Annotated in this window: 99 protein-coding genes; 36 read left to right on the top strand and 63 right to left on the bottom strand. The window is 67.4% G+C overall.

The window, feature by feature from the left end; all coding sequences use genetic code 11:
- The first annotated feature begins 74 nt into the window (after window positions 1-74).
- A complete protein-coding gene (locus BM198_RS06575) occupies window positions 75-1100 on the top strand; it encodes a patatin-like phospholipase family protein (RefSeq protein WP_074968724.1) in 1026 nt (341 codons plus the stop codon).
- Between the two features lie 24 nt (window positions 1101-1124).
- Here BM198_RS06575 and BM198_RS06570 read toward each other — a convergent pair whose 3' ends face one another.
- The 8 genes from BM198_RS06570 to BM198_RS29515 all read right to left on the bottom strand — a co-directional run bounded on the left by BM198_RS06570 (window position 1125) and on the right by BM198_RS29515 (window position 10994).
- Window positions 1125-1793, bottom strand: coding sequence for a phytanoyl-CoA dioxygenase family protein (locus tag BM198_RS06570; protein WP_074968722.1), 669 nt, complete (start codon window positions 1791-1793; stop codon window positions 1125-1127).
- Window positions 1794-1887: 94 nt separating this feature from the next.
- On the bottom strand, window positions 1888-2796 hold the full coding sequence (gene glsB / locus BM198_RS06565; protein ID WP_044409287.1) for a glutaminase B: 909 nt from the start codon (window positions 2794-2796) through the stop codon (window positions 1888-1890).
- A 261-nt stretch (window positions 2797-3057) separates the two neighbouring features.
- Window positions 3058-3747, bottom strand: coding sequence for a response regulator (locus tag BM198_RS06560; protein ID WP_074968720.1), 690 nt, complete (start codon window positions 3745-3747; stop codon window positions 3058-3060).
- A gap of 103 nt (window positions 3748-3850) precedes the next feature.
- The gene (locus tag BM198_RS06555) at window positions 3851-6496 is read right to left on the bottom strand and encodes a sensor histidine kinase (protein WP_074968718.1); all 2646 of its coding nucleotides are present in this window, start codon (window positions 6494-6496) and stop codon (window positions 3851-3853) included.
- Entirely contained in the window at window positions 6493-7044 is a 552-nt protein-coding gene (gene kdpC / locus BM198_RS06550) for a potassium-transporting ATPase subunit KdpC (RefSeq protein ID WP_074968716.1), read from the bottom strand. The genes BM198_RS06555 and kdpC overlap by 4 nt, the downstream gene beginning before the upstream one ends.
- A gap of 84 nt (window positions 7045-7128) precedes the next feature.
- Window positions 7129-9183, bottom strand: a complete 2055-nt coding sequence (gene kdpB / locus BM198_RS06545; protein WP_074968713.1) for a potassium-transporting ATPase subunit KdpB — start codon at window positions 9181-9183, stop codon at window positions 7129-7131.
- 12 nt (window positions 9184-9195) lie between these two features.
- Window positions 9196-10896, bottom strand: coding sequence for a potassium-transporting ATPase subunit KdpA (gene kdpA, locus BM198_RS06540; RefSeq protein ID WP_074968711.1), 1701 nt, complete (start codon window positions 10894-10896; stop codon window positions 9196-9198).
- An 8-nt stretch (window positions 10897-10904) separates the two neighbouring features.
- Window positions 10905-10994, bottom strand: a complete 90-nt coding sequence (locus BM198_RS29515) for a K(+)-transporting ATPase subunit F (RefSeq protein WP_069566518.1) — start codon at window positions 10992-10994, stop codon at window positions 10905-10907.
- A 536-nt stretch (window positions 10995-11530) separates the two neighbouring features.
- On the opposite strand from BM198_RS29515, the gene BM198_RS06530 reads away from it, so the two are divergent.
- A complete protein-coding gene (locus BM198_RS06530; protein WP_074968707.1) occupies window positions 11531-14731 on the top strand; it encodes a PKD domain-containing protein in 3201 nt (1066 codons plus the stop codon).
- 64 nt (window positions 14732-14795) lie between these two features.
- Here BM198_RS06530 and cysK read toward each other — a convergent pair whose 3' ends face one another.
- A complete protein-coding gene (cysK, locus tag BM198_RS06525) occupies window positions 14796-15770 on the bottom strand; it encodes a cysteine synthase A (protein WP_074968705.1) in 975 nt (324 codons plus the stop codon).
- Window positions 15771-15902: 132 nt separating this feature from the next.
- Here cysK and BM198_RS06520 point away from each other — a divergent pair, with 132 nt between their 5' ends.
- From BM198_RS06520 to BM198_RS06505, 4 genes are all read left to right on the top strand, one after another.
- Complete coding sequence (locus BM198_RS06520) at window positions 15903-17030, top strand: DUF748 domain-containing protein (RefSeq protein ID WP_074968703.1); 1128 nt, start codon at window positions 15903-15905, stop codon at window positions 17028-17030.
- 142 nt (window positions 17031-17172) lie between these two features.
- On the top strand, window positions 17173-18018 hold the full coding sequence (locus tag BM198_RS06515; protein ID WP_044409321.1) for an AAA family ATPase: 846 nt from the start codon (window positions 17173-17175) through the stop codon (window positions 18016-18018).
- A 61-nt stretch (window positions 18019-18079) separates the two neighbouring features.
- On the top strand, window positions 18080-18475 hold the full coding sequence (locus BM198_RS06510) for a GFA family protein (RefSeq protein ID WP_074968701.1): 396 nt from the start codon (window positions 18080-18082) through the stop codon (window positions 18473-18475).
- 29 nt (window positions 18476-18504) lie between these two features.
- Entirely contained in the window at window positions 18505-19683 is a 1179-nt protein-coding gene (locus BM198_RS06505; RefSeq protein ID WP_044409328.1) for a vWA domain-containing protein, read from the top strand.
- Between the two features lie 47 nt (window positions 19684-19730).
- Here BM198_RS06505 and BM198_RS29510 read toward each other — a convergent pair whose 3' ends face one another.
- Together BM198_RS29510 and BM198_RS06500 are read right to left on the bottom strand one after the other, a co-directional pair.
- Window positions 19731-20432, bottom strand: coding sequence for a hypothetical protein (locus tag BM198_RS29510; RefSeq protein WP_139233575.1), 702 nt, complete (start codon window positions 20430-20432; stop codon window positions 19731-19733).
- A 38-nt stretch (window positions 20433-20470) separates the two neighbouring features.
- Window positions 20471-21637 (bottom strand): type I restriction endonuclease, encoded by a 1167-nt coding sequence (locus BM198_RS06500; protein ID WP_074968891.1) that lies wholly within the window; start codon window positions 21635-21637, stop codon window positions 20471-20473.
- A gap of 764 nt (window positions 21638-22401) precedes the next feature.
- Between BM198_RS06500 and BM198_RS06495 the strand changes: the two genes are divergently transcribed.
- Complete coding sequence (locus tag BM198_RS06495; protein ID WP_074968698.1) at window positions 22402-22911, top strand: BRO-N domain-containing protein; 510 nt, start codon at window positions 22402-22404, stop codon at window positions 22909-22911.
- Window positions 22912-23028: 117 nt separating this feature from the next.
- Window positions 23029-23634, top strand: a complete 606-nt coding sequence (locus tag BM198_RS06490; RefSeq protein ID WP_074968696.1) for an SMI1/KNR4 family protein — start codon at window positions 23029-23031, stop codon at window positions 23632-23634.
- A gap of 136 nt (window positions 23635-23770) precedes the next feature.
- Here BM198_RS06490 and BM198_RS06485 read toward each other — a convergent pair whose 3' ends face one another.
- Window positions 23771-24295 (bottom strand): hypothetical protein, encoded by a 525-nt coding sequence (locus BM198_RS06485; protein ID WP_074968694.1) that lies wholly within the window; start codon window positions 24293-24295, stop codon window positions 23771-23773.
- A gap of 247 nt (window positions 24296-24542) precedes the next feature.
- Window positions 24543-25157, bottom strand: coding sequence for a LysE family translocator (locus tag BM198_RS06480; protein ID WP_074968692.1), 615 nt, complete (start codon window positions 25155-25157; stop codon window positions 24543-24545).
- Window positions 25158-25223: 66 nt separating this feature from the next.
- On the opposite strand from BM198_RS06480, the gene BM198_RS06475 reads away from it, so the two are divergent.
- The 3 genes from BM198_RS06475 (at window position 25224) to BM198_RS06465 (ending at window position 27238) form a co-directional block, all read left to right on the top strand.
- Complete coding sequence (locus BM198_RS06475) at window positions 25224-26135, top strand: LysR family transcriptional regulator (RefSeq protein WP_074968690.1); 912 nt, start codon at window positions 25224-25226, stop codon at window positions 26133-26135.
- Between the two features lie 73 nt (window positions 26136-26208).
- Window positions 26209-26376: a DUF2897 family protein gene (locus tag BM198_RS06470; RefSeq protein WP_069561667.1), complete on the top strand. Its 168-nt coding sequence runs from the start codon at window positions 26209-26211 to the stop codon at window positions 26374-26376.
- Window positions 26377-26479: 103 nt separating this feature from the next.
- The gene (locus BM198_RS06465) at window positions 26480-27238 is read left to right on the top strand and encodes a CPBP family intramembrane glutamic endopeptidase (RefSeq protein ID WP_074968688.1); all 759 of its coding nucleotides are present in this window, start codon (window positions 26480-26482) and stop codon (window positions 27236-27238) included.
- On the opposite strand, the gene BM198_RS06460 is transcribed toward BM198_RS06465, so the two are convergent.
- Genes BM198_RS06460 through BM198_RS06450 form a run of 3 tightly spaced genes read right to left on the bottom strand, consistent with a single transcriptional unit; the run spans window position 27189 to window position 29540 of the window.
- Window positions 27189-28040 carry a substrate-binding periplasmic protein gene (locus BM198_RS06460; protein WP_082078198.1) on the bottom strand — a complete coding sequence of 284 codons (852 nt, stop codon included), beginning with the start codon at window positions 28038-28040 and terminating at the stop codon, window positions 27189-27191. The genes BM198_RS06465 and BM198_RS06460 overlap by 50 nt on opposite strands.
- 22 nt (window positions 28041-28062) lie before the next feature.
- Window positions 28063-28860 carry a substrate-binding periplasmic protein gene (locus BM198_RS06455; RefSeq protein WP_074968686.1) on the bottom strand — a complete coding sequence of 266 codons (798 nt, stop codon included), beginning with the start codon at window positions 28858-28860 and terminating at the stop codon, window positions 28063-28065.
- 56 nt (window positions 28861-28916) lie between these two features.
- Window positions 28917-29540, bottom strand: a complete 624-nt coding sequence (locus BM198_RS06450) for a TetR/AcrR family transcriptional regulator (protein ID WP_044405217.1) — start codon at window positions 29538-29540, stop codon at window positions 28917-28919.
- 207 nt (window positions 29541-29747) lie between these two features.
- Between BM198_RS06450 and BM198_RS06445 the strand changes: the two genes are divergently transcribed.
- From BM198_RS06445 to BM198_RS06400, 10 genes are all read left to right on the top strand, one after another.
- The gene (locus tag BM198_RS06445; RefSeq protein ID WP_074968684.1) at window positions 29748-31535 is read left to right on the top strand and encodes an acyclic terpene utilization AtuA family protein; all 1788 of its coding nucleotides are present in this window, start codon (window positions 29748-29750) and stop codon (window positions 31533-31535) included.
- A gap of 22 nt (window positions 31536-31557) precedes the next feature.
- Window positions 31558-32427: an SDR family oxidoreductase gene (locus BM198_RS06440; RefSeq protein ID WP_074968682.1), complete on the top strand. Its 870-nt coding sequence runs from the start codon at window positions 31558-31560 to the stop codon at window positions 32425-32427.
- A 3-nt stretch (window positions 32428-32430) separates the two neighbouring features.
- The gene (gene atuC, locus BM198_RS06435) at window positions 32431-34047 is read left to right on the top strand and encodes a geranyl-CoA carboxylase subunit beta (RefSeq protein WP_074968680.1); all 1617 of its coding nucleotides are present in this window, start codon (window positions 32431-32433) and stop codon (window positions 34045-34047) included.
- Window positions 34048-34105: 58 nt separating this feature from the next.
- The gene (atuD, locus tag BM198_RS06430; RefSeq protein ID WP_074968678.1) at window positions 34106-35266 is read left to right on the top strand and encodes a citronellyl-CoA dehydrogenase; all 1161 of its coding nucleotides are present in this window, start codon (window positions 34106-34108) and stop codon (window positions 35264-35266) included.
- 13 nt (window positions 35267-35279) lie between these two features.
- On the top strand, window positions 35280-36074 hold the full coding sequence (atuE, locus tag BM198_RS06425; protein ID WP_074968675.1) for an isohexenylglutaconyl-CoA hydratase: 795 nt from the start codon (window positions 35280-35282) through the stop codon (window positions 36072-36074).
- Between the two features lie 299 nt (window positions 36075-36373).
- Window positions 36374-38359 (top strand): acetyl/propionyl/methylcrotonyl-CoA carboxylase subunit alpha, encoded by a 1986-nt coding sequence (locus BM198_RS06420; protein ID WP_074968673.1) that lies wholly within the window; start codon window positions 36374-36376, stop codon window positions 38357-38359.
- Window positions 38360-38432: 73 nt separating this feature from the next.
- Window positions 38433-39257 carry an SDR family oxidoreductase gene (locus BM198_RS06415; protein ID WP_074968671.1) on the top strand — a complete coding sequence of 275 codons (825 nt, stop codon included), beginning with the start codon at window positions 38433-38435 and terminating at the stop codon, window positions 39255-39257.
- Between the two features lie 114 nt (window positions 39258-39371).
- On the top strand, window positions 39372-41039 hold the full coding sequence (locus BM198_RS06410) for an autotransporter family protein (protein WP_074968669.1): 1668 nt from the start codon (window positions 39372-39374) through the stop codon (window positions 41037-41039).
- A gap of 998 nt (window positions 41040-42037) precedes the next feature.
- A complete protein-coding gene (locus tag BM198_RS30100; protein ID WP_244165678.1) occupies window positions 42038-43021 on the top strand; it encodes an autotransporter outer membrane beta-barrel domain-containing protein in 984 nt (327 codons plus the stop codon).
- Between the two features lie 184 nt (window positions 43022-43205).
- Window positions 43206-45035 carry a long-chain-acyl-CoA synthetase gene (locus tag BM198_RS06400; RefSeq protein ID WP_074968665.1) on the top strand — a complete coding sequence of 610 codons (1830 nt, stop codon included), beginning with the start codon at window positions 43206-43208 and terminating at the stop codon, window positions 45033-45035.
- 62 nt (window positions 45036-45097) lie between these two features.
- Here the strand turns inward: BM198_RS06400 and BM198_RS06395 are convergent, their stop codons facing one another.
- The 6 genes from BM198_RS06395 to BM198_RS06370 form a co-directional block, all read right to left on the bottom strand.
- Window positions 45098-45667 carry a hypothetical protein gene (locus tag BM198_RS06395; RefSeq protein ID WP_197939512.1) on the bottom strand — a complete coding sequence of 190 codons (570 nt, stop codon included), beginning with the start codon at window positions 45665-45667 and terminating at the stop codon, window positions 45098-45100.
- A 67-nt stretch (window positions 45668-45734) separates the two neighbouring features.
- On the bottom strand, window positions 45735-46085 hold the full coding sequence (locus tag BM198_RS06390; RefSeq protein WP_044404913.1) for a hypothetical protein: 351 nt from the start codon (window positions 46083-46085) through the stop codon (window positions 45735-45737).
- On the bottom strand, window positions 46082-48526 hold the full coding sequence (locus tag BM198_RS06385) for a hypothetical protein (protein WP_074968663.1): 2445 nt from the start codon (window positions 48524-48526) through the stop codon (window positions 46082-46084). The genes BM198_RS06390 and BM198_RS06385 overlap by 4 nt, the downstream gene beginning before the upstream one ends.
- A gap of 78 nt (window positions 48527-48604) precedes the next feature.
- Window positions 48605-49345 carry a hypothetical protein gene (locus BM198_RS06380; protein ID WP_074968661.1) on the bottom strand — a complete coding sequence of 247 codons (741 nt, stop codon included), beginning with the start codon at window positions 49343-49345 and terminating at the stop codon, window positions 48605-48607.
- The gene (locus BM198_RS06375) at window positions 49342-49932 is read right to left on the bottom strand and encodes an RNA polymerase sigma factor (protein ID WP_074968659.1); all 591 of its coding nucleotides are present in this window, start codon (window positions 49930-49932) and stop codon (window positions 49342-49344) included. The genes BM198_RS06380 and BM198_RS06375 overlap by 4 nt, the downstream gene beginning before the upstream one ends.
- Window position 49933: 1 nt before the next feature.
- Window positions 49934-51634 (bottom strand): vWA domain-containing protein, encoded by a 1701-nt coding sequence (locus BM198_RS06370; RefSeq protein ID WP_074968657.1) that lies wholly within the window; start codon window positions 51632-51634, stop codon window positions 49934-49936.
- A gap of 302 nt (window positions 51635-51936) precedes the next feature.
- Between BM198_RS06370 and BM198_RS06365 the strand changes: the two genes are divergently transcribed.
- Window positions 51937-52998, top strand: coding sequence for an SMP-30/gluconolactonase/LRE family protein (locus BM198_RS06365; protein ID WP_074968655.1), 1062 nt, complete (start codon window positions 51937-51939; stop codon window positions 52996-52998).
- An 81-nt stretch (window positions 52999-53079) separates the two neighbouring features.
- Here the strand turns inward: BM198_RS06365 and murB are convergent, their stop codons facing one another.
- From murB to BM198_RS06325, 8 genes are all read right to left on the bottom strand, one after another.
- Window positions 53080-54099 (bottom strand): UDP-N-acetylmuramate dehydrogenase, encoded by a 1020-nt coding sequence (murB, locus tag BM198_RS06360; protein WP_074968653.1) that lies wholly within the window; start codon window positions 54097-54099, stop codon window positions 53080-53082.
- The gene (locus tag BM198_RS06355) at window positions 54096-54557 is read right to left on the bottom strand and encodes a low molecular weight protein-tyrosine-phosphatase (RefSeq protein ID WP_074968651.1); all 462 of its coding nucleotides are present in this window, start codon (window positions 54555-54557) and stop codon (window positions 54096-54098) included. Before BM198_RS06355 ends, murB begins: the two co-directional genes overlap by 4 nt.
- Window positions 54557-55321 carry a 3-deoxy-manno-octulosonate cytidylyltransferase gene (kdsB, locus tag BM198_RS06350; RefSeq protein WP_074968649.1) on the bottom strand — a complete coding sequence of 255 codons (765 nt, stop codon included), beginning with the start codon at window positions 55319-55321 and terminating at the stop codon, window positions 54557-54559. The genes BM198_RS06355 and kdsB overlap by 1 nt, the downstream gene beginning before the upstream one ends.
- Window positions 55321-55506, bottom strand: a complete 186-nt coding sequence (locus tag BM198_RS06345; RefSeq protein ID WP_069561688.1) for a Trm112 family protein — start codon at window positions 55504-55506, stop codon at window positions 55321-55323. The genes kdsB and BM198_RS06345 overlap by 1 nt, the downstream gene beginning before the upstream one ends.
- 35 nt (window positions 55507-55541) lie before the next feature.
- The gene (gene lpxK, locus BM198_RS06340) at window positions 55542-56546 is read right to left on the bottom strand and encodes a tetraacyldisaccharide 4'-kinase (RefSeq protein ID WP_074968647.1); all 1005 of its coding nucleotides are present in this window, start codon (window positions 56544-56546) and stop codon (window positions 55542-55544) included.
- On the bottom strand, window positions 56546-56989 hold the full coding sequence (locus BM198_RS06335; RefSeq protein ID WP_044404945.1) for an ExbD/TolR family protein: 444 nt from the start codon (window positions 56987-56989) through the stop codon (window positions 56546-56548). Before BM198_RS06335 ends, lpxK begins: the two co-directional genes overlap by 1 nt.
- Window positions 56986-57621, bottom strand: coding sequence for a MotA/TolQ/ExbB proton channel family protein (locus BM198_RS06330; RefSeq protein WP_044404948.1), 636 nt, complete (start codon window positions 57619-57621; stop codon window positions 56986-56988). The genes BM198_RS06335 and BM198_RS06330 overlap by 4 nt, the downstream gene beginning before the upstream one ends.
- A gap of 72 nt (window positions 57622-57693) precedes the next feature.
- Window positions 57694-59916 carry a DNA internalization-related competence protein ComEC/Rec2 gene (locus BM198_RS06325; RefSeq protein WP_074968645.1) on the bottom strand — a complete coding sequence of 741 codons (2223 nt, stop codon included), beginning with the start codon at window positions 59914-59916 and terminating at the stop codon, window positions 57694-57696.
- Between the two features lie 146 nt (window positions 59917-60062).
- Here BM198_RS06325 and BM198_RS06320 point away from each other — a divergent pair, with 146 nt between their 5' ends.
- Window positions 60063-60593: a DUF2062 domain-containing protein gene (locus BM198_RS06320; RefSeq protein ID WP_044404954.1), complete on the top strand. Its 531-nt coding sequence runs from the start codon at window positions 60063-60065 to the stop codon at window positions 60591-60593.
- A 63-nt stretch (window positions 60594-60656) separates the two neighbouring features.
- On the opposite strand, the gene BM198_RS06315 is transcribed toward BM198_RS06320, so the two are convergent.
- From BM198_RS06315 to BM198_RS06305, 3 genes are read right to left on the bottom strand one after another with little or no spacing between them, the layout of a single operon-like run.
- Window positions 60657-61901 carry a lipoprotein-releasing ABC transporter permease subunit gene (locus tag BM198_RS06315; protein ID WP_074968643.1) on the bottom strand — a complete coding sequence of 415 codons (1245 nt, stop codon included), beginning with the start codon at window positions 61899-61901 and terminating at the stop codon, window positions 60657-60659.
- Window position 61902: 1 nt separating this feature from the next.
- Entirely contained in the window at window positions 61903-62586 is a 684-nt protein-coding gene (gene lolD, locus BM198_RS06310; RefSeq protein WP_167368454.1) for a lipoprotein-releasing ABC transporter ATP-binding protein LolD, read from the bottom strand.
- A 1-nt stretch (window position 62587) separates the two neighbouring features.
- Window positions 62588-63838 (bottom strand): lipoprotein-releasing ABC transporter permease subunit, encoded by a 1251-nt coding sequence (locus tag BM198_RS06305; protein WP_074968639.1) that lies wholly within the window; start codon window positions 63836-63838, stop codon window positions 62588-62590.
- Between the two features lie 96 nt (window positions 63839-63934).
- On the opposite strand from BM198_RS06305, the gene BM198_RS06300 reads away from it, so the two are divergent.
- From BM198_RS06300 to BM198_RS06290, 3 genes are read left to right on the top strand one after another with little or no spacing between them, the layout of a single operon-like run.
- Window positions 63935-64516 (top strand): PilZ domain-containing protein, encoded by a 582-nt coding sequence (locus tag BM198_RS06300; RefSeq protein WP_074968637.1) that lies wholly within the window; start codon window positions 63935-63937, stop codon window positions 64514-64516.
- A 4-nt stretch (window positions 64517-64520) separates the two neighbouring features.
- Entirely contained in the window at window positions 64521-64814 is a 294-nt protein-coding gene (locus BM198_RS06295) for a phosphodiesterase (RefSeq protein WP_074968635.1), read from the top strand.
- Window positions 64811-65530, top strand: a complete 720-nt coding sequence (locus tag BM198_RS06290; RefSeq protein WP_044404971.1) for a glycerophosphodiester phosphodiesterase — start codon at window positions 64811-64813, stop codon at window positions 65528-65530. The genes BM198_RS06295 and BM198_RS06290 overlap by 4 nt, the downstream gene beginning before the upstream one ends.
- 223 nt (window positions 65531-65753) lie before the next feature.
- Here BM198_RS06290 and sthA read toward each other — a convergent pair whose 3' ends face one another.
- From sthA to BM198_RS06235, 11 genes are all read right to left on the bottom strand, one after another.
- Window positions 65754-67148 carry a Si-specific NAD(P)(+) transhydrogenase gene (gene sthA, locus BM198_RS06285; RefSeq protein WP_044404974.1) on the bottom strand — a complete coding sequence of 465 codons (1395 nt, stop codon included), beginning with the start codon at window positions 67146-67148 and terminating at the stop codon, window positions 65754-65756.
- Between the two features lie 117 nt (window positions 67149-67265).
- A complete protein-coding gene (gene nqrM, locus BM198_RS06280) occupies window positions 67266-67493 on the bottom strand; it encodes a (Na+)-NQR maturation NqrM (protein WP_044404977.1) in 228 nt (75 codons plus the stop codon).
- A gap of 2 nt (window positions 67494-67495) precedes the next feature.
- Entirely contained in the window at window positions 67496-68503 is a 1008-nt protein-coding gene (locus BM198_RS06275; RefSeq protein WP_074968633.1) for an FAD:protein FMN transferase, read from the bottom strand.
- Window positions 68496-69722, bottom strand: a complete 1227-nt coding sequence (nqrF, locus tag BM198_RS06270; RefSeq protein ID WP_074968631.1) for an NADH:ubiquinone reductase (Na(+)-transporting) subunit F — start codon at window positions 69720-69722, stop codon at window positions 68496-68498. The genes BM198_RS06275 and nqrF overlap by 8 nt, the downstream gene beginning before the upstream one ends.
- A gap of 9 nt (window positions 69723-69731) precedes the next feature.
- Entirely contained in the window at window positions 69732-70340 is a 609-nt protein-coding gene (gene nqrE, locus BM198_RS06265; protein WP_021219522.1) for an NADH:ubiquinone reductase (Na(+)-transporting) subunit E, read from the bottom strand.
- Complete coding sequence (locus tag BM198_RS06260; RefSeq protein ID WP_172433032.1) at window positions 70340-71014, bottom strand: NADH:ubiquinone reductase (Na(+)-transporting) subunit D; 675 nt, start codon at window positions 71012-71014, stop codon at window positions 70340-70342. Before BM198_RS06260 ends, nqrE begins: the two co-directional genes overlap by 1 nt.
- Complete coding sequence (locus tag BM198_RS06255; RefSeq protein WP_074968629.1) at window positions 71011-71799, bottom strand: Na(+)-translocating NADH-quinone reductase subunit C; 789 nt, start codon at window positions 71797-71799, stop codon at window positions 71011-71013. Before BM198_RS06255 ends, BM198_RS06260 begins: the two co-directional genes overlap by 4 nt.
- Complete coding sequence (locus tag BM198_RS06250; protein ID WP_074968627.1) at window positions 71792-73003, bottom strand: NADH:ubiquinone reductase (Na(+)-transporting) subunit B; 1212 nt, start codon at window positions 73001-73003, stop codon at window positions 71792-71794. The genes BM198_RS06255 and BM198_RS06250 overlap by 8 nt, the downstream gene beginning before the upstream one ends.
- Window position 73004: 1 nt before the next feature.
- Window positions 73005-74342, bottom strand: a complete 1338-nt coding sequence (locus BM198_RS06245) for a Na(+)-translocating NADH-quinone reductase subunit A (protein WP_074968626.1) — start codon at window positions 74340-74342, stop codon at window positions 73005-73007.
- A gap of 270 nt (window positions 74343-74612) precedes the next feature.
- Entirely contained in the window at window positions 74613-76004 is a 1392-nt protein-coding gene (locus BM198_RS06240; RefSeq protein WP_074968624.1) for an amino acid permease, read from the bottom strand.
- A gap of 94 nt (window positions 76005-76098) precedes the next feature.
- On the bottom strand, window positions 76099-77565 hold the full coding sequence (locus BM198_RS06235) for a glyceraldehyde-3-phosphate dehydrogenase (RefSeq protein ID WP_074968622.1): 1467 nt from the start codon (window positions 77563-77565) through the stop codon (window positions 76099-76101).
- A 133-nt stretch (window positions 77566-77698) separates the two neighbouring features.
- Here BM198_RS06235 and mfd point away from each other — a divergent pair, with 133 nt between their 5' ends.
- From mfd to BM198_RS06220, 3 genes are all read left to right on the top strand, one after another.
- Window positions 77699-81151 (top strand): transcription-repair coupling factor, encoded by a 3453-nt coding sequence (gene mfd / locus BM198_RS06230; protein ID WP_074968620.1) that lies wholly within the window; start codon window positions 77699-77701, stop codon window positions 81149-81151.
- Between the two features lie 11 nt (window positions 81152-81162).
- Window positions 81163-81687 (top strand): CsiV family protein, encoded by a 525-nt coding sequence (locus tag BM198_RS06225; RefSeq protein WP_074968618.1) that lies wholly within the window; start codon window positions 81163-81165, stop codon window positions 81685-81687.
- Between the two features lie 117 nt (window positions 81688-81804).
- Window positions 81805-84330, top strand: a complete 2526-nt coding sequence (locus BM198_RS06220) for a DEAD/DEAH box helicase (RefSeq protein ID WP_455709725.1) — start codon at window positions 81805-81807, stop codon at window positions 84328-84330.
- A 29-nt stretch (window positions 84331-84359) separates the two neighbouring features.
- Here BM198_RS06220 and BM198_RS06215 read toward each other — a convergent pair whose 3' ends face one another.
- From BM198_RS06215 to BM198_RS06200, 4 genes are read right to left on the bottom strand one after another with little or no spacing between them, the layout of a single operon-like run.
- Window positions 84360-85097, bottom strand: a complete 738-nt coding sequence (locus tag BM198_RS06215) for an S-methyl-5'-thioinosine phosphorylase (RefSeq protein WP_074968613.1) — start codon at window positions 85095-85097, stop codon at window positions 84360-84362.
- Window positions 85098-85107: 10 nt separating this feature from the next.
- Window positions 85108-86106, bottom strand: a complete 999-nt coding sequence (gene nagZ, locus BM198_RS06210; protein ID WP_074968611.1) for a beta-N-acetylhexosaminidase — start codon at window positions 86104-86106, stop codon at window positions 85108-85110.
- 11 nt (window positions 86107-86117) lie between these two features.
- Window positions 86118-86639 (bottom strand): L,D-transpeptidase, encoded by a 522-nt coding sequence (locus BM198_RS06205; RefSeq protein ID WP_074968609.1) that lies wholly within the window; start codon window positions 86637-86639, stop codon window positions 86118-86120.
- Window positions 86640-86682: 43 nt separating this feature from the next.
- On the bottom strand, window positions 86683-87390 hold the full coding sequence (locus tag BM198_RS06200; RefSeq protein ID WP_074968607.1) for a TetR/AcrR family transcriptional regulator: 708 nt from the start codon (window positions 87388-87390) through the stop codon (window positions 86683-86685).
- Window positions 87391-87626: 236 nt separating this feature from the next.
- Here BM198_RS06200 and lexA point away from each other — a divergent pair, with 236 nt between their 5' ends.
- Both lexA and sulA read left to right on the top strand, forming a co-directional pair.
- The gene (lexA, locus tag BM198_RS06195) at window positions 87627-88235 is read left to right on the top strand and encodes a transcriptional repressor LexA (protein ID WP_044405045.1); all 609 of its coding nucleotides are present in this window, start codon (window positions 87627-87629) and stop codon (window positions 88233-88235) included.
- A gap of 11 nt (window positions 88236-88246) precedes the next feature.
- A complete protein-coding gene (sulA, locus tag BM198_RS06190; protein WP_074968605.1) occupies window positions 88247-88714 on the top strand; it encodes an SOS-induced cell division inhibitor SulA in 468 nt (155 codons plus the stop codon).
- Between the two features lie 53 nt (window positions 88715-88767).
- Here the strand turns inward: sulA and BM198_RS06185 are convergent, their stop codons facing one another.
- From BM198_RS06185 to fadB, 6 genes are all read right to left on the bottom strand, one after another.
- A complete protein-coding gene (locus tag BM198_RS06185) occupies window positions 88768-89001 on the bottom strand; it encodes a hypothetical protein (protein WP_044405053.1) in 234 nt (77 codons plus the stop codon).
- Between the two features lie 71 nt (window positions 89002-89072).
- Window positions 89073-89591, bottom strand: coding sequence for a DUF6586 family protein (locus tag BM198_RS06180; RefSeq protein WP_074968603.1), 519 nt, complete (start codon window positions 89589-89591; stop codon window positions 89073-89075).
- Between the two features lie 108 nt (window positions 89592-89699).
- Window positions 89700-92309: a type I DNA topoisomerase gene (gene topA, locus BM198_RS06175; protein WP_074968601.1), complete on the bottom strand. Its 2610-nt coding sequence runs from the start codon at window positions 92307-92309 to the stop codon at window positions 89700-89702.
- Window positions 92310-92430: 121 nt separating this feature from the next.
- Window positions 92431-92667, bottom strand: coding sequence for a DUF1653 domain-containing protein (locus BM198_RS06170; protein WP_044405062.1), 237 nt, complete (start codon window positions 92665-92667; stop codon window positions 92431-92433).
- 136 nt (window positions 92668-92803) lie between these two features.
- Complete coding sequence (fadA, locus tag BM198_RS06165) at window positions 92804-93979, bottom strand: acetyl-CoA C-acyltransferase FadA (RefSeq protein ID WP_074968599.1); 1176 nt, start codon at window positions 93977-93979, stop codon at window positions 92804-92806.
- A 30-nt stretch (window positions 93980-94009) separates the two neighbouring features.
- On the bottom strand, window positions 94010-96157 hold the full coding sequence (gene fadB / locus BM198_RS06160) for a fatty acid oxidation complex subunit alpha FadB (protein WP_044405068.1): 2148 nt from the start codon (window positions 96155-96157) through the stop codon (window positions 94010-94012).
- A gap of 472 nt (window positions 96158-96629) precedes the next feature.
- On the opposite strand from fadB, the gene BM198_RS06155 reads away from it, so the two are divergent.
- Window positions 96630-97442, top strand: coding sequence for a hypothetical protein (locus tag BM198_RS06155; protein WP_074968597.1), 813 nt, complete (start codon window positions 96630-96632; stop codon window positions 97440-97442).
- A gap of 20 nt (window positions 97443-97462) precedes the next feature.
- Here BM198_RS06155 and BM198_RS06150 read toward each other — a convergent pair whose 3' ends face one another.
- The gene (locus tag BM198_RS06150; protein WP_044405075.1) at window positions 97463-97900 is read right to left on the bottom strand and encodes a hypothetical protein; all 438 of its coding nucleotides are present in this window, start codon (window positions 97898-97900) and stop codon (window positions 97463-97465) included.
- An 89-nt stretch (window positions 97901-97989) separates the two neighbouring features.
- Between BM198_RS06150 and BM198_RS06145 the strand changes: the two genes are divergently transcribed.
- Window positions 97990-98433, top strand: a complete 444-nt coding sequence (locus BM198_RS06145) for a universal stress protein (protein WP_044405078.1) — start codon at window positions 97990-97992, stop codon at window positions 98431-98433.
- Between the two features lie 19 nt (window positions 98434-98452).
- Here BM198_RS06145 and BM198_RS06140 read toward each other — a convergent pair whose 3' ends face one another.
- Window positions 98453-99139: a DUF6901 family protein gene (locus tag BM198_RS06140; RefSeq protein ID WP_044405081.1), complete on the bottom strand. Its 687-nt coding sequence runs from the start codon at window positions 99137-99139 to the stop codon at window positions 98453-98455.
- A gap of 23 nt (window positions 99140-99162) precedes the next feature.
- Window positions 99163-101088 carry an ATP-binding cassette domain-containing protein gene (locus tag BM198_RS06135; protein ID WP_074968595.1) on the bottom strand — a complete coding sequence of 642 codons (1926 nt, stop codon included), beginning with the start codon at window positions 101086-101088 and terminating at the stop codon, window positions 99163-99165.
- Window positions 101089-101268: 180 nt separating this feature from the next.
- Between BM198_RS06135 and BM198_RS06130 the strand changes: the two genes are divergently transcribed.
- Entirely contained in the window at window positions 101269-103197 is a 1929-nt protein-coding gene (locus BM198_RS06130; RefSeq protein ID WP_074968593.1) for a transglycosylase SLT domain-containing protein, read from the top strand.
- Between the two features lie 67 nt (window positions 103198-103264).
- On the opposite strand, the gene BM198_RS06125 is transcribed toward BM198_RS06130, so the two are convergent.
- The 3 genes from BM198_RS06125 to yegS form a co-directional block, all read right to left on the bottom strand.
- Window positions 103265-104077, bottom strand: coding sequence for an MOSC domain-containing protein (locus BM198_RS06125; RefSeq protein ID WP_074968590.1), 813 nt, complete (start codon window positions 104075-104077; stop codon window positions 103265-103267).
- A gap of 78 nt (window positions 104078-104155) precedes the next feature.
- Window positions 104156-105082 (bottom strand): chemotaxis protein CheV, encoded by a 927-nt coding sequence (locus tag BM198_RS06120; RefSeq protein WP_044405093.1) that lies wholly within the window; start codon window positions 105080-105082, stop codon window positions 104156-104158.
- A gap of 131 nt (window positions 105083-105213) precedes the next feature.
- Entirely contained in the window at window positions 105214-106119 is a 906-nt protein-coding gene (gene yegS, locus BM198_RS06115; RefSeq protein ID WP_074968589.1) for a lipid kinase YegS, read from the bottom strand.
- Window positions 106120-106326: 207 nt separating this feature from the next.
- Between yegS and BM198_RS06110 the strand changes: the two genes are divergently transcribed.
- Window positions 106327-107025 carry a pirin family protein gene (locus BM198_RS06110; RefSeq protein ID WP_074968587.1) on the top strand — a complete coding sequence of 233 codons (699 nt, stop codon included), beginning with the start codon at window positions 106327-106329 and terminating at the stop codon, window positions 107023-107025.
- Window positions 107026-107128: 103 nt separating this feature from the next.
- Here BM198_RS06110 and BM198_RS06105 read toward each other — a convergent pair whose 3' ends face one another.
- From BM198_RS06105 to BM198_RS06095, 3 genes are read right to left on the bottom strand one after another with little or no spacing between them, the layout of a single operon-like run.
- The gene (locus BM198_RS06105; protein ID WP_044405102.1) at window positions 107129-108688 is read right to left on the bottom strand and encodes an FGGY-family carbohydrate kinase; all 1560 of its coding nucleotides are present in this window, start codon (window positions 108686-108688) and stop codon (window positions 107129-107131) included.
- Between the two features lie 20 nt (window positions 108689-108708).
- Window positions 108709-110280 carry a glycerol-3-phosphate dehydrogenase/oxidase gene (locus BM198_RS06100; RefSeq protein ID WP_074968585.1) on the bottom strand — a complete coding sequence of 524 codons (1572 nt, stop codon included), beginning with the start codon at window positions 110278-110280 and terminating at the stop codon, window positions 108709-108711.
- A gap of 3 nt (window positions 110281-110283) precedes the next feature.
- Window positions 110284-111879 (bottom strand): FAD-binding oxidoreductase, encoded by a 1596-nt coding sequence (locus BM198_RS06095; protein WP_074968583.1) that lies wholly within the window; start codon window positions 111877-111879, stop codon window positions 110284-110286.
- A gap of 132 nt (window positions 111880-112011) precedes the next feature.
- On the opposite strand from BM198_RS06095, the gene gliR reads away from it, so the two are divergent.
- Window positions 112012-113034 (top strand): AraC family transcriptional regulator GliR, encoded by a 1023-nt coding sequence (gliR, locus tag BM198_RS06090; protein ID WP_074968581.1) that lies wholly within the window; start codon window positions 112012-112014, stop codon window positions 113032-113034.
- Window positions 113035-113119 lie beyond the last annotated feature (85 nt).

Genomic DNA, 113119 nt, shown 5'->3' with positions numbered 1-113119 from the left:
CGGTCGCCGCTTGGCTGCCCTAGGACTCGACAGGTATTGTCTGGCGCATTCTGAAAGAAACGGATGACAGCAGCATGAGCAAACGCGTCGCACTGGTGCTCGGATCGGGCGGTGCCCGGGGCTATGCCCACATCGGGGTGATCCAGGAACTGGAGGCGCGGGGCTACGAGATCGCCTGCGTCGCCGGCTGCTCCATGGGCGCCGTGGTGGGCGGCATCTACGCCGCCGGCAAGCTCGACGAATACCGCGAGTGGACCGAGAGCCTCGACTACCTCGACGTGCTGCGCCTGCTGGATGTCAGCTTCCGCCTGGGTGCCATCCGCGGGGAAAAGGTGTTCGGCCGCATCCGCGAAATCGTCGGCGAGATCGACATCGAGCAGTTGCCCATCCCCTTCACCGCCGTCGCCACCGACCTCACCAACCAACAGGAAATCTGGTTCCAGGAAGGCTGCCTGCACCAGGCCATGCGCGCCTCGGCGGCCATCCCCAGCCTCTTCACCCCGGTGATGCAGGGCTCGCGGATGCTGGTGGACGGCGGCCTGCTCAACCCGCTGCCGATTGTCCCGGTGGTCTCCAGCCATTGCGACCTGATCATCGCGGTCAACCTCAACGCCACCAACCAGAAGCAGTACCAGCTCCCGGTGATCGAGCGCTCCCCCGCCCTCAAGGGGCGCCTGGACCAGCTCATCAGCTCCCTGGGCGATCGCCTGCCCTTCCGCCGCCGCAGCGATGAGGAGGAACCCGACGCCATCGCCACCCTCCCCGCCCTGCCCGATCCGTGGACCGACGACAGCGCCCGCCCCCAGGCCCAGCAACCCGCCGCCGCCCCAGAGCGCGAAGGCGCCCCTCGCTCGGCCAGCGGCTCCCAGGTGGTCGCCAGCGTCGGCCCCGCCTCCCTGCTGGAGCTGGTCAACCAGAGCTTCGAGGTCATGCAAACCTCCCTCGCCCAGTACAAGATCGCCGGCTACCCGCCGGACATCCTCATCAACGTGCCCAAGCGCGTCTGCCGCTTCTTCGAGTTCTACAAGGCGCCGGAGCTGATCCAACTGGGCCGGCAGATCGCGCGGGATACGCTGGAGCGGTATGAGGAGTTGCACTGAGCCTTTACAAGCGGCACTGCTCAGCTAGCCACGCCGCCCCACCTCGAAATACTCCACAGGCTCCATCCGCACATAGCGCAGCGCGGCGGTGGCCTGGTGCTGGGTGTAGAGGGGCGCGGCGAAGTAGGCGACCAGCAGGGTGCGGCGTCGGCTGCCGAGGCGGTTGAGGCTGCCGGCGTGGATCAGGTCGGCGTCGAAGACGAGGATGTCGCCCGCCGAGCCGCTCAGTTGAATCGCATGGGATTCGTCGTCGAAGTCGACGGGAGGCCCTGCCAGGTCGGGGCGGTGGCTGCCGGGGATGAGGCGGGTGGCGCCGTTGTCGGGGCCGTAGTCGTCGAGGAAGACCAGGGCGTTGACGGTGTCGCCGGGGCGCTCGGCGGAGAAGTCGCGGTGCAGCCGCTGCCTGCCGCCGTTGGGCAGGGGCTCGCGCCCTTCCACCTGGGCGAGGAAGAAGCGCTCGCCGATCAACGCGCCCACCACGGCGAGCAGCGCCGGCAGGCGGCACACTGCGCGGACGCCGGGGTCGAGGTCCAGCAGTGCGTGCTGCCAATCCTGGCCGCGCGGCACCGGCCATTCGGCGGAGGGTTTCACCCCGGCGTCGAAGGCGCTGCGCAGGCCCTCCAGCCAATCGGCCGGCACCGCCCCGCGCAGCAGCGCGAAGCCATCCCGGTGAAGCTGTTCGCGTTCGTTCATGGCGTGCTCGATGTCCCTATCGGTGGCCGTGGGTGGGGGTGATCCGGTGCGGCGGATGATCAACCGATCGGCGCCCCACCGGCATTGATCATCGTCAGAAGATCGACCAGCCGATCCGTGCGGAGAGTTCCTCCAGCGCCGCCATGCCGGCCACCGAGTTGCCGGATGCATTCAACTCCGGCGACCAGACGCACACGGTGAACTGCCCCGGCACCACGGCGACGATGCCGCCACCAACGCCGCTCTTGCCCGGCAGGCCGACGCGGTAGGCGAAGTTGCCGGCCTCGTCGTAGAGCCCGCTGGTGGCCATCAGTGCGTTCACCTGGCGGGTCTGCCGGGCGCTCAGCACGGTTTCGCCGCTGTGCACATTGACGCCCTCGTTGGCCAGGAAGCTGAAGGCCCGCGCCAGGTCGGCGCAGCTCATGCACAGCGCGCAGTGGTGGAAGTAGCTGCGCAGCACCTCCTCCACGTCGTTGTGGAAGTTGCCGAAGGACTTCATCAGGTAGGCCGCTGCGGCATTGCGCGAGCGGTGCTCGTACTCCGAGCGCGCCACCACCGCGTCCGACACCACCTCCGGGTTGCCCGAGAGACGCCGCACGAAGTCACGCATGGACAGGCTCGGCGCGGCGAAGCGCGACTGGTTGATGTCGCAGATCACCAGCGCCCCGGCGTTGATGAAGGGGTTGCGCGGCACGCCACGCTCGAACTCCAGCTGCACCAGCGAGTTGAACGGCTGACCCGACGGCTCGTGGCCCAGTCGCTCCCAGATGGCCTCGCCGGAATGCTGGAAGGCCTGCACCAGGCTGAACACCTTGGAAATGCTCTGGATGGAGAACGGCAGGTGGCCGTCGCCGGCGGTGTACAGCTGGCCGTCGTTGCCGTACACGGCGATGCCCAGCTGGTTGGCGGAAACCCGCGCCAGGGCCGGGATGTAGTCGGCGACCTTGCCGGTGCCGATGAGGGGGCGTACGTGATCGAGGATGTCGTCGAGCAGGGCTTGCATCGTGAGAGGGTCCGAACGGGTAACCAAGCGGGTCAGGAATAGGGCACCTCTAAGAACGTAGGCGAGGCAGTCAGCGCAAGGCAAAAACAGGCGAAAAAGCGCAGTTTACGTGCGGTAAATGAGCATTTTGAGCCGGTTTATAACGCCGCGATGACAACGCAGGTAGTTTTTAGAGGCGCCCAATAAGCGCTAGACGACGGATTCACCGCGCACAACACAGGCACCGTCGCAAATACCGCGACAGGATCGCAGGCACCGCCCCTAACCCTCCAGCAGCCGGTAGCCGACGCCGGCCTCGGTGACGATGAAACGCGGTGCGGCCGGGTCGTCGCCGAGCTTTTGCCGCAGGTGGCCCACCACCACCCGCAGGTAGTGGGTGTCCTCGACATGGGTGGGGCCCCAGATGTCCTTGAGCAGTTGCTGCTGGGTCACCACCCGCCCGAGGTGCCGCGCCAGCTGGGCGAGCACGGCGTACTCCTTGCGGGTCAGGGCCACCTCCTGGCCGTCCAGGGTGACGCGGCGGTAGGCGAAATCCAGGTGCAGCGGGCCGCTGCTCACACTGGCCTCCTGGGGCTCGCCGCCGCCCTGGCGCAGCAGCACCCGTACCCGGGCGAGGAACTCCTGGATGCCGAAGGGCTTGGTCACGTAGTCGTTGGCGCCGTTGTCCAGCGCCAGCACCTTCTCGCCCTCGCTGGCCCGCACCGAGAGCACCAGCACCGGCACGTGGGACCACTGGCGCAGCTCGGCCAGCACAGCCTGGCCGTCCATGTCCGGCAGGCCGAGGTCCAGCACCACCAGGTCGGGCCGGCCGAGGGCCACCTGGGCCAGGCCCTCGGTGCCGTTGGCGGCTTCGAGCACCTTGTGCCCCTGGGACGCCAGGCTGATGCGCAGGAACTTGCGGATCTGTGCTTCGTCGTCGATGACCAGCACGGTTGATTGGGGAGTCGTCATGGGTGATTCATCACATCGATTGCCAGTCCGGCTCGCATCCTTGTGGGAGCGAATTCATTCGCGAAGGACGGCCCCGCCGTCCCTTTCCGCCAGCGCCCCGCCATCACTCCTCCTCCAGCACCGGCTGCGGGTGCAACGGCAGGTGCAGGGTCAGCGTAGTCCCCCGACCCTCCAGCCCCTCACCGACGCTGACGCGGCCACCGTGGGCGCCGACCATGCCCTGGCAGATGGCCAGGCCCAGGCCAGTGCCCTGCCCGCCCCGGTCGCCCCGGGCGGCGGTGTAGAACATGTCGAAGATGCGCTCGCGCTCGGCCACCGGGATGCCGGGGCCTTCATCGCTGACCGCCAGGCGCAGTTCGTCGTCGCCCGCCTCCACTGCCACCCGCAGGCGGCCGCCGGTGGGCGAGAAGCGCGCGGCATTCTCCAGCACGTTGACCAGCGCCTGCTCGATGAGTGCCGCGTGCACGTAGAGCAGCGGCAGCGCCTCGGGCACCTGCGTCTCCACCTTCAGTGGCGCCAGCACCGGGCGAAGGCGCTGCAGGGCGCTGGCGACGATGTCCACCGGCGCCACCCAGTCGCGGGCGAGCTTGAGGCCGCCGTGGCCCAGGCGGGTCATGTCCAGCAGGTTCTGGATGTAGCGGTCCAGGCGCTCGGCCTCGTCGCGGGTGCCCTCCAGCAGCTCGCGGCGGTCCGCCAGGGGGATCGCCTCGCCCAGGGCCAGCAGGCTGTCGATGGAGCCGCGCATGGCCGTCAGCGGCGTGCGCAGGTCATGGGAGACGGACGCCAGCAGCGCGCTGCGCAGCTGTTCGGTCTCGCCGTGCAGGCGCGCGGCCTCCAGGTCCTCCGCCAACTGGGCGCGGGCCAGGGCCTGGGCCAGCGGCTGGCCCAGGGCGGCCAGCAGGCGACGGCGCTCGGCGGACAGCGGCTGGCCATCGCGCGGGGCGACGCCGAGCAGGGCCAGCGGGCCGTCCTCGCCACTCAGCGGCAGCCACCACCAGCGCCCGCCCGGCAGCGTGCCGGTGCCCAGGCCGGCGCTCTGTTCGTGCTGCCAGGACCAGTCGGCGGCGGCCCGCTCCTGGTCCGCCAGCAGGCGCTGCACGCCGGCTTCGATCTTCCACAACCCGTCACGGCCACGGCCCAGCAGGCACACCTCCAGGTCGTTCCAGGCCTCGAACTGCTGGGTGGCCGCCTTCATCACCGCCTGGCGGTCGGTGGCGGCGGTGAGCTTGCGCGAGAGGTCCAGCAGCGCCGTGGTTTCCGCCTGGGTGCTGCGCAGGGCCTGCACCTGGCGGCGCTGGCGCGAGGCGAGGTTGCCGGTGAGCCCGGCCATGAGCAGGAAGAACAGCAGGGTCAGCACGTCTTCCTGGCGGGCGATGGTCAGGGAGAACACCGGCGGGATGAACAGGAAGTCATAGGCCAGGAACGACAACCCGGCGCACACCAGCGCCGGGGCCAGGCTGCTGCGCACCGCCACCAGCAGCACGGCGGCGAGGAACACCAGGGAGATGTTCGGCAGCGCCAGCACCAGGTGCGCCCCCCAGGCGATACCGCTGGCGGCCAGCACCGCCCCCAGCGCCAGGCCGTAGTCGCCCGCCGGCACGGGGTCGCGCCCATTGGGCGCGGGGCGGGCGTCCGGGTCGGTGTCGAGCACGCTGATCTCCAGCCCCTGGCCATGGCGCAACAGGCGTTCCGCCACGCCCCGGCCCAGCCAGCGACGGCGCAGGCGCTGACGGCTGCGCCCCACCAGCAGCAGGCTGGCGCGGCGCTCGCGGGCGTGGGCCAGCAGGGTCGAAGCCACGGCCTCGGCACGCAGGGTCACCACCTCCCCGCCCAGGCGCTCGGCCAGTTGCTGGGCGGCCTGCAGGCGGGCGCGGCTGTCTTCGTTGCGGGTGCGGCCGGTGTCCACGTGCACCAGGCTCCAGGGCAGGTGGCGGCGCTCGGCCACCCGGCAGGCGTGGCGCACCAGGCGCTCGGCCTGGTCGTCGCCGTCCACGCCCACCAGCAGGCGGCCGCGCACCGGCGGTGCCTCCTGGCCCTGCAGGCGGTAGCGCCGCGCCAGGTCGGCATCCACCCGCGCGGCGGCGGTCTGCATGGCCAGCTCGCGCAGGGCGGTGAGGTTGGTCTGGGAGAAGAAGGCGTCGATGGCCGCGCGGGCCTGTTCCGGCACGTAGACCTTGCCTTCGCGCAGGCGCTCCAGCAGCTCGCGGGGCGGCAGGTCGATGAGGAGGATCTCGTCCGCCTCCTGCAGCACCCAGTCCGGCACCGTCTCGCGCACCTGCACGCCGGTGATGTCGAACACCTGGTCGTTGAGGGCCTCCAGGTGCTGCACGTTGACCGTGGTGTACACGTCGATACCGGCGGCCAGCAGCTCCTGCACGTCCTGCCAGCGCTTGGCGTGGCGGCTGCCGGGGGCGTTGCTGTGAGCCAGCTCGTCCACCAGGGCCAGGCGTGGCGGGTGGGCCAGCAGGCCGTCCAGGTCCATCTCGGTCAGCGGCACGCCCCGGTACTCCAGGCGTCGCTGGGGTTGTTGCGGCAGGCCGGCGAGCATCGCCTCGGTCTCGCTGCGGCCGTGGGTCTCCACCACGCCCACGCGCAGGTCGACGCCCTGGCGCCGTTGCGCCTGGGCGGCCTGGAGCATGGCGTAGGTCTTGCCCACGCCGGGCGCGGCTCCGAGGAAGACTTTCAGGCGGCCACGCCCTTCGTGGGGCAGTTCGGCCAACAGCGCGTCCGCGCGGCCGGCATCACTCATTCGGGCATCTCGTTCAGTCTCAGGTTGAGGGCCAGGACGTTGACCACCGGCTCACCGATGGCCGGCCGTTCGGTGTAGCGCTCCACCAGGCGCTCCAGCTGCTCGGGCGGCAGGTGGCGGGCGGCGGCGATGCGCGGGATCTGGTAGCGCGCGGCGGTCGGCGGCAGGTGCGGGTCGAGGCCGCTGCCGGAGGTGGTCACCAGGGCCATCGGCACCGGGCCCTGGGCGTCGGCCAGCAGGCGGTTGGCGTCCTTGTTGATGCGCTCGGCCAGGGCCGGGTTGCTCGGCGCCAGGTTGCTGGCCGCGCTGGATACGGTGGCGTAGTCGCCAGCGGAGGGGCGCGGCTGGAACCATTGCGGGCCGTCCACGGGCTGGGCCAGCAGACGGCTGCCGCGCACCTCGCCCTGGGCATCGCGCACCAGGCTGCCGTTGGCCTGCTCGGGGAAGGCCACCTGGGCAATGCCGGTCACGGTGAGGGGGTAGGCGACGCCGGTAATCAGGGTCATCAGGGCCAGGAGGCTCAGGGCGGGTCGAAGTTGCGAAAGCATATTCAGTTCCTCGATGGAAAGCGAAGACGGATGGGGGCGGGTCTGCCCAGCCCCCGATCTTCCCCGGGTGTCCGGGGAATGGCGTCACACCAGGCCGATGACGGTGAGCAGCACGTCGATCACCTTGATGCCGACGAAGGGCGCCACCAGCCCGCCCAGGCCGTAGATCAGCAGGTTGCGGCGCAGCAGGCTGGCGGCGTCTGTGGCCTGGATGCGCACCCCGCGCAGGGCCAGGGGGATCAGCGCGATGATGATCAGCGCGTTGAACACGATGGCCGAGAGGATGGCGCTCTGCGGGCTGTGCAGTTGCATCAGGTTGAGCACGCCCAGCTGCGGGTAGATGCCGGCGAACAGCGCGGGGAGGATGGCGAAGTACTTGGCCACGTCGTTGGCCACCGAGAAGGTGGTCAGCGCGCCCCGGGTCACCAGCAGCTCCTTGCCCACCTGCACCACGTCCAGCAGCTTGGTCGGGTCGGAGTCCAGGTCCACCAGGTTGGCGGCCTCGCGGGCGGCCTGGGTGCCGTCGTTCATCGCCAGGCCCACGTCGGCCTGGGCCAGCGCCGGGGCGTCGTTGGCGCCGTCGCCGCACATGGCCACCAGCTTGCCTTCGCCCTGCTCGAAGCGGATGCGCGCCAGCTTCTTCTCCGGCGTGGCCTCGGCGATCACGTCGTCCACCCCGGCTTCGGCGGCAATGGCGGCGGCGGTCAGCGGGTTGTCGCCGGTCACCATCACGGTGCGGATGCCCATGCGGCGCAGCTCGGCGAAGCGGTCGCGGATGCCGGGCTTGACCACGTCCTTGAGGTGGATGGCACCCAACAGGCGGCCATCGGCGGCCACCAGCAGCGGCGTGCCACCGCCCTGGGCGATGCGCTCGACCTCGCGGGCGAGCACCTCGGGCATGCCGTCGCGCTCCATGCCGACCCAGGCCAGCACCGCGTCAACGGCGCCCTTGCGGTAGCGGTGGCCGTTCCAGTCGGCACCGGAGAGGCGCGTCTCGGCGCTGAAGGCGATGGCGGTGACGGCCTCGCGGGCCGGCTCCTCCAGGGTGTTGAGCGCGCGCAGGTACTCGACGATGGACTTGCCTTCCGGCGTGTCGTCGGCCAGGGAGGCCAGCAGCGCCGCGTCGGCCAGCTCCTTGCCGCTGATGCCGGGGGCCTTGACCATCGCGCTGCAGCGGCGGTTGCCGAAGGTGATGGTGCCGGTCTTGTCCAGCAGCAGCACGTGCACGTCCCCTGCCGCTTCCACGGCACGGCCGGACTTGGCGATGACGTTCAGGCGCACCAGGCGGTCCATGCCGGCGATGCCGATGGCCGAGAGCAGGCCGCCGATGGTGGTGGGGATGAGCGTCACCAGCAGCGCCACCAGGTACACCAGCGGCAGGTCACCGCCGGCGAAGCGGGCGAAGGGCTGCAGGGTGGCCACTACCAGCAGGAAGATCAGCGTCAGGCCGATGAGCAGGATGTCCAGCGCCACTTCGTTCGGCGTCTTCTGCCGGCGCGCGCCTTCCACCAGGGCGATCATGCGGTCCAGGGTCGACTCGCCGGGGTTGGCGGTGATCTTCACCAGCAGCCAGTCAGACACCACGCGGGTGTTGCCGGTGACGGCCGAGCGGTCGCCGCCGGACTCGCGGATCACCGGTGCGGACTCGCCGGTGATGGCGGCCTCGTTGACCGCCGCGATGCCCTGGATCACCTCGCCGTCACCGGGGATCAGCTCACCGGCCTCGACGCGGACGATGTCGCCCCGGCGCAGGCTGCTGGCCGGCACCGTTTCGAAGGCACCGGAGGCCGTGCGGCGACGGGCACCGAGGCCCTGGCTGCCGGCCTTGAGGCTGTCGGCGCGGGCCTTGCCGCGACCTTCGGCCAGGGCCTCGGCGAAGTTGGCGAAGAGCACGGTGAACCACAGCCACAGCGCGAGCTGCAGCGCCAGGCCGAGGGACACCGCCGGGTTGGGGATGAAGCAGAGCACGGTGGTCAGCACTGCGGTCAGCTCCACCACCAGCATCACCGGCGAGCGCTTGAGCTGGCGCGGGTCGAGCTTGACGAAGGCCTGCACCAGCGCCGGCTTCCACAGCGCGGCGACGGTGGTGGCGGAGGGTTGCTTGGCGCCGGCCTTGGGCGCCTTCAGAGGGGCGTTCATCATGGTTCTCCGTTAGAAGCCCTGGAGCTGCGCGAGGTGTTCGGCGATGGGCCCGAGGGCCAATGCCGGGAGGAAGGTCAGGCCGCCCACCAGCAGGATGGTCAGGGTCAGCAAAGTGACGAACAGCGGGCCGTGGGTGGGGAAGCTGTCGGCACCGACAGGCGCGCGCTTCTTCGCCGCCAGGCTGCCGGCGATGGCCAGCACCGGGAGGATGTAGCCGAAGCGCCCGAGCAGCATGGCCAGGCCGATCATCACGTTATGGAACACCGTGTTGGCCCCCAGCCCGGCGAACGCCGACCCGTTGTTGGCGGTGCCCGAGGTGTAGGCGTACAGCGCCTGGCTGAAGCCATGGGCACCCGGGTTGGTGATGGAGGCCGCCGGGCCCGGCAGGCTCACCGCCAGGGCGCAGAACACCAGCACGCCCACCGGCATCACCAGCAGCGTGGCCACCAGCAGGCGCACCTCGCGGGCCTCCAGCTTCTTGCCCAGGTACTCGGGGGTGCGGCCGATCATCAGGCCGGCGAGGAACACCGCGATCAGCACGAACAGCAGCATGCCGTAGAGGCCCGCGCCGACGCCGCCGAAGATCACCTCGCCGAGCATCATGTTGAACATCGGCACCATGCCGCCTAGGGCGCTGAAGCTGTCGTGCATGGCGTTCACCGAGCCGTTGGACGCGGCCGTGGTGGTCACCGCCCAGAGTGCCGACGCGGCGGTGCCGAAGCGCGCCTCCTTGCCCTCCAGCGAACCCACCTGCTCGATGGGCAGCGCGGCCAAGGCCGGATTGGGGCGGAACTCCGCCCACAGGGTGACGCCGAGACCGATGACGAACAGCACCAGCATGCAGGCCAGCAGCGCGCGGCTCTGGCGCAGGTCCTTCACGTAGTGGCCGAAGCTGAACACCAGCGCGGCGGGGATCAGGATGATCGACACCACCTCGAACAAATTGCTCCAGGCGCTGGGGTTCTCGAACGGGTGGCTGGAGTTCACGCCGAAGAAGCCACCGCCGTTGGTGCCGAGCTGCTTGATGGCGATCTGGCTGGCGGCCGGGCCGAGGGGGATGACCTGGTCGGTGCCGCCCAGGGTCTTGGCGCTGACGTAGTCGGCGAAGGTCTGCGGCACGCCCTGCCACACCAGGAACAGCGCCAGCAGCAGGCACAGCGGCAGCAGCGCATAGAGGGTGCCCCGGGTCAGGTCGACCCAGAAGTTGCCCAGGTCCCGCGTGCTGCGCCGGGAGATGCCACGGGCCAGGGCCACCAGCACGCACAGGCCCACCGAGGCGCTGACGAAGTTCTGCACGCCCAGGCCGACCATCTGGCTGAAGTAGCTCAGGCTCGCCTCGCCGCTGTAGGACTGCCAGTTGGTGTTGGTGACGAAGCTGACGGCGGTGTTGAACGCCAGGCTCCATTTCAGCCCCGGCAGGTGCTGCGGGTTCAGCGGCAGCAGGTGCTGCAGGGTAAGGATGCTGAACAGCAGCACCAGCCCGGCGGCGTTGAACGCCAGCAGGGCCAGGGTGTAGGTCTTCCAGTCGTGCTCGCGCTGCGGGTCGACGCCGGCGATGCGGTAGCACAGGCGCTCCACCGGGGCGAACAGCGGAGTCAGGAAGGTTCGCTCACCCTCCATGGCACGGTAGATGTAGCGCCCGATGAAGGGCGCCGGCACCAGCACCAGGAGGAAGAAGGCCAGGATCAGGCCGTAGTCCTGTACGTCCATGGCGCCCCCTAGCCACGCTCGGCGCGCAGCAGCGCGACCAGCAGGTAGATGAAAAGCCCCGTGGCCATGGCCAGGGACAACCCGTCGAGAATGCTCATGTGTAGTGCTCCGTGATGCGGACGGCGCCGCTTTGGGCAAATTCTCGACAAGGGGGGCGTAAAGGAACGAGCCACGGAAGGGCCTGGCGGCATAAAGATCGCGTAAAGAAGTGGGCCAAGTGCCCGTCTGCCAGGACTCCCAGCGCCTGGCCAGCACGCCGCGCCGACGCGAAGCGGGGAAGGCTCGGCCGGGGACAGTGCCCTTCAGGTGGGCGAGCCATGGGAGTCGCGCAGAACGCGTCGGAAGCGGAACGCTCCACCCGAAGTCCTGCGCCCCCGACCGTCCACCGCCTACCCCCTCCCACGTCCGCTGCCGAGTGCCAAAACGCCCCCGACGTGATCCATCCCGGCAGCGGGAAACACCCTGCCGAAACGCCCGGTTCGGACCTGTCCGAAAATCCCCCCGCTTCTTTTACAGCGGCCCGAGGCCGTGCCTACCATCGGCGCGCCGGCAACCAACCCTCCCACTGAACGAACACCAGCCACAGGCTGGCGAGCCCGCGCGCCTTCGGGCGGTGCAGGCTCAGGAGTGCTTTATGCCGAGCTTCAAGATCAACCCCGTCTGCCGAGGCATCTGCCTCTGGGCAGCCTCACTGGGCACCCTGGCGGCCCTGCAGGTGGCAACGGCCACTGCGGCCGACTCCGCCACTGCCCACCACGCCAGCGCCACGCGGGAAGTCACCCTCACCGGCCAGTTCATCGACCTGCAGGCCCTCAAGCCCGGTACAGCGCGCAGCGGTGTCGCCGCCCTGGGCACCGAGCAGTTGCGCCAGGAGGCAGGCCTGAGCCTGCTGCGCACCAGCGCCGACCCCATCGAGCATCAAGCCGGGCTCAACGTGTACGTCGGCCAGACCCTGGGGGCGGCTCGCAGCCTCTCGGGCCCTGGTGAGTTCTTCCTCGCTGCGCGGGACAACGGCAGCTTCGTCGCCCTGCTGCCCGAGGCCAACGCCATCATCCGTGGCTCGGCCGACGGCGAGCAGGTGCTGACCCGCTTCGACACCCCGCACGCCTTCCACCCGAGCCAGGTCGACTACGTCGAGCAGGTGCTTGAAGAGGTGCCCGGCATCCTCGAGGAGCGCGGCAAGCGCAGCCTGCTGGTGGACCGTAGCCAGGCCGGGGAGATCGTGATCGACCTGCTGGCCGGCTTCTCCCAGAAAGCCGCCAATTACATCCGCGACCACGAGGCCTATGCCCTGGCCCAGGTGGCCCTGGTCAACCGCGCCCTGAAGCAGTCCCAGGTCGAAGGGGTACGCATACGCCTGGTGGGCACCCAGGTGATCGCGGACGACCACCCCATCACCACCGACACCCTCGGCAAGCTGTCGACGCTGTTCCGCGATGGCATGCGCCAGTACAGCCCCGACCTGGTGGCCGGTTTCATCATGGGCACCCCAGGCGTCGACACCGCCATTGGCTGGGCCTACGTGCCGGGGCGCTACTCGATCAACTACATCAACTCCCCCACCACCTTCCGCCACGAAGTGGCCCACAACGCCGGCGGCAGCCACTGCTCGGACGGCAAGAGCTACCGCTTCGGCTACAACAACGGCCGGGTCGGCACCATCCTTTGCGGCAACCATGTGCCCTTCTACTCCAACCCGGACCTGCGCGACGTGCAGGGGATCCCCCTGGGCGATGCCAGCACTGCCAACATGGCCAGGGTCTGGCGCGAGAACGCGGCACGCATGTCGGCCTACAGCCCGGCGGTCGTGCCCCTGGCCGAGGAGATCAAGCGCGAGGTGCTGAAGGAGCGGGTCAGCCTGGCCAAGAACCAATGGCGCAACTTCGTCATCGACGTGCCCGAGGGCAGCCGGCGCCTGCTGATCAGCACCGCCCATGGCGAGGGCTACGATCGGGGCAACGGCCGCTCGCAACTGCTGCTGCGCCGTGGCGCCCTGCCCAGCGACGCCCAGTTCGACGCCCGTTCGACGCTGAACAACCACCCCTTCCTGGCGCTGGACAACCCGGCCCCGGGCCGCTGGCACCTGGCGATCCGCGCAGAACCCAACAACCCGGTGGACGACATCTACCTGGACGGCGCCCTCTACGCCGCCACCCAGGACACCGCCCAGGCGCGCTACCTGAAGCTGGTGGCCGAGTCCTCCATCGATGGCAAGGAGCGCGCCAGCGCCGCCGAGCTGCACCTGGCGGACGCCCAGGGCCGGTTGCTGTCCCGTGACGGCTGGCGGGTGCACTCAGTCAGCAGCGCCGTCCCCGCCTCAGCGAGCGGCGCCCACGCCATCGACGGCAACACCAGCTCCTACTGGAGCACCGTGCCCGGTGACCGCTACCCCCACCAGATGGTCATCGACCTGGGTGGCGAGCAGCGCTTCTCCAGCCTCAACTACCTGCCCCAGCAGGTGCGCGACATGGAGGGCAACATCAAGGGCTACCGCATCTATGGAAGCGACAACCCCAACGGCAACTGGGCCCTGCTCGGCCAGGGCGAATTCAGCGCCAGCAACGAGGCCCAGGCCGCCCCGCTGAAAGCCGAGGACGCCGGCAAGCCGCCGGTGGTGGTGATCCAGGGCCCGGCCTCGGCCGAAGCCGGCCAGAAAGTGCAGCTAGACGCCTCCGGCTCCAGCGATCCCCAGGGCAGCGCCCTCAGCTACAGCTGGTCCGTGACCCCGGCGCTGGACTTCGACATCGACGGCCCGCGCCTGACCCTCAAGGCCCCGGAGCACAGCAGCGACACCCGCTACCGCTTCAGCGTGACGGTCAGCAACGGTAAGCAGACCACTACCCGCGTGCACGAGCTGCTGGTCAAGGCTGCCAGCGGCGCCGGCGCCACCTGCGAAGCCACCTGGCAACCCGGCACCGAGTACCTGCAAGGCCACAAGGCCCAGTGGAAAGGCCGCCTGTACGAAGCCCGCTGGTGGACCAAGGGCAACGAGCCCGGCACCGCCGCCTCCACCGGGGCGGACGGCAGCGGCAAGGTCTGGCGTGACCTGGGCCCCTGCGAGGCCAGCGGCACGCCCGAGCAGCCGCCGGTGATCCTGCCGCCGGTGCCCGCCATCAGCGGGCCGGCGGATGCCAAGGCCGGTGACCGTGTGCAGCTCAGCGCCTCTGCCTCCAGCGACCCGAACGGGCTGGCCCTCAGCTACCGCTGGAGCGTGAGCCCCGCCCTCGCCTTCCAGAGCGACGGCGCCGGCCTCAGCTTCACCGCGCCGCGCCTGGACAAGGACGCCGACTACACCTTCACCCTGGGCAACGGCCACCACGAAGTGACCCGCACCCACAAGGTCCGGGTAAAGGCCGAGGCTCCGGCGATCCTGCCACCCGTGGCAGCCATCAGCGGACCGGCAGAAGCCAAGGCTGGTGACCGCGTGCAGCTCAGTGCCGCCGGATCGACAGACCCGAACGGACTCAACCTCCGCTACCGCTGGAGCGTGAACCCTGCCCTCGCCTTCCAGAGCGACGGCGCCGGCCTCAGCTTCACCGCGCCGCGCCTGGACAAGGATGCCGACTACACCTTCACCCTCACCCTGGGCAACGGCCACCACGAAGTGACCCGCACCCACAAGGTCCGGGTGAAGGCCGAGGCCGGCCAGCAACCTGGTACCTGTGCCAGCCCCTGGAGCGCCTCGGGCACCTACTGGGAAGGCAACAAGGTGACCCACAAGGGCCGCACCTACACCGCCCGCTGGTGGACCAAGGGCAACGAGCCCGGCAACCCGGCCTTCACCGGTGCCGACGGCAGCGGCAAGGTCTGGCGTGACGAGGGGGCCTGCCGGTAAACCCCAACCCCGCCAAACGAAAGAGGCCGCCCAGTGGGCGGCCTCTTTCATTGCGGGCAGCGGGTTACTGCTGCAGTTCCTGCTCGGTGAACAGGCCGTCGAAGAGCATGGTGGACAGGTAGCGCTCGCCCGAGTCAGGGAGGATCACCACCAGGGTCTTGCCCTGCATCTCCGGCTTCTCGGCCAGGCGCACGGCGGCAGCCATCGCCGCCCCGCAGGAAATGCCGCAGAGGATGCCTTCCTCACGCATCAGGCGCTGGGCCATGGCCTTGGCCTCCTCGTCGCTGACCTGCTCGACGCGGTCGACGATGGACAGGTCCAGGTTCTTCGGCACGAAGCCGGCACCGATGCCCTGGATCTTGTGCGGGCTGGGCTTCACCTCGTCACCGGCCAGGGTCTGGCTGATCACCGGCGAAGTCACCGGCTCCACCGCCACCGAGAGGATCGGCTTGCCGCGCTGCTGCTTGATGTAGCGGGAAATGCCGGTGATGGTGCCGCCGGTGCCGACGCCGGCCACCAGCACGTCGATGGCGCCGTCGGTGCCGTTCCAGATCTCCGGGCCGGTGGTCTTCTCATGAATGGCCGGGTTGGCCGGGTTCTCGAACTGTTGCAGCAGCAGGTACTGCTCGGGGTTGCCGGCGGCGATCTCGGCCGCCTTCTCGATGGCGCCCTTCATGCCCTTGGCCGGTTCGGTAAGCACCAGCTCGGCGCCCAGGGCCTTGAGCACCTTGCGCCGCTCCAGGCTCATGGAGGCCGGCATGGTGAGGATCAGCTTGTAGCCCCGCGCCGCCGCGACGAAGGCCAGGCCGATGCCGGTGTTGCCCGAGGTGGGCTCCACCAGGGTCATGCCCGGGCGCAGGCGGCCGCTCTCTTCCGCGTCCCAGATCATGCTGGCGCCGATGCGGCACTTCACCGAGTAGGCCGGGTTGCGCCCCTCGATCTTGGCGAGGATGGTCACGCCCTTGGGGCCCAGGCGGTTGATCATCACCAGCGGCGTGTTGCCGATGGCCTTGGAGTTATCTGCGTAGATGCGGCTCATGAACCGGTCCTCGAAGGTGGCGGGTCGATGGGAGAAAGTGGCCCAGCCTATGCCCAGGTGCCCCGGCAGTCCAGCCGAACCGAATGGCGCCGGCACAGTCCATCGGACATGTGCCAAACGCCGGAAGCCCCCATGAAGCGACGCTATGGCTGGCCGCTCAAGGCCCTGCTCACCCTCCTGCTGCTCCTGCTGGTGGCCCAGCTGACGCTGCCTTGGCTGATCCGTGACTACCTCAACGGCAAGCTCGCCGACATGGGCGAGTACCGCGGCCACATCGACGACATCGACCTGGCCTGGTGGCGCGGCGCGTACCGCATCAACGGCCTGTCCATCGTCAAGGCCGACGGCAGCGTGCCGGTGCCGCTGCTGGACGCGCCGGGCATCGACCTGGCGGTGAGCTGGCAGGCACTCTGGCAGGACCGCGCCGTGGTCGCGCGGGTGGTGTTCGAGGCCCCCGAACTGAACTTCGTCGACGGCGGCGCCGACAAGCGCCAGTCCCAGACCGGTGCCGGCACCGACTGGCGCGACCAGCTGAACAAACTGCTGCCCATCACCCTCAACGAACTGCGCGTGCTGGACGGCCGCATCGCCTTCCACAACTTCACCTCCACCCCCAAAGTGGACCTGGACGCCAGCCAGGTGAACGCTAGCCTCTACAACCTCACCAACGTCGCCGACAGCCAGGGCGAGCGCGTGGCCCGCTTCGAGGGCCGCGCACAGTTGCTCGGCCATGCCCCCCTGGAGGTGGAGGCCACCTTCGACCCGTTCAAGAACTTCGAGGACTTCCAGCTGCGCCTGCGCGCCCGCGAAATCGACCTGCCCCGGCTCAACGACCTGGCCCGCGCCTACGGCCGCTTCGACTTCCGCCGGGGCCAGGGCGACCTGGTGATCGAAGCCCGCGCCGACAACGCCCGGCTCAGCGGCTACATCAAGCCACTGCTGCACGATGTGGACGTGTTCGACTGGCGCCAGGACGTGGAGAACGAAGACAAGGGCGTGCTCCGCGCCCTCTGGGAGGCCCTCGTCGGCGGCGGCGAGACCCTGCTGAAGAACCAGCGCCGCGACCAGTTCGCCACCCGCGTGGAACTCAGCGGCAACGTGCACCAGCAGGACGTCAGCGCCTTCCAGGCGTTCATCGCCATCCTGCGCAATGCCTTCGTCGAAGCCTTCACCCCGCGCTTCGAACGTGCCCCGCCCGAGCGCGATGACGCCACACGACCCACCGGAGGACAGGGCCCCGCCGCCGCCACGACGGACTAGGCTGCAAGGGCCGTGACCGCCCATTCAGTGACTGAATGCCCCGTCTGCGTTCACAGTGCGCCGGGGCTCACGCTATAGTCGGCGCCTCCACCTGATACCGCGCGCCCGGCACTGCCGGTCGTTACCGTTCGAGGATTACCTGATGAAGTTCGAAGGCACCCAGTCCTACGTCGCCACCGACGACCTCAAGCTCGCCGTCAACGCCGCGATCACCCTGCAACGCCCGCTGCTGGTCAAGGGCGAACCGGGCACCGGCAAGACCATGCTCGCCGAGCAGCTGGCCGAAGCCTTCGGCGCCAAGCTGATCACCTGGCACATCAAGTCCACCACCAAGGCGCACCAGGGCCTGTACGAGTACGACGCCGTGAGCCGCCTGCGCGACTCCCAGCTCAACTCCGACAAGGTCCACGACGTCCGCAACTACATCAAGAAAGGCAAGCTCTGGGAGGCCTTCGAGGCCGACGAGCGCGTGATCCTGCTGATCGACGAGATCGACAAGGCCGACATCGAGTTCCCCAACGACCTGCTGCAGGAACTCGACAAGATGGAGTTCTACGTCTACGAGACGAACGAGACCATCAAGGCCAAGCAGCGCCCGATCATCATCATCACCTCCAACAATGAGAAGGAACTGCCGGACGCCTTCCTGCGCCGCTGCTTCTTCCACTACATCGCCTTCCCCGACCGCGAGACACTGAAGAAGATCGTCGACGTCCACTACCCCAACATCAGCGGCGAGCTGGTGGCCGAGGCGCTGGACGTGTTCTTCGACGTGCGCAAGGTCCCGGGCCTGAAGAAGAAGCCCTCCACCAGCGAACTGGTGGACTGGCTGAAGCTGCTGATGGCCGACAACATCGGCGAAGCCGTACTGCGCGAGCGCGACCCGTCCAAGGCCATCCCGCCGCTGGCCGGCGCCCTGGTGAAGAACGAGCAGGACGTGATGCTGCTCGAACGCCTGGCCTTCATGGCGCGCCGCGCCAGCCGCTGAGGCTGCCTCCCTCTCCCTTCCACGGGAGAGGGTTCAACCGCCCACCAAGGAGGCCCCAGCCATGCATAACGGCAGCTGCCTGTGCGGCGCGGTGAAGTACCAGATCGACGCGCCCATCGAATCCGCCACCCATTGCCATTGCGGCCAGTGCCGCAAGGGCCATGGCGCAGCCTTCGCCAGCTACGGCAACGTGCGGCGCGAGCACTTCCGCTTCACCGCAGGGCAGGACCAGGTGGCCGCGTTCCACTCCTCCCCCCACGTGACCCGGACCTTCTGCCGCCAGTGCGGCAGCAACCTGCAATGGTTCGCCGACCACCCGCACCCCAAGTGGGTCTCGGTGGCCCTGGGCACCCTGGACTCGCCCCTGGGTGACGTCCCGCAGAAGCACATCTACACAGAATCCAAGGCCGACTGGTACGCCATCGCCGACGGCCTGCCCCAGGAATCCCGTTCCTGAGGCCCCACCGCTAGCAAGAGGGTGCAGCCATGCTGCTCAACCTATTCAACGAAATGCGCGCCGCCAAGGTGCCGGTCTCGGTCCGCGAACTGCTGGACCTGATCAACGCGCTCAAGCACAACGTCGTCTTCGCCGACATGGACGAGTTCTACTACCTCGCCCGCACCGTGCTGGTGAAGGACGAACGCCACTTCGACAAGTTCGACCGCGCCTTCTCCGCCTACTTCAAGGGCCTGGAGAACCTCAACGAGCACATCGAGGCGCTGATTCCCGAAGAGTGGCTGCGCAAGGAGTTCGAGCGCCTGCTCACCGACGAAGAGCGCGCGCAGATCCAGTCCCTCGGCGGGCTCGACAAGCTCATCGAAGAATTCAAGAAACGCCTGGAAGAACAGAAGGAACGCCACGCCGGCGGCAACAAGTGGATCGGCACCGGCGGCACCAGCCCCTTCGGCTCCGGCGGCTTCAACCCCGAGGGCATCCGCGTCGGCGACGCCGGCAAGCGCCAGGGCAAGGCCGCCAAGGTCTGGGACCAGCGCGAGTACAAGAACCTCGACGACCAGGTGGAACTGGGCACCCGCAACATCAAGGTCGCCCTGCGCCGCCTGCGCAAGTTCGCCCGTGAAGGCGCAGCGGAAGAGCTGGACCTGGACGGCACCATCGACCACACCGCCCGCGATGCCGGCCTGCTCAACATCCAGATGCGCCCCGAACGGCGCAACACCGTGAAGCTCCTGCTGCTGCTGGACATCGGCGGCTCCATGGACGCCCACGTGAAGGTCTGCGAAGAGCTGTTCTCCGCCTGCAAGACCGAGTTCAAGCACCTGGAGTACTTCTACTTCCACAACTTCGTCTACGAATCGGTGTGGAAGAACAACCTGCGCCGCACCTCCGAACGCACCTCCACCCAGGACCTGCTGCACAAGTACGGCGCCGACTACAAGGTGGTGTTCGTCGGCGACGCCGCCATGGCCCCCTACGAGATCACCCAGGCCGGCGGCAGCGTCGAGCACTGGAACGAAGAGCCGGGCTACGTGTGGATGAAGCGCTTCATGGAGAAGTACAAGAAGCTCATCTGGATCAACCCCTACCCCAAGGACACCTGGAACTACACCGCCTCCACCGGGCTGGTGCGGGAGCTGATCAACGACCAGATGTTCCCCCTCACCCTGCAGGGGCTGGAGGAAGGGATGCGCTTTCTCTCCAAGTGAAAAAGAAAGGGCCCGGAAGGGCCCTTTCTCGTTACTTGAAGCTTCAACTAGCCAGGCAGCTTGGGTAATCCCCACCCGCCCTTCCCATCCAGGGACATTATCGACAATAGATAATTATCAATCTGTCTCAGTGAGAACTTCTCATTTTGCGTATCCGCCAAATGCTCTTGAAGTTGAATGACTCGCTCGCACCATGCGCCATAGTGAGAAACCTTTCCGAACATCCTCCATCCGCGATAACTCGACCCCAGTGCATCCATTACCCAAGACCATCCTTCCCGAACGTAGGAATCGACTATCGGAAAGAATTGCGGACGATGAAAATGCAAGTACTTGGAGGCAAGACTACTATTCTCTCGGCCATTTGCCTTAGCTAACGCACCGGCCAGTTCAAGGTGAACCTCTACCGCAAAAGGAATGCGCTCAAGGGTCAGGCTTTCATCCGATGAAAACTCAGAGAGCAGCCTTTCAAGCCTCGACTTCGAGATAGCCTCTGCCGCCTCAATGACTACCTCCAACGCTTGCCGCTCATCCTTCTGTTCGCCATTGGTTTTCCTGCGCTCTACCGACGCTGAATAGGTCCGACCAATCAACATCAGTTTCCCAATAATCTGTGAGCGATCCGTATTGCTAGGATTCCTTTCAACAGATTCGTAAAGCATTTGATTGAGGACATCAAAAGGAGGGCAACCAAATTCGTTGCCAAGCCACTCGGCCTTAGGGGGGTACCACGAGAAATTTTGACTCATGCAACTACCACCGACAAATCAGATACATAGACTGAAGATCATTCACCGGACTTTCGCCCACGCGAGAAATTCTCGTCCTTACGGCAGAACTCCAAGCTATCGGCAAGAATCCCTCTGATCCTTCTCAGGTTTTCAGGTTTGTCGATGAGAACTTGGTCCCCCGCCCCGATTTCAAGGCCGGCCCGATTTATTTCCGCCCGCTGCTGCTGATCAAGATCGACAATGAATTTCACTGAAGGTCTCTTTTTATCTCCCCAATAACGAAGCAACCAACGGTTTGTCTTGCCCTGATAAAGGCAGGAGTAATAGCCCTCGTTATCTTTCCCGACAACCTCTGCCTCTTCACCCAACAACTCCTGAACAATCCGCAACACCTCGCGTTCAGCGGCGGTGGTTACGATATTGGGATTGTCCGGATCAACAATTTCACGATTATCGGCAGTTAGAACATCAGCTTCACTCTGAGCCTGCTGAAGAGTAGGTGCAGGAGCTGACGGAGCAGAAAGCCCGCTTACCACCATTTCGCTGACAGCGCGCTCAACAGCGGTACGCACCAAAGGAGTGATCAATTCAAGAAAACGAGCATTGAGCTGCCTATTAATATTTGACCGCCCAGCGACATAGCGAACAAAATCAATATCAACCTCGCGAAGACTTGAACTAATAGTCTTCTTGAAGGCATGGAGATATATATTCTCCTCCGCTAGCGTACGAAGTTGATCCGGCTGGAATTCATCATGTCGGAAATTGTAAAGATGAGCAAAATCGTGAACTGGCCCTTCCACCAAATCAATCTTCAGGAATGGCTTCTCATCCATTATATTTTTCTCCACCAAATCGGTGAAGAAACGCCACTCTTGACCGTTGGTTATTACAGCCATGGTGACACTTGGAGTCGCATTAAAATAACGAGCCAGTTGCGGACAATGGTTATTGAGTTTTTCGGAGTGAGCCTTGGCCTCAATAAACATAACCGGAGTTCCATTACTGAACAGCGCATAGTCCACTCGTTCAGATGCCTTTACACCGGGGAAGTCTGAGGCAAACTCTGCCCGCACCTTGGTTGGGTCGTAGGGACTGAAGCCCAAAATATCAAGCAGCGGTAGGATGAGCGCCTGCTTGGTTGTCTCTTCACCAGAACAATGCGGCGCAACTTTCTTGACGTGTTCAACGTGGGCATTAATGCGAGAAAGAAATTCTTGCATGCTGAGGTCCCTCTCATGTGGTGGCAGTTTGCCGACATTGCTCGTAACACCCGTCAACGTCAAGTAGGACAAAACGCTATCCTTACCGCCCTCTTTCCTGGGCGATCTTTGAGTCAGCCAATCTGGGAGCAAATACGAGGGCTGTGGCAGTCAAGAAGTCAGGCGCCAAACTGATCCGACTCTCTAGGAGCTTGCAGTCGGCCTTTTCCCGCCTCTCTCCCGAACCGAAGAGGAGCGCAAGTCGTGAGCGCACGCAATATGGAGGGAGGGCCCCCAACACAGTCGGGTGGGGACGCCTAGTTCGGATGCAGGGGCAAGTTTTTTTGGTTTCTTTTCACCGGGCTGGCGATCCAGCGACTGGAAAAGGGACTCGCCCGGGAGGGCGAAACGAAAAACAACAGCAGAACTCGGCAACCAGCTTGGTTTCTTAGCCCTGTCCCAGCCCGGAGCGTTAGGCACGCCCCTTGCCCTCCCTCCCCCACCTCCCTATCCTCCCGGCGTCGCGGTCAATCCCGCGACCGGGTTTGACAGCCCGCTACATCAGGCGCGAATGCGCTGCCAGTGCGTGCGAGAAACAGCGAATGTTTCTTGCAGGTGCTTGCACGCATGCAGCTTCTACAGGCTGCGCTGCTTTATGGCAGATCGCGCGGGGAGGCCTTCTGGCCTGCCGGGTCCTGATGCCGGTCTGTCAACCCCGCGTGGTCTGCCACCCTTCGAATGACAGCGACGGGTGGTGGCTCCTCAACCTCATCAGGAGTTCCCCCATGCACGACGCATACACCCCCATCGTTTTCCAACGCCACAACCACCAGCTCCGTGCCGCCATGGTCGACAACCAGCCCTGGTTCGTAGCCATGGACTTCGCGCGGATGATCGGCGCGCTGAAGCCCGGCCGCCTGCCCCGCCTGGTGGACCCGCACCAGCGCCGCGCCGTCCGCTTGCGGCACGCCAGCGGTGGTAGCGAGGAAGTCATCGCCCTCAGCGAAGCCGGCGCCTACCGCCTGCTGTACCGCTACCAGCACCCGGAGCACCGCTGCCTGAGTCGCTGGCTCAGCGAGGAGGTGGTGCCGACGCTGCATGACCACTACCGCGACGCCAACGCAGCGCCCCGCCGGGCGTACATGAGCTGGGCCAACCAGCGGATCGGCGTGGTGAAGTGGCAAGGGGACATCTGGATCGCCCGGCGCGACCTGCCGGTGTTCCTCTGCAGCCGCGAGGAGCCGGCACTGGGCAATGAGCCGAGCTGGAAGCACATGCCCTTCAGCGATTGGTAGCCGAACCGGGAGCGGGTGCGCCCCGCTCCCGGTTGTCGAAACTGTGCGCGTGTGCGGTATGCACCGGTGGCCGTTCGGCTAGGGTGCTGCCTTTGCCCCCACCGAGCGGATTCGAGCATGGACACCCTGCAAAACGGCATCGACGCCTACAACCAGACCTTCCAGGACCTGCACGGCGAAGACGATGAGCTGGCCTGCGACGGCCCCGCGCCGGCGGCGGACATCGAACGCTTCCAGGCCCTGGCCGGGATGCCGCTGCCGGCGGAGCTGGTGGCCTTCTACCGCCACTTCGGCAGCCTGAAGAACAACACCCAGGACGACAACCACTGCTTCTGGCTGCCCGCTCCGGGCGAGCTGGTGGACTGGCTGGAAGACCAGGGCAGTGGCGCCGGGCTGGTGTCACTGATGCGGGCCTTCTGGGGTGGCGACCGTCCGGAGCTGGACGCCGGCATGCACTTCGATGCGGCCCAGCTGCAAGCGCTGGACCAGCGTTTCATCGGCTTTGGCTGGTTCATGGGCGACGACATGCTGGAAGGCGCGCACTTCCTGTTCTTCGACCGGGCCGGCGGGTTCGGCCGCCTGCACTACCACCAGGACCGTTTCGCCGAAGCCCGACGTGGCCTGCTCGGGCTGCTGGAGTCGGGCCTGCCCGGCCAATCACTGGAGGCCCTGCTCGGCCAGGCGCTGGACGAGGTGCGCGAGGGGCTGGAAGCCTTCGGCTGACCCAGGGAACAGCGCCAGCTGTGCCAGGATGCGCGCGGCCCAGGCGCTCCGCACGACAAGGAGTGGCCAGCCCTGCGCGCTGAACCAGCGAGGGCTTACCTGGGCCTGTCGTCAGGCTGCACGCCTAGTGAGGCACTCAGGAGAGGCTGCGCGGTTGATGATCAAGCAGCAGCACCAGGTCACGCACGTGCAGAACCTTGCCGTAGAAGGGGTTGTTCTCAACGCCCGCCAGAGACCGGCCACTTAGTCGGGCCATATCCTCCAGCAGCTCGAACTCCAGATCCTCGTCGTCCAGGTTCAGATCCTCCTCGAAGCGATCATCGGCACGGATCGGCAAGCCTCCGCCGAGATAGCTGTGTAGCGACTCGTACACGGCGCGGATCACCCAGGTGTCCACCTGCCACCGAGGGAAGGCGCGAGCGAACTGGCATATGGACTGCCCCTGGCGCTGCGCAGCCAGCCTCGCTAAACGTCGCTGCTCTCGCCAGCTCAAGTACTTCACCAGCACAGCCGTGCCGGCCACAACCCACAGCAGCGCAGGCTGCTGCACGATGCTCCAGACCAGGCCAACAAGCAGGCACAGCAGCAACAGAACCAAGCCGAGCGGTAACCGTGCCGGTGCGTGTGGCATGTCGTGCATGTGTCTTGAAGGTTTGCGCATGGCGTTGCCCCGTTGTGGACAGGCTCGCAACCTATCCCAGCCCTCACCGGGCAGACAAGACAGCACAGGAGCACCTTTGCGGCGAGGCGTCTCTGGCAAGCGCTGTACAAGGCCAAGCAGCCGCAACCGTATCGTCCAAAACTGATGAAAGCGCCTCAGGAAGAAACCACCCGCTCAGGCGCACACCACTGAAAAGAGTTCGGCAGGTGGCAAAGCCCCGTGACTGGCTGTGGACTGGCGGCGACCTTCACCCCCTGCGGAACAACGCCAGCCAGCAACCGAAGCCCACCAGCAACGCGCCGAAGCTGCGGTCCACCCAGTGCCGCACCGCCAGCAAGCGCTGGCGCACGGCGCCGGAGGAGAAGCACAGCGCCACCAGGCCGAACCAGGCGACGTGGGCGCTGGCGATGAAGGCGCCATAGCCCACCTGCATCGCCAGGGGCGTGTCCGGGCGCACCACCTGCAGGAACAGGCTGACGATGAAGACCGTGGTCTTGGGGTTGAGCACGTTGGTGAAGAAGCCCATGCGCAGGGCCGCTGCGTCGCTCAGCGGTGCTTCGGGCGCCTCGGCCTGGGTGCCGGCGGGCTGGCTGCGCAGCATCTTCACCCCCAGCAGGATCAGGTAGCCGGCACCGGCCAGGCGGATGGCATCGAACAGCCAGAGCGACTGCTGGATGAGCACGCCAACACCCACCAGGGTGTAGCTGACATGCACCAGCACACCCAGCCCGATGCCCAGCGCCGTCAGGGCGCCGGCGCGGCGGGAGCGCAACAGGCTGTTGCGTGAGACGAGGGCGAAGTCCGGCCCGGGGCTGATCACCGCGAGCAGGGTGATGGTGATTACGGCTAACAGTTCAGCCATGGCGTATCCTCTGGCAGTTCGATAGAGGTGCCGATCATAGGAAGCCAACCAGGGGCCTGACCAACGATGCTTTCTGACCATTCCGGTGAGCCTGGCTCACCATCCAGCGATTCCCGCCTGCCCTCGCTGATGGCGCTGCGCTGCTTCGAGGCCGCAGCCCGCCTGGAGAACTTCACCCGCGCGGCGGAGGCGCTGCACCTGACCCATGGCGCGGTGAGCCGGGCGGTTCGGCTGCTGGAAGACGACCTCGGCGTGGCGCTGTTCGAACGGCGCAACCGCCGCGTCTTCCTCACCGAGGACGGCCGCACCCTGGCTCGCGCGGTGCACGACGGACTGGCACTGATGCAACAGGCTGCCCAGGGCTTGCGGACCAAGGCACGCCGGGAGCGGCAATGGGTGGTGTCGTGCGAGCCGACGCTGCTGATGCGCTGGCTGATCCCGCGCTGGCCGGACTTCCAGGCGCGCCACCCGGACTGGGTGATCCACCTGGTGGCCGGCGGCGGGGCCTTCTCCTTCCAGGCCGGCATCGACCTGGCGATCCGCAGCGAGGATTTCCCGCACCCGCCGCACTGGCACGTGGAGCCATTGTTCGAGGAGCAGGTGGGGCCGGTGTGCCGGCCGGAGCGGGCCACCCAGTGGTTCGAGGCCGACGACCTGCGCCCGGATGCGCCCCGGCTGCACACCCGCACCCGACCAGCAGCCTGGGCGGACTGGAGCGCGGCGGCCGGTCGCGCTCCGGGCCTGCCGGGCGGGCAGGTGTTCGAGCACTTCTACTTCAGCCTGCAGGCGGCGGTGGCCGGGCTGGGGGTGGCCATCGGCCCGTGGCACCTGGTGCGCGACGACCTGGCGAGCGGCGCGCTGGTGGCGCCGCTGGGGTTCGTGGCCGATGGCTCGCGCTATTGCCTGCTGAGCGAGGCCCCGCCGCCGCCCGGCAGCCTGCCGGCCGCGCTGCTGGCGTGGCTGCGGGAGCAGGCCTGATGCAACGAATGACGGAACGGCATGCGCGCCGTAGCATCCAACCCCACATGCCCCATCCACAAAGGAGATCGACATGCCCTGGTATGCCTGGCTGATCCTGGCGCTGGCCCTTGGCTCCATCGTCGGCGGCCTGATGATGCTGCGTGACACCGCGAAGAAGGTTCCGCTGACCGAGGAGCAGCTGGCGCGCATCCGCCAGCGCAACGCGGAAGCCGACGCCAAGGACGCGGAAGATCGCTGAGAGCCGGCACGGAAGCCGGCCACGGGCCGGCTTCCCGCACATCCGCCAACACCTGATGGCGAGATGGCCTTAAAGTGCGCCACCTGATTTCTCAGGAGGTGCCATGCCTATCCATCTACAAATCCTGCTTCCCCTGCTCACCCTGGCCCTGGGCCATGCCACCGGCCACATCAGCCCGCTCGGCCTGGCACTCGGCGTGGCCTATGCCGGCTGGGTGCTGGCGGCAAAACGCCTGCCCAACTGGCTGTGGCTGCCGGTGACGCTGTTGGCCAGCGTGGCCCTGGCCGCGCACCTGGTGCCGGGCTTCGCCTACCTCTCCCTGACCGAGCCGACGCCCTGGAGCTCGGACGCGCCGCCCTACGCCTTGCGGGTGAACTGGGACAAGGCGCTGGTGGGCATGAGCCTGCTGGCCTGGTGGCTGGGCCGCCCGGACCCGGTGCCGGCGGCGCGCCGGAGCGCGACCCTGACGGTGATGCTGGCGACGCTGGTGGCCGTGCCGGTACTGGCGCTGGCCCTGGGGCTGGTGGGCTGGGTGCCGAAGTGGCCGGAACACATGGCGCTATGGCTGGCGGTGAACCTGCTGGTGACGGTGCTGGCGGAGGAGCTGGTGTTCCGCGCGCTGCTGCAGCGCACCCTGGCGGCGCGCCTGGGTCCCTGGGCGGGGCTGCTGCTGGCGACGCTGCTGTTCGGTGCGGTGCACCTGCCCTTCAGCACGCTGTTCGCCGTGGTGGCGACGGTGGCGGGCCTGGGCTACGGCCTGGCGTTCCACTTCTCGGGTCGGCTGGGGCCGGCGGTGGCCCTGCACCTGGGGGTCAATCTCTGCCACGTCCTGCTGCTGAGTTATCCACTGAAGCTGGGCTGACGCGGATGCGGTAGCGGCCGAAGATGCGCTCCAGGCTGCCATCGGCCCGCAGCGTCTCCAGCAGGCGCGCGAAGCGCTCGGGGGTGATGGGCGCCCCCGGCCGCAACAAGGCGTAGTGGCGGTAGTACTGGTCGACCCGGTCGGAGACGAGGAACTGCCCCGCCACGTCCGGGTTGCGCTCCAGGTACATGCCCAGGTACGAGCGCGTCACCAGGGCGATGTCGGCGCGGTCTCGCAGCACCATCAGCAGGTTGCTGTCGTGGGAGTAGGTCAGCATCGCGTTGAATTCGCGCATGAGGTATTCCGGGTCGGCATCGAACCCGGCGAAGCCGTAGTGGTAGCCGCTGTAGAGGGCCAGGCGCTTGCCATCCAGGCTGCGGAAGTAGTCCTGCCCACGGCTGTCGCGCTTGTGGGCGACGAAGACTTCGGCGTCCTCCAGGCCCATGTCGATGCGCGCCGCCTCGATGTCCTGCCAGCCCCAGCCGGGGTTCTCGAACACCGCCATGTCGATGCGCCCGCTCTGGAAGTCGCGGAAGCGCCGCGGGATGGCCGTGGGCAGCATGACGAAACGGTAGTCCGCCTGGGCCTGGTTGAGGGCCTCCAGCAGTTCGGGCAGCAGGCCGGTGGCCGCTTCCGATTCCGGCTTGATCACATAGGGCGGGAAGTGGGCGCCGCCCACCTTGACCACCTCGGCGGCGAGCGCCGGCTCCAGCGAAGCGAACAGGGCCAGAGCGGCCAGCAGTCCCTTGCGTCCCCCAATCCGTTGTCGGCCGTCCTTCCGCCGAACGCGTGCAAAAGCCATGTTTTCCCCGTATGCGCCGTTCTTAATCTCGGTCGTTCTTCTTGAACGGCAGCTGGTATCGCTCCAGCAGCCGTTGGTAAGACTCATCCGCCTGCAACCGCTGCAACAGCCCCTCGAAGTCCTGGGGCTCGATGGGGGCGTTGGGTCTGAGCATGGCGTTGAGATGGTATTCCTGATCGAACCGACGGGAAACAAGCAGTTTGCCGCGCAGTTCGGGGTCCCGCTGGAGCATCTGCTCGAGGTAGGACCGGGTGACCACGGCTATATCGGCACGATCATGCAAAACCATGAGCAGGTTGCTGTCGTGGGAATAGGTGAGCGTGGCCTGGAAGCGTTTCTGCAGCATGAGCGGATCGGCGTCGTAGCCGGCGAAGCCGTAGTGATAGCCGGCATAGAGCACCAGGCGCTTGCCGAGCAGGGTGTCGAAATAGTCCTCGCCCCGTTCGGGCTCGGCGCGGGCCACGTAGACCTCGGCATCGTCGATGCCCATGTCGATAAGGGTGTAGCGCGCGCCCTCCCAGCCCCAGTGGGGGTCCTCGAAGAGGATGAGATCAAAGCGGCCGGTCTGCAGGTCGCGGTAACGGCGCGCGGAAGAGGTGGGCACGATGCTGAAGTGGAAGCGCTTCTGCACCTGGTTGAACAGCGCCACCAGCTCCACCGTCAGGCCGCTGCCGGTATCCCGCTCGGGGTGCACCATGTAGGGCGGGAAGTTGTAGGCGCCGATGAGAATCTCGCGGGGCAGCGCGGCCCAGGCGCTCCCTGCCAGGAGGCAGAGCGACAGCAGGAACAACCGTGACGTGATAGACCAGACACCCGACATCTTGGCCCCGGAGAAAGAGGTGGAACGGCTCCCGGGGAAGACTAGTTCATGCCGGCTCAGCCGTCCTTGAGCACCAGCGCCAGAGCCTCTTCGCAGAGCTGATCGAGGCTCATGGGACCCTCGGGGCGGAACCAGGTGGTGGTCCAGGACAGCGCGCCGGTGAGGAAGCGCCGCAGGATGAACGGGTCGCCCTGGACATAGCCCTGGGCACGGGCCTCGCCCAGCACCTCCAGCCAGAACTGCTCATAGGCATCGCGCAGTTCGAGGATGTAGCGCTGCCCCTCCTCCGAGAGCGAACGCCACTCGTACACCAGCACGGCCATGGCCTCGCCTGTGCCGCCCATGATCGACTGCAGCTCGCAGCGGATCAGCGCCAGCACCCGCTCGCGCAGGCTGTCGGCCTCGGCCAGGGCGGCCTTCATCAGCGCGGTGTTGTAGAGGATGGTCTCCTCCATCACCGAGCGGAGGATCTCGTCCTTGCTCTTGAAGTGGTGAAAGATGCTGCCCGACTGGATGCCCACGGCACTGGCCAGGTCGCGCACGGTGGTGCGCTCGTAGCCCTTGCTGCGGAACAGGTGGGCGGCGGTCTGCAGCAATTTGCCGCGGGGGCTCTCCGGGTCGGTGATCTGCCCGCTTTCCACCAGTTCACGCATCACGTCTTGGGCTTTTGGGTTGTCCAGGCTCATCGCTCGCCACTACCTCGTTCGCACGGCGCTTGCCCATCCAACTTAAGAATGGAGCGCAAGTCTCTGTCTTGATTCGCGAAATCTATTCCCCGCCCGGCGCCCAAGCAAGCGCTTGGGCAAAAAACTGCCACCCTCCACTTTTCAACCAAGCGCTTGCTTGGTAATGTCGCCCCACCTTCTCGAGTGATACGGGCCATAACAATGACCAGAGCCGTACGCATCGGTTGCGCCTCCGCATTCTGGGGCGACACCTCCACCGCCGCCGCCCAGTTGGTGAACGGCGCGCAGCTGGACTACCTGGTGTTCGACTACCTGGCGGAGATCACCATGTCGATCCTCGCCGGGGCACGCATGAAGAAGCCAGACGAAGGCTATGCCACCGACTTCGTCGAGGTGCTGGCACCGCTGCTGCCGCAGATCGCCGACAAGCGCATCCGCGTGATCAGCAACGCCGGCGGGGTCAACCCGGTGGCCTGCGCCGCCGCGCTCTCCGCGGCCTGCGAGAAAGCCGGCGTGGCGCTGAAGATCGCCGTACTGCACGGCGACAACCTGCAACCGCGCCTGGGCGAGCTGGCCAAGGCCGGCGTCCGCGAGATGTTCACCGACGCCCCGCTGCCGCCCATGTGCGTCTCCGTCAACGCCTACCTGGGCGCCCCCGGCATCGTCGCGGCGCTGGAGGCCGGTGCCGACATCGTCATCACCGGCCGGGTGGTGGACAGCGCCGTGGTCAGCGCCGCCCTGGTCCACGAATTCAAATGGCGCTGGGACGACCACGACCGCCTGGCCCAGGCCGCCCTCGCCGGCCACATCATCGAATGCGGCGCCCAGTGCACCGGCGGCAACTTCACCGACTGGGAACAGGTGCCCGACTACGAGCACATCGGCTTCCCCATCGTCGAAGTGGAGGCCGACGGCCAGTTCTGCGTGACCAAGCCGGAAGGTTCCGGCGGCCTGGTGACGCCCTTCACCGTCGGCGAGCAGATGCTCTACGAGATCGGCGACCCGCGCGCCTACCTGCTGCCCGACGTGATCTGCGACTTCACCCAGGTGCGCCTGGAGGCCGCCGGCACCGACCGTGTGCGCGTCTCCGGCGCCCGGGGCCTGGCGCCCACCGACCGCTACAAGGTCAGCGCCACCTACCCCGACGGTTTCCGCTGCACCGCCAGCTGCCTGATCGCCGGCATCGACGCGGTGAAGAAGGCCGAGCGGGTGAGCCGCGCCATCATCGCCAAGACCGAGGAAATCTTCGCCGCGCGGGGCTGGGGCCCCTACCGCGAGGTGAACATCGAACTGCTCGGCAGCGAGGCCACCTATGGGCCCCACGGCCAACGGCAGGACAGCCGCGAAGTGGTGATCAAGCTCGCCGTGCGCCACTGCAAGAAGGAGGCGCTGATCCTCTTCTCCCGCGAGATCGCCCAGGCCGCCACCGGCATGGCCCCCGGCCTGACCGGCATCGTCGGCGGCCGCCCCACGGTGTACCCGGTGATCCGCCTGTTCTCCTTCCTGGTGGACAAGAGCGCCTGCAGCCTGGAGGTGGAGCTGGACGGCGAGCGCCACCCGGTGGCCCTGCCCGAGGCCGGCAGCGCCGACCCGACGGCCCTGGCCGAAGACCTGCACCCGCCACGCCCGGTCGGCGAGGCCGACGCCAGCGTGCCGCTGATCAGGCTCGCCGTGGCCCGCTCCGGCGACAAGGGCAACCACAGCAACATCGGCGTCATGGCGCGCCGGCCCGAGTTCCTGCCGTGGATCGCCGAGGCGCTGACGCCAGAGGCCGTGGTGGACTGGATGGCCCACGTGCTCGACCCGCAGACCGGCCGCGTGCAGCGCTGGTACCTGCCCGGCACCCACAGCCTCAACTTCCTGCTGGAGAACGCCCTGGGCGGCGGCGGCGTCGCCAGCCTGCGCATCGACCCGCAGGGCAAGGCCTTCGCCCAGCAACTGCTTGAATTCCCCGTACCGGTGCCGCGCGCACTGGCCGAGACCCTGTAGCGCGACGAGGACGACAACAACAATGAGCTACGACTCCGTATTCCGGCCCGGCCTGTTCGCCGGCCAGACCATCCTGGTCACCGGCGGCGGCAGCGGCATCGGCCGCTGCGTGGCCCACGAACTGGCCCACCTGGGCGCCCACGTGGTGCTGGTGGGGCGCAAGGCGGAAAAACTCGAAGCCACCGCCGGCGAGATCATCGAAGACGGCGGCAGCGCCAGCTGGCAGGCCTGCGACATCCGCGACGAAGAAGCGGTCAAGGCCATGGTCAAGGCCGTGGTGGCCGAGCGCGGCCCCATCCACCACCTGGTCAACAACGCCGGCGGCCAGTTCCCCGCGCCGCTCATCGGCATCAACCAGAAGGGCTTCGAGACCGTGGTGCGCACCAACCTGGTGGGCGGCTTCCTGGTGGCCAAGGAGGTCTTCCTGCAGAGCATGAGCAAGACCGGCGGCAGCATCGTCAACATGCTCGCCGACATGTGGGGCGGCATGCCCGGCATGGGCCACTCCGGCGCCGCCCGTGCCGGCATGGAGAACTTCACCAAGACCGCCGCCTACGAATGGGGCCACGCCGGGGTGCGAGTCAACGCCGTGGCGCCGGGCTGGATCGCCTCCAGCGGCATGGACACCTACCCGGAGTCGATGAAAGCGATGATACGTTCCCTCAAGGACCACGTCCCGCTGCAGCGCATCGGCACCGAGTCCGAGGTGACGGCCGCCATCGTCTTCCTGCTCTCCCCCGGCGCCAATTTCATCAGCGGCAACACCATCCGCATCGACGGCGCCGCCAGCCAGGGCACCCGCGCCTGGACCCTGGGCAAGGCCCGCGCCAGCGAGTCCTACAACGGATTCCACCGGGCCTATCTGCCCGCCGTGTTCAAGGACGAGGAGTAAGCCATGGCCGTGATCCAATCCGAACTCGACGTCCACGGCGACGACTTCGCCCGCAACCGCGAGGCCATGCTGGCCGCGGTGGCGAGCTTCCGCGAGGTGGAGCAGAAGGTGCTGGACAAGGCACAGGACGCCAAGCCCAAGTTCGAGAAGCGCGGCCAGCTGCTGCCCCGCGAACGCCTCAACCTCCTGCTGGACCCGGGCAGCCCCTTCCTGGAGCTGTGCTCCCTGGCCGGCTACAAGCTGCACGACGACAAGGACGGCACCCAGGCCGGCGGCGGCATCATCGCCGGCATCGGCTACATCGCCGGGGTGCGCTGCCTGATCAGCGCCAGCAACAGCGCCATCAAGGGCGGCACCATCTCCCCCACCGGCCTGAAGAAGACCCTGCGCCTGCAGCAGATCGCCGTGGAGAACAAGCTGCCCATGGTGGCCCTCACCGAGAGCGGCGGCGCCAACCTCAACTATGCGGCGGAGATCTTCGTCGAAGGCGCGCGCGGCTTCGCCAACCAGGCGCGCATCTCCGCCATGGGCATTCCCCAGGTCACCGTGGTGCATGGCTCCAGCACCGCCGGCGGGGCCTACCAGCCGGGCCTGTCGGACTACGTCATCGTGGTGCGCGGCAAGGCCAAGATGTTCCTCGCCGGCCCGCCCCTGCTCAAGGCCGCCACCGGCGAAGTGGCCACCGATGAAGAACTCGGTGGCGCCGAGATGCACGCCCAGGTGGCCGGCACCGCCGAATACCTGGCCGAGAACGACGCCGACGCCCTGCGCATCGCCCGCGAGGTGCTCGCCATGCTGCCCTGGAACGCCCAGTTGCCGGCCCCGGTGAAGCCCACCTGGCGTGAGCCGCTGTACAGCACCGACGAGTTGCTGGGCGTGGTGCCGGCGGACCCGAAGAAGCCCTACGACGTGCGCGAGATCATCGCCCGGATCGCCGACGGCTCCGAATTCCTCGACTTCAAGAACGAGTTCGACAGCCAGACCGTCTGCGGCCACCTGCGCATCGAGGGCCGCCCCTGCGGGCTGATCGGCAACAACGGCCCGATCACCCCGCGCGGCGCCGCCAAGGCCGCGCAGTTCATCCAGCTCTGCGAGCAGAGCAACACTCCGCTGCTGTTCCTGCACAACACCACCGGCTTCATGGTGGGCACCGAGTCGGAGCAGCTGGGGGTGATCAAGCACGGCTCGAAGATGATCCAGGCCGTGGCCAACGCCAGTGTGCCCAAGCTCACCCTGGTGGTGGGCGGCTCCTACGGCGCCGGCAACTACGCCATGTGCGGCCGTGGGCTGGACCCGCGCTTCATCTTCGCCTGGCCCAACAGCCGCACCGCCGTGATGGGCGGCGCCCAGGCCGGCAAGGTGCTGCGCATCGTCACCGAGGAGAAACACGCCAAGGAGGGCAAGGAAGCCGACCCGAAGATGCTCGACATGCTGGAACAGATGACCGCGCAGAAGCTCGACAGCCAGTCCACCGCGCTCTACGGCACCGCAAGCCTGTGGGACGACGGCCTGATCGACCCCCGCGACAGCCGCAAGCTGCTGGGCTACCTGCTGGACATCTGCGCCGAGGCCGAGGCCCGGCCACTGAAGACCAACCGCTTCGGCGTGGCTCGCTTCTGAGAACCCTCACGGTGCGCCTGGCGCACCCCCAACGGCTTACTCACGGAGAACAACAACAATGATCTTCACCCAGGAACACGAAGAACTCCGCCGTACCGTCCGCAACTTCGTCGACAAGGAGATCAACCCCCACGTCGACCAGTGGGAGAAGGACGGCCGCTTCCCCATTCACGACATCTTCAAGAAGGCCGGTGAGCTGGGCCTGCTGGGCATCTCCAAGCCGGAGAAATTCGGTGGCATGGGCCTGGACTACAGCTACTCCATCGTCGCCGCCGAAGAGTTCGGCACCATCCATTGCGGCGGCATCCCCATGTCCATCGGCGTGCAGACCGACATGTGCACCCCGGCCCTGGCGCGCTTCGGCTCCGACGAGCTGCGCGAAGAGTTCCTGCGCCCGGCCATCGCCGGCGAAATGGTCGGCTGCATCGGCGTCTCCGAGGTGGGTGCCGGCTCCGACGTCGCCGGGCTCAAGACCAACGCCCGCAAGGACGGCGACGACTACGTGATCAACGGCAGCAAGATGTGGATCACCAACTCCCCGTCCGCCGACTTCATCTGCCTGCTGGCCAACACCTCCGACGACAAGCCCCACGTCAACAAGTCGCTGATCATGGTGCCGATGAACACCCCCGGCATCACCCTCAGCCCGCACCTGGACAAGCTCGGCATGCGCAGCTCCGAGACCGCCCAGGTGTTCTTCGACAACGTCCGCGTGCCGCAGCGCAACCGCATCGGCCACGAAGGCGCCGGCTTCATGATGCAGATGCTGCAGTTCCAGGAAGAGCGCCTGTTCGGCGCGGCCAACATGATCAAGGGCCTGGAGCACTGCATCGACGCCACCATCGACTACTGCAAGGAACGCAAGACCTTCGGCAACGCGCTGATCGACAACCAGGTCATCCACTTCCGCATGGCCGAGCTGATGACCGAGGTGGAATGCCTGCGCGCCCTGGTCTACCAGGCCACCGAAATGTACGTGAAGGGCAAGGACGTCACCCGCCTCGCCTCCATGGCCAAGCTCAAGGCCGGGCGCCTGGGCCGCGAGGTCACCGATGCCTGCCTGCAGTACTGGGGCGGCATGGGCTTCATGTGGGACAACCACATTTCCCGCGCCTACCGCGACACCCGCCTGGTGTCCATCGGCGGCGGTGCCGACGAGATCATGCTCGGCATCATCTGCAAGCTGATGGGCATCCTGCCGGGCAAGAAGAAAGACTGAGACGGGGGTGACCATGGAACTGCCGAACACCGAGACCCTGCTGCTGGAGCCCGCTGACGGCGTGCTGCACATCACCCTCAACCGCCCGGAGAGCCGCAACGCCATGAGCCTGGCCATGGTGGAAGAGCTGCGCGCGGTGCTCGCCGCCGCGCGACAGGCGCCCGAGGTGCGTGCCCTGGTGCTGCGCGGGGCCGGCGGGCACTTCTGCGCCGGCGGCGACATCAAGGACATGGCCAGCGCCCGCGCCACCGGCGGTGAGGCCTACCAGCGCCTGAACCGCGCCTTCGGCCGCCTGCTGGAAGAGGCCCAGGCCCAGCCGCAGGTGGTGATCGCCGTGCTGGAAGGCGCGGTGCTCGGCGGCGGCTTCGGCCTGGCCTGCGTGTCCGACATCGCCCTGGCCGCCGAAAGCGCCCAGTTCGGCCTGCCGGAGACCAGCCTCGGCATCCTCCCGGCACAGATCGCGCCCTTCGTGGTCAAGCGCATCGGCCTCACCCAGGCCCGCCGCCTGGCCCTCACCGCCGCCCGCTTCGACGGCCGCGAGGCCCTGCGCCTGGACTTGGTGCACAGCGCCGAGGCCGACGCAGCGGCCCTGGACCAGCGCCTGGCCGACACCCTCGACCAGGTGCGCCGCTGCGCCCCCGGCGCCAACGCCCGTACCAAGGCGCTGCTGCTGGCCACCGAGGAACGCGAGCTGGGCCCGCTGCTGGACGACGCCGCCGCCTGGTTCGCCGAATCCGTCACCGGCGCCGAAGGCACCGAGGGAACCCTGGCCTTCGTGCAGAAACGCAAACCGACCTGGGCCCAGTGAGCCCAGGCGGTGGATCGATAGAGCGCGATCCACCCTACGCCCGATCCCCACGCAACACCGAAGCACCCGTAGGGTGGATATCGCTCTCCACATCCACCGCAACACCGAACACCACAGGCGGATCACCCCAACCCGATCCCCACGCAACACCGAGGCACCCGTAGGGTGGATGTCGCTCTTCACATCCACCACTACACCGAACACAACAGGCGGATCACCCCAACCCGATCCGCCGGCAACACCGAACGCAAACAGCCCGGATCCCGGACGCCCTCCGGTCCCCCAGCAGGAGCACGAAGATGCCCGCATTCAACAAGATCCTGATCGCCAACCGGGGCGAGATCGCCTGTCGGGTGATGCGCACCGCCCACGACCTGGGCTACCGCACCGTGGCCGTGTACAGCGAGGCCGACCGCGACGCGCGCCATGTGCAGCTGGCCGACGAAGCCGTGTGCATCGGCCCGGCACCGGTGGGCCAGTCCTACCTGTGCGTCGAGGCCATCCTCGACGCCGCGCGGCGCACCGGCGCGGATGCGGTGCACCCGGGCTACGGCTTCCTCTCCGAGAACGCCGCCTTCGCCCAGGCCTGCGAGGCCGCCGGCATCACCTTCATCGGCCCCACCGTGGAGGCCATCCGCCTGATGGGCAGCAAGCGCCTGTCGAAGATCGCCATGCTCGAAGCCGGCGTGCCCTGCATCCCCGGCTACGAAGGCGCCGATCAGGACGACGCCACCCTCGCCCACGAGGCCGAGCGCATCGGCTACCCGCTGATGATCAAGGCCAGCGCCGGCGGTGGCGGCCGTGGCATGCGCCTGGTGCACGAGGCGAGCGAGCTGGCGGCGCAGATCCGCACCGCGCGCTCGGAAGCGCAGAACGCCTTCGGCAGCGGCGAGCTGATCCTCGAACGCGCGGTGATCCAGCCGCGCCATGTGGAGATCCAGGTATTCGGCGACCGCCACGGCCACATCCTCTACCTGGGCGAACGCGACTGCTCGGTGCAGCGCCGCCACCAGAAGGTGGTGGAAGAAGCCCCCTGCCCGGTGATGACGCCGTCCCTGCGCCAGGCCATGGGCGAAGCGGCCGTCAAGGCGGCCGCCTCGGTGAACTACCTGGGCGCCGGCACCGTGGAGTTCCTGCTGGACGCCGAAGGCCGCTTCTACTTCCTGGAAATGAACACCCGCCTGCAGGTGGAGCACCCGGTCACCGAACTGGTCACTGGGCTCGACCTGGTGGCCTGGCAGATCCGCGTCGCCGCCGGCGAAGCCCTGCCGCTGGCCCAGGACGACATCCGCCTCGACGGCCACGCCATGGAAGTCCGCCTCTACGCCGAGGACCCGGCCGCCGGCTTCCTGCCGCAGACCGGCGACGTGCTGCGCTGGGAACCCGCCAGCGGCGCCGGCGTGCGCATCGACCACGGCCTGGTGGAAGGCCAGCCGGTGACGCCCTTCTACGACCCCATGCTGGCCAAGGTGATCGCCTGGGGCGCCACCCGTGACGAGGCCCGGCGCAAGCTGATCCGTGCCGTGGAGGACTGCGTGCTGCTGGGGGTCAAGGGCAACCAGCGGTTCCTCGCCAACCTGCTGGCCCACCCCGAATTCGCCGCCGGCCACGCCACCACCGCCTTCATCGGCGAACACTTCGCCGCCGACCCGAGCCTGGCCCCGCAGCCGCTGCCGGCCGTGGAGCTGGCCGCCGCAGCCACCCTGCTCTACCAGGCCTCCGCCGAATCCCGTGCCCACCAGGCCGGCCTCGCCGGCTGGCGCAGCGCCGGCAGCGCGCCCTGGCGCCTGGTGCTGCGCCAGGGCGAGCAGAAGCACGAAGTCCTGCTGGACGTCCGCGTCAGCGGCCCGCAACCGCAGTTGCAGGTCCAGGCCGCCGGGCAGTCCGTCGCCGTAAGCCTGCTGACCTGCGACGGCCGCTGGGCCACCCTGGAGCTGGACGGCATCCGCCGCCGCCTCGCCTACCACCACGACGGCGAGCGCCTGTGGCTCAAGGGCCACCAGGGCAGCATCGAACTGCAGGACGTCACCCACGAACCCGCCGGCGGCCAGGTCGGCGCCGCCTCCGGCACTGTCAAGGCGCCCATGGACGGCGCCATCGTCGACGTGCTGGTGGAAGAAGGCACCCCGGTCACCAAGGGCCAACTGCTGGTGGTGCTGGAGGCCATGAAGATGGAGCACCCCCTCAAGGCCGGGATGGACGGCACCGTCCGCCGCGTGCAGGTCAGCGCCGGCGACCAGGTGAAGAGCCGCCAGGTGCTGGTGGAGGTCGAAGCCGCCGACTGAACAACCGCTCGAACCGCGCCACTCGACTAGGTTGAGTAGCCAGGAACCCGACAACACCAACAGGAGCACCCCCATGTCCCTTTCCGGCAAGACCCTGTTCATCACCGGTGCCAGCCGTGGCATCGGCCGCGAGATCGCCCTGCGGGCCGCCGCCGATGGCGCCAACATCGTCATCGCCGCCAAGAGCGCCGAGCCCCATCCCAAGCTGGAAGGCACCATCCACAGCGTCGCCGCGGAAGTGGAAGCGGCCGGCGGCCGGGCCCTGCCCCTGCAACTGGACGTGCGCGACGAAGCCGCCGTACGCGATGCCCTGGCCCAGGCGGCCGAGCACTTCGGCGGCATCGATGCCCTGGTCAACAACGCCGGCGCCATCAAGCTGGTGGGCGTCGAGCGCCTGGAACCCAAGCGCTTCGACCTGATGTACCAGATCAACACCCGCGCGGTGATGGTCTGCAGCCAGGCCGCCCTGCCCTACCTCAAGCAGAGCGGCAACGGCCACATCCTCAACCTGTCCCCGCCGCTGAACCTCGACGCCAAGTGGTTCACCCAGCACGGTCCTTACACTGTCACCAAGTACGGCATGAGCATGCTCACCCTGGGCATGAGCGAGGAGTTCAAGCGCTACGGCGTCAGCGTCAACTCGCTGTGGCCGAAGACCATGATCGCCACCGCCGCCATCGAGTTCGAACTGGGCAGCCGCGACGCCTTCAAGCGCGCCCGCACCCCGGCGATCATGGCCGACGCCGCCCACGCCATCCTCTCCAGCGAAGACCGCCGCATCACCGGGCGCCTGCTGGTGGACGAGGAGATCCTCCGCGAACAGGGCCAGACCGAGTTCGAGCACTACCGCTTCGACCCCGAGGGCGGCAGCCTCATCCCGGACCTGTTCGTCGACTGACCTTCCTGACCCGGCGCTCAGAAACGCTCAGTTCTGCGCGCCAACGTGACACTAAAGTGCCATCTCGCTTTGCAACCGGCGCCACCCCGGCGCCGGATCAATCCGGATGGCCTCATGACACGCATTTCCCCACGCTTGCTGCCCTTCCTGCTGGGCTTCGCCTTCACCCCGCTGGCCCAGGCGGCCGTGACCACCAGCTTCACCCTGGACAACGCCACCATCGGCACCTACAGCCGGGCCGGTTCCAGTGGCAGCAATTTCCAGTACGTGTACCAGTACTTCACCCCGTCCACGACCGGCAGCTACACCTTCGGCATGGACGCATCGGCGTTCAACGACCCGTACATGTACTTCTACCGGGGCAGCTTCGACCCGAACGACCCGGCCGCCAACCTGATAGGCCAAGACGACGACGGCAACAGGGTGTCCACGGCCTGCAATACCTCAGGGGCCTTTCACTGCCCTCAGTTGACGATGGACCTGGAAGCAGGTGTCGACTACTACCTGGTGATCACCACCTATAACGGCGGCGTCCCGATCGTCCTGCCGCTGAGCTTCTTCGTCACTGGTGATATGGCGGTGGACGTCGGTGGCGAATCCAGCGGCACGGCCCTGGTGCCCTTCTCCGGCACACCGTCGGTAGGGGCTGCCGCCCAACTGGACGCTCTGCGCGGCCAGGCAGGTGCGCTGCAGGACACCATCCGCCTGCTGGATGCCATGACCCCCGAGGCCAAGCGCGCGACCCTGGCGCGCATCGCCCCGCAGAGCAACGTCGCCCATGAGCTCGCCTTGCAATCCGTGCAGCACAGCGTCTGGAACAGCCTCTCCGGCCGCCTCCATGGTCTGCGTGCCCAGGATGACAGCGCGCTGGCCCTGGGGCTGGTGGACAGCGACGCCAGCCAGTGGCTGGCCAGCAATGCCGACGCTGCCGGCAAGGCCGCCCGTGCCCCGGCACAGGGTTTCTGGATCCAGGCCTTCGGTGGCCGCCTCGATCAGCGCAGCCACGCCGGCTACAGCGGCTACGACAGCCACACCCAGGGCATGACCCTGGGCCTGGACACCCGCCTCAACGACGCGTGGGTTGCCGGTGCCGCCTTCAGCTACGGCACGGTCAACCTCAACCAGCAAGGCGAGCGCAAGGGTGACGGCAGCGACATCGACACCTACCAGCTCAGCGCCTACGCCAGCCGCGACTTCGGCGCCTGGTACCTGGACGGTATGCTCGGCTACGCCCAGCAACGCTTCGAGACCCGCCGCGACACCGTCCTCGGCGGCACCGCCGAAGGTCGCTTCGACGGCCAGCAATACAGCGCCCTGCTGGAAGCCGGTCTGCCGCTGCGGCTGACCAGCCAGGCAACCCTGACGCCGCTGGCCGGCCTGGAGTGGAGCCAACTGCACCTGGACAGCTACAAGGAGCGCCATGCCGGCGCCCTGGGCCTGGACGTAGATGGCGAGCGCCAGGACCGCCTGGCCAGCCGCGTTGGCGCACGCCTGGGCATGGACCTGCCGCTCTCCGGTGGCACCCACCTGCAGCCGGCCGTGCAGATGACCTGGCGCCACGAGCTGATCGGCAACGCCCTGGACACCAACGCCCGCTTCATCGGCGGCGGCAACGCCTTCTCCACACCGGGCCAGCGCCTGCCCCGCGACAGCTACCAGCTGGACCTGTCCCTGGCCATGCTGCGTGCCGACGGCAGCAGCGTGAGCCTGGGCCTGAGTGGTGACACGGCGACCGCCCGCAGCGGCTTCGCCGGCCAACTGCAGGCCAAGTGGCTGTTCTGATCAGCTCCTGAAACCCGGCGGCGGAGTCATTCCGCCGCCGTTCCAGACCAAGCCGAGTACTGTCAGAGCATCGCTGTAGGCGGACATCTGCGCTGTCTGCTCGTCATCACCGGGCAGCAAAAGCCGCAGCACATGGGCAATGATCAACTCCCCCGCAACATGAAAGGAAAGTCTTACAGATAAAAGAGAACATAAATATTGACCAGAAAGCCTTTAGCAGGCCTGCACTCCCCATCCAAGTCTAGGCTGCAGTTACACCTGCCAAGACTGGACCCGGAGGAGCCATGCAGCCTGCCCAAAATGCTTCTAAATCTCGCAGGCTGGAAACCACTACGGGCCTGTTATCGGTGCTAGTGGGGCTGACACTTCCCCTACACGCTTACCCCGCCACAACCACCTTTACTTTGGACACGGCAACCATCGGCACATACAAACGCCCCGATACGGGCCCAAATGTGTCGTTCCAATACGTATTCCAGTTCTTCACACCCAACACGGACGGGATCTACACCGTCGGAATGGACGCCTCAGCCTTCGAAGACCCCTACATGTACTTCTACCGGGGCACCTTCGATCCATCCGACCCGACTGCCAACCTGATCGGTCAGGATGACGATGGCAACGAGGTCTCCACGGCCTGCAGCACCTCGGGCAACCCTTACTGCCCTCAGTTGAACGCTCAGTTGGAAGCAGGTACCCACTACTACGTCGTCATCACGACCTACGACGATAGTGTTCCGATCATTCTGCCCTTGAGCTTTTTTGTCATCGGCGGATCCGCAGTCAACGTAGCGGGGCAACCCGCACGCCAACTCAGAAGCATTGCAAGCAGCCCTGCGCAGTCCATAGCGAATCAACTGGATACCCTGCGGGGTGAGCCAGGCGCTCTGCAGCGGTCCATCCGGCTACTGGATGGGATGACACCCGAAGCCCAGCGCGAAACCCTGACCCACCTGGCGCCTCAGAGTAACTCCGCTCACGAGCTTGTCTTGCAATTCATGCGCAACAGCATCTGGCACAGCCTCTCCGGCCGCCTCCATGGTCTGCGTGCCCAGGATGACAGCGCGCTGGCGCTGGGCCTGATGGACAGCGACGCCAGCCAGTGGCTGGCCAGCAATGCCGACGCTGCCGGAAAGGCCGCCCGTGCCCCGGCGCAGGGCTTCTGGATCCAGGCCTTCGGTGGCCGCCTCGACCAGCGCAGCCACGCCGGCTACAGCGGCTACGACAGCCACACCCAGGGCATGACCCTGGGCCTGGATACCCGCCTCAACGAGGATTGGGTTGCCGGGGCCGCCTTCAGCTACGGCACGGTCAACCTCAACCAGCAGGGCGAGCGCAAGGGTGACGGCAGCGACATCGACACCTACCAGCTCAGCGCCTACGCCAGCCGCGACTTCGGTGCCTGGTACCTGGACGGTATGCTCGGCTACGCCCAGCAGCGCTTCGAGACCCGTCGCGACACCGTCCTCGGCGGCACCGCCGAAGGTCGCTTCGACGGCCAGCAATACAGCGCCCTGCTGGAAGCCGGACTGCCGCTGCAACTGACCCGCCAGGCGACCCTGACGCCGCTGGCCGGCCTGGAGTGGAGCCAACTGCACCTGGACAGCTACAAGGAACGCCATGCCGGCGCCCTGGGCCTGGACGTCGATGGCGAGCGCCAGGACCGCCTGGCCAGCCGCGTTGGCGCACGCCTGGGCATGGACCTGCCGCTCTCCGGTGGCACCCACCTGCAGCCGGCCGTGCAGATGACCTGGCGCCACGAGCTGATCGGCAACGCCCTGGACACCAACGCCCGCTTCATCGGCGGTGGAAACGCCTTCTCCACGCCGGGCCAGCGCCTGCCCCGCGACAGCTACCAGCTGGACCTGTCCCTGGCCTTGCTGCGTGGCGACGGCAGCAGCGTGAGCCTCAGCCTGGGCAGCTACAACGCGACCGCTCGCAACGGCTTTTCCGGGCAGGTGCAGGCCAAGTGGCTGTTCTGACCCCTGCTGGATAATCAGTCCGCCCAAAGTCCCGCACCACAAACACTCCGTTATTTGCCGAACTGACCGCCCTCCTCCGCGCGCGGGCCAAGTGCATGCGCCGGAAACGCGTCTAGATTCGCCGGTGGCGCCTATTCCCACCCCGCGAAGGTGGTCAGAACAACAAGACTGAAGTGCGAGAACCATGACCCAGGCCGACCTGATCTCCCCGTTCCGCTTCCTCGCCCGCCTGCCGGCGAACCTCAACCGCGTGCCCCGCATGTTGCTGGGCCTCTACTTCACCGGGATCCGCAACCGCGACAAGACGCTCTCCCTGGGCTGGGCCCTGGAGCGGGCGGCGGCGCGCTATCCGCAGCGGCCGGCGGTGATGGACGAGACGCGCAGCCTGACCTACGCCGAGTTCAACGCCTGGGCCAACCGCATCGCCCACGCGCTCAAGTCCGAGGGCGTGGGCCCTGGAAAGGTGGTGGCGATCATGCTGGAGAACCGCATCGAGATCCTCGCGGTGCTGGCGGCAGTGGCCAAGCTGGGCGGCATCGGCGCACTGGTCAACACCACCCAGCGCGGCAAGGTCCTCGCCCACAGCCTCAACCTGGTGAAGGCCGGCCACCATGTGGTCGGCGAAGAGCTGCGCAGCGCCTTCGAAGAGGTGGAACCGGAACTGGAGACCGCCGGCGCCCGACGCTACTGGGTGGCCGACGACCTGGACACCCGCCGCGACGCCGGACAGGCCCCGCGCGGCTGGACCAACCTGATGCGCCTGGCCGGCGAGCACGGTGCGGAGAACCCGGCGGACACCGGGCGGGTCCGCCTGAAGGACGCCTGCTTCTACATCTACACCTCCGGCACCACCGGCCTGCCGAAGGCCTCGATCCTCAGCCACGGCAAGTGGATCAAGGCCTACGGCGGCTTCGGCCACTCGGGGCTGGGGCTCACCGACCGCGACGTCTTCTACCTGACGCTGCCCTGCTACCACAACAACGCCGTCACCGTGAGCTGGGCCTCGGTGCTGGCCGGTGGCGCGGCCATCGCCCTGCGCCGCAAGTTTTCCGCCAGCAACTTCTGGAAGGACGTGGCGCGCTACCAGGCCACCTGCTTCGGCTACATCGGCGAGCTGTGCCGCTACCTGCTGAACCAGCCGCCCTGCCCCGAGGAGAAGGACAACACCCTCACCAGCATGATCGGCAACGGCCTGCGCCCGGCCATCTGGGACGAGTTCAAGACCCGCTTCGGCATCCAGCGCGTCACCGAGTTCTATGCCTCCAGCGAAGGCAACATCGGCTTCACCAACGTCTTCAACTTCGACAACACCGTGGGCTTCTCCCCGGCCACCTACGCCATCGTCCGCTACGACCTGGAGAACGACTGCCCGGTGCGCGACCACAAGGGCTTCCTGACCAAGGTGGACAAGGGCGAGCCGGGCCTGCTGATCAGCGAGATCAGCGAGAAGTGGCCCTTCGACGGCTACACCGACCCGGCCAAGAGCGAGGCGGTGATCCTGCGCAACGTGTTCAAGAAGGGCGATGCCTGGTTCAACACCGGCGACCTGATGCGCGACATCGGCTGCAAGCACGCGCAGTTCGTCGACCGCCTGGGCGACACCTTCCGCTGGAAGGGCGAGAACGTCTCCACCACCGAGGTGGAAAGCGTGCTGGGGGTGTTCGACGGGGTGGAGGATGCGGTGGTCTACGGCGTGGAGATTCCCGGCACCAACGGCCGCTGCGGCATGGCGGCACTGCGCCTGAGCCCCGACGCGGACCTGGACGCCGCCGCCGTGGCCGAGCACCTGGACCGCGAGCTGCCGCCCTATGCCGCCCCGCTGTTCCTGCGGCTGCTGGACGAGATCGAGACCACCGGCACCTTCAAGTACAAGAAGACCGACCTGAAGAAGGCTGGCTTCGACCCCACCCAGGTCAACGAGCCGCTCTATGTGCGGCTACCGGGGGAACCGGCCTTCCGCCCCCTGGACACCGACCTGCATGCAGCGATCCAGAGCGGCGAGTACCGCTTCTGAGGCTGTTCCACGGGGTGAGCCCGGCTCACCCCGTGACCTCCCCGCCATGAGCGCCAGCCAGGCTACTGCTTGAACTCGATCTGCAGCTCGGCGCCCTCCACGGAGCGCAAGTAGTCTTCTTCCCGCTGGTTGGTGATGAGCTTGCCGTTGAGCTGGTAGGGGCTCTGCTCCGGCGGCTTCTCCACGAACATCGGCGGCAGCAGTGGCTGCTCGACGTGCTGCTCCTGCTTCACCCGCGGTTCCAGTTCGTCCACCAGGTGCTTGGGCAGGCTCAAGTCGAGCTTAGGCTCGCGCAGCTTGACCTGCTCCACCTTGGACGGCTTGGGCTTGGCGGGCGTGGGCTTCGGTTTTGGCTTGGGGGTGGCGGGCTTGGGTTTGGGCTTCGGCTTGGTGGTCTCGGCCTTGGTCGGTGCCGGCTTGGGTTTGGGTTTGGCGGTCTCGGCCTTGGTGGCGGTCGGCTTGGGTTTCGGCTTGGCTTGCGTAGAGGCCTCTGCGCAGGCGTTGCCGGGGCTCACGGCGGGCATGGCCACCAGGCCAGGCCAGGCGTCCACCCGGGGGGCCACCGGGGCCGGGCTGGCCAGGGTCGATGCGCAGAAGCCAAGGAACAGGGCAGGCAGCAGGATTCGGGTCATGGAGCGGCTACCGCAGGGTGAGATGTGCGCCATGCTGGCGCGCCAGGCGGACACTGGCAACCCTGCTTCATTCGCGGGCGGCTTCACGGCCGGTGAATACGGCCACCAGCAGCAGGCCGAAGCCCAGGGTATGGACCAGCCCGCCGATGGCGCTGATGCCGCTGAAGACCACGCTCACCCGCGCTGCCTCCATGTCCTCGGCCCACAGGTAGACGGTGAGGTAGAGCACCTGCTGCAGCAGGGTCCAGGCCAGCATCACGCCCATGCTGGCCAGGCAGAAGCGGGCGGCCCGGGGGCGCTCGCGCCAGTAGCGGACGGACAGGGCGATGCCGGCCAGCCAGGCGATGATCAGCGGCACCAGGCCGATGTAACCGAGAACCTGCATGGTCAGGGCGTGGGAGAGGATGCTCTCGCTCATTGGGGTCTCCAGGGGTCGAGATGGGCGGTATCGAGGCGCCGCCACTGGGCAGCACGGAGGCGCTCGGAAGGTGGCAGCCAGAGGCCGTCCACGGCCTCCAGCGCCTCGGGGGCGACGCCCAGGAGGGCGTCGAGGGGCAGGTGTCGAGGCTCGCCAGCCTCTTCTGCGACGTCGTCGTGGTACGGGTGGTTCCGCCAATGCAACGCCCCTCCGCTGAACCCTTCGAAACGCGGCATCGGGCCGATGGGGTCGGGCCAGGGGTGGAGCCGGTGCGCGAGGGTGTCCAGCACCAGCAGGTGCCACTCACCGTCGTCATGGCGGGTCAGGGCCAGGTAGCGGCCGTCCGCCGACCAGGCCATGGCCGGCGCGAGATCGGCAAGGGCGCAACCGCAGGCGGTGAGCAGGTACCCACCCTGGCGCGGCAGGCGCTCATGCAGGTAGGCGCCGCCATAGGCGGTGCGGCTGCCGAACAGCCAGGCCGCATTGCCGCCGGCGGGCGCCGGCAGCACGAAGTCGCCGTAGGCGTTGGAAGCGGGCGGCTGGCTCAGCGGGCGCCAGTCGGGCAGCGGCTCGAGTGCCGCGCCCACACGCAGGCGGCGCAGGGCATAGCAGAGCTGGCTGCCCTCACGGCGCGTGAGGAAATCCGCAGCGCTCGCCACCGGGGGTGGTGGCTGGTCGATGGTCTGCAACGGGGTGGCCGTGCGCGTGTCGGCCAGGCGTCCGGTCACCACGGCCAGTTCGACGATGCCGTCCTGGAAATCCATCAGCCGTGCCAGGGGCAGGCCGAGGTCGATGCCCAGCAGGCGACGGGCCGGCACGTCCGCCACCACCAGGCGATGGGGCACGGCCGGGGCTTCGGCGAACGCCACCAGTGCGAGGTAGCGACCGCAGGCGGAAACACGGTGATCCAGGCACCACTCACCCTCCAGCACCCACTCACCGATGCGGCAGCGGTAGGCAGCCCGCAGCCCGTCGGCGCTCTCCCGCTGCCACTCCAGCAACGGGCGGCGGCCATCGGCCAGCGGTGCCAGGCGCAGGTCGGCCCGCATCACCGGCGCGGCGCGGCCGAGGGGGTGCAGCAGCTCCAGCCGCGTGGCAGCACGCAAACCCGGTCCGGCGCGGCCCCAGGCGTCGAAGCCGGCCAGGCGTTCGAGTTCCTCGTTGAAGATGTGGTGCACGGCGTTCCCATGCGCCATCTGGTCCAGTTCGGGGAGGTCGAAGCGGGCCTGCATGACCAGGTGGGTCGGCTCCAGTGCGAGCGGCGCTTCGAGCATCAGGCGCGGCTCATCCTCCCGGGGCTGCCAGTCGTCCAGGGTGCGCCAGCCCGGCCCGGCTTCCCAGACCCGGACAGGGCATGGCCAGGGGCGCTCCTGGGCGGTGTCGCGCAGGCGGCAGGCGAAGGCCAGGCCGTCGGCTCGCCACACGGGGCGCGCGTCGTCGGGCAGCAGCAGCCCGGTGGGGGCGTCGTCCAGCCACAGCTGGTAGCTGGGGTAGCGCAGCAGCAGCAGCGGGTCGTCACGCTCGCGCAGTCGCTCCGGCAGCCAGGGCTCGCCGCGCAGGCGATGGGGGCCGGTGGGGGGCGAGAGGTCCAGCACGGCCTGCTGCTGCCTCTCGGCCCAACCGGGAGCGAGCCAGAGGTCGCCGATGGCGACGAAGTCCTCGCAGGTCGCCTCGCGCAGCACGGCTTCGAGGCTGAGGCGGTAGCCCTGGTCCGACACCAGCGGGCTGTGGCGACCGCGCAGCTCGCCGCCACTGAAGGCATCCAGCTCCCAGAAGGCGTCGTTGGCGCAGTGGTAGAGCCGGCGCTGCTGGCGATCGAACACCGCCAGCGACCAGGCGCCGCGCGAGGGGATCGGCGCGGCGAAGTAGCGGCCGTCGTCGGAGAAGCGGGCCGAGCTGCCTAGCCCCTCCAGCAGCACGCCGTCGGGCATCAGGTAATCGGTGTACACCGGCCCGCCCATGGCGATCTCGCCCCAGCCCAGGGTGCGCACCGGCTCGCCCTCCGGCGTGAGCAGCTCACCGCCGCCCCAGGCGCTGGTGCCCCGGGCGCCCGCGTCCACCGGGCCGATGGGTTCGGCCGTGACCGGGGCGCTGGCCAGGCCCAGGCGACGCTCCAGGGTCGCCGCGCTGGCCAGGCCGATGAACACCCAGAGCACGCCGGCGCCGATGCCCCAGTAGCCGGGCAGCGTGGCTCCCAGGCTGAAGGCGGCGCCGATCACGACGCTGGTGAGCAGGCTGCTGACGCCCTTGCCGATGCGCGGCCAGCGGGCGACGGCGATCAGCACCAGGGCCAGCCCCACCACGCTTGCGGCCGCACCGGCCAAGGGCAGGCTGGCCACCAGCAGGATCGGCAGCACCAGCACCGCCAGTTGCCAGACGAGCCCCAGCAACAGGCGCGGCAGGCTCTCGGTCGAGGCGTCGGATTCGGGAACGGGGGGCATGTCAGGCTCCTGCGCGGGCGTCACAGGGTGACGGATCGACCGTCACCCTGGCGTGACACAGGCGGCAAGTCGCGACCATCAGGGCGCCGGGGAAGGCTCCAGGGCCTTCAGCAGGGCGTCCAGGTCCTGCCGGGGGTAGGCCTTGCGCAGGGCCTCCAGGCGCTCGTCGGCGGCCTTGGTCTGGCCTTGGCGTCGCAGCTCCAGCACCTCGCGCAGGCCCTGCTGCAGGGCCGGTTCGAGGGGCGCCGCTACGGGCTTGGCCAGCTTGGCGGCGGGCGGGAAGGCCTCGTCGGCGGCCAGGCGGGCCTGCTCGGCGATCCGCGCATCGGCAGTGGCGCTGTCGGCCAGCGCGGCCACCGGGGCGGACTCGAACTGGGACGCGGCCTTTTTCATCTCCGCCGCCGGCGCGGGCGCGGAAAAGGCCTGCATCGGCGGCGCAGCCGGCTCGGCGCTGTAGCCCGCATCCGGGGCGGGGGCGCTACGGGCCAGGGGCGCCGGGGCGGCTGGGGCCATGGCCGGTGCGGGGGCAACGGCGTACTCCGGCGGCTGCCGGTCGAGGTTCTGGAAGGTCAGGCTGACGCCCACGCCCAGGCAGGCCAGGCCGGCGAAGGCCACCGACCAGCGCTGGCGGCCACCGGGGCCGAACAGCCAGGCATGCAGGCGCTGGCCCAGGCTCGGCACCGGCGGGCGGACGGCCTCGCGGGCGGCGGCGAGAATGCGTGCATCCAGCTCGGCGGAGGGCTCGCCCTCGCCGTGGGCACGGAAGTGGGCGAGCAATTGCCGCTCCAGCTCGTCCTCTCTGCGTGGGTCCTGGTTCATGCGGATATCTCCTCGGCGGCGGGGTCGGCCAGCAGCCGGCGCAGCTTCTGCAGGGCATAGCGCAGGCGACTCTTCACCGTCTCGGCGGGTGTGCGGGTCATCTCGGCGATCTCGTGCAGTTCGAGGTCGCCATGGGCGCGCAGCAGGAAGACTTCTCGCTGCTCGCCGGGCAGTTCGTCCAGGGCGGCCTGCAGGCGCTGGCGGTCGCGGCTGAGGCTCAGCTGGGCCTCGGGGTCGTCGGCCTCCTCGCTCGGCAGCAGGTCGGCATGGGCCTGCTCGTCGAAGGCCTCCACCTTGCCTTGCAACCGCCCGTGCTTGCGCCAATGGTCGATCAGCCGGTTGCGGGCGATCTGGTAGAGCCAGGTGCGGAAGGCCACGGCCTCGCGCTGCTCGCTGGCGCTGCGCACCAGGCTGAGCCAGGTCTCCTGGAAGATCTCTTCGGCCAGCGAGCTGTCGCCGCACAGGCCGCAGAGAAAACGGTAGAGGCCGAGGCGATGGCGTGCGTAGAGCACGCCGAAGGCCTCGGCATCGCCGCGTCGGTAACGCCGCAGCAGGGCGGCGTCGTCATCCGTGATGGTGTCGCTCAAGTCACTCGGTCCGTACCGGGTTGGAGGCCGGATTTTGCAGGCTTTGCGCGAGTTCCACCAGTTGCACGAACTCGTTGCGCAGGCCGTAGGGGTCATCGCCGCGCGCGCCACGTGCCAGGGCCAGGGTGTCGGCGTAGCCGAACTGGCCGGTGTAGCGGGCGCCCTTGAGCTGCTGGGCGAAGGCGGCGACCGAGGCGGCGAAGCGCAGGTCGTCGCTGGCCTGGGCGATGGGACGGGCGTCGGCGGCGGCGATGGGTTGCTCCAGCAGGCGGCTGGTGTCGGTGCCCGGCGCCTTGTAGCGAATGCGCAGCCAGGCCAGCTCACCGGCCTTGCCGGCCGCCGGTGCGGCCGGCTGGTAACGCAGCGGCTCCAGCCAGCCCTTGCCGCCGGCCGGGACGATCTCGTACAGCGCGGTGACGGTGTGGCCCGCGCCGATCTCGCCGGCATCGACCTTGTCGTTGCTGAAATCTTCGCGCTTGAGGGCACGGTTCTCGTAGCCCAGCAGGCGGTATTCGCTGACCTGGGCGGGGTTGAATTCCACCTGCAGCTTCACGTCCTTGGCCACCACCTGGAGGGTGGAGCTGAGCTGGTCCACCAGCACCTTGCGGGCTTCGCGCAGGCTGTCGATGTAGGCGTAGTTGCCGTCGCCGGCATCGGCCAGCTGTTCCATCAGGTGTTCGTTGTAGTTGTCCACGCCAAAGCCGAGGGTGGTGAGGGAGATGCCGGTGCGGCGCTTCTCTTCGGCCAGGGCCTTGAGGCTGTCGAAGTCGCTGATGCCGACGTTGAAGTCACCGTCGGTGGCCAGGAGGATGCGATTGATGCCGTCCTTGATCAGGCCCTTGCGCGCCTGGGCATAGGCCAGCTGGATGCCGGACTCGCCGGCGGTGGAGCCCCCGGCGGCCAGCTGGTCGATGGCGGCGCGGATCTTCTCCTTCTCGTTGCCCGGGGTGGACTCCAGCACCACGCGGGCTTCGCCGGCGTAGGTGACGAGGGACACGCGGTCCTCGGGGCGCAGCTGGTCCACCAGCAGCTTCAGGGTGCCCTGCACCATGGGCAAGCCTTCGCGACGGTCCATGGAGCCGGAGACGTCCACCAAGAACACCAGGTTGGCCGGGGGAATGCGTGCGACCTGGGTGTCGGAGGCCTTGATGGCGATGCGCAGCAGGCGCGCCTCGGGGTTCCACGGCGAGCGGGCCAGTTCGGTGTCGATGCCGAACGGCACGTTGCCCTTGGGCAGCGGGTAGTTGTAGGGGAAGTAGTTGACCATCTCCTCGAGGCGCACCGCCTCCTTGGGCGGCAGGCTCCCACCGTTGAGGAAGCGCCGTACGTTGGCGTAGGCGCCGGTGTCGACGTCGATGCTGAAGGTGGAGACCGGCTCGGCGGCCACGGCGTGGACGCTGCTCTCTTCCACCTTGGCGTACTGCTCGCGGTAGCTGTCCTGGTAGCCGGGGAGGCTGTCGGTCAGCGGCGCGGGGGCCACCGGTGCCATCATCTTGTGCTCCATCACCGCGTAGCTGGCGCTGGGTTCGATGGCGATGGCTTCGATGGCGACGGGCTTGGCGGCCAGGCTGTCTTTCTGCGACTCGTTGGCGGCGCCGCGGGTCTCCCCGCCATGCTGGGAGCAGGCGGCCAGGGCGAGCAGCAGGGTGGCGGCGAAACCGGCGGCGAGGGGGCGACGGGTCAGGGCTTGGAGCGGGTGCATGGCGGGTTCTCCTGGGGGGACCGGAATGTCCTTGTGCACCAGTAGACGGAGGGGGTTCGGCGAACGGGTTAAGGGGTGTGAAGTTTTTTTGCGGTTCGAGAATGCGCCCCCCCCTGGCGGCGGAAAAACGGCCGCCGCTTGCGGGTCGGCCGTAAAAAACCTCCCCACCCTAACCGCGACGCAGTAGCATCCCGCCTCGGACCTTCGGCCTCGCGCCGATCCCCCGGGGCGGCCGGCACGCCACGAAAGAGCCGCCTCCGACAACAACCAGGCCCCGTGGGCCACCGCCAGGGAATTCGGACATGAAGAAGTTGCTGGGCCTGCTGGCCCTGTTGATCCTCGCGCTCACCCTCTACCTTGCCTTCACCCCCTCCCCCATCGACCCGCTGGCCTGGGATGCGCCGCCGGCGCCGACCATGACCGGGGTGCTGGAACCCAACGACACGCTGATGAAGGCCGAGCTGCTGGCCAAGGGGCAGGTGCACGGGCCGGAAGACACCGCCGTGGATGCCCAGGGCCGCGTCTACGCCGGCCTGCATGACGGCCGCGTGGTGCGCATCGACACCGACGGGCGCCTGGAAACCTTCGCCGAGACCGGTGGCCGTCCGCTGGGCATGGACTTCGACGCCCAGGGCAACCTGATCGTCGGCGACGCCTACAAGGGGCTGCTGAGCATCGACCCGAAAGGCACCATCAAGGTGCTGGCTACCGAGGCCGAAGGCGGCCCGTTCCGCTTCACCGACGACCTGGACATCGCCAGCGACGGCCGCATCTATTTCACCGACGCCTCGGACAAGTTCCAGCAGCCGGACTACCTGCTGGACCTGCTGGAAGCCCGCCCCCATGGCCGCCTGATGCGCTACGACCCGGCCACCGGCAAGGTGGAGGTGCTGCTCAAGGACCTGTACTTCGCCAACGGCGTGGCGCTGTCGGCCAAGGAAGACTTCGTGCTGGTGAACGAAACCTACCGCTACCGCATCACCCGCTACTGGCTGAGCGGCGAGAAGGCCGGGACCCATGACGTGTTCATCGACAACCTGCCGGGCCTGCCGGACAACCTGCAGGGCGACCGCAAGGGCACCTTCTGGGTGGCCCTGCCCTCCCCGCGCAAGGCCGATGCGGACTTCCTCCACACCCAGCCCTGGCTGAAGGCACAGATCGCCAAGCTGCCCCGCGCGCTGTGGCCGAAGCCGGTGCCCTACGGGCTGGTGATCGCGCTGGACGAGAACGGGCAGATCATCCGCAGCCTGCACGACACCAGCGGCACGCACCTGCGCATGATCACGTCGGTGAAGCCGGTGGGCGACACGCTGTACTTCGGCAGCCTGGACAACGACCGCATCGGCAAGCTGAAGCTGCATTGAGGCAAAAGGGCTCTCCCGCCTGGGAGAGCCCTCCGGACGGGCGTTTTCAACGCCGTCGGTATTCCCGCAGCCTGCCAGGGGTCAGAGCAGGTTGGGCTCCATCTCCAGCTCGACCCCGAACCGGGCGGCGATGTCCGCCTGGATGCGCCCGGCCAGGGCGTGGATCTCCCCACCGGTGGCCTGGCCATGGTTCACCAGCACCAGCGCCTGCAGGCGATGGACGCCCGCATCCCCTTCGCGGAAACCCTTCCAGCCGGCCTTGTCGATCAGCCAGCCGGCAGCGAGCTTCGCCAGGCCTTCGCCCTGGGGATAGGCCACCAGGTCGGGGTACTGCTGGCGCAGCGCCTCGGCCTGGGCGGCCGGCACCACGGGGTTCTTGAAGAAGCTGCCGGCGTTGCCGAGCTGGGCCGGGTCCGGCAGCTTCTCGCTGCGGATGGCACAGATGGCGCGGCTGACATCACGCGGGGTCGGCGCGCTGATGCCTTCGGCCTCCAGGCGCTGGCGCACCGGGCCGTAGTCCAGGTGCAAGGCGGCGGCGCGGCCCAGGGCGAAGCGCACGCGCAGGATCACCCAGCGGCCTGCCTCGCGCTTGAAGCGGCTCTCGCGGTAGCCGAAGGCGCAGTCGTCGAGGCCGAACTCGTGCAGCTCGCCGCTCTGGCGATCCAGGGCGGTGAGGCCGACGAAGACGTCCTTGATCTCCACCCCGTAGGCACCGATGTTCTGCATCGGCGCGGCGCCGACCGTGCCCGGGATCAGGCTGAGGTTCTCCAGCCCGGCCAGGCCCTGGTCGAGGGTCCAGAGCACGAAGGGGTGCCAGGGTTCGCCGGCTTCGGCTTCGACGATGACGCGCCCATCAGCCTCGGCCAGCACGCGGATGCCACGGCTGGCCATGCGCAGCACCAGGGCGTCGAGGTCACGGGTCAGCAGCAGGTTGCTGCCGCCGCCGATCACCTGCAGGGGCAGGCCGCGCTCGGCGGCCAGGGCCAGCGCTTCGCGCACCTCGTCGTCGGTGCGGGCCTCGGCGAACAGGCGCGCCTGCACCGATACGCCGAAGGTGTTGTAGGGCTTGAGGGGCTGGTTGTCGTGCAGCTGCAGGCTCACAGGCGCTCCCGGATCTCGGCGATCAGGCCGTCGCAGGCCTGCTCCACCAGGTCGAGCACGGTCTCGAAGCCGTCTTCCCCGCCGTAGTAGGGATCGGGCACTTCCTCGGTGGCCAGGCCGTAGCGGCGCAGGAACAGGTCCGGGGCGTTGCCCCGGCCGGCGTGCAGGGCCTTGAGGTCGCGCAGGTTGGAGTGGTCCATGGCCAGGACCAGGTCGAAGCGCTGGAAGTCCTCGGCGCTGACCTGGCGCGCACGCAGGGCGGAAAGGTCGTAGCCGCGCTTGGCGGCGGCCTGGCAGGTGCGCGGGTCCGGCGCCTTGCCGACGTGCCAGCCGGCGGTGCCGGCGGAATCCACTTCCACCCGTTCAGCCAGGCCGGCCTGTTCCAGCTTGCCGCGCAGGACCCCCTCGGCGGTGGGCGAGCGGCAGATGTTGCCGAGGCAGACGAAGAGAACGCGCATCAGGCCCCCAGCAGGCGGCGGACCCGCTCCAGGTCTTCGGCGGTGTCGACCCCGGCAGCCGGGGCTTCCAGGGCATCGGCGACGTGGATGCGCACGCCGTGCCAGAGGGCACGCAGCTGCTCCAGGCACTCGGTGTCTTCCAGCCAGCACGGGCCCCAGGCGACGAAGTCATGCAGGAAGCCGGCGCGGTAGGCGTAGATGCCGATGTGGCGGCGGTAGGGCACGCCGGCCGGCAGGCTGTCGCGGTCCCGGGCGAAGGCGTCCCGCGCCCAGGGCAGCGGTGCGCGGCTGAAGGTCAGGGCCAGGCCGTTGAGGTCGGTCACCACCTTCACCACGTTGGGGTTGAACAGGGCCTGCACCTCGCCGATGGGCTCGGCCAGGGTGGCGATGCCGGCTTCCGGGTGGGCAGCCAGGTTGGCAGCCACCTGGTCGATGATCGCCGGGGGGATCAGCGGCTCGTCGCCCTGGACGTTGACCACGATGGCGTCGCCGGCCAGGCCCAGTTGGGTGGCCACTTCGGCCAGGCGGTCGGTGCCGGAGTTGTGGTCGACGCGGGTCAGCACCACCTCGGCGCCGAAGCCCTGGCAGGCCTCGACGATGCGCGTATCATCGGTGGCCACCACCACGCGCTCGGCGGCGCTGCGGCGGGCCTGCTCCCAGACGTGCTGGATCATCGGCTTGCCGCCGATGTCCTGCAGGGGCTTGCCGGGCAGGCGGGTGGAGGCGTAGCGGGCGGGGATGACGACGGTGAAGGCCTGGCCCATCACTTGTCCAGCCGTTCGTCGACGTTGAGGGTGCGGGCTTCGCCTTCGAGCATCACCGGGATGCCTTCACGCACGGGGAAGGCCAGGGCGTCGTTCTTGCAGATCAGCTCGCTCTTGTCGTCGGCGAGCTTGAGCGGGCCCTTGCACAGCGGGCAGGCGAGGATGTCGAGCAGTTTCGGGTCCATGGGGGAATCCTTGGTGACCGCCTCGGGGGCGGGTTTCAGGGGCGGGCCGGCGCCAGTGCGGCGAGGCGCGCATCGAGCCAGCGGACGAAGCCGGCGGATGGTGCGGCGTCCACCGCCAGGTACCACCAGTCGGCGCCGGCGAAGGCCCGGCACTTGACCGCGTCCTTCTCCGTCATCACCAGGGGCAGCGGCGGGCTGAACTGCAGCTCGGCGGGCCCGAAGCGGGCGTGATCGGCGAAGGCATGCGGAATCGGGCGCCAGTTTAGCGCCTCGAGCGTGGTGAAGAAACGCTGCGGGTTGCCGATGCCGGCCACCGCGTGCAGGGCCTGGCCGGGGGGGAAATGTTCGAGCCCGACGCGCTCGCCGCTGCGCAGGTTGACCAGCGCCGAGGGGCGCAAACGGAAGCCGTGGGCGCCGTCTGGACCCTCGTCTGCGCCGTTGTAGAGCACGGCATCGACACTGGCCAGGCGCTCGGCGGGCTCGCGCAGGGGGCCGGCCGGCAGGCAGCGGCGATTGCCGAGGCCACGGGCGGCGTCGATCAGCACCAGTTCGATGTCCCGCGCCAGGCGGTAATGCTGCAGGCCGTCGTCGCTGAGGATGAGGTCGAAGGGCCCCTCCTCCAGCAGCGCGCGGACGGCGCGGGAACGGTCGGGGTCGATCACCAGCGGCACGCCGCTGCGCTGGACGATCAGCAGGGGTTCGTCACCGGCGACGGCGGCGCTCTGGTCGGCCTCGACCCGCCAGGGCAGGTGCGGCGGCTCGGCGCCGTAGCCCCGGCTGACCACCCCGACGCGCAGGCCGCGCTGCCGGCAGTGCTCGATCAGCCAGAGGATCATCGGGGTCTTGCCGGTGCCGCCGACGGTGATGTTGCCCACCACCATCACCGGGACCGGGGCGCGGTAGATCTCGCCCTCGCCGGCCAGGAAGGCGGCGCGGCGGCGGGCAGCGATGCGGCGGTAGAGGGCCTCGAGCGGGCGCAGCAGGCCCAGTGCGGGATGGCCCCGGTACCAGGCCTCCAGCAGGCGGTCGGAGAAGGCCATCAGGGCTTCTCCGGCTGGGCCTCGACGGTGGTGATGCGCAGCTTGCTGAAGCCAAGCTTGCCGGCGGCATCCATGGCGGTGATCACCGACTGGTGAGTGGTCTTGGCGTCGGCGCTGATGATCATCGGCAGGCTGTTGTCACCACCGGATTCCTTGCCGAGGGCGTTCATCAGGGTGGTGAGGTCGTTCTTCACCAGCACCTGGCCGTTGAGGGCGTACTGCCCGTCGGCGCTGATGCTCAGCTCCAGGGTCTTCTCGGTGGTGGCCTCGGTGGGCGTGCCGCTGACCGCCTCGGGCAGTTCGATCTTCATCTCGCTGGGGCGGCTGAAGGTGGTGGTGACCACGAAGAACAGCAGCAGCACGAAGATGACGTCGATGAACGAGGTCAGGTTGAGGAAGACTTCCTCGCGGGCCACGTTGCCCGCCCGACGGCGGAACTTCACGCTTTGCCTTCCTCTGCGAAGTCCACTTCACGGTCGCCCTGGGTCACTTCCACCAGCTTGATCGCGTCCTGTTCCATGGCCACCACCAGCTCGTCGACACGACGCAGCAGGAAGCGGTGGAAGAACACGGCGGGGATGGCGACCATCAGGCCGGCGGCGGTGGTGATCAGCGCCTTGCCGATACCGCCAGCCAGGGCCGGGGCGTTGGCCATGCCGTTGTCCATGAAGCCGCCGAAGATCTCGATCATGCCGAACACGGTGCCCAGCAGGCCGAGCAGCGGGCCCATGGCGGCGATGGTGCCGAGGGTGTTGAGGTAGCGCTCCAGCTCGTGGATGACGCGGGACGCGGCCTCCTCGATGCACTCCTTCATGATCTCGCGACCGTGCTTGGAGTTGGCCAGGCCTGCGGCGAGCACCTCACCCAGCGGCGAGGAGGCGCGCAGCTCCTTGAGCTTCTGGCTGTTGAGCTGCTTGTCCTTGACCATGCGCCAGACCTGACCCAGCAGTTGCGGCGGTGCGACACGGTTCTTGCGCAGCGTCCAGAGACGCTCGGCGATGATGGCGGTGGCGACCACGGAACTCAGAATGATCGGCAGCATCATCCAGCCGCCTGCTTTGACCAGCTCCCACACGGTGGTAAATCCCCTCGAAAAAAGTCGCGCAACTCTAGCACAGGGCACCCGGCCCGCCGACCGTCGCTGTTCTCATTTTTCCCGCCAGAAACGTGCCTGGCTCCGCAGTCCCGACACCTCGCCGTGGGTGCCCAGGCGAATCAGCAGCGCGCCGGACTCGGCGGTGTCGTAAAGAGCCGCCGGCAGCGCACGGTAACGCGCCAGCACCTGGGGATGGGGATGGCCGAAGGCGTTGCGCGCGCCCCGGGAGATCAGCGCCCCGCGCGGCCGCACCGCCTGCAGCAGGCGCGCCGAGGAGGAGCTGCGGCTGCCATGGTGGGGCGCCAGCAGCCAGTCCGCAGCGAGGGGCTCGCCGCTCTCCACCCAGGCGGCTTCGGCGGCCTGGCCGAGGTCGCCGGTCAGGTGCAGGCGCTCGCCGTTGGCCTCGAGGGTGAGCACGCAGGAGCGATCATTGCTGTCGCGGGCCTCGGGCCAGCGCCAGGTGCGCAGGTGCACACCATCCCACTCCCACTGGCGGGCTTCGCAGGGCTGGGCGTTGAGGCCGGGCGGCAGGCGCTCCACCTCGCCGCTGATCACCCGCACCACGGACAGGGCATGCACCACCGCCTCGGTCCCGCCGGAATGATCGTTGTCGGCGTGGCTCAGCAGCAGTTCGTCCAGATGCCGTACACCCAGCCCGCGCAGGGCCGGCACCACCACCCGCTCGCCCAGGTCGAAGCCGCCCTGGCGCGGGCCGGCGTCATACAGCAAGGCGTGGTGCTCGGTAAGCACCAGCACCGCCAGGCCCTGCCCCACGTCCAGCACGCGGACATCCGCCGTACCGGACGCAGGCCGCTGCAGGGGCGGCCAAACCAGCAGCACCAGCAACAGCAGGCCCGGCAGGCGAAAGGGCAGCGCCGGCGGCAGGATCAGCAGCAGGCAGCCCAGCAGCACCAGGGCCCAGGTCCAGACCGCCAGCGCAGGCGCCTGCCAGGCCGGCATCGCCTCGGCGACCCAGCCCAATAGAAGGAAGAGCCCTTCCAGGGAAAGCCCCGCCAGCCACAGCAGGCCTTCACCCAGGTCGGGCACGGCATGCAGGGCCGTGCCGGCCAGGGACAACGGCACCGAGACGAAGCTGACCCAGGGCACCGCCACCAGGTTGGCCAGGGGGCCGCTGAGGCTGATGGGCAGGGCAAGAGCCATCAGCGCCGGAGTCAGCGCCAGGCTCAGGGCCCACTGTGCCCGCCATGCGCTGCGCCAGGCCGGCGGGCTGCCCAGGCGCCCGGCGAACACCAGCACCAGCAGCGCTACGGCTGCGAAGGAGAGCCAGAAGCCCGCCTGCAGGGAGGCCAGCGGGTCCACCAGCAGCACGGCGCAGAGCACCGCCAACAGTGGCGTGACCACCCCGAGCCGGCGGAAACGCAGGCGCCAGAGCAGCACCAGGGCGGTCATCAGGCAGGCGCGCTGCACCGGTACGTCGAACCCGGCCAACGCCCCATAGCCGAGAGCACCAGCCAGGGCCAGCGCGCAGGCACAGGGCAGCCAGAGCAGGCGCGTTGGCCAGAGCCCGAGCCGGGCCAGGGCGGCCACGGCACCGTAGAGCAGCAGTGCCAGCAGGGAGATGTGCTGCCCGGAGATAACCATCAGGTGAACCGTGCCGGTGTCCTGCAGGTGCCGCCAGTCGCGGCTGCTGAGGCCGGAGCCGTCGCCCAGGACCAGCGCGGCGATGGTGCCGTTGCGCCCCCGCGCCTCGGCCTGTTGGATGGCCTGGCGCAGGTCGTCACGCCAGGCGCCGGGCCCTTCGGCCGCCATGAGCCGCTCGCCCGCCTTCACCGTGCCGGTGGCACCGATATGCCGGGCCAGCAGCCAGGCCTCGTAGTCGAAGGTGTGGGGGTTCACCAGGCCACGCGGGCGGCGAAGGGTGACGGCCAGTCGCCAGGTCTCGCCGCTGCGCACCTCCGGCCCGCCGTACCAGGACACCCGCATCCGCCCGGGCAGGCGCAGCCCTTCGATGGCAGCGGGCACCAGTTCGAAGCGCACCACGCCGCCCTCCTGCTGCGGCAGGCCGACCACCTGCCCCTGCAGCCAGCGGGTGGTGCCGTCCAGCGCCGGGTCGAGCCGGTCGTCGAGGGCGACCTGGGCACAGTGACAGGCCCAGGCGAAGCCGATCAGGGCGACGCCCAGCGCTCGCGCCCGCCAGGGCAGCAGCACCGCGCCGATGCCCGCCAGCCCCAGCAGCAGCCAACCGGGCGGCAGCGCCGGCAGGAAGCGCAGCGCCAGCAGCCCACCGGCCAGGGCCAGCCAGAAACCTCGCATCCCTGCCCTCCCTGGAGACGATGCGAACCCGAGGCCCGTGGTTGAGCGGGTGCCTCGGGTTCGTTCATTTATCGACACAAACTGTCCCGGCGGTGTCATGAATCGCTATGCATAATGACCGGCGCTTCCGCCCGCCGAGACCGCCGATGCCGCGCCACCTCTTCAAACGCTACATGCCCAACCCGGACACGATCAGGGAGCACAAGTCCCTGCGTTTCCTCGGCACGCTGCTGCACGATCCCAACCTCTGGCACCTCAATCGCCATTCCGTCTCGCGGGCGATGGCCATGGGGCTGTTCGCGGCGTTCGTGCCGATCCCGATGCAGATGCTGCTGGCCGCCGGCCTGGCGGTGATGGTGCGGGCCAACATGCCCATCTCGGTGGGGCTGGTGTGGCTGACGAACCCTATCACCATGCCGCCGGTGTTCTATTGCACCTACAAGATGGGCGCCTGGCTGATGGGCGTGGCGCCGCGCACGCTGCCGGACTCGCTCACCTGGGAGTGGATCACCCAGGAGCTGTCCACCCTGTGGCAACCCTTCCTGCTGGGCTCGCTGGTCTGCGGTGTGCTGGTGGGGGCGCTGGGCTACGTGCTCACCATGCTCTATTGGCGCTGGTGGGTCGCCCACAGCTGGCGCAAGCGGCAACGTCGCCGCCGCGAGCGCACGGGGGCCTGACACCGGGAAACGAAAACGCCGCATCACTGCGGCGTTTTTTCGTCTGCGGCATCCGGGCGGGTATCACTCGTAGCGCAGGGCCTCGGCCGGGTGGGTCTGGGCGGCACGCCAGGCCGGGTAGAGGGTGGCGAGGAAACTCATCAGCAAGGCCGCGCCACAGACCATCACCACGTCGCCCACCTGCAGGTCGGACGGCAGGTAGGCCACGAAGTACACATCGGAACTGAAGATGTGCAGGCCGGTTGCGCGCTCCAGGGCGGCGATCCAGGTGCTGACGTTGAGCGCCGTGACCACGCCGAGCAGGGTGCCGATCAGGGTGCCGACGCTGCCGATGACGCTGCCCTGGACCATGAACACCGCCATGATCTGCCGGGGCGTGGCGCCTAGGGTGCGGAGGATGGCGATGTCGGCGCGCTTGTCGGAGACCACCATGATCAGCGTGGCGATGATGTTGAAGGCGGCGACGGCGACGATCAGCATCAGCAGCAGGCCGATCATGGTCTTCTCCATCTTCATCGCGCTGAACAGGCTGCCCTGGGTGTGGGTCCAGTCGTCGGCCCGGTAGCCCGCGCCCAGCTGCCGGGCGATCTCGGCGGACACCTGGGGCGCCTGGTACAGGTCCTTGAGGGCGATGCGCACCCGCTGCACGGTGCCTTCCGGCAGGCGCAGCACATCGGAGGCGTCGGCGACGTTGATCAGCGCCAAGGTGCTGTCCAGTTCGGCGCCGACCTTGAACACGCCCACCACGTTGAAGCGCTGCATGCGCGGGGTGATGCCGCCCGGGGCGCTGCTCAGCTCGGGGACGATCAGGGTCAGCTTGTCGCCCACGGAGAGGCGGAAGCGCCGCGCGGTGATCTCGCCGATGACGATGCCGGACTCGCCGGGGCGCAGGTCCTGCAGCGAGCCCTGCACCATGTGCTGGCCGATGATGGAAACCTTGGGCTCTTCCGCCGGGTCGATGCCGTTGATCTGCACCGGCTGCATCAGCCCCTTGAAGGAGAGCATGCCCTCCAGCTCGGCGAACGGCGCCACGCCGGTGACGTTGCGGTTGCGCGAGGCGGCCTCGGCCACCTGGCGCCAGTCGGCCAGCGGCTCGGGCCCGGACAGGGTGGCGTGGGGCACCATGCCGAGGATGCGCGAGCTCATTTCCTTCTGGAACCCGTTCATCACCGAGAGCACCACGATCATCGCCAGCACGCCCAGCGCCAGCCCGATCATCGAGGTCAGGGAGATGAAGGAGATGAAGTGGTTGCGTCGCTTGGCGCGCACGTAGCGCGCCCCGACGAAGACGGCGAGCGGTCTGAACATGTCAGGCAGCCACCAGCCGGCCGTCTTCCAGGCGCAGCACGCGGTCCATCTGCCGAGCCAGTTGCGGGTCGTGGGTGACCACCAGGAAGGCGGTGCGCGACGACTGGCTCAGCTCCAGCATCAGTTCCTGGATGCCCTGGGCGGTGTGCTGGTCGAGGTTGCCTGTGGGCTCGTCGAGCAGCACCAGCGCCGGGTTGTTGACCAAGGCCCGGGCGATGGCGACGCGCTGGCGCTCGCCACCGGAGAGCTCCGCCGGCTTGTGCGTCAGGCGGTGGCCTAGGCCGACGCGCTCCAGCAGCGCGGTGGCACGCTGGCGGGCCTCGGCGATCGGCGTGCGGCCGATCAGCAGCGGCATGCAGACGTTCTCCAGGGCGGTGAACTCCGGCAGCAGGTGATGGAACTGGTAGACGAAGCCGAGGGCGCGGTTGCGCAGCAGGCCACGGGCGCGCTCGTTGAGGGCGGAGAGCTCTTCGCCGGCCAGCCAGACGCTGCCGGTGGTCGGTACATCGAGGCCGCCGAGCATGTTCAGCAGGGTGCTCTTGCCGGAGCCGGAGCTGCCGACGATGGCCACGCGCTCGCCGGGGTTCAGCTCCAGTTCGACGCTGCTGAGCACCTGCACGGACTGCGGGCCTTCCTCGTAGCTCTTGGCGATGTTGCGGCAGCTCAGCACCGCGCGGTCTTTCACGTCACTCATAACGAAGCGCCTCAGCAGGCTGGGTGCGGGAGGCACGCCAGGCCGGGTAAAGGGTGGCGAAGAAACTCAGGATCAGGGCAGCGCCGCAGACCAGGACCACGTCCTCCAGCTTGAGCTGGGAGGGCAGGTAGTCGATGAAGTACACCTCGGCGCTGAGGAACTTGTGGCCGATCAGGCGCTCCAGGCCTTCGATGGCGGCGCTGATGTTGAGGGCGGCGAGCACACCCAGCACGCAGCCGATGGCGGTGCCGACCACGCCGATCACCGTGCCCTGGACCATGAAGATGCCCATGATCTGCCCCGGCGTGGCGCCGAGGGTACGGAGGATGGCGATGTCGCCTTTCTTGTCGGTCACCACCATCACCAGGGTGGAGATGATGTTGAAGGCGGCCACGGCGACGATCAGCAGCAGCAACAGGCCGATCATGGTCTTCTCCATGCCGATGGCCTGGTAGAGGTTGCCGTGGGTGCGGGTCCAGTCGCGGGCGTAGAAGTCCTCGCCCTTGAGCTGCCCGGCGATCTGCCAGGCGATCTGCGGTGCCTGGAACAGGTCGTCCAGCTTCAGCCGCAGCCCTTGCACCTGCTCGGGTTTCCAGCGGTGCAGACGGGCGGTGTCCTGCAGGTTGGTCAGCGCCAGGAAGCCGTCCAGTTCACCGGCGCCGACATGGAACAGGCCGACCACGGTGAAGCGCTTCATGCGCGGGAAGACCCCGGCCGGCGTCACCGAGACCTCGGGCAGCACGATGGTGACCTTGTCGCCCATCGTCACGCCCAGCTTGGCGGCGGCGCGGTCGCCGATGACGATGCCGAACTCGCCCGGGCGCAGGTCCTGGATACTGCCCTGCTGCATGAAGTTGCCGATGATCGACACGGCGCCTTCGAGGTCCGGGTCCACCGCATTGACCAGCACCTTCTGCACCTGGCCATTGCTGGTCAGCAGGCCCTGCATCTGGATGTAGGGCGCCACGGCGGCGACGCCCGGCTGCTGCCGTACCTGCGCGGCGAGGGCCTGCCAGTCGTTGATCGGCACGGCGGATTCGATGGTGGCGTGGGGCACCATGCCCAGCACGCGCTCGCGCATCTCCCGGTCGAAGCCGTTCATCACGGACAGCACGAGGATCATCACCAGCACGCCGAGGGCGAGGCCGATCATGGAAGTCAGGGAGATGAACGAGACGAAGTAACTGCGACGCTTGGCGCGCGTGTAACGGGCGCCGATGAACAGGGGCAGCGGTCTGAACATAGAAAAAAGGTTCGCTTGCGAAGAAAGGAACGTCCTTGTGGCGGGGCCCGGCGAGCAGCTTTACACTCTGACCACCCCTGCAGCCATGGGTTCGCCATGTCGACACAAGACGCAGATGACCGCCGCGAATACTACCGTATCGAAGATACGATCGCACTGGAATTCACGCCGCTTTCCAGTGCCCAGGCGCAGGCTGGCGAAGCCCTCCAGGACCCGTCCCCGCTGTTCAACCTGCTCAGCGACCTGCACCTGATGGACTTCGAGTCCCAGCACCTGTTGCGCCACATCGCCGAGCGCGACCGTACCCTGGCCAGCTACCTGAAGGTGATCAACAAGCGTATCGACCTGCTGGGCCAGGCGGTGGCCCAGAGCCTGATGCGCGACATCGGCCCGCCCCGGCAGGTGACGCTGTCCGAAGGTGGCGTGGGCTTCGTCACGGCACAGCCGTTCGATCAAGGCACCCACCTGGCAATCAAGATGGTGCTGATGCCCCAGGCGCTCGGCCTGCTGTTGCGTGCGGTGGTGATCCACTGCAAACCGCGCGAGGACGGCCAGTACGAACTGGGCACCGAATTCGAAGCGCTGACTGACGCACAGCGCCAGTTGCTGGCCCGGCATATCCTGCAGAAACAGGCCCAGGCCCGTCGCCTGGCCCGCCAACGCCCATCTTCAGGATGAATCCATGTCGCGTCTGCTGCTCCTGCTCTGCCTCGCCCTGCCCCTCCCCGCCCTCGCTGACACCCTGGAAATCCCGCTGGGCCAGCAAGGCGACAGCGGCACCCCGCTGCCTGCGCGCGGTGAGTCGCAGCGCGCCGTGCTGGAGCGTTTCGGCCTCCCGGACGAGGAGCACCCGGCGGTCGGCAAGCCGCCGATCGCCCGCTGGGACTACCGTGAGTTCTCCGTCTATTTCGAAAGCGGCCGCGTGATCGACAGCGTCCGCCACCACCAACCCCGCAACCCCGAGGTTTCCCAGTGACCCTGATCTACGGCCATCGCGGCGCCAAGGGCGAATGCCCGGAAAACACCCTGGCCAGCTTCCAGCAGTGCCTGTCCCACGGCGTCAAGCGTTGCGAGCTGGACCTGCACCTGTCCCGCGACGGCGAACTGATGGTGATCCACGACCCGACCCTCAAGCGCACCACCGGCCGCCGCGGCAAGGTGGTGGAGCACGATGCCGAGGAGCTGGTGAAGTACGACGCGCGCCTGGGCGGCCCGGGCTGGGTCAGCCCCTGTCCCATCCCGCGCCTGTCCGAGCTGTTCGAGCGCTGCGACTTCGAGCACTGGCAGCTGGAGGTGAAGAGCGCCTCCCGCGTACGCGCCGCGCGTACCGTGCTGGCGATCCAGGAACTGGCGGAGCGCTACGGGCTGATGGACAAGGTGACGGTCACCTCCAGCTCCCGCGAGGTACTCCGCGCGCTGAACCGGCTGACGCCGAAGCTCTCCCGTGGGCTGGTGGCGGAATATGCCTGGCTCGACCCGCTGAAGGTCGCCGCCCACCACGGCTGCGACCTGCTGGCGCTGAACTGGACCCTGTGCACCCCGGAGCGCCTGCTGCGCGCCCAGAAGCAGGGGCTGCACGTATCGGTGTGGACGGTAAACGAGCCGGCCCTGATGCGCCGCCTGGCGGACTTCGGTGTCGACAGCATCATCACCGACTTCCCCGGCGTGGCGGTGAGTACGCTGCCGCGTTGAATACCCTGGCTCCCGGGCTGAAGCCCGGGCTACGCAAGGCCTGGGCAGGCGGTGGGCTGAAGCCCACCTTACTGCGCACGGCAGAAACGAAAAAACCGGCCACCTGGGCCGGTTTTTTCATGAGCGCTGCCTGATCAGAAGCTCTCGCGATTAGGCCAATGCCAGTTGGCCGGATCCCCGAGAGGGTCCTCCCCGGCCGGTTCAGGCGCCCGGCCGGTGCCGCTCAAAAAAGCCGGTTGAGGCCGTCGAACGCCGCCACCCGATAGGCTTCCGCCATGGTCGGGTAGTTGAAGGTGGTGTTGATGAAGTACTTGATGGTATTCGCCTCACCCTTCTGGTTCATGATCGCCTGGCCGATGTGGACGATCTCCGAGGCCTGGTAGCCGAAGCAGTGCACGCCGAGCACTTCCAGGGTCTCGCGGTGGAACAGGATCTTCAGCATGCCCACCGGCTCCACGGCGATCTGCGCGCGGGCCATGCCCTTGAAGAAGGCCTTGCCGACTTCGTAGGGAATCTTGGCCTGGGTCAGTTCCTTCTCGTTCTTACCGATGGAGCTGATCTCGGGGATGGTGTAGATGCCGGTGGGCACGTCGTCGACGAAGCGCCAGCTGTCGTTCTCCACGGCGCTGCCGGCAGCGGAGCGGCCCTGGTCGGCGGCGGCACTGGCCAGGCTCGGCCAGCCGATCACGTCACCGGCGGCGTAGACGTTGCTGACTTCGGTGCGGTAGTGCTCATCGACGCTGATCTGGCCACGGCTGTTGACCTTGATGCCGATGTTCTCCAGGCCCAGGCGGTCGGTGTTGCCGGTACGGCCGTTGCACCACAGCAGGCAGTCGGCCTTGATCTTCTTGCCGGACTTCAGGTGCAGGACCACGCCGTTGTCCACCCCTTCGATGCGCTCGTACTCCTCGTTGTGACGGATGAGCACGTTGTTGTTGCGCAGGTGGTAGCTGAGGGCGTCGGAGATCTCGTCGTCGAGGAAGCTGAGCAGCTGGTCGCGGTTGTCGATCAGGTCCACCAGTACGCCCAGGCCACTGAAGATGGAGGCGTATTCGCTGCCGATCACCCCGGCTCCGTAGATGATGATCCGGCGCGGGGTGTGGGTCAGGCTGAGGATGGTGTCGCTGTCGTAGATGCGCGGGTGGGTGAAGTCGACGTCGGCCGGGCGGTAGGGGCGCGAACCGGTGGCGACGATGATCTGCTTGGCCACCAGGCGCTCCACCACGCCGTTCAGGCACACCACTTCGATGGTCTGCTCGTCATGGAAGCTGCCGGTGCCGAAGAAGGTGTCGATGCGGTTGCGGGCGTAGTAGCCGGTGCGCGAGGCCACCTGCTTGGCGATGACCTTCTCGGCGCTCTTGAGCACGTCGGGGAAGGAGAACCAACGCGGCTCGCCGATCTGGCGGAACATCGGGTTGGTGTTGAACTGCATGATCTGTCGGACGGAGTGACGCAGGGCCTTGGAAGGGATGGTGCCCAGGTGGGTGCAGTTGCCGCCGACTTCGCGGCGGCTGTCCACCACGGCGACCTTGCGGCCCGCCTTGGCGGCGTTCATTGCCGCACCCTCACCCGCCGGGCCGGAACCCAGCACCACGATGTCGTAGTTGTAGACAGCCATGCTTACTCCTCATACACGGACCGGGGATCGTCAGCGCCCCCGGCAGGGCCACGGCACCAGCGGCCGTGGCAATTCGAATTCGGCGCGCAGCTTAGTCACACTGCATGGCGCTGCACATTAGCGCTTGGTCGCGTCGTAGGCGAGTTCCGCGTCCACTACATCGCCAGCGCGATTCACCTCTTCGCACTTTTCGCGATTGCCGCCACAGATCGAGCATTCCTTCTCGATCCCCAGGTTGGCGATGCCGCCGCAGGAACCGGCGATGGGCTTGCGCCCCATGATCACGCCGATAGCCATGCCCAGCACCACCAGCAGCATGATCAGGAAGACCAGTAGCCAGGTCATGTTCAGTGCGCCTCCGTGGGGAACAGTTGCTCGAAGCGGCGGCTGCCGCGGGTGGCGAAGCCCGTGCCTTCACGGGTGACGAAGAACGCCGCGATGTCGTGGCGGTCGGCAAACGCCAGGCCGGCCTCGGGACCGAGCACCATCAACAGCGTAGACAGTCCATCGGCACGCAGGGCCGACGGGTCGATGACCGTGACCGCTGCCAGGTGATGGGTGATGGGTGCGCCGCTGGTGGGATCGAGGGTGTGAGAATACCGCTGTCCACCCCGTTCGAAGTAGTTGCGATAGTCGCCTGAGGTGGAAATGCCCATGTCCTGCAATGCAACAATCTTCTGCGCCACCTGGCGGTCGTCGCGCGGCGCCTCGATGGCCACGCGCCAGGGGCTGCCGTCGGGCTTGTGGCCGACGGCCTTCATCTCCCCGGTGATTTCCACCAGCGAGCTGGTCACGCCCAGCTCGCCCAGCCGCGCGCTGACGCGATCCACGGCATAGCCGGCGGCGATGGCGTTGAAGTCCAGTTGAACGGCGGCGTCCTTGCACAGTTGGTCGCCCTGGCGCTTGAGGTGCTGGTGGCCGACATCGGCCCGGGCCGCGGCGATGGCCTCGGCGCTGGGCACCTGGTCCCCGCGCGACTGCGGGCCGAAGCCCCAGAGGTTGAGCAGCGGCTCCAGGGTCATGTCGAAGGCGCCATCGCTCTGTGCGGACAGGCTGTCGCCAAAGGCCACCAGCTCCAGCATGGGCGCTGGCAGGGCCATGCAGCTGCCCGCCGGCAGGGCGTTGAAACGCTCCACGTCGGAGTCGGCACGGTAGGTGGACATCTGCCGGTCGATCTCGGCGAGGATGCCCTCCACTTCGCCCCGCGCTTGCTCCACGGAGGGCCCGGACGCGTTGCGCACGTACTTCACCGAGTAGCTGCTGCCCATGGTCGGGCCGCCGAACTGCTCCAGGGAGTCGCCGCAACCGGCCAGCAGGAAGCTGGCCGAAAGCAGCAGGGCAACGGGTCTAACCACCGAAGTCGTCCAGCAGGATGTTCTCGCGCTCGACGCCCAGGTCCAGCAGCATCTTGATCACGGCGGCGTTCATCATCGGTGGGCCGCACATGTAGAACTCGCAGTCCTCGGGCGCCGGGTGGTCCTTGAGGTAGTTCTCGAACAGCACGTTGTGGATGAAGCCGGTGTAGCCGGTCCAGTTGTCCTCGGGCTGCGGGTCGGACAGCGCCAGGTGCCACTGGAAGTTCGGGTTCTCGGCGGCCAGCTGGTCGTACTCCTCGGTATAGAAGGCTTCACGCAGGGAGCGCGCGCCGTACCAGAAGCTGATCTTGCGCTGGGAGCCCAGGCGCTTGAGCTGGTCGAAGATGTGCGAGCGCATGGGCGCCATGCCCGCGCCGCCACCGATGAAGACCATCTCGGCCTGGGTCTCCTTGGCGAAGAACTCGCCGAAGGGGCCATACACGGTGACCTTGTCGCCCGGCTTGAGGTTGAACACCCAGGAGGACATCTTGCCCGGCGGGATCTCGTCCTTGCCCGGCGGCGGCGAGGCCACGCGGATGTTGAACTTCACGATGCCCTTCTCATCCGGGTAGTTGGCCATGGAGTAGGCGCGGATGACGGTCTCGTCGACCCTGGAGACGTACTTCCAGAGGTTGAACTTGTCCCAGTCGGCTCGGTACTCGGGTTGGATGTCGAAGTCCTTGTAGTGCACCTCGTGGGGCGGGCACTCCAGCTGGACGTAGCCACCGGCGCGGAAGTCCACGCTCTCCCCTTCCGGCAGGCGCAGGGTCAGCTCCTTGATGAAGGTGGCGACGTTGGGGTTGGACTCCACCGTGCATTCCCACTTCTTCACCCCGAAGACCTCTTCGGGCACCTCGATGTGCATGTCCTGCTTCACCGGGGTCTGGCAGGACAGGCGCCAGCCTTCCTTCGCCTGGCGGCGGGTGAAGTGGGACTCCTCGGTGGGCAACATCTCGCCGCCGCCGCTCTCCACCACGCACTTGCACTGGGCGCAGGTACCGCCGCCACCGCAGGCCGAGGAGAGGAAGATGTTCTGCGCCGCCAGGGTCTGCAGCAGCTTGCCGCCGGCCGGGACGGTGATGGTGCGCTCGCGGTTGATCACGATGTTCACGTCGCCGCTGGACACCAGCTTGGCGCGGGCGGCGAGGATGATCACCACCAGCGCGAGGACGATGGCGGTGAACATGCCAATGGCGAGGAAGATTTCGAAACTCGGCATGTCGTCTCCTTACAGCTGGACGCCCGAAAAGGACATGAAGCCCAGCGACATCAGGCCGATGGTGATGAAGGTGATGCCCAGGCCCTGCAGGCCCTCGGGTACATCGCTGTACTTGAGCTTCTCGCGGATGCCGGCGAGCAGCGCGATGGCCAGGGCCCAGGAGAAGCCGGAGCCGACGCCGTAGACCACGCTCTCGCCCAGGTTGTAGTCGCGCTCCACCATGAACAGCGAGCCGGCCATGATGGCGCAGTTCACCGTGATCAGCGGCAGGAACACGCCGAGGGCGTTGTAGAGCGAGGGCACGTACTTGTCGAGCAGCATCTCGAGAATCTGCACGATGGCGGCGATCACCCCGATGTAGCTGAGCAGGCCGAGGAACGACAGGTCCACGTCCGGCAGGCCGGCCCAGGCCAGCGCGCCATCCTTGAGCAGGAGGGTGTAGAGCAGGTTGTTGGCCGGCACGGTGATGGCCTGCACCACGATCACGGCGATGCCGAGGCCGATGGCGGTTTCCACCTTCTTGGAAATGGCGATGAAGGTGCACATGCCGAGGAAGAAGGCCAGGGCCATGTTCTCGACGAACACCGCCTTCACGAACAGGCTGATGTAGTGCTCCATCAGTAGGCCTCCTTGTTGGATACCTGGGGCGCGATCTTGAAGGACGGGGCTTCCTTCTGCTCGGTCTTCCAGCTGCGCAGGGCCCAGATGATCAGGCCGATGAGGAAGAAGGCCGAGGGCGGCAGCAGCAACAGCCCGTTGGGCTGGTACCAGCCGCCGTCGTTGATCACCGGGAGGATCTCGTAGCCCAGCAGCTTGCCGGAGCCGAACAGCTCGCGGATCACGCCGAGGACGATGAGCATGGCGCTGTAGCCCAGGCCGTTGCCGATGCCGTCGAAGAACGACAGCACGGGCGGATTGGCCATGGCGAAGGCTTCGGCGCGGCCCATCACGATGCAGTTGGTGATGATCAGGCCGACGAACACCGAGAGCTGCTTGGACAGGCTGAAGGCATAGGCCTTGAGCACCTGGTCCACCACTATCACCAGCGAGGCGATGATCACCATCTGCACGATCATGCGGATCGAGCTGGGGATCTGGCTGCGGATCATCGAGATGAACAGGTTGGAGAAGCCGGTCACCAGCGTCAGGGCGATGGACATCACCAGCGCGGTCTTCAGGTTGGAGGTGACCGCCAGGGCCGAGCAGATGCCGAGGATCTGCAGGCCGATGGGGTTGTTGTGCAGGATCGGGTCCAGCAGGACCGAGCGGATCGTGGGTTGCGCCATGTTCATGCCTCCCCGTTGTTCAGCTTGGCCAGGAAGGGGCCGAAGCCGTTCTTGCCGAGCCAGAAATGCAGCAGGTTGTTGACGCCCTTGCTGGTCAGAGTGGCGCCGGCCAGGCCGTCGACCTGGTGGCTGGCGTTGGGCGAGCCGGGCTCGACGCTGCCCTTGATGATCTGGATGGCCAGTTGGCCCTGCTCATCGAACAGGCTCTTGCCGTTCCACAGCGCCTTCCATTTCGGGTTGTCCACCTCGCCGCCGAGGCCGGGCGTCTCGCCGTGCTGGTAGAAGCCCAGGCCGACCACGGTGTTGAGGTCGCCCTTGAGGGCGAGGAAGCCGTACAGGGTCGACCACAGGCCGTAGCCGCGCACCGGCAGGATCAGGGTGTCCAGCTGGCCGTCCTTCTCCACCAGGTAGACGGTGGTGAAGCGCTCGCGGCGCTTGATGGAGGCAATGTCCTGGTCACCCGGCAGGGCGTCGGAGAGCTTCGGGTCCTTGGCGGCCTTCAGCGGGTCGAAGCCGGCGGCCTGGATGGCGTCGCTGTACTCGCCGCTGGAGAGGTCCACCACCTTGGCGGTGATGCGCTCGGCATAGAGCGCCTTCACTTCGCTGGCGGACATGCCCGGCTGGCCGAGGCCGGCGATGGAGAGGATGCTGCGCTGCTTGTCCAGCTCGCGGTTCTCCACCTGCACCGGCTTGAGGGCCACCGCCCCGCCGGCAACGAAGATGGAGCACACCAGGCAGACCACCAGGGCCACCAGCAGGGTGCGGATCGTGGATTCCTTCTGGTTAGCCATGGCGTGCCAGCCTCCGCTTGATGTTGGCCTGGACGACGAAGTGGTCGATCAGCGGTGCACAGAGGTTGGCGAAGAGGATCGCCAGCATCATGCCCTCCGGGAAGGCGGGGTTGACCACGCGGATCAGCACCACCATCAGGCCGATCAGCGCGCCGAACAGCCACTTGCCGGTGTTGGTCATGGAGGCGGACACCGGGTCGGTGGCCATGAACATCATGCCGAAGGCGAAGCCGCCGAGGACCAGGTGCCAGTACCAGGGCATGGCGAACATCGGGTTGGTGTCGGAACCGATGGTGTTGAACAGCGTGCTGGTGGCGATCATGCCCAGCATCACGCCGGCGACGATGCGCCAGGCGGCGATGCGGGTCAGCAGCAGCACGCCGCCGCCGATGAAGATGGCCAGGGTGCTGGTCTCGCCGATGGAGCCGTGGATGGTGCCGAGGAAGGCGTCCATCCAGGTGATGCCGTGACCGACGATGTTCTCCACGCCACCGGCAGCGCCCAGGCTCAGGGAGGTGGCGCCGGCGAAGCCGTCCACCGCCGTCCACACGGCGTCACCGGAAATCTGCGCCGGGTAGGCGAAGAACAGGAAGGCACGGCCCACCAGGGCGGGGTTGAGGAAGTTCTTGCCGGTGCCGCCGAACACTTCCTTGCCCAGCACCACGCCGAAGCTGATGCCCAGGGCCACCTGCCACAGCGGGATGCTCGGCGGCAGGGTGAGGGCGAAGAGCACGGAGGTGACGAAGAAACCTTCATTCACTTCATGACGGCGGATGGCGGCGAACAGCACTTCCCAGAAGCCGCCGACGATGAAGGTCACGGCGTAGATGGGCAGGAACCAGGCAGCGCCCTGGATGACGTTGTCCCACAGGCTGTTGGGGTCGAAACCCGCCAGGCTGCCGATCAGCGCGAACCGCCAGCCGTCCTGGGCGGCCAGCAGGTCCGGGCTCTGGGCGAACACCAGGTTGGCCTGGTAGCCGACGTTCCACATGCCGAAGAACATTGCCGGGAAGGTGCAGAGCCACACGGTGATCATCATGCGCTTGAGGTCGATGCCATCGCGCACGTGGGCCGTGGTCCGGGTGACGTTGGCCGGCCGGTAGAAGAAGGTGTCGATCGCTTCGTACAGGGCGTACCACTTCTCGAAGCGGCCACCCTGTTCGAAGTTGTGCTCGATCCGGTCGAGGAATTTGCGCAGGCCCATGTCAGCCCTCCTTCTCGATGCGGTTGAGGTTGTCCCGCAGGATGGGGCCGTACTCGTACTTGCCGGCGCAGACGTAGCTGCACAGCGCCAGGTCTTCCTCGTCCAGTTCCAGGCAGCCCAGCTTCTGGGCCATCTCGGTGTCGCCGACGATGAGGTAGCGCAGCAACTGGGTGGGCAGGATGTCCAGCGGCATCACCGCCTCGTAGTTGCCCACCGGCACCATGGCGCGCGGGCTGCCGTTGGTGCTGGTGCTGAAGGAGAACCGACGGGCCGCCATCAGCTTGGAGACGAAGATGTTCAGCACCGAGTGCTTGTTCACCCCGGCGCGCAGGTAGTGCAGCAGCTCGCGGTCATTGCCTTCGGCCAGGCAGGACACCTGCAGGTGGTAGCGCCCCAGGTAGGCGCAGGCGCCACGGGAGGTGCGCCCGCCCAGCAGGGAGCCGGACACCACGCGGTTGACGCCGGGCTTGAGTTCGCCGGCGGTCAGCTCGTCGAGGCTCGCACCCAGGCGGGTGGCCAGCAGGCGCGGCTTCTCCACCACCGGGCCGGCCAGGGACACGACACGCTCGACCCACAGGCGGCCGGTGGCGAACAGCTTGCCGATGGCGATCACGTCCTGGTAGCCGATGTGCCAGACGCTCTTGGTGGCGCTGACCGGGTCGAGGAAGTGGATGTGGGTGCCCGGAAGACCGGCCGGATGCGGACCGGAGAAGGACTCGGCGCGCACGCCGGTCAACTGCTCACCCGGCAGGCTGGCCCCGTCGGCCTTGCACAGGAACACCCGGCCCAGACGCGCCAGCACCTTGAGACCGCGCTCGAAGTCGGCGGCATGGACAGCAATGATCGGCTGCGGGTCGGCGGCCAGCGGGTGGGTATCGAGGGCGGTCACGAAGATCGAACTGGGTACGGCATCGACGGCCGGCACCCGGCTGAACGGGCGCGTGCGCAGTGCGGCCCAGAGGCCCGAACGCTGCAGGTTGTCCCGCACGGCCTGGGGATCAAGGGCATCCAGGGCGTTGTCCGGGCAGGTGTCGAAGACGACTTCGTCGTCGCCGTCCACATCGATCACCACCGACTGCAGCACACGCTGCTCGCCGCGGTGGATGGCCGAGACCACGCCCGCCGCCGGGGCGGTGAAGAGCACGCCGGGGTTCTTCTTGTCGGCGAACAGGGCCTGGCCCAGCTTCACCCGGTCCCCGACCTGCACCTGCATGGTGGGCTTCATGCCGTGGTAGTCGAAGCCGATCACGGCCACGCTACGCACGGCGCGTGCAGCCTCGATGCGCTGCTCAGGCTGGCCTGCGATGGGCAGGTCCAACCCCCGTCTGATTCTTGTCATGTCTCTCGCCTGAACCTTGAGAAGGGTTTCGTCCCGGTGTCGAACAGTAGCCGCCAAACGCCAGGCAGGCACCGGCACATATGCCGGCACGCGGCAGAGCCTCGGGACGAAAACCGCGCATTATAAAGAGGCGACTTCCCAAGCGGCCACTGAAAGTCCTGAAATTTCCGACTGTTAGAGCGACTCGGGCAACTGGAAGTCAGCGTGCGGACGAATGGTCACCGCCCGCCATACCATGAAAAACGGGGGCCGAGGCCCCCGTTTCAGGTTTTACCGGCGCGCCCCGGTGGAGCGCCTGACCCAGTAACAAATCGCAATAAATGCGAGCCAGAACGGAATGGCGTAGACCGACACGTTGATGCCCGGGATCAGCAGCATCACGCCCAGGATGAGCGCCACGAAGGCCAGGCACAGGTAGTTGCTGAAGGGGTACCAGAGCGACTTGAAGAACGGCTCGATGCCCTGGCGCTGCAGCGACTTGCGGAACATCAAGTGCGACAGGCTGATCATCGCCCAGTTGATCACCAGGGCCGCCACCACCAGCGCCATCAGCAGTTCCAGCGCCTGCTTGGGCGCCAGGTAGTTCACCAATACGCAGAGCAGGGTGATCAGTGCGGACACGCCAATGGCCAGCACCGGCACGCCACGGCGGTTGACCTTGAGCAGCGCCTTCGGCGCATCGCCCTGCTCGGCCAGGCCGTAGAGCATGCGGCTGTTGCAGTACACGCCGCTGTTGTAGACCGACAGCGCGGCGGTCAGCACCACGAAGTTCAGCAGGTGGGCGGCGGTGTCACTGCCGATCAGCGAGAAGATCTGCACGAAGGGGCTGCCGCTGTAGGGGTCGCCGGCGGCGTTCAGGGTTTCCAGCAGCTTATCCCAGGGATACAGCATCAGCAGCACGCTGAGGGCGCCGATGTAGAAGATCAGGATGCGGTAGATGACCTGGTTGATCGCCTTGGGGATCACCTTCTTCGGCTCGCTGGCCTCGGCGGCGGTGATGCCCACCAGCTCCAGGCCCCCGAAGGAGAACATGATGATCGCCAGGACCATCACCAGCCCTTCCAGGCCATTGGGGAAGAACCCGCCATGGCTCCAGAGGTTGCTCACCGCGGCCTGCTCGCCGCCGGTGCCGGAGACCAGCAGGTAGAGGCCGAGGATGATCATGCCGATGATCGCCACCACCTTGATCAGGGCGAACCAGAACTCCGTCTCCCCAAAGACCCGCACGTTGGCCAGGTTGATCACGTTGATCAGCACGAAGAACACCGCTGCCGTCACCCAGGTGGGCACGTCGGGCCACCAGAACTGGATGTACTTGCCCACGGCGGTCAGCTCGGCCATGCCCACCAGGACGTAGAGTACCCAGTAGTTCCAGCCGGCCAGGAAGCCCGCGTAGCCGCCCCAGTACTTGTGGGCGAAGTGGCTGAAGGAGCCCGCCACGGGCTCCTCGACGATCATCTCGCCCAGTTGGCGCATGATCAGGAAGGCGATGAAGCCGGCGATGGCGTAGCCGAGGATCATCGACGGCCCGGCGGACTTGAGCACCCCGGCGGAGCCGAGGAACAGGCCGGTGCCGATGGCGCCACCCAGGGCGATCAACTGGATATGGCGGTTTTCCAGCCCGCGCTTGAGCGAGCCGGCGTGCTGCTGTTGTCCGTCCATCAGGAGTTCCGAAAAGAAGGGAGGGGTCTAGCGATTACAGCCGGAAAAATGAAAAACGGGAGCCCGAGAGCTCCCGTTTTCACGGACCAGCGACTTAGCGCGGGAAGGCCGGCGGGTTGACCCCAGCCATGTCTTCCATCACGCGGACCACCTGGCAGCTGTAGCCGAACTCGTTGTCGTACCAGACATAGAGGACGACACGGTTGTCGTTGCAGATGGTGGCTTCGGCATCCACCACGCCAGCATGGCGGGAGCCGACGAAGTCGGTGGAAACCACTTCCTGGGAGGAGACGTAGTCGATCTGCTTGTGCAGGTCGGAGTGCATGGCCATCTGGCGCAGGTACTCGTTGATCTCGTCGCGGGTGGTGGCCTTCTCCAGGTTCAGGTTGAGGATGGCCATGGAGACGTTCGGGGTCGGCACGCGGATGGCGTTGCCGGTCAGCTTGCCTTTCAGCACCGGCAGGGCCTTGGCGGCTGCGGTGGCGGCACCGGTCTCGGTGATCACCATGTTCAGCGCGGCGCTGCGGCCACGGCGGCTGCCCTTGTGGAAGTTGTCGATCAGGTTCTGGTCGTTGGTGTACGAGTGAACGGTCTCGACGTGGCCGTTGGCGATGCCGAACTTGTCATTCACGGCCTTGAGCACCGGCACGATGGCGTTGGTGGTGCAGGAGGCAGCGGAGATGATCTTGTCGTCGGCGGTGATTTCGCCGTGGTTGATGCCGTGGACGATGTTCTTCAGCGCGCCCTTGCCGGGAGCGGTGAGGACCACGCGGTCGATACCCGGGCACTTCAGGTGCTGGCTCAGGCCCTCGGCGTCACGCCATTTGCCGGTGTTGTCCACCAGCAGGGCGTTCTTGATGCCGTAGGCGGTGTAGTCGACCGAGGCGGGATCGTTGGAGTAGATCACCTGAATCAGGTTGCCGTTGGCGGTGAGGGTGTTGTTCTCCTCGTCGATGACGATGGTGCCGTCGAACGGACCGTGCACGGAGTCGCGACGCAGCAGGCTGGCGCGCTTGACCAGGTCGTTCTCGGCGCCCTTGCGGACGACGATGGCGCGCAGGCGCAGGCCGTCGCCGCCACCGGTCTTCTCGATGAGGATGCGCGCCAGCAGGCGGCCGATGCGGCCGAAGCCGTAGAGGACGACGTCGGTGCCTTCACGGGCAGCGCCGTTCTGCTTGCCGACCAGCTCGGCCAGCTCGTCCTTGGTGAACTGCTCGAGGCTGCGACCGGCACCCTCGGCCTTGAACTTGGCGACCATCTTGCCCAGGTCGACGGAAGCGGCGCCCAGCTTGAGCTCGCTCATGGCCTTCAGGATCGGGAAGGTGTCGTGGACCGACAGCTCGGCTTCGTCGGCCTGGCGGTGGCGGGCGAAACGGTGGGCTTTCAGGATGTCGATCACGGAACGGTTGATCAGGCCGCGACCATAGATCGAGGTGACCACGTTGTTGTTGCGATAGAGCTGGCCGATCAGCGGAATCATCGCTTCCGCGAGGGCTTCACGATCGATCCATTCACCGAGACACTGGTCGGGCTTCTGAGTCACGGGCAGTACCTTCCACATGTAGGGGATGAAAAAAGGGGCTACATTATGACGACGCGCGCAAGCGCCGGCAATCTGCAGCCGTCGCAAGACTGACATCCAACGGTCGGGATAGTTACAATCGCCCGGTTCGAATTCCGACCGGAGCCCCCTTTTGCCCGCCTCCGTCCTGCGTCTCCCGACCCTCCCCACCGCCAGCGGCAAGCAGCAGTGGGGCAACCTCAACGGTGCGGCCCTCGGCCTGGCCATCGCCGAAGCGGCGAGCGCTGCCCGACGCTTCACCCTGTTGCTGACCGCCGACAGCCAGAGCGCCGAACGCCTGGAGCAGGAACTGGGCTTCTTCGCCCCGGACCTGCCGGTGCTGCACTTCCCGGACTGGGAAACGCTGCCCTACGACCTGTTCTCCCCCCACCAGGACATCATTTCCCAGCGGGTGGCCAGCCTCTATCGCCTGCCGGAACTGGACCATGGCGTGCTGGTGGTGCCGATCACCACCGCCCTGCACCGCCTGCCGCCCCGGCGCTTCCTGCTGGGCTCGAGCCTGGTGCTGGACGTGGGCCAGAAGCTGGACGTGGAGCAGATGCGCCTGCGCCTGGAAGGGGCCGGCTATCGCTGCGTGGAAACGGTCTACGAGCACGGCGAGTTCGCCGTGCGCGGCGCGCTGATCGACCTGTTCCCCATGGGCAGCGACCTGCCCTACCGCATCGACCTGTTCGATGACGAGATCGAGACCCTGCGCACCTTCGACCCGGAAACCCAGCGCTCGGTGGACAAGGTGGAGTCGATCCGCCTGCTGCCGGCCCGCGAGTTCCCGCTGGACAAGAAGGCGGTCACCGACTTCCGCGGCCGCTTCCGCGAGCGCTTCGACGTCGACTTCCGCCGCTGCCCGATCTACCAGGACCTGGCCAGCGGCATCACCCCGGCCGGCATCGAGTACTACCTGCCGCTGTTCTTCGAGGAGACCGAGACGCTCTTCGACTACCTGCCCGGCAACACCCAGGTGTTCTCCCTGCCCGGCATCGAACAGGCCGCCGAGCAGTTCTGGAGCGACGTGCGCAGCCGCTATGAAGAGCGCCGCGTCGACCCCGAGCGCCCGCTGGTGCCGCCGGCCGACCTGTTCCTGCCGGTGGAGGACTGCTTCGCCCGGCTGAAGGCCTCACCCCGCGTGGTGGCCGACCCCAGCGACCTGGCGCCCGGCGTGGGCCGCGAGCGCTTCCCCACCCGCGCCCTGCCCGACCTCGCCATCGAAGGCAAGGCCAGCGAGCCGCTGGCCGCCCTGCGCCGCTTCCTGGAGGAGTTTCCCGGCCGCGTGCTGTTCAGCGCCGAATCGGCCGGCCGCCGCGAAGTGCTGCTGGAACTGCTCGCCCGGCTCAAGCTGCGCCCGCAGGAAGTCGCCGGCTGGCCGGAGTTCGTCGCCAGCAGCGAGCGCCTGGCCATCACCATCGCCCCGCTGGACGAGGGCCTGCTGCTGGACGAGCCGGCCCTGGCACTGGTCGCCGAAAGCCCGCTGTTCGGCCAGCGCGTCATGCAGCGCCGTCGCCGCGAACGCCGCAGCGACGGTGGCGACAACGTCATCAAGAACCTCGCCGAGCTGCGCGAAGGCGCACCGGTGGTGCACATCGACCACGGCGTGGGCCGCTACCTCGGCCTGATCACCCTGGAGATCGAAGGCCAGGCCGCCGAATTCCTCGCCCTGCAGTACGCCGAGGAAGCCAAGCTCTACGTACCGGTCGCCAGCCTGCACCTGATCGCCCGCTACACCGGCACCGATGACGCCCTGGCACCGCTGCACCGCCTGGGCTCGGAAACCTGGCAGAAGGCCAAGCGCAAGGCTGCCGAACAGGTGCGCGACGTCGCCGCCGAGCTGCTGGACATCTACGCCCGCCGCGCCGCGCGAAAAGGCTATGCCTTCAAGGACCCGCTGGCTGACTACGCCACCTTCTCCGCCGGCTTCCCCTTCGAGGAAACCCCGGACCAGCAGGCCGCCATCGAGGCCGTGGTCGCCGACATGCTGGCGCCCAAGCCGATGGACCGCCTGGTCTGCGGCGACGTGGGCTTCGGCAAGACCGAAGTGGCCATGCGCGCGGCCTTCGTCGCCGTGCACAGCGGCAAGCAGGTGGCGGTGCTGGTGCCCACCACCCTCCTCGCCCAGCAGCACTACAACAGCTTCCGTGACCGCTTCGCCGACTGGCCGGTGCGCGTGGAGGTGATGAGTCGCTTCAAGACCGCCAAGGAAGTGGAAGGCGCCGCCAACGAACTGGCCGAAGGCAAGGTGGACATCGTCATCGGCACCCACCGCCTGCTGCAGGGCGACATCCGCTTCAAGCAGCTGGGCCTGGTGATCATCGACGAGGAACACCGCTTCGGCGTGCGCCAGAAGGAGCAGCTCAAGGCCCTGCGCAGCGAGGTGGACATCCTCACCCTCACCGCCACGCCGATCCCGCGCACCCTGAACATGGCCGTGGCCGGCATGCGCGACCTGTCGATCATCGCCACCCCGCCGGCGCGCCGCCTGTCGGTGCGCACCTTCGTGATGGAGCAGCAGAACACGGTGATCAAGGAGGCCCTGCTGCGCGAGCTGCTGCGGGGCGGGCAGGTCTACTACCTGCACAACGAGGTCAAGACCATCGAGAAGTGCGCCGCCGACCTCGCCGAACTGGTGCCCGAGGCCCGTATCGGCATCGGCCACGGGCAGATGCACGAGCGCGAGCTCGAACAGGTGATGAGCGACTTCTACCACAAGCGCTTCAACGTGCTGGTGGCCTCCACCATCATCGAGACCGGCATCGACGTGCCCAGCGCCAACACCATCATCATCGAGCGCGCCGACAAGTTCGGCCTGGCCCAGCTGCACCAGCTGCGTGGCCGCGTCGGCCGCAGCCACCACCAGGCCTACGCCTACCTGCTGACGCCGCCGCGCAAGCAGATGACCGAGGACGCCCAGAAGCGCCTGGAAGCCATCGCCAACGCCCAGGACCTGGGGGCCGGCTTCGTGCTGGCCACCCATGACCTGGAGATCCGCGGCGCCGGCGAACTGCTGGGCGAGGGCCAGAGCGGGCAGATCCAGGCCGTGGGCTTCACCCTGTACATGGAAATGCTCGAACGCGCGGTCAAATCCATCCAGAAGGGCGAGCAGCCCAACCTGGAGCAACCCCTGGGCGGCGGGCCGGAAATCAACCTGCGGGTGCCGGCACTGATTCCCGAGGACTACCTGCCCGACGTGCACGCACGGCTGATCCTCTACAAGCGCATCGCCTCGGCCGCCGACGAGGACGGCCTGAAGGAGCTGCAGGTGGAAATGATCGACCGCTTCGGCCTGCTCCCCGAGCCCACCAAGAACCTGGTACGCCTCACCCTGCTCAAGCTGCAGGCGGAGAAGCTCGGCATCAAGAAAGTCGACGCCGGCCCCCAAGGTGGTCGGATAGAATTCGCCGCCGACACCTGCGTCGACCCGCTGGTGCTGATCAAGCTGATCCAGGGCCAGCCCAAGCGCTACAAGTTCGAAGGCGCCACCCAGTTCCGCTTCCTGGTCCCGATGGAGCGACCGGAAGAACGCTTCAACACACTGGAGGCGCTGTTCGAGCGCCTCGTTCCGCAATCCGCTTAAAGGACTGATCCATGCGTGCGTTCCGTTTCATCACCCTGCTGCTCGCCCTGGTGGCCCCCAGCGCCTTCGCCGACGGGCTCTACCAGGTGGAGATGATCCTCTTCCGCCAGGCCGGCGAGCCGGTCCCGGCCAGCCAGAACGCCCCGGATGACTGGGCCAACGGCAGCCAGACCCTGTCCAGCGTCGGCGAGCGCGCCACCAACCTGAACAACGAAGCCGCCCGCCTCAACCCGGGCGCCGGCTACCAGGTGCTGCTGCACAAGGCCTGGTCCCAGAGCATTGGCGCCACCCCGAGCAAGGTGGCGGTCACCACCGGCGACGGCCAGCTCGGCCACTTCCCGGTAGAAGGCACCGTGGAGCTGAGCCAGGGTCGCTTCACCGACGTGTCCGTTGACTTCTGGGTCAACCGCTTCGACGCCAGCGGCCTGCTCAGCGGCAGTGAGCGCATCAAGCAGGGCACCCGCCTGAAGAGCGGCGAGCTGACCTACCTCGACCACTCCAGCCTGGGCATCCTGATCCGCGTCAACCCGCTCTGACCCATGCCCACCCTGCTCGAACACCTGCGCCAGGAAGACTGGCGCCAGGACTTCGACCAGGGCGCGCTCGACCGCGGCGCCCGCTACGCCCAACAGCGGAAAGCGCGCCTGCGGGCCATGGACGAGACGCAGCTGCTGGCCAGCTGCGCAGGCTCCGCCGAGACGCCCTACCTGCAGACGATCCGCCTCGCGCCCCATGGGCTCGGGGTGATCGGTCGTTGCACCTGCCCGGTCGGCCTGAACTGCAAGCACTGCGTCGCCGCCATCCTCCAGCTGCTGTCCGACGGCCCGCCGGCCGCACGGCCGGAGCCCGTCACCCCGGCACCGGCGCGCGCACCCCGGCTGCTGAAAGACATCCCGCCACGTCCGCACCTGGCCCTGGGCAGCCTGGCCCAGAGCCTCTATGACCTGCGCAGCGGCCGCATGGTGGGCAACCAGCAGCACCGCGCCGGGCTGGCCTTCGACTATGCAGGGGCGGTGGTCCACGGCAAGAACACCCGCGCCAACCCGGTCAGGCGCCGGCAGGATGGCGAACTGGTGGCCATGCAGCGCAACCCCCAGGCCGAGGAAACGCTGCGCGAGCGCCTGCGGCAACTGGGCTTCAAGGAATCCCTGCGGCAGAGCCAGGCCCTGCCGGGGGACCTTCTGGAACTGTTCGAGCTGCCCGACGACGAGGCCTGGCAGCGCTTCGTCCAGCTGCAGCTGCCGCAGTTGCGCGACGAGGGCTGGCTGATCGAGATCCGCCCCGGTTTCCACTTCGACCTCACCCCGGTGGATGGCTGGTATGCCGAGGTGGACGAGCAACCGGGCCAGCAGTGGTTCGACCTGGAGCTGGGCATCCTCGTGGAAGGGCAACGCATCAGCCTGCTGCCGGTGTTGCTCAAGCTGATCCGGGACAACCCCAAGCTGCTCAGCGCCAAGGTCCTTCAGCGACGCAAGGACGACGACCAGTTGCGCCTCCAGCTCGACACGCTGAGCAGCGAGACCGGGCGGCCCCTGCAGGTCGCCCTCCCCTACGGCCGCCTCAAGCCCCTGCTCGGCACGCTGGGCGAGCTGTTCCTGCGGGATCGCGGCGAGGGCCGCAGCCTGCGGCTCGGACTGCCGGACGCTGCACGGCTCGACCAACTGGAGTCCCTCGGCCTGGCCTGGCGAGGCGGCGAGCGCCTGCGCACCTTCGCCGAACGCCTGCGGGACAGCCGTCACGGCAGCCACCCCACGCCCAAGGGACTGAAGGCCGAGCTACGCGCCTACCAGCTCCAGGGCCTGGCCTGGCTGCAGACCCTGCGCGAGCTGGACGCCGGTGGAGTGCTGGGCGACGACATGGGCCTGGGCAAGACCCTGCAGACCCTGGCGCACATCCTCACCGAGAAGGAGGCCGGCCGGCTGGACCGTCCCGCCCTGGTGGTGATGCCCACCAGCCTGGTGCCGAACTGGCAGGACGAGGCCGCGCGCTTCGCCCCGGACCTGAAGGTCCTGGCGCTGCATGGCCCCAACCGGCACAAGGACTTCGAGCACCTGGCCGACCACGACCTGCTGCTCACCACCTACGCCCTGCTGCCCCGCGACCTGCCGCAATGGAAGGAGCAGCCACTGCACCTGCTGGTGCTGGACGAGGCGCAGAACATCAAGACCGCCACCAGCAAGGCCGCCCAGGCCGTGCGCCAGCTGCAGGCCCGCCAGCGCCTGTGCCTGTCGGGCACGCCGCTGGAAAACCACCTGGGCGAACTGTGGTCGCTGTTCCACTTCCTGATGCCCGGCTGGCTGGGCGATGCCAAGCAGTTCGCCCGCGACTACCGCACCCCCATCGAGAAGCACGCCGACAACGAACGCCTGGCCCACCTGAACGGTCGCATCCGCCCCTTCATGCTGCGGCGCACCAAGGAGTCGGTGGCGACCGAACTGCCGGCCAAGACCGAGATGATCCACTGGGTGGAACTGAGCGAGGCCCAGCGCGACCTCTACGAGACCGTGCGCCTTGCGATGGACCAGAAGGTGCGTTCGGAAATCGAGCACAAGGGCATGGCCCGCAGCCAGATGGTGATCCTCGAAGCCCTGCTCAAGCTGCGCCAGACCTGCTGCGACCTGCGCCTGGTGGAGCCGGAGCGTGAGGTACGCGGCAGCACCTCGGGCAAGCTGGACAGCCTGATGGAGATGCTCGAGGAGCTGTTCATGGAAGGCCGGCGAGTGCTGCTGTTCTCCCAGTTCACCAGCATGCTGGAACTGATCGAGGGCGAATTGCAGACGCGCCAGATCGACTACCTGCTGCTGACCGGCGAGACCCGCGACCGGCGCACGCCGGTGGAGCGCTTCCAGACCGGCGAGGTGCCACTGTTCCTCATCAGCCTCAAGGCCGGCGGCACCGGGCTGAACCTGACCCAGGCCGACACGGTGATCCACTTCGACCCCTGGTGGAATCCGGCAGCCGAACGCCAGGCCACTGACCGCGCCTACCGCATCGGCCAGGACAAGCCGGTGTTCGTCTACAAGCTGATCGCCCGGGGCACGGTGGAAGAGAAGATCCAGCAGCTGCAGCAGCGCAAGGCCGACCTGGCGCAAAGCGTGCTGAGCGCGCCGGCCGGCAGCGACTGGCACCTGCGCGAGGAAGACATCGACGCGCTGTTCGCGCCCCTCCCCCACGCCTGACCCGGGTTACCGCCCGGGCCAGGCATCGGTCACGCCTTCAGCAGGATGGACAGGGTTTCGCGCACCTTGCCGATACCCGCCGCGAGCGCGGCCTCGATCTCGGCCATGGTGATGATGCTGGTGGATTTGCCGGCTGCCGGATTGACCACCAGGGAGAGGGCGGCATAGGGCAGGTTCAGCTCGCGCGCGAGGGCGGCTTCGGGCATGCCGGTCATGCCGACGATGTCGCAGCCATCGCGCTCCATGCGGGCAATCTCGGCGACCGTCTCCAGGCGCGGGCCCTGGGTGCAGCCATAGACGCCGTAATCGCTGTGGGCGTGGCCGGCGCGACGCAGGGCATCGAGCAGCTTCTGCCGCAGCGGTTCGTCGTAGGGGTGGCTGAAGTCGATGTGGGTGACGTGGTCCAGTTCGCCCTCGAAGAAGGTGCCGATGCGCCCCTGGGTGTAGTCGATCACCTGATGCGGCACCACCAGTTGCCCGGTGCCCATCCCGGCGGTGATGCCGCCAACGGCGTTGACGGCGATGACCGCCTCGGCCCCGGCATGCTTCAGCGCCCAGAGGTTGGCGCGGTAGTTGACCTGGTGCGGCGGAATGCGGTGCGGGTGGCCGTGACGGGCGAGGAAGAGCACCTCACGACCGGCGTACTCGCCCTGCACGATCCCTGCGGACGGCGCGCCGTAGGGCGTCTCGGGATTGAGCAGGGCCTTCATGCTGAGGCCGTCCAGTTGGGTCAGGCCGGTACCACCGATAATCGCGTAAACGGTCATGTCGCTTCCTTCAGTCGATCAGCTGGGCTTCGCGCAGGGCACCCACAGCGGCCTGCCAGCGCGGGTCTTGACGGTATTCGGTGCCCGGGAAGGCACGACGGCGCATGCGGGCCAGTTGCGGGGATGGGGTCACGCCCAGGCGCTGCAGACGCGACAGGGCCAGCTCGGCGGCAGCGCGGTCGTTGCACACCAGGCCCATGTCGCAACCTGCGTTCAGCGCGGCCTCGATGCGCTCGGCGGCATCACCCACCACATGGGCCCCGGCCATGGAGAGGTCGTCGCTGAAGATCACCCCGGTGAACTTCAGCTCGCCGCGCAGGATGTCCTGCAGCCAGCGACGCGAGAAACCGGCGGGCTGGGCATCGACCTGGGGGTAGATGACGTGGGCGGGCATCATGCCGTCCAGCTCGGACGCCAGGCGGGTGAAGGGCACGAGGTCGACCGCACGGATCTGCTCCAGGCTGCGCTCATCCGTGGGGATGGCGACGTGGGAGTCGGCTTCCGCCCAGCCGTGACCGGGGAAGTGCTTGCCGGTGGACGCCATGCCTGCAGCACGCAGGCCCTTGATGAAGGCACCGGCCAGGTCTGTGGCGCGCTGAGGATCGCCCTCGAAGGCACGGCTGCCCACCACGGCGCTGCGCTGGTGATCCAGGTCCAGCACCGGGGCGAAGCTGAGGTCCAGGCCGGCGGCCAGCACTTCGGTCGCCATCAGCCAACCGCATTGCTCGGCCAGGGCCTCGGCATTGGGCGTATCGGCCAGGGCGCGCATCGCCGGCAGGCGCACGAAGCCGCGACGCAGGCGCTGCACCCGGCCGCCCTCCTGGTCGACGGCGAGGATGAGGTCGGGGCGTACGGCGCGAATCGCGGCACACAGGTCACGTACCTGGCGCGGGTCCTCGATATTGCGGGCGAACAGGATCAGGCCGGCCACTTCGGGCTGGCGCAGGATGTGGCGGTCTTCGGCAGTCAGCCAGGTGCCGCCGATGTCCAGCATCAGGGAGCCTTGCATGGGGTTCCTTGTCAGGGGTTGGGCGCCGCCCACTCGGGCTTGGGCGCTTCATCGATGCGCACCGCACAGTGGACGGGTACGCGGGGAAAGAGTTCCAGCAGGTCGGCGTTGAGCATGCGCACGCAGCCGTGGGAACGCGGGACGCCCATGGGCTCGGTATCCGGCGTGCCGTGGATATAGATGTAGCGACGCATGCTGTCGACCTTGCCCAGGCGGTTGAAGCCGGGCTCCCGCCCACTCAGCCAGAGGATGCGAGAGAGGATCCAGTCACGCCCGGGGAACTGTTCGTGCAGCGCTTCGGACCAGACCTCACCGGTCCAGCGACGTCCGCGCAAAACGGCATTCAACGGAAGATCGGCACCAATCCTGGCCCGCACTTCGTGGAGACCACGGGGTGTGCAGTTGGAACCACTGAGCTCACCGGGGCCATTGAGAGCGGTCGACACGGGGTAACTGACCAGCAGGCGTCCAGCAGCAAAGCCGTAGAGGCGCTGATCAGCAATGGAGATATGGAGTAGATCGAGGTCGGACATGGGCGGCTAGCTTAGCTGATCCCGCCGCCCTCGCCCACCGGCGTCAGGCCTTGCCGGATGCAGGAGCGGGCTTTGCCCTGGGCTTCAGCACGGCCTTGGACAGGGCCTCGTCGGCCAGACCCGTTTCGGCGCGCATGCCCGCCGCGAGGAACGGGACCATCAGGCGCATGACCTGTTCGATGGAGGTGTTCACACCGAAGTCGGTCTCGGCCATGGCCCGCAGCGCCTTGATGCCGGACATGCTGAACGCCGCAGCCCCCAGCATGAAGTGGACACGCCAGAAGATCTCAAGAGGCGGCAACCGAGGCGCCGCCTCGTTGACCAGCAGCATGTAGCGACGGAACACCTTGCCATACACCTCTTCGAGGTACTTGCGCAGGTGACCCTGACTCTGACTGAAGGCAAGCCCGAGCAAGCGCATGAATATGGAAAGGTCGTTGCCACTGCGAGGCTTTACCGCCAGCGCCTGCTCCACGAGCATCACCAGCAGCTCCTCCAGAGAGGGCGGCGTTTCAGACTTGCCTTGGCGTTTGTCGAGCTCACGCTCCAGGCTCTGGCAGAACGGCCCGAGGAAGCGCGAGAAGACCGCCTGGATCAGGGCTTTCTTCGAACCGAAGTGATAATTCACCGCCGCCAGGTTGACCCCGGCCTTGCTGGTGATCAGACGCAAGGAGGTTTCGGCGAAGCCTTTCTCCGCGAACAACTGTTCCGCTGCATCGAGGATGCGTTCGACGGTTTCCGACTGAGCCATGGTTCCCCCACCTGACAAACACTTGTTTGAAACATACGTTTCAGACCCTGCCTTTGTCAAGTCGCACTCACCACCTTCTGACGCATGGGTCACGCCGGAGGACATCTTACGCAGCCGGGGCGAAACCTCATCCGGCACACCGCCGAATGGCAGGCAGGGTCTTCAGAAAATACTTGTAGGCCCACTCGAGGCACTGTATAAAACACCAGTCACTGTATAAAAAGACAGAGCCCGACATGCTGAAACTGACGCCCCGCCAAGCCGAGATTCTCGCGTTCATCAAGCGCTGCCTGGAAGACAACGGTTATCCGCCGACCCGGGCGGAAATTGCCCAGGAGCTCGGCTTCAAGTCGCCCAACGCCGCTGAGGAACACCTCAAGGCCCTGGCACGCAAGGGCGCCATCGAGATGACTCCGGGGGCTTCCCGCGGTATTCGCATCCCCGGATTCGAGCCGGCAGCCGAGGAAGGTGGACTGCCCGTGATCGGTCGAGTCGCTGCAGGTGCACCTATCCTTGCCCAGCAGAACATCGAAGAATCCTGCCGCATCAACCCCGACTTCTTCCACCCCAAGGCCGACTATTTGCTGCGCGTACGCGGCATGAGCATGAAGGACATCGGAATCTTCGATGGCGACCTCCTGGCCGTCCACTCCACTCGCGAGGCCCGCAACGGCCAGGTGGTGGTAGCACGACTGGGCGACGAAGTGACGGTCAAGCGTTTCAAACGCGAAGGCGACAAGGTCTGGCTGATCGCCGAAAACCCCGAATTCTCTCCGATCGAAGTCGACCTGCACGAGCAGGAACTGGTGATCGAAGGCTTGAGCGTCGGCGTCATTCGCCGCTAACAGGAGGCGTCATGCAGTTCTCGCAACCGATCGGCCGCATCCAACTGCCCCTCTTCCACGACGCCATCGTCGCAACACCACTTCACGACCTGCTGGAGCCCGAGGCTCCCCTGGAAGCGGAAAGCGAGGCCTTCAGCGAACTCACATTGCGAGGCAGCCCACTCCATTGCCGCCACCTGCTGGCCCCGATGCTGAGGGAGCTGAGCGAAGAACAGGACGCCCGCTGGCTCACCCTCATCGGAGCACCCGCCACTCTTAATCAGGCCTGGCTGCGAGATGCGGGACTCAACCGTGAGCGTATCCTCCTGCTCGAACCCCGAGGCGGCAAGGACGCTCTGGAATTGGCATGCGAAGCCCTCCGACTGGGGCGCAGCCACACTGTCGTAAGCTGGCTTTCACTCAGCGCTCGGGACAAGGACGCCCTCATCAGGGCCGCACGGGAAGGCAATGCACAGAGCCTGAACATCCATCTCGGATAGCCAGGGCCCTGCTTAATCAAATGGCAATGATCGGCGAGGAGACTATTCGCTGATCAGTGCAAGACGCGGGGCTGGTCATCATGGTCCATCTCGCCTTCGGCGAGCCGGCCAGCCATCTGCACACCCACATTGAGCATGGCCTTGGCCACTTCCAGGTGATGCCCCTGGAGGAATGCCTTGGCATCAGCGGAGAAGTCCAGCGTCACCAGCGCTTCCTCGTCCTCTGCACGGCGCAGAATAATGCGCCCGTCGGGCAATTCGACTATTTCCAGGAAGGACGTTGTCATCGCTTCATCTCTCCACTAAAGACCGCGCATTGTAACAGCCGCTCGGCTTGGCGCCCTACCCCTTCCGTCACTCAGCACTCCGAGAGACTTTCCCGATAACGAAGCACCAGCGCCTTCAGCTGCTGACGCCAGGACTCCAACTCGTCACGGGACAGGGGGGCTTCCTCCTCATCCAGTACAACCGCCTCGATCAAGGGAAGCGTCGGGTCCACCTTGGCCTTGGCGGGTGCCTGAGGCGGCAGGAAAAGCGCCTGATAGGCCCGCTCGAGAGAGCCCAGCCAGCTCTCGGGCTGCTGGAACAGCTCCACCAGCTCGGCCAGCTCCGGGCTCGGCGAGGCAGACAGCACCTCTGAGCTCAGGATCGCTTCCACATCCGGAGCCCCCGGGTTAGGCATGCGGTAGTAATGGGTGATCTCGTGGCATAGCCCCAGCAAGGCACCGTGAAGGTGGAAAAGCGCAGCCTCCCGCTCCGCCTGGACCTGGGCTTGCGCATTCATCGCACGCCCCTCTTCCGCCTTGCGCCAGTTCTCAAGGCAAAGCCCGGCGAAAAAGAGTTTCTGGTTGGTGCGGGTATAGGGCTCATGGGCCATGGCACGGACTCCGGATATGCAATCGGCACTGGGCCGAAACGAAGAAGGCCGGACCTGTGGTCCGGCCTTGCCAGTATGCGCGCATGGGAGCCATGCGCGCAGCGGGACTCAACGCTTGTCTTCGACCTTCCACTTGCCGCCGTCGAAGAATGCACGCCAGCCGGTCGGCTTGCCATCCACCTCCGACTGCACGTACTGCTCCTTGGTCTTGCGGCTGAAACGGATGACAGCCGGGCGGCCATCCGGATCTTTTACCGGTGCACTGAGCAGGAAGTGATACTTGGGATCCAGCTCATCCTTGTGCGGAATCAGCTCCAGCACCAGCGGCGCACGGGTCTCGCGATTCTTCGGGAACTGGCTGGCAGCCAGGAAGAGACCCGAGGCACCATCCCGCAGCACATAGGTGTCGTCCACCTTCTCGCACTTGAGCTCCGGCATCTTGATCGGGTCGATCTTCGGCGGCGCGGCCTCACCGTTCTTGAGCAGCTTGCGGGTGTTCTTGCAGCTGGAATTGGTGCAACCGAAGAACTTGCCGAAACGGCCGGTCTTCAGCTGCATCTCGCTGCCGCACTTGTCGCACTCAAGGCTCGGGCCTTCGTAGCCCTTGATGCGGTACTGGCCCTGCTCGATCTCGTAGCCCGCGCAATCCGGGTTGTTGCCGCAGATGTGCAGCTTGCGACTTTCGTCCAGCAAGTAGGCGTCCATCGCCGTGGAGCAGATCGGGCAGCGGTGCTTGCCACGCAGCACACGGGATTCGGACTCACCCTCGTCATCCGCGGCGATCTCGTCGCCCGGCACGAGATTGATGGTGGCCTTGCAGCGCTCCTTCGGCGGCAGCGCATAGCCCGAGCATCCCAGGAAGACGCCCGTGGAGGCTGTACGGATCATCATCGGGCGGCCGCACTCACGGCACGGAATGTCGGTCAGGGTCGGCTGGTTGGCACGCATGCCACTGTCGCTGCCCTCGGCCAGCTCCAGCTTCTTGCGGAAATCACCGTAGAACTCGTCCAGCAGGTTCTTCCAGTCGCGCTCGCCCTGGGCGACGTCGTCCAGATTCTCTTCCATGCCGGCGGTGAAGCCGTAGTCCATCAGGTTGGCGAAGCTTTCATTGAGGCGCTCGGTGACGATGTCGCCCATCTTCTCGGAGTAGAAGCGGCGGTTGTGCACCGTAACGTAGCCACGCTCCTGGATGGTGGAGATGATCGCCGCATAGGTGGACGGACGGCCAATGCCACGCTTTTCCAGCTCCTTGACCAGGCTGGCCTCGGAGAAGCGCGCCGGCGGCTTGGTGAAGTGCTGGCTGGGATCGAGCTTGATCAGCTTGAGTGCCTCGCCTTCCTTCATGTCGGGCAGTACGTCGTCCTCGCCCGGCTTGCTCTGCTGCGGCAGCACACGGGTATAGCCGTCGAACTTGAGGATGCGGCCCTTGGCACGCAGCTCGAAGTTGCCCGCCGCCACGCTGACGCTGGTGGACAGGTACTCGGCAGGCGGCATCTGGCAGGCCACGAACTGGCGCCAAATCAGGTCGTACAGGCGCTCGGCATCACGCTCCATGCCCGACAGCTGGGTCGGCTTGAGGTTGACGTCGGACGGGCGGATGGCTTCGTGAGCCTCCTGGGCGCCTTCCTTGCTCGAATAGAAGTTCGGCTTGGCCGGCAGGTACTTTTCACCGAACTCGCCCTCGATGAAGCCACGCACCATGGTGATGGCGTCGGCAGAGAGGTTGGTCGAGTCGGTACGCATATAGGTGATGTAGCCCGCCTCGTAGAGACGCTGAGCCATCATCATGGTCTTCTTCACCCCGAAGCCCAGGCGGTTGCTCGCGGCCTGCTGCAGGGTGGAGGTGATGAACGGCGCGGAGGGACGGCTGGAAGTGGGCTTGTCCTCGCGCTTCTGCACGCTGTAGCTGGAGGCCTTGAGCTTCTCCAGCGCGGCCATGGCCTGGGCCTCGTTCAGCGGCTTGAAGGCCGCGCCGTTCTCCTTGGCCACCTCGAAGCGCACATTGGCGCCCTTGGCGGTGCCCAGGTCGGCATGAACCTCCCAGTATTCCTCGGGGACGAAGGCGCGGATCTCGCGCTCACGCTCCACCACCAGCTTCACCGCCACCGACTGCACGCGACCGGCGGACAGGCCACGGGCGATCTTCTGCCACAACAGCGGCGAGACCATGTAGCCCACCACGCGGTCGAGGAAGCGACGCGCCTGCTGGGCGTTGACGCGGTTGATGTCCAGCTCGCCGGGCTGGGAGAAGGCCTCCTGGATGGCCTTCTTGGTGATCTCGTTGAACACCACGCGCTTGTAGCGGCTGTCGTCACCACCGATGGATTCCCGCAGGTGCCAGGCGATGGCTTCCCCTTCGCGGTCCAAGTCGGTTGCGAGGTAGATGGTGTCGGCATCCTTGGCCAGGCGGCGCAGTTCGTCGATCACCTTTTCCTTGCCGGGCAGGATCTCGTACTTGGCCTTCCAGCCGTGCTCGGGGTCGACCCCCATGCGCGCGAACAGCTGGCGCTTGGCCTTCTCCTTCGGCGAAAGGGCCGGCGCTTCGGCTGCTGCGGCCTTGCCGCGCTTGACCGGCTCCTTGGTGGCACTTGCCGAACCGCTGGTGGGCAGGTCACGGATGTGGCCGATGCTCGACTTCACCACGTACTGGTTGCCCAGGTACTTGTTGATGGTCTTGGCCTTGGCCGGGGATTCCACGATGACCAGCGATTTGCCCATGGATCGGAAAGTTCCTAAATTCGAGAGATAGATAAACAAAGGCGGGAGCCGCCCCAGGCGGCACCGCTATATATAGTGGCGAAGGAGACAAGGTCAAGTTCGCCGGGGCCGGCGAGTCGACTCAGCGGCGTGGATAGGGATCCGACTCGGCAGTCACAAGAGAAAAGCGCGCAATCTGTTCGCCTTCCACCGTCACCGTGCCGGTGAACATCTCCAGCGGACGCACCCAGAGCCCATGTTCGCCGTAGAGCGCCTGGTACACCACCAGCTCCTCTTCGCTCTCCGAGTGCCGAGCGGTTCCGATCACGCGGTACTGCTGCCCCTTGTAGTGGCGATAGAGTCCCGGTTGTACGCTCATGTTCCCCTCAGTGCTCGGTCGACGGCTTGCCAAGGTGCGCATGGTGCCCACTCCGACGGGATATGGCCAGCCTTGGTGAGAAATTGGCGGAAACGAAAACCGGGGCACGAGGCCCCGGTCTTGTCCAGCTTCAGGCTCAGACGCGCTCGAAGATGGTGGTGATGCCCTGGCCGAGGCCCACGCACATGGTGGCCACGCCCAGCTTGCCGTCGTTCTGCTTCATCACGTTCAGCAGGGTGCCGGAGATACGCGCACCGGAGCAGCCGAACGGGTGACCCAGGGCGATGGCGCCGCCGTGCAGGTTGACCTTCTCTTCCATCTTGTCGAGCACCTTCAGGTCCTTCAGCACGGGCAGGGCCTGGGCAGCGAAGGCTTCGTTGAGCTCGATGAAATCGATGTCAGCCATGTTCAGGCCGGCACGCTTGAGTGCTTTCTGGGTGGACGGCACCGGGCCGTAACCCATGATCGCCGGGTCGACGCCCGCGACCGCCATGGCACGAACCACAGCCATGGGCTCGATGCCCAGGTCCTTGGCGCGCTGGGCGCTCATCACGATCATGCAGGACGCACCGTCGGTGATCTGCGACGACGTACCGGCAGTCACGGTACCGCCCTTCGGGTTGAACGCCGGCTTCAGGGAAGCCAGGCCTTCAAGGGTGGTTTCCGGACGGATGGTTTCGTCGAAGTCGAACACCTTCAGGAAGCCATTCTCGTCATAGCCTTCCATCGGGATGATCTCGTCCTTGAACTTGCCTTCCACAGTGGCCTTGTGGGCCAGCTGGTGGGAGCGCACGCCGAACTGGTCCTGGGCCTCGCGGGTGATGCCGTGCATCTTGCCCAGCATCTCAGCGGTCAGGCCCATCATCCCGGACGCCTTGGCAGCGTACAGGGACAGGTGCGGGTTCGGGTCGACGCCGTGCATCATGCCGACGTGGCCCATGTGCTCCACGCCGCCGATGACGAACACATCGCCGTTGCCGGTCTGGATGGCCTGCACGGCAGTGTGCAGGGCGCTCATGGAGGAACCGCACAGGCGGCTGACGGTCTGGCCAGCGCTGGTGTGGGGGATCTGGGTCATCAGCGACGCCATGCGCGCAATGTTCCAGCCCTGCTCCAGGGTCTGGTTCACGCAGCCCCAGATCACGTCTTCCACTTCAGCCGGGTCAACCTTGGGGTTGCGCTCCAGCAGCTTGCTGATCAGGTGGGCCGACATGGTCTCGGCACGGGTGTTGCGGTGCATGCCACCCTTGGAACGACCCATCGGGGTGCGGCCGAAGTCGACAATGACCGCGTCTCTCGGATTCAGGCTCATATTTCTTCTCTCGCTCTGTTCGCTGCGCGATTAACCGAAAAACTTCTGGCCCTTGGCGGCCATCTCACGAAGCTTGGCGGTCGGGTGGTACAGGGCGCCCAGGTCGGCATACTTGTCGGCCAGGGCGACGAACTCGGCTACACCGATGGAATCGATGTAACGCAGCGCACCACCACGGAAGGGGGGGAAGCCGATGCCGTAGATCAGACCCATGTCGGCCTCGGCTGCGGTTTCGACGATGCCGTCTTCCAGGCAGCGAACGGTTTCCAGGCACAGCGGGATCATCATGAAGTTGATGATGTCCTCATCGGTCAGCTCGCGCTGTTCCTTGATGATCGGCTTGAGGATCTCGTAGGCCTCGGGGTCCTGGACCTTCTTCGGCTTGCCGCGCTTGTCCATTTCGTAGGCGTAGAAGCCCTTGCCGTTCTTCTGGCCCAGGCGGTTGGCTTCGTACATCACGTCGACGGCGGTCTTGCCCTCGACCGCCATGCGGTCCGGGAAACCTTCTGCCATCACGTCACGGCCGTGGTGGCCGGTGTCGATGCCGACCACGTCGGACAGGTAGGCCGGGCCCATGGGCCAGCCGAACTTCTCCATGATCTTGTCGATGCGGACGAAGTCCACGCCGAACTCCAGCAGCTTGGCGAAGCCACCGAAGTACGGGAACAGCACGCGGTTCACCAGGAAGCCGGGGCAGTCATTCACCACGATGGGGTTCTTGCCCATCTTCTTGGCGTAGGCAACGGTGGTGGCCACGGCCACTTCGCTGGACTTCTCGCCACGGATGACCTCGACCAGCGGCATCATGTGCACCGGGTTGAAGAAGTGCATGCCGACGAAGTTCTCGGGGCGCTTCAGGGCCTGGGCCAGGTAGCTGATGGAGATGGTGGAGGTGTTGGACGCGATGATCGCGTTGTCCTTCACATGGCCTTCCACCTCGGCCAGCACGGCGTGCTTGACCTTCGGGTTCTCGACCACAGCCTCGACCACGATGTCGACATGGGCGAAGTCACCGTAGGACATGGTCGGACGGATGGCGTTCAGCGCCTCGGCCATCTTGGCCGGGGTCATGCGGCCTTTCTCGACGCGCTTGCCGAGCAGCTTGGACGCCTCGTTCAGGCCCATCTGGATACCCTCTTCGCGGATATCCTTCATCAGGATCGGAGTGCCCTTGGAAGCGGACTGGTAGGCGATGCCGCCACCCATGATGCCGGCGCCGAGTACGGCGGCCAGTTTCACGTCCTGGGCGATCTCGTCGTGCTTCTTGGCCTTCTTCTTCAGTTCCTGGTCGTTCAGGAACAGACCGATCAGGCTCTCGGCAACCGAGGTCTTGGCCAGCTTGACGAAGCCGGCGGCCTCGACTTCCAGCGCCTTGTCACGGCCGAAGTTGGCAGCTTTCTGGATGGTCTTGATCGCTTCGACCGGCGCCGGGTAGTTCGGGCCGGCCTGGCCAGCCACGAAGCCCTTGGCGGTCTCGAAGGCCATCATCTGCTCGATGGCGTTCAGCTTGATCTTTTCCAGCTTGGGCTGGCGCTTGGCCTTGTAGTCCAGCTCGCCGGCGATGGCGCGCTTGACCAGATCCAGGGCACCTTCCTTCAGCTTGGCCGGAGCGACCACGGCGTCGACGGCACCCACTTTCAGGGCGTCGGCGGCCTTGTTCTCCTTGCCGGAGGCGATCCACTCGATGGCGTTGTCCACACCGATAAGGCGCGGCAGGCGCACGGTGCCGCCGAAGCCCGGGTAGATGCCCAGCTTGACTTCAGGCAGGCCGATCTTGGCGGTTTCGCTCATCACGCGGTAGTCGGCGGAGAGGCACATCTCCAGGCCGCCACCCAGGGCGATGCCGTTGATGGCGACGACGGTGGGTACGGCCAGGTCTTCGAAATCGCTGAAGATCTTGTTGGCTTCGAGGTTGCCGGCCACCAGCTCTTCGTCGGGCAGCTTGAAGTTGTCGACGAACTCGGTGATGTCAGCGCCGACGATGAACACGTCCTTGCCGCTGGTGACGATGACGCCCTTGACCGAAGCGTCTGCCTTGATGGCGTCGACGGCCTGGCGCAGTTCGTTCAGGGTAAGACGGTTGAACTTGTTGACGGACTCACCCTTGAGATCGAACTGCAGTTCGACGATGCCGCCCTCAAGAGCCTTAACCGTGATGGCTTTACCTTCGTAAATCATCAACTGATCTCCACGGTATGGAAGCTGAACAGTACACATCGGAGCCAACCGGCGAACCGGCCCTGGGCTGGGCCCTGGGTCAAGTCCGATTCGGTCCGGCACACCCACCGACGCGATATCGGGTCGTGGTCATTGGAGCGCGCCCACCAGGCAAACGCTCAATTCATACGCCCGTTTGATTTGGGTGCGCACACATTCACGGAAAAGTCCTCCGTTGTCAATTGCGCTTCGTGACTGCCCGGCCACGCCCAAACCGCTCTGTAACCGGCGCTTCAAGCGATGCGGCAGGCTGCCGAAACCACTATGCACGGAGCTTATGTCATTGCATCAGAAAGTCGATGGAAGGCCACTCCGGCAGCTGCCGGAGCACGCTAGCCAAAGGCCAGCCATGAAGAGTAGAGTCCCGTGGCACGGCCGGGACAGGCCGAATAAAAACAACAAACACGCCCCCAGGGGCACACGGAGTAGCACCATGACGAGCCGCACGCTTGCCGTACTGCTAGGCACCCTCCTTTCCTTCTTCTGCCTGGTTTCCCCGAGCCAGGCGGCCGACCCCGGCACCACCCTCCTCAAGCTCCACCAGATGCGCCTGGCCGCCCTGAAAAGCCTGGGCGACTTCTACATGTACAACGGCATGGAAGGCGACCAGCGCTACGCCCGGATGATCGACGAGTCCGTGCAGGAAGCCGATGCGCGCATGAAGGAACTCAAGGACATCCAGGGCGACGCTTCGAAGGCCCTGCACACCCAGCTGCAACAGCAGTGGAAGGACTATTCCAGTGAACTCGGCGGCCTGGTCACCGCCCTGCGCACCAAGGGTTTCACCGACCTGCAGCCCGTCGCCGACATGACGGCGCGCAACCAGAAGCTGATCGCACTGGCCGGCGAGCTCTATGACCGCATCCAGCAGGAGAGCAACTTCGTCGTCCCCCCGCTGACCCAGCAAAGCCGCCAGCAGAGCCTGCTGATGCAGACCATCGCCGTCGACTACGCCTCGCGCAGTGCGTCCGTGGGTGCGTCTTTCTTCGGCGGTGGTGAGGGCAAGGCCATCGACGAACTGGCCAGGGACTTTGCCGGTCAGCTCACCGCACTGGCACAGCAGCCCAGGAACACTCCGCAGATCAGCCAGGCGCTGACCAGCATCGGCACCAAGTGGCGCTACATCGAGCGCTCGCTGCAGAACTACAACGAGAACAGCGTGCCGTTCCTCATCAACAAGTACTCGGACAGCATCATCGAAGGCCTCGAAGGCGTGTCCGCCCAGTACGCCACGGCCCAGCTCTGAGCCGCCCTGCTCGCTGCGCGTCAGTCGATGGCGCGCAGCACCTCGGCGATACGCTGGAGGTCCTCCGCCGTACCCCGCTCGCCCCAGTAAAGCGCCACCATCTGCGGCGTGGTCTCGATCTTGTAGACATCGGCAGGCAACCCCGCGAAACACCCGAGCAATACAGGGTCTTCCAACGGCTCGCGCCACTGGTTGACCCACTGCCCGGGTGCCACCTGCCAATAGGTCCATGCACCCTCGGCCCCACGGCGGCGGGCACGGTGGAACTGTGCACAGGAGGGCGGCGGCTCCACTGGCAGCCAGTGCGGCCACTCCTGCCGCGCCAACTGCATCGCCAGCCCCATGCGTCGGGCCTGCATGCGCAGGTCCATGCGCCCGCGCTGCCCCTTAGAAGGCAGCAGCCAGACCAGCGGACTGAGCACAGCGAGCAGGAGAAACACCACCAACCACAGGGTCATAACTGCATTCCCATGATGAAAATCATGCCGGCGCGCCCCCATGGCGGCCATACTTCATGCCAGGTGCAACCTTAAGGAGGAGTCACCCCATGCCCTACCAGCACATCCTGGTCGCCATCGACCTTACCGACGAATGCCACCCCGTCGTGCGCCGCGCGCAGGCCCTGGCTCAAGCCTCCCAGGCCCGGCTGTCCCTGGTGCACATCGTCGAGCCCATGGCCATGGCCTTCGGCGGCGATGTCCCCATGGACCTCTCCATGCTGCAGCAGCAGCAGTTCGAACAGGCCCGCGAGCGCCTCGACGGCTTTGCCGGCCTCTACCCCGAGATCAGCGCCGAGCAACGCCACCTGACCTACGGCCAGCCCCGCCAGGAGATCCACCGGCTGGCCGAAGAACAGGGCTGCGACCTGATCGTGGTCGGCAGCCATGGCCGCCACGGCCTGGCCCTGCTGCTGGGCTCCACCGCCAACGACGTCCTCCACGGCGCGCCTTGCGATGTGCTCGCGGTGCGTCTCAACAAATCAGAGAAATAACGCGGCTGCCGACGAAGGCCTACATGAAGCCTTCGTCGGCACTCATCACCAGGGGACGGATCTTCTGCAGCTGCGTTTCCAGCGAGTAGGTCATGCTGGACGCCATGGAGAAAAAGGTCAGGAAGGCCTTGAGGTTCGAATCCCCCTCGCACACGTCATGGATGCGCTGCCAGAACGCCTGGTTCACCAGCTGCAATTGCTGGAACAGCCTCACCAGCCCCTTCAGCTCCCAGTCGGCATGTCGCCCTTCGCGCATGTTGAAGTATTGCCGCGCCAGGTAGAGCGACACCGCCCTCAGGATGAACTCCTGGTTGCTGGCGAACGGCAGGTGCTGCTGGGCCATCGGCTTGAGGCGCCCCAGGACCGGGCAGGCGCTGGAGGCCATGATCACCCCCAGCAGCGCCCGCAAGCCCTCTTCCAGACCGACGTGCTTGGTGTACTCGCGCTCCGGCGTGCGCACCATGAACACCGCCTTCTTGAAGGCCGGCAGGCCGTGGAAGTCCTCGATTACCCGGTGCAGGTCGACGGCTGCCGGGCAATGGCTGAAGCGATCACGTGAGAGCGGGCAATTGCTGCACTGGTTGAAATCCAGGCGCGTCCACTTCGGCGCCGTCGCCGCGCGCTCCTGGTCATATTCCCGGTCCAGCTCGATGCGATAGCTGAACTCGTGTTCATCGTCCAGCGTGATGCGGTACTCGACAGCCATGGGCTCTCCGACTCAAACAGACATCAATCTTCCAGTTCGGCCCAGCGCTCCAGCAGGCGGTCCAGTTCCTGCTGCTGCTGCTCGAAACGCTCCAGCACCGCGCGGGTCTGCTCTGCGGGGCGCTGGTAGAACGCCGGGTCGGAAATCTCCTGCTGGACGGCCTCCATCTCGGCCTCCAGGGCCTCGATCTGCCCGGGAAGGGCTTCGAGCTCACGCTGCAATTTGTAGCTGAGTTTCTTCTTCGGCGCCTCGCCGGCCGGCTTGTCGGCCGCCTGCGCAGGTGCCTCGGCGACGGCCGGCGATTCGGCACGGGGCTCGGCCTTGGCGCTGCGCCCCTCGCCCACACCCAGCAGGCGTGGCGAACCACCCTGGCGCAGCCAGTCCTGGTAGCCACCGACGTACTCGCGCACCCGGCCTTCACCCTCGAACACCAGGGTGCTGGTCACCACGTTGTCGAGGAAGGCCCGGTCGTGGCTGACCATCAGCACGGTGCCCGGGAACTCCAGCAGCACCTCTTCAAGCAGCTCCAGGGTTTCCACGTCGAGGTCGTTGGTCGGTTCGTCCAGCACCAGCAGGTTGGCCGGCTTGCTGAACAGCTTGGCCAGCAACAGGCGCGCACGCTCGCCGCCGGACAGTGCCTTGACCGGCGTACGCGCACGCTGCGGGCTGAAGAGGAAATCGCCGAGGTAGCTGAGGACATGGCGGTTCTGTCCGCCCACGGTAATGAACTCGCGCCCTTCGGCGAGGTTGTCGATCACCGTTTTCTCCGGCTCCAGTGCGTGGCGCAACTGGTCGAAGTAGGCCACCTCCAGCTTGGTGCCGACCTCGATGCTGCCCTGGGTCGGCTGCAGGTCACCCAGCAGCAGCTTGAGCAGCGTGGTCTTGCCGGTGCCGTTGGCGCCCAGCAGGCCGATGCGGTCGCCACGCTGCAGCACCATGGAGAAGTCGCGGATCAGCAGCTCGCCGCCCGGGTGGGCGAAACCCACGTTCTCCACCACGATCACCTGCTTGCCGGACTTGTCCGCCGTCTCCAGCTGGAAGGTCGCGCGCCCCTGGCGCTCGCGGCGTTCGGCACGCTCCATGCGCATCGCCTTGAGCGCACGCACACGGCCCTCGTTACGGGTCCGCCGGGCCTTGATGCCCTGGCGGATCCACACCTCTTCCTGGGCCAGGCGCTTGTCGAACAGCGCGTTGGCGGTCTCTTCCGCCGCCAGCTGCTGCTCCTTGTGCACCAGGAAGCTGGCGTAGTCGCCGTTCCAGTCGATCAGGTTGCCGCGGTCCAGTTCGAGGATGCGGGTCGCCAGGTTCTGCAGGAAGGAACGGTCGTGGGTGATGAACAGCACCGCGCCACCGAAGCCCGACAGGGCCTCTTCCAGCCAGGCGATGGCACCGATGTCCAGGTGGTTGGTGGGCTCGTCCAGCAGCAGCAGGTCCGGTTCGGAAACCAGCGCCTGGGCCAGCAGCACGCGGCGGCGCCAGCCACCGGAGAGTTCCGCCAGGGTCTTGTCCGCCGGCAGCTGCAGGCGGCTCAGAGTGCTGTCCACCAGCTGCTGCAGGCGCCAGCCATCCTTCGCCTCCAGCTCCTGCTGGACATGGGTCAGGCGCTCCAGGTCGTGCTCGTCGCGGATGTTCTGGCTCAGGTGGTGGTACTGGGCCAGCAACTCGCCAACGCCAGCCAGGCCCTCGGCCACCACGTCGAACACCGTGCGCTCGTCGGCACGGGGCAGCTCCTGGGGCAGTTCACCGATCTTCAGCGCCGGAGCCCGCCAGATCTCGCCGTCGTCCGCGTGCTGCTCGCCCTTCACCAGGCGCAGCATGCTGGACTTGCCGGTGCCGTTGCGGCCGATCACGCAGACCCGCTCGCCCCGGGCGATCTGCCACGACACCTTGTCCAGCAACGGCATGGCGCCATAGGCAAGGGAAACATCGCTGAACTTGAGCAGGGTCATGGGGGCCTCCGAAAGATGGGCGCGCATTCTACCCCGATTGGTCATCGCCACGGCCGCCATTTTTTCATCATGTTTCCCCCCTCCGACGAGACTCCACCTGCACCCGGCAAACGGCTAAGCTACGCACCTCCGGTGGCCCCGTGGCCGTCGCCCACTACGTTTTCTCTACCCGGAAGTGTCATGCGCGGTCGTCTGCTCAGCCTGTTCTCCTGCCTGCTTCTCACCACCCTCACGCTCGACGCGGCCCATGCGGTGCCCCTCGCCCAGCAGCGGCAGATGTACGACGAGGCCAAGCGCGCCCTGGCCAAGGGCGACAGCGGCCCGTACAAGCGCTACGCCAGCGCGCTGGCCGACTACCCGCTGGAGCCGCACCTGGCCTATGACGAGCTGACCGCCCGCCTGAAATGGGCCAGCAACGAGGAAATCGAGAAGTTCCTCGCCGAGCATGGCGACCTGCCCCAGTCCAACTGGATGCGCCTGCGCTGGCTGCGCTGGCTCGCCGAGCGCGGCGACTGGAAGACCTTCGTCAACCACTACGACCCCAAGATGAACTTCACCGAGCTGGACTGCCTCTACGGCCAGTACCAGCTCAAGCACGGCCTCAAGGCCGAAGGCCACAAGACCGCCGAGAAGCTCTGGCTGGTGGGCAAGTCCCAGCCCGAGGCCTGCGATGTGCTGTTCGAACTCTGGCGCGCCGACGGCCAGATGACCGAACAGATGCGCTGGCGTCGCGCCAAGCTGGCGGCCGAAGCCCGTAACTACGGCCTGGCCAGCTTCCTGGCCAAGAGCCTGCCGAGCCTGTCCACCCAGGGCAAATTGCTGGTGGACGTCGCCCAGAACCCGCAACTGCTCAGCCAGACCGCCCGCTTCAGCCCCGCCGACCGCGCCATGGCCGACGTGGTCGGGCTCGGCCTGCGCCGCCTGGCCCGCCAGGACCCGGACAAGGCCACCACCCTGCTGGACGCCTACGCCGCCCGCATGCCCTTCTCCAGCGACGAAAAGGTCGCCATCGCCCGGGAGATCGGCCTGGCACTGGCCAAGCGCTTCGACGCCCGCGCCCTGCAGCTGATGACCCAGTACGACCCCAAGCTGCGCGACGACACCGTCAGCGAATGGCGCGCGCGCCTGCTGCTGCGCCTGGGCCGCTGGCAGGACGCCTACCAGCTGACCCGGCAGATGCCGCCATCGCTGGCCAGCACCAACCGCTGGCGCTACTGGCAGGCCCGCAGCCTGCAGCTGGCACAGCCGCAGAGTGCAGAAGCCACCCGCCTCATGCAGCCTCTGGCCCGCGAGCGTGACTTCTACGGTTTCCTCGCCGCCGACCGCATCCAGGTGCCGTACCAGCTCAACAACAAGCCGATGGCCATCGATCCCAAGGTGATGCAGAAGGTGCGCAACACCGCCGGCATCCGCCGGGCCATGGAGTTCCATGACCGCGGCGAGATCGTCGACGGCCGCCGCGAGTGGTACTACGTCAGCCGCCTGTTCAGCCGCGAGGAACTGGTCGCCCAGGCCAAGCTCGCCTACGACATGGAGTGGTACTTCCCGGCCATCCGCACCATCAGCCAGGCCCAGTACTGGGACGACCTGGACATCCGCTTCCCCATGGCCCACCGCAGCACCCTCACCCAGCAGGCCAAGGTGCGCGGGCTGCATTCCAGCTGGGTGTTCGCCATCACCCGCCAGGAAAGCGCCTTCATGGCCGACGCCCGCTCCGGCGTGGGCGCCATGGGCCTGATGCAGCTGATGCCCGGCACCGCCAAGGAGACCGCGCGCAAGTTCGGCATCCCCCTCGCCTCGCCCCAGCAGGCGCTCAACCCGGACGTGAACATCCAGCTCGGTGCCGCCTACCTGAGCCAGGTGCACGGCCAGTTCAACGGCAACCGCGTACTCGCCTCCGCTGCCTATAACGCCGGCCCCGGCCGTGTGCGCCAGTGGCTCAAGGGCGCCAACCACCTGGCCTTCGACGTCTGGGTGGAGAGCATCCCCTTCGACGAGACCCGCCAGTACGTGCAGAACGTCCTGTCCTACTCGGTCATCTACGGCAAGAAGCTCAACGCCCCGCAGCCCCTGGTTGACTGGCACGAGCGCTTCTTCGACGACCAGTGATCCCCTCCTGAAACAAGACGGGCGCCCATCGGCGCCCGTCTCGTTTCATCGTCCTGCTGCAGCGGGGTCAGCCCCTCACTTCCAGCACCTCCACCGCCATCCCCACCTCCAGGGTGCCGCTGCTGCGGTTGATCAGGTTCTGCCCGAAGAACACCTCGCCCTCCCGCTCCCGATAGGTCTTCAGGGTGGTCAGTGGTTCCCGGTCGGCACTGCGCTCGCCGGTGGCCGGGTCGATGGTGGTGAGGATGCAACGGCTGCAGCCCTTGGCAACGCTGAACTCCACGCCGCCGATGCGGATGCGCTTCCAGCTGTCCTCGGCATAGGGTTCGCTGCCCTCCACCACCAGGTTCGGGCGGAAGCGCAGCATCTCCAGCGGACGACCGACCCGGGCCGAGAGGTCATCGAGGGAGGCCTGGCCGATCAGCAGCAGCGGGTAGCCGTCGGCAAAGCCCACCTTCTCCTCCGGCAGCAGGCTGCCCGGAATGTCCCGGGCACGCTCGGCCGGCACGTGCACCAGGCGGCACGGCTTGCCGATGAAGCGGCTCAGCCACTCGGCCGCCTCGTCGCCGGCATCCGGCACCCGCATCGCATCGCTCCAGATCAGCGCGCTGCGCAGCTCCGCCTCGGCCCCCGGCAGGGGCACCTCCAGTTCCGGCAGGCCGGCGGCACGCAGGCTCAGGCCACCCGTGGCGTTCCAGCGGGCGCTGAGCTGGGACATCTGCGGCAGTGCACGTTGAGTGAGGAAGCGCCCGTTGCTGGCGTCCACCAGCATCCAGCGGCGATCACCGGCCAGGCCGAGGCCGTCCAGCTCGGCGCGCGCGAGGGGCTCGCCGATGGCGGATTTCATGGGGTAGCGATACAGGGCGGTGAGACGCAGCATGGGCCAGCTTCCATCAGGCGGTCGGAAGCGTCCCTTATACGGAATCGGCGACGGGCGGCCAAGCCCGTCGCCCGGCGGTCAGTTGCCCTTGCTCAGGCGGTCCGCCACCACGTCGACCAGCTTGTCGGGCTGGAACTTGGAGAGGAAGTTGTCGCAGCCCACCTTCTTCACCATGGCGTCGTTGAAGCTGCCGGACAGCGAGGTGTGCATCACCACATAGAGGTCACGCAGGCGCGGGTCGTTGCGGATCTCGGTGGTCAGGCGATAGCCGTCCATCTCCGGCATCTCGGCATCGGTGAAGATCATCAGCAGCTTGTCGGTCATCACCTCACCGGAATCCGCCCACTTCTTCAGCAGGTTGAGGGCCTTCAGGCCGTCACTGGCGGCATGGGTGCGGATGCCCAGCTGGGACAGCGTCTCGCGCAACTGGGTCAGGGCGACGTTGGAGTCGTCCACCAGCAGCACTTCGCGGCCACGGGCGCGCTCCAGCAGCGGGTTGCCCAGGCGCTCCTCCGAAACGCGGGTGCTCATGGGCACGATCTCGGCCAGCACCTTCTCCACGTCGATGATCTCGACGATCTGGTCCTCCACCTTGGTGATCGCCGTCAGGTAGTGCTGGCGGCCGGCCCCACCGGGCGGCGGCTGGATGGACTCCCAGTTGAGGTTGAGGATGCGGTCCACGCCCCCCACCAGGAAGGCCTGCACCGAGCGGTTGTACTCGGTGACGATGATGGTGCTGTTCTGGTCCGGCACCAGCGCGCGCATGCCGATGGCGCGGGACAGGTCGATCACCGGCAACGTATGGCCGCGCAGGTTGACCACGCCGCAGACGTAGGGATGGCGCTGGGGAATCAGGGTCAACTTGGGCAGTTGCAGGACTTCCTGCACCTTGAACACGTTGATGGCGAACAGCTGACGGCCCACCAGTCGGAACATGAGGATTTCCAGGCGGTTCTCACCCACCAGTTGGGTGCGCTGGTCGACTGTGTCGAGAATACCGGCCATTGCATGCTCCTGTAGAAAATTCCAGCCGGGCTGCGGCTGCTTCACCTTATCGGCAGGGTGATGGGATAACTGTAGCCGTCATGGCGGGGAGCCATCATGCACCACCCCGGCGCACCACACCAGAAGGCGGCTCACGGCACGGCAGCCTGTAGCAGCGGCGAACCCTCCGGCAGATGTAAGCGTAGTGCGTTACGGCGTGCACTGAAGCGAACCTGCCGACATTCCAGCGGCTCGCCGTCCAGATTCACATCCAGCCCCTCCGGCGCCTCCACCTCCACCCAGGGCAGACGGGCGGTCACCGACACCGCCTCCAGGCCGCGCATGCCGCCCGACAGCAGCGTCCCCAGGGTGCCCACCACGTCCTGCGGCGCCGGCACGATGCACAGGTCGAGCAGGCCGTCGTCCACCCGCGCACGGGGGCAGAGCACGTGCCCGCCGCCCGCCTGGCTGCCGTTGCCGATGCCCAGGGCGAGGAACTCCCCCTCCCAGGCGAAATCAGGCCCACGGAAGCGCCCGAAGGCCGCATGCACCTCCGAGAAGCGCGTCAGCCCGGTGAGCAGGTAGGCCGCCCCGCCGAGCACCTTCTTAAGGTCCTCCGAGGTGTTGGCCGTGACCTTGGAACCGAAGCCACCGGTCGCCATGTTGAGGAACAGCCGCCCGTCGGCTTCCCCCAGGTCGATGGCCCGGGCCGGCACGTCCAGCAGCGCCAGCGCCTCGCCGGGCACCAGCGGCACCCCGGCTGCGCGAGCGAAGTCGTTGGCGGTGCCCAGGGGCAGCAGGGCCAGGCTGGCGTCCTCGCCCGACAGGGCAATGGCCTCGGCCACGTCCCGCAGGGTGCCGTCGCCGCCCCCGGCCACCAGGGTCCGGTAGCCGGCCGCCAGGGCCTCGTCCACCAGCCGGCGGGCATCGCCGCCTTCCCAGGTCACCCGCACCGCCAGCTCCCAGCCCGCCTCACGGCGGGCCATCACCGCCGCGCGGACCTCTTCGTTCATGGCCTGCTTGCCATGCAGCACCAGCACCGCCTTGCGTTCAGTCATCAATCGCTCCACGCCGGGAATGGGCCCGAGTATAGGCACGCCCCCAGGGAAAAAGTGAAAAGGCCTGTCAGCCAAATCCAAAACAACCATCGAACACATCGATAGCTGGAACCCAGAAATCCCGCTTCTTCACCGCCTTCAGTCGATGGATCATGGCCACCATTGCACCGGGGAGCCCAACCCACCCCGGCCCGACAGGAGATTCCCATGATCGACGTACGCCCCTTCCAGCAACTCGGCGCCGCCCAGCATGGCTGGCTGAATGCCCGTCACCACTTCTCCTTCGCCGAGTACCACGACCCGGCGCGGATGAACTGGGGCCAGCTGCGGGTGTGGAACGACGACGAGATCGCCCCGCACTCCGGCTTCCCGCCGCACCCGCACCGGGACATGGAGATCATCACCTACGTCCGTGACGGCGCCATCACCCACCAGGACAACCTCGGCAACAAGGGCCGCACCGTGGCCGGCGACGTGCAGGTGATGAGCGCGGGCACCGGCATCGCCCACTCCGAATACAACCTGGAGGACGAGACCACCCGCATCTTTCAGATCTGGATCATGCCCACCGAGTTCGGTACGGCGCCGTCCTGGGGCACCCGACCGTTTCCCAAGGGGGAGCGCGCCGGCACCTTCGTCACCCTCGCCAGCGGTATCGACGAAGACAGCGATGCCCTGCACATCCGCGCCAATGCCCGGCTGGTAGCCGCCACGATCAAGGCCGGCCAGACCGCCGAGTACCACCTCGAACCCGGCCGCAAGGCCTACCTGGTGGCGGCCCAGGGTCGCTACGAAGTGAACGGCATCCCCGCCCAGGCCCGGGACGGCGTCGCCGTGAAGGATGAAACGCACCTGTCCTTCAGCGCCCAGGAAGACACCGAGATCGTGCTGGTGGACGTGGCCTGAGCCGAAGCAGAACGCCCTCGGTGGCAACCACCGGGGGCGTTCTGTTCAAGCCGTAGCCCGGGCTTCAGCCCGGGATCACGACATGCCCGAGCCCCGGTTCCATTCAGGCCGGGTAGCCGGTGATGTCGCGGATCTTCTGGTACAGCGGCTTCAGCTGCCGGTACATGTTCAGATACACCTCGCGGTACAGCTGCTCGTACACCCGCCGCGCCTCCGGGTTGGGCTGGAACACCTGCCCCACCCGCGTCATCGCCGCGATGGCCGTGGGGAAGTCCGGGTGCAGGCCCAGGCCCACCGCGCAGTCGATGGCCGCCCCCAGCCCCGAGGTCTCGAACACATGGGGCCGCTCCGCCGGCAGGCCGAAGATGTCCGCCGTCAACTGCATCGCCGCATCGCTCTGGGAGCCCCCGCCGGACACCCGCAGCCGGGTGATGCGCGTGCCGGAGCGCTTCTCGATGCGCTCCTTGCCCTGGCGCAGGGCGTAGGCCAGCCCTTCGAGGATGGCCCGGTAGATGTGCGCCCGGGTGTGCACGTCGCCGAAGCCGATGATCGACCCCTTCGCCTCCAGCCCCGGTTCACGGATGCCCGGGGACCAGTACGGCTGCAGCGTCAACCCCATGGAGCCGGGCGGCACGCCATTGACCAGCTCGTCGAACAGCGCCTCCGGCTCCACCCCCAGCTCCCGCGCCCGCTGCATTTCCCGCAGGCCGAACTCCTGCTTGAACCAGCTGACCATCCAGAACCCGCGGTAGATCATCACCTCGGTATTGAAGTGGTCCGGCACCGCCGCCGGGTACGGCGGGATCAGCGGAATCGTCTCCAGGTAGCGCTGGCGCGTGGTGTTGATGGTGGCCGTGGTGCCGTAGGAGAGGCAGGCCGTGTCCGGCGCCACCCCGCCCGAGCCCATCACCTCGCAGGCCTTGTCGGCAGCGGCGGCCACCAGCGGCAACCCCTCGGGGATGCCGGTCAGGCGGCTCGCCTCGGCGGTGATGCGCCCCAAAGTCTCGCCCGGCTTGCACAGGTCCGGCAGCTGCTCGCGGCGCACCGGCATCGCCTGCCACTTCCAGTCGCTCGGCTTGGCCCAGTCCAGGCGCTTGTAGTCGAACGGCAGGTAGGCCACCTGGCAGCCCACCGAATCCACGAAACGGCCGCACAGCCGGTGGGTCAGGAACCCCGACAGCAGCAGTACCTTGTGGGTCCGCGCCCACAGCTCCGGCTGGTTCTGCGCCACCCAGTTCACCTCCGCCTGGGTGCGGAAGTGGTCCACCGTCGGCTCCAGCCGCAGCAGGCGGAACAGCCAGCCCCAGGGGCCCTTGATGCGGCCCTCGGCCTCGGCGCGACGCTGGTCCAGCCAGATGATCGCCGGGCGCAGCGGCTGGCCCTGTTCGTCCACATGGATCACCGTGCCGCGCTGGGTGGTCAGGGCCACGCCACGGATCAGGCTGCGGTCGATGTCCACCGACGCCCACAGCAGGCGGCAGGCCTCGGCCAGGCTCGACCAGTAGTAGTCCGGATCCTGCTCGGCCCAGCCGGGCTGCTTGGAGTAGTAGGCCTCCAGCGGCACCTTGCCCTTGCCCACCAGGTTGCCCTGCAGGTCGAACAGCAGGGCACGCACGCTCTGGGTGCCGTTGTCGATGGCCAGCAGGTAGCTCGTTTCGCTCACGGTGACGTCCTTTCTTGTCGTTATGCGGGCAGGCTGTAGTACCGGCGCCACAGTGCCCGGTATGCCTGCTCCTCGTGCGCCCAGCGCGCATCGTCCCATTCCAGCAGCGGCTGGCACAGTGCGCGGATGCGCGGCAGGTACGCCTGGCCGCCCTCCGCCACCAGCAGGCCCAGACGCGTGCGGCGCAGCAGCAAGTCATCCAGGTGCAGCACCAGCTCGCCTTCGGCCGCCCAGGCCAGCTCGGCCCAGAGCACCTCGCTGCCGCCCACCCGCTCGCTCCCCAAGCGCTCCAGCCAGGGCGCCAGCCGCGCCAGTTCCGGGCCATGACGGCCCGCCAGGCGCCGCTGCAAACCCACGCCCACCGGCAGGGGCGGCAGCGGTGCCGGCGTGAACACCGCCGAACCGTGGTCCGCCACTTCGCGCCCGGTGAACGGCGCGCAGGCCTGCAGCACCTCCAGGGCCAGCAGGCGGAAGGTGGTGAGCTTGCCCCCGGCCAGGGTCACGCAGCCGGGCTCCGTCCACAGCGCGTGCTCGCGCTTCTCGTCGGAGGGCTTGCGCCCCTCGGCCCCATCGCTGACCACCGGCCGCACACCGGCCCAGGTGGAGAGCACGTCGGCGCGGCCGATGGCGGCATCCGGGAACTGCGCGGCGCAGGCGGCCAGCAGGTAGTCGACTTCCTCGGCGCTGATGGCTGCGTCTTCGGTCAGCCCCGCGCGGTGGTCCAGGTCGGTGGTACCCACCACGGTCGCGCCCTCCCAGGGGAAGACGAACACCGGGCGCCCGTCATCCGAGTGCATGAAGCTGATGGCATGGGCCAGCGGCAGGCGCCAGGCCGGCAACAACAGGTGGCTGCCCCGCAGCGGGCGGATGTGCTCCGGCCCCTCGCGACGGCGCAGCTCGTCTGCCCAGGCGCCGGTAGCCAGGGCCACGGCGCGGCTGCGAAACGCCAGCCGCCCGCCGCCCTCGGCGTCCTCCGCCACCAGGCCGGTCACCCGCCCCTGGTCGCGGGTCAGTTCCAGCACCCGCATCCCGTTGAGGGCTTCACCGCCCTCGCGCCGGGCCTCGGCCAACACCCGCATCACCAGGCGTGCATCATCCGTCACGGCATCGAAGAACTGGGTCCCGCCCTGCAGCCCCGCCTCGCTCAGCCCAGGGGCCAGGAAGCGCAGCTGCGGCAGCGGGTGGTAGCAGTGGTTGCGCACCCCGGCCAGAGCGTCGTACAGCGCCAGCAGCGTGCCGAACACCCGGGGACCGGGAAAGCCGCCGCGATGGGGCATCACGAAGCTCAGCGGGTCCACCAGGCCGGGCGCTTCCGCCAGCAGCCGCTGGCGCTCGCGCACCGAGTCGCGGGTGAGGCCGATCTGCCCCTTGGCGATGTAGCGCAGGCCGCCGTGGACCATCTTCGACGAGCGGCTGGAGGTGCCCCAGGCGAAGTCGCGCTGCTCCAGCAGCAGGCAGGACCAGCCCCGCCGCGCCGCCTCACGCAGGATGCCGGCCCCGGTGATGCCGCCGCCGACCACGATCAGGTCCCACTCCCGCGCAGCCAGCGCCGGCAGTGCGGCCGCCCGCCAGGCGGCGTTCCAGGTCTCCACGGCTCAGTCCTGCAGCAGCACGCCGGGCGCCAGGCGGCCGTCCGGGTCGAAGTGACGGGCCATGGCCTGCAGCGTGGCCATTCCGCGCACACCCTTTTCCAGCGGCAGCCAGGGCGCGTGGTCGCGGCCCACGCCGTGCTGGTGGCTGATGGTGCCGCGGTTGTGGGCGATCACCTCGCTCGCCGCGAACTTGAGGCGCTGCCAGCGGCCCAGGGCCGTCTCGTAGCTCGCACCAGGGCGGAACACGTAGGTGGTGTAGATGCTCGACCCCTCGCCGTAGACGTGGGACAGATGGGTGAACACGTGCACCCGCTCGCCCTCGTCCGCCAGGCCCTCGCGCAGGCTGGCCTCCACCTTGCCCATCAGGGCGTCGACGTTGGACCAGTCGGTGGCCGTCTCCAGGGTGTCCACCACGTAGCCGGCCTCCCACAGGGCGTGGCGCAGGTAGGGGAAGCGGAAGCGGTTCTCCGCCCACTTGCTGCCCAGCAGGGTGCCGGTGAACACCCCGCCAAACGGTTTCAGCAGCGCCTTGGCCTGGCGCAGCGAGGCGGCGTTCTGCACCCGCGAGCCGGTCACGCCGAAGGTCAGCATGCACTTGCCGGCGCGCGCCCCGCGGAAGGCCAGGTACTTCTCCAGCAGCGCGATGCGCTCCGGGTGCCCGGCCAGGGCCAGCTGGGTCTCGGTCTCGATGGCGTTGGACAGGCGCAGCATGGACAGCGGCACCCGCGCCTGGGCCAGGGTCCGCACCGCTTGCAGCGCCCGCGTCCAGTCCGGCAGGAACACCGCGTAGAAACGCTCCTGGTCGGCCAGGCGCGACACCCGCACCTTGACCTCAGAAATCACCCCGAAGCGCCCCTCGGAGCCCAGCACCAGCTCACGCAGGTCCGGCCCGGCCGCCGAGGCCGGGAAGGTCGGCAGCTCCAGCGGGCCGTCGAAGGTCTCCAGGGTGCCGCCGGCGAACAACTGCTCGATGCGCCCGTAGCGCAGCGACTGCTGGCCACTGGAGCGGCTGGCGACCCAGCCGCCGAGGGTGGACAGCTCCCAGGACTGCGGGAAGTGCCCCAGGGTGAAGCCCCGGGCGCGCAACTGGCTTTCCACCTGCGGGCCGTTGGCACCGGGGCCGAACGTGGCGATCTGGCTCGCCTCGTCCAGCTCCAGCAGGCGGCTCATGCGCGCCAGGGACAGGGTCAGCACCGGGCGGCTGGAGGCCTGGGGGTTGATGTGCCCGGCCACCGAGGTGCCGCCACCGTAGGGGATCAGCACCACGTCGTGCTGGGCCGCCCAGGCCATCAGTACGCGGATGTCCTGGGGGCTTTCGGGGAAGGCCACGCCGTCGGGGAACACCTCGAAGCGGCCTTCGCGCATCGCCAGCCAGTCCGGCAGGCTCTGGCCACGGGCGTGGCGCACCCGCACCTCCGCATCCTGGCTCACCAGCGGGTGCTCCGGCAGGCGCGAGGCCGGCACGCTGGCCAGCACCTGCTCCAGGGTGGCATCCGCCAGCACCTGCCCGGCGCCGACCCGCGCGCCCAGGAATTCGGCCCCATTGGCCGGCAGCTCCACCACGGTCGACTCGTCGCCCCAGCCGTTCCAGCGTCGCATCCCGTTCTCCTTGTCCTGGTTGTTTCGAAGGTTTTCGATGGCTGCCTATACTAGCCAGCCGCCCCGCAGCGTCACTGTCTGATCGGGACAGCGGCTATCGCCAATCAGGACAACCCAGAACAAGAAGAACCCATGCACGCGCTCGGCTATACCTCCGTTCCCGCCCTGCTGAAGTACCTGCGCCATGCCGACCACCTGGGCCTGGACCGCGACGCCGCCCTGCGCGCCGCCGGCCTGCAGCCCGAGGACCTCACCGACAACGGCCGGCGGATTCCCAGCGAGAGCCACGAACGCCTGCTGCAGCACCTGATCGAGGTGTCCGGCGACCCGCTGTTCGGCCTGCACTCCGCGCATTTCGTCCAGCCGGGCTCCTGGAGCGTGCTGGGCTACATCACCATGAACTGCGCCACCCTGGGCGAAGCCATGAGCCGCATCATTCCCTACGAGAAATTGGTGGGGGACATGGGCACCAGCCAGATCGAAGCCGGCGCGGACCATATCCGCCTGAGCTGGAACTGCCGCCACGAAGCCCCGGAGATCCGCCGGCACATGGTGGAGAACGTGCTCGCCTCCTGGCTGCTCTACGCCCGCTGGATCGCCGACATGGAGCGTTCGCCCCGCGAGGTCTGGTTCGAGCACGCGCTGCCAACGGGCACGCGCCAGGAGGACTACGAAGCGGTATTCGGCTGCCCGGTGCACTTCGAGCAGCCCTGCAGCGCCCTGCTGGTGCCCCTGGAATACCTCGCCGTGCCCCTGCGCCAGGCCGATGCCAACCTCCTGCGCACCCTGGAGGAACACGCCCTGGCGATGATGGCCGGGCTGGACCAGGACGAGCCGCTGCCGCAACGGGTGAAGAACGCCCTGCGCCTGCTGCTCAAGGACGGCCTGCCGCGCAAGGAGCGGGTGGCGGAGAAATTCCACATGACGGTGCGCACCCTGCAGCGCCACCTGCAGCAGGCCGGCACCAGCTACCAGCAGATCCTCGACGAACTGCGCCAGGAGCTGGCCGAGCACTACCTGCTGCGCAGCGACCTGGCGATCCAGGACATCGCCGCCTACCTCGGCTTCACCGAATCACGCTCGTTCCACCGCAGCTTCAAGGCCTGGACCGGCCAGACGCCCGGCGAATACCGGGAGGCCAAGCGCCAGGGCTGAGCGCTCCATCCCGGACTGAAGTCCGGGCTACAAAAGCCCCTACAAGCACCACCCCGTAGCCTGGGCTTCAGCCCAGGGGCTCTTC

The organism is Metapseudomonas otitidis, from assembly GCF_900111835.1.
GTDB classification, from domain to species: Bacteria; Pseudomonadota; Gammaproteobacteria; order Pseudomonadales; family Pseudomonadaceae; genus Metapseudomonas; species Metapseudomonas otitidis.
Note: the sequence above shows the minus strand (reverse complement) of the source record. Positions and strands in the feature narration are given on the sequence as shown.

What these genes read in the sequence shown, in the direction of transcription:
- BM198_RS06235 (WP_074968622.1), bottom strand. Translation starts at nt 77,565, where the DNA reads ATGTGGAAGGTACTGCCCGTGACTCAGAAGCCCGACCAGTGTCTCGGT.
- kdpA (WP_074968711.1), bottom strand. Translation starts at nt 10,896, where the DNA reads ATGGACGTACAGGACTACGGCCTGATCCTGGCCTTCTTCCTCCTGGTG.
- atuC (WP_074968680.1), top strand. Translation starts at nt 32,431, where the DNA reads ATGGCCGTGATCCAATCCGAACTCGACGTCCACGGCGACGACTTCGCC.
- BM198_RS06220 (WP_455709725.1), top strand. Translation starts at nt 81,805, where the DNA reads ATGGACGAGACGCAGCTGCTGGCCAGCTGCGCAGGCTCCGCCGAGACG.
- BM198_RS06475 (WP_074968690.1), top strand. Translation starts at nt 25,224, where the DNA reads ATGCTTTCTGACCATTCCGGTGAGCCTGGCTCACCATCCAGCGATTCC.
- BM198_RS06575 (WP_074968724.1), top strand. Translation starts at nt 75, where the DNA reads ATGAGCAAACGCGTCGCACTGGTGCTCGGATCGGGCGGTGCCCGGGGC.
- BM198_RS06390 (WP_044404913.1), bottom strand. Translation starts at nt 46,085, where the DNA reads ATGAGCGAGAGCATCCTCTCCCACGCCCTGACCATGCAGGTTCTCGGT.
- lexA (WP_044405045.1), top strand. Translation starts at nt 87,627, where the DNA reads ATGCTGAAACTGACGCCCCGCCAAGCCGAGATTCTCGCGTTCATCAAG.
- BM198_RS06385 (WP_074968663.1), bottom strand. Translation starts at nt 48,526, where the DNA reads ATGCCCCCCGTTCCCGAATCCGACGCCTCGACCGAGAGCCTGCCGCGC.
- fadA (WP_074968599.1), bottom strand. Translation starts at nt 93,979, where the DNA reads ATGAGCCTGAATCCGAGAGACGCGGTCATTGTCGACTTCGGCCGCACC.
- fadB (WP_044405068.1), bottom strand. Translation starts at nt 96,157, where the DNA reads ATGATTTACGAAGGTAAAGCCATCACGGTTAAGGCTCTTGAGGGCGGC.
- BM198_RS30100 (WP_244165678.1), top strand. Translation starts at nt 42,038, where the DNA reads ATGCGCAACAGCATCTGGCACAGCCTCTCCGGCCGCCTCCATGGTCTG.
- sthA (WP_044404974.1), bottom strand. Translation starts at nt 67,148, where the DNA reads ATGGCTGTCTACAACTACGACATCGTGGTGCTGGGTTCCGGCCCGGCG.
- BM198_RS06110 (WP_074968587.1), top strand. Translation starts at nt 106,327, where the DNA reads ATGATCGACGTACGCCCCTTCCAGCAACTCGGCGCCGCCCAGCATGGC.
- BM198_RS06465 (WP_074968688.1), top strand. Translation starts at nt 26,480, where the DNA reads ATGCCTATCCATCTACAAATCCTGCTTCCCCTGCTCACCCTGGCCCTG.
- BM198_RS06400 (WP_074968665.1), top strand. Translation starts at nt 43,206, where the DNA reads ATGACCCAGGCCGACCTGATCTCCCCGTTCCGCTTCCTCGCCCGCCTG.
- BM198_RS06470 (WP_069561667.1), top strand. Translation starts at nt 26,209, where the DNA reads ATGCCCTGGTATGCCTGGCTGATCCTGGCGCTGGCCCTTGGCTCCATC.
- BM198_RS06180 (WP_074968603.1), bottom strand. Translation starts at nt 89,591, where the DNA reads ATGGCCCATGAGCCCTATACCCGCACCAACCAGAAACTCTTTTTCGCC.
- atuD (WP_074968678.1), top strand. Translation starts at nt 34,106, where the DNA reads ATGATCTTCACCCAGGAACACGAAGAACTCCGCCGTACCGTCCGCAAC.
- nqrE (WP_021219522.1), bottom strand. Translation starts at nt 70,340, where the DNA reads ATGGAGCACTACATCAGCCTGTTCGTGAAGGCGGTGTTCGTCGAGAAC.
- nagZ (WP_074968611.1), bottom strand. Translation starts at nt 86,106, where the DNA reads ATGCAAGGCTCCCTGATGCTGGACATCGGCGGCACCTGGCTGACTGCC.
- BM198_RS06185 (WP_044405053.1), bottom strand. Translation starts at nt 89,001, where the DNA reads ATGACAACGTCCTTCCTGGAAATAGTCGAATTGCCCGACGGGCGCATT.
- topA (WP_074968601.1), bottom strand. Translation starts at nt 92,309, where the DNA reads ATGGGCAAATCGCTGGTCATCGTGGAATCCCCGGCCAAGGCCAAGACC.
- BM198_RS06205 (WP_074968609.1), bottom strand. Translation starts at nt 86,639, where the DNA reads ATGTCCGACCTCGATCTACTCCATATCTCCATTGCTGATCAGCGCCTC.
- BM198_RS06135 (WP_074968595.1), bottom strand. Translation starts at nt 101,088, where the DNA reads ATGACCCTGCTCAAGTTCAGCGATGTTTCCCTTGCCTATGGCGCCATG.
- BM198_RS06515 (WP_044409321.1), top strand. Translation starts at nt 17,173, where the DNA reads ATGAAGTTCGAAGGCACCCAGTCCTACGTCGCCACCGACGACCTCAAG.
- BM198_RS06415 (WP_074968671.1), top strand. Translation starts at nt 38,433, where the DNA reads ATGTCCCTTTCCGGCAAGACCCTGTTCATCACCGGTGCCAGCCGTGGC.
- BM198_RS06300 (WP_074968637.1), top strand. Translation starts at nt 63,935, where the DNA reads ATGTCGACACAAGACGCAGATGACCGCCGCGAATACTACCGTATCGAA.
- BM198_RS06095 (WP_074968583.1), bottom strand. Translation starts at nt 111,879, where the DNA reads ATGCGACGCTGGAACGGCTGGGGCGACGAGTCGACCGTGGTGGAGCTG.
- BM198_RS06305 (WP_074968639.1), bottom strand. Translation starts at nt 63,838, where the DNA reads ATGTTCAGACCGCTGCCCCTGTTCATCGGCGCCCGTTACACGCGCGCC.
- BM198_RS06250 (WP_074968627.1), bottom strand. Translation starts at nt 73,003, where the DNA reads ATGGGCCTGCGCAAATTCCTCGACCGGATCGAGCACAACTTCGAACAG.
- BM198_RS06140 (WP_044405081.1), bottom strand. Translation starts at nt 99,139, where the DNA reads ATGGCTGTCGAGTACCGCATCACGCTGGACGATGAACACGAGTTCAGC.
- BM198_RS06125 (WP_074968590.1), bottom strand. Translation starts at nt 104,077, where the DNA reads ATGCTGCGTCTCACCGCCCTGTATCGCTACCCCATGAAATCCGCCATC.
- yegS (WP_074968589.1), bottom strand. Translation starts at nt 106,119, where the DNA reads ATGACTGAACGCAAGGCGGTGCTGGTGCTGCATGGCAAGCAGGCCATG.
- BM198_RS06505 (WP_044409328.1), top strand. Translation starts at nt 18,505, where the DNA reads ATGCTGCTCAACCTATTCAACGAAATGCGCGCCGCCAAGGTGCCGGTC.
- kdpB (WP_074968713.1), bottom strand. Translation starts at nt 9,183, where the DNA reads ATGAACGCCCCTCTGAAGGCGCCCAAGGCCGGCGCCAAGCAACCCTCC.
- BM198_RS06490 (WP_074968696.1), top strand. Translation starts at nt 23,029, where the DNA reads ATGGACACCCTGCAAAACGGCATCGACGCCTACAACCAGACCTTCCAG.
- BM198_RS06420 (WP_074968673.1), top strand. Translation starts at nt 36,374, where the DNA reads ATGCCCGCATTCAACAAGATCCTGATCGCCAACCGGGGCGAGATCGCC.
- lpxK (WP_074968647.1), bottom strand. Translation starts at nt 56,546, where the DNA reads ATGGCCTTCTCCGACCGCCTGCTGGAGGCCTGGTACCGGGGCCATCCC.
- BM198_RS06150 (WP_044405075.1), bottom strand. Translation starts at nt 97,900, where the DNA reads ATGACCCTGTGGTTGGTGGTGTTTCTCCTGCTCGCTGTGCTCAGTCCG.
- kdsB (WP_074968649.1), bottom strand. Translation starts at nt 55,321, where the DNA reads ATGGGCCAGGCCTTCACCGTCGTCATCCCCGCCCGCTACGCCTCCACC.
- BM198_RS06560 (WP_074968720.1), bottom strand. Translation starts at nt 3,747, where the DNA reads ATGACGACTCCCCAATCAACCGTGCTGGTCATCGACGACGAAGCACAG.
- BM198_RS06345 (WP_069561688.1), bottom strand. Translation starts at nt 55,506, where the DNA reads ATGGACCCGAAACTGCTCGACATCCTCGCCTGCCCGCTGTGCAAGGGC.
- BM198_RS06455 (WP_074968686.1), bottom strand. Translation starts at nt 28,860, where the DNA reads ATGTCGGGTGTCTGGTCTATCACGTCACGGTTGTTCCTGCTGTCGCTC.
- BM198_RS06325 (WP_074968645.1), bottom strand. Translation starts at nt 59,916, where the DNA reads ATGCGAGGTTTCTGGCTGGCCCTGGCCGGTGGGCTGCTGGCGCTGCGC.
- BM198_RS06365 (WP_074968655.1), top strand. Translation starts at nt 51,937, where the DNA reads ATGAAGAAGTTGCTGGGCCTGCTGGCCCTGTTGATCCTCGCGCTCACC.
- nqrF (WP_074968631.1), bottom strand. Translation starts at nt 69,722, where the DNA reads ATGCCGAGTTTCGAAATCTTCCTCGCCATTGGCATGTTCACCGCCATC.
- BM198_RS06145 (WP_044405078.1), top strand. Translation starts at nt 97,990, where the DNA reads ATGCCCTACCAGCACATCCTGGTCGCCATCGACCTTACCGACGAATGC.
- BM198_RS06130 (WP_074968593.1), top strand. Translation starts at nt 101,269, where the DNA reads ATGCGCGGTCGTCTGCTCAGCCTGTTCTCCTGCCTGCTTCTCACCACC.
- cysK (WP_074968705.1), bottom strand. Translation starts at nt 15,770, where the DNA reads ATGAGCCGCATCTACGCAGATAACTCCAAGGCCATCGGCAACACGCCG.
- BM198_RS06495 (WP_074968698.1), top strand. Translation starts at nt 22,402, where the DNA reads ATGCACGACGCATACACCCCCATCGTTTTCCAACGCCACAACCACCAG.
- BM198_RS29515 (WP_069566518.1), bottom strand. Translation starts at nt 10,994, where the DNA reads ATGAGCATTCTCGACGGGTTGTCCCTGGCCATGGCCACGGGGCTTTTC.
- BM198_RS06500 (WP_074968891.1), bottom strand. Translation starts at nt 21,637, where the DNA reads ATGCAAGAATTTCTTTCTCGCATTAATGCCCACGTTGAACACGTCAAG.
- BM198_RS06200 (WP_074968607.1), bottom strand. Translation starts at nt 87,390, where the DNA reads ATGGCTCAGTCGGAAACCGTCGAACGCATCCTCGATGCAGCGGAACAG.
- BM198_RS06355 (WP_074968651.1), bottom strand. Translation starts at nt 54,557, where the DNA reads ATGCGCGTTCTCTTCGTCTGCCTCGGCAACATCTGCCGCTCGCCCACC.
- gliR (WP_074968581.1), top strand. Translation starts at nt 112,012, where the DNA reads ATGCACGCGCTCGGCTATACCTCCGTTCCCGCCCTGCTGAAGTACCTG.
- BM198_RS06225 (WP_074968618.1), top strand. Translation starts at nt 81,163, where the DNA reads ATGCGTGCGTTCCGTTTCATCACCCTGCTGCTCGCCCTGGTGGCCCCC.
- BM198_RS06240 (WP_074968624.1), bottom strand. Translation starts at nt 76,004, where the DNA reads ATGGACGGACAACAGCAGCACGCCGGCTCGCTCAAGCGCGGGCTGGAA.
- BM198_RS06120 (WP_044405093.1), bottom strand. Translation starts at nt 105,082, where the DNA reads ATGGCCGGTATTCTCGACACAGTCGACCAGCGCACCCAACTGGTGGGT.
- BM198_RS06460 (WP_082078198.1), bottom strand. Translation starts at nt 28,040, where the DNA reads ATGGCTTTTGCACGCGTTCGGCGGAAGGACGGCCGACAACGGATTGGG.
- sulA (WP_074968605.1), top strand. Translation starts at nt 88,247, where the DNA reads ATGCAGTTCTCGCAACCGATCGGCCGCATCCAACTGCCCCTCTTCCAC.
- BM198_RS06295 (WP_074968635.1), top strand. Translation starts at nt 64,521, where the DNA reads ATGTCGCGTCTGCTGCTCCTGCTCTGCCTCGCCCTGCCCCTCCCCGCC.
- BM198_RS06485 (WP_074968694.1), bottom strand. Translation starts at nt 24,295, where the DNA reads ATGCGCAAACCTTCAAGACACATGCACGACATGCCACACGCACCGGCA.
- BM198_RS06315 (WP_074968643.1), bottom strand. Translation starts at nt 61,901, where the DNA reads ATGTTCAGACCGCTCGCCGTCTTCGTCGGGGCGCGCTACGTGCGCGCC.
- BM198_RS06480 (WP_074968692.1), bottom strand. Translation starts at nt 25,157, where the DNA reads ATGGCTGAACTGTTAGCCGTAATCACCATCACCCTGCTCGCGGTGATC.
- BM198_RS06395 (WP_197939512.1), bottom strand. Translation starts at nt 45,667, where the DNA reads ATGACCCGAATCCTGCTGCCTGCCCTGTTCCTTGGCTTCTGCGCATCG.
- atuE (WP_074968675.1), top strand. Translation starts at nt 35,280, where the DNA reads ATGGAACTGCCGAACACCGAGACCCTGCTGCTGGAGCCCGCTGACGGC.
- BM198_RS06370 (WP_074968657.1), bottom strand. Translation starts at nt 51,634, where the DNA reads ATGCACCCGCTCCAAGCCCTGACCCGTCGCCCCCTCGCCGCCGGTTTC.
- BM198_RS06245 (WP_074968626.1), bottom strand. Translation starts at nt 74,342, where the DNA reads ATGACAAGAATCAGACGGGGGTTGGACCTGCCCATCGCAGGCCAGCCT.
- BM198_RS06380 (WP_074968661.1), bottom strand. Translation starts at nt 49,345, where the DNA reads ATGAACCAGGACCCACGCAGAGAGGACGAGCTGGAGCGGCAATTGCTC.
- BM198_RS06410 (WP_074968669.1), top strand. Translation starts at nt 39,372, where the DNA reads ATGACACGCATTTCCCCACGCTTGCTGCCCTTCCTGCTGGGCTTCGCC.
- BM198_RS06520 (WP_074968703.1), top strand. Translation starts at nt 15,903, where the DNA reads ATGAAGCGACGCTATGGCTGGCCGCTCAAGGCCCTGCTCACCCTCCTG.
- BM198_RS06215 (WP_074968613.1), bottom strand. Translation starts at nt 85,097, where the DNA reads ATGACCGTTTACGCGATTATCGGTGGTACCGGCCTGACCCAACTGGAC.
- BM198_RS06570 (WP_074968722.1), bottom strand. Translation starts at nt 1,793, where the DNA reads ATGAACGAACGCGAACAGCTTCACCGGGATGGCTTCGCGCTGCTGCGC.
- BM198_RS06510 (WP_074968701.1), top strand. Translation starts at nt 18,080, where the DNA reads ATGCATAACGGCAGCTGCCTGTGCGGCGCGGTGAAGTACCAGATCGAC.
- BM198_RS06260 (WP_172433032.1), bottom strand. Translation starts at nt 71,014, where the DNA reads ATGAACATGGCGCAACCCACGATCCGCTCGGTCCTGCTGGACCCGATC.
- BM198_RS06555 (WP_074968718.1), bottom strand. Translation starts at nt 6,496, where the DNA reads ATGAGTGATGCCGGCCGCGCGGACGCGCTGTTGGCCGAACTGCCCCAC.
- BM198_RS06530 (WP_074968707.1), top strand. Translation starts at nt 11,531, where the DNA reads ATGCCGAGCTTCAAGATCAACCCCGTCTGCCGAGGCATCTGCCTCTGG.
- BM198_RS06255 (WP_074968629.1), bottom strand. Translation starts at nt 71,799, where the DNA reads ATGGCTAACCAGAAGGAATCCACGATCCGCACCCTGCTGGTGGCCCTG.
- BM198_RS06440 (WP_074968682.1), top strand. Translation starts at nt 31,558, where the DNA reads ATGAGCTACGACTCCGTATTCCGGCCCGGCCTGTTCGCCGGCCAGACC.
- BM198_RS06320 (WP_044404954.1), top strand. Translation starts at nt 60,063, where the DNA reads ATGCCGCGCCACCTCTTCAAACGCTACATGCCCAACCCGGACACGATC.
- BM198_RS06155 (WP_074968597.1), top strand. Translation starts at nt 96,630, where the DNA reads ATGACGAGCCGCACGCTTGCCGTACTGCTAGGCACCCTCCTTTCCTTC.
- BM198_RS06445 (WP_074968684.1), top strand. Translation starts at nt 29,748, where the DNA reads ATGACCAGAGCCGTACGCATCGGTTGCGCCTCCGCATTCTGGGGCGAC.
- nqrM (WP_044404977.1), bottom strand. Translation starts at nt 67,493, where the DNA reads ATGACCTGGCTACTGGTCTTCCTGATCATGCTGCTGGTGGTGCTGGGC.
- BM198_RS06170 (WP_044405062.1), bottom strand. Translation starts at nt 92,667, where the DNA reads ATGAGCGTACAACCGGGACTCTATCGCCACTACAAGGGGCAGCAGTAC.
- BM198_RS29510 (WP_139233575.1), bottom strand. Translation starts at nt 20,432, where the DNA reads ATGAGTCAAAATTTCTCGTGGTACCCCCCTAAGGCCGAGTGGCTTGGC.
- glsB (WP_044409287.1), bottom strand. Translation starts at nt 2,796, where the DNA reads ATGCAAGCCCTGCTCGACGACATCCTCGATCACGTACGCCCCCTCATC.
- kdpC (WP_074968716.1), bottom strand. Translation starts at nt 7,044, where the DNA reads ATGCTTTCGCAACTTCGACCCGCCCTGAGCCTCCTGGCCCTGATGACC.